Annotated in this window: 78 protein-coding genes, 1 other RNA gene and 2 pseudogenes; 27 read left to right on the forward strand and 54 right to left on the reverse strand. The window is 39.3% G+C overall.

Annotated features, from left to right (window positions below; translation table 11 throughout):
* The 18 genes from JW794_06360 to rho form a co-directional block, all read left to right on the forward strand.
* A partial coding sequence (locus JW794_06360) for a hypothetical protein (protein MBN2017729.1) occupies positions 1–601 on the forward strand: 601 nt, incomplete at its 5' end.
* Between the two features lie 9 nt (positions 602–610).
* The gene (locus tag JW794_06365) at positions 611–1,765 is read left to right on the forward strand and encodes a DUF362 domain-containing protein (protein MBN2017730.1); all 1,155 of its coding nucleotides are present in this window, start codon (positions 611–613) and stop codon (positions 1,763–1,765) included.
* A 35-nt stretch (positions 1,766–1,800) separates the two neighbouring features.
* Positions 1,801–2,214 (forward strand): hypothetical protein, encoded by a 414-nt coding sequence (locus JW794_06370; GenBank protein MBN2017731.1) that lies wholly within the window; start codon positions 1,801–1,803, stop codon positions 2,212–2,214.
* A gap of 36 nt (positions 2,215–2,250) precedes the next feature.
* Positions 2,251–3,219 (forward strand): T9SS type A sorting domain-containing protein, encoded by a 969-nt coding sequence (locus JW794_06375; GenBank protein ID MBN2017732.1) that lies wholly within the window; start codon positions 2,251–2,253, stop codon positions 3,217–3,219.
* Positions 3,220–3,376: 157 nt separating this feature from the next.
* Positions 3,377–3,727: an endonuclease domain-containing protein gene (locus JW794_06380; GenBank protein MBN2017733.1), complete on the forward strand. Its 351-nt coding sequence runs from the start codon at positions 3,377–3,379 to the stop codon at positions 3,725–3,727.
* Between the two features lie 371 nt (positions 3,728–4,098).
* A complete protein-coding gene (locus JW794_06385; protein ID MBN2017734.1) occupies positions 4,099–4,806 on the forward strand; it encodes a hypothetical protein in 708 nt (235 codons plus the stop codon).
* Positions 4,807–4,810: 4 nt separating this feature from the next.
* Positions 4,811–5,227: RNase P RNA component class A (gene rnpB, locus JW794_06390), an RNA gene on the forward strand.
* A gap of 19 nt (positions 5,228–5,246) precedes the next feature.
* Positions 5,247–6,959 (forward strand): single-stranded-DNA-specific exonuclease RecJ, encoded by a 1,713-nt coding sequence (recJ, locus tag JW794_06395; protein ID MBN2017735.1) that lies wholly within the window; start codon positions 5,247–5,249, stop codon positions 6,957–6,959.
* 1 nt (position 6,960) lies between these two features.
* The gene (locus JW794_06400; GenBank protein MBN2017736.1) at positions 6,961–7,842 is read left to right on the forward strand and encodes a 6-bladed beta-propeller; all 882 of its coding nucleotides are present in this window, start codon (positions 6,961–6,963) and stop codon (positions 7,840–7,842) included.
* Between the two features lie 87 nt (positions 7,843–7,929).
* A complete protein-coding gene (lnt, locus tag JW794_06405) occupies positions 7,930–9,423 on the forward strand; it encodes an apolipoprotein N-acyltransferase (GenBank protein ID MBN2017737.1) in 1,494 nt (497 codons plus the stop codon).
* Positions 9,420–9,815 (forward strand): MerR family transcriptional regulator, encoded by a 396-nt coding sequence (locus tag JW794_06410; protein ID MBN2017738.1) that lies wholly within the window; start codon positions 9,420–9,422, stop codon positions 9,813–9,815. The genes lnt and JW794_06410 overlap by 4 nt, the downstream gene beginning before the upstream one ends.
* Positions 9,808–10,710 (forward strand): hypothetical protein, encoded by a 903-nt coding sequence (locus tag JW794_06415; protein MBN2017739.1) that lies wholly within the window; start codon positions 9,808–9,810, stop codon positions 10,708–10,710. The genes JW794_06410 and JW794_06415 overlap by 8 nt, the downstream gene beginning before the upstream one ends.
* Positions 10,700–11,458, forward strand: a complete 759-nt coding sequence (locus tag JW794_06420; GenBank protein MBN2017740.1) for a phosphopantothenate/pantothenate synthetase — start codon at positions 10,700–10,702, stop codon at positions 11,456–11,458. Before JW794_06415 ends, JW794_06420 begins: the two co-directional genes overlap by 11 nt.
* Entirely contained in the window at positions 11,455–12,354 is a 900-nt protein-coding gene (locus JW794_06425) for a 2-dehydropantoate 2-reductase (protein ID MBN2017741.1), read from the forward strand. Before JW794_06420 ends, JW794_06425 begins: the two co-directional genes overlap by 4 nt.
* 247 nt (positions 12,355–12,601) lie before the next feature.
* Entirely contained in the window at positions 12,602–13,369 is a 768-nt protein-coding gene (gene panB, locus JW794_06430; protein MBN2017742.1) for a 3-methyl-2-oxobutanoate hydroxymethyltransferase, read from the forward strand.
* On the forward strand, positions 13,362–14,525 hold the full coding sequence (mfnA, locus tag JW794_06435; GenBank protein MBN2017743.1) for a tyrosine decarboxylase MfnA: 1,164 nt from the start codon (positions 13,362–13,364) through the stop codon (positions 14,523–14,525). The genes panB and mfnA overlap by 8 nt, the downstream gene beginning before the upstream one ends.
* Complete coding sequence (coaBC, locus tag JW794_06440) at positions 14,504–15,739, forward strand: bifunctional phosphopantothenoylcysteine decarboxylase/phosphopantothenate--cysteine ligase CoaBC (protein ID MBN2017744.1); 1,236 nt, start codon at positions 14,504–14,506, stop codon at positions 15,737–15,739. Before mfnA ends, coaBC begins: the two co-directional genes overlap by 22 nt.
* Positions 15,740–15,874: 135 nt before the next feature.
* Positions 15,875–16,966 (forward strand): transcription termination factor Rho, encoded by a 1,092-nt coding sequence (gene rho / locus JW794_06445; protein MBN2017745.1) that lies wholly within the window; start codon positions 15,875–15,877, stop codon positions 16,964–16,966.
* 67 nt (positions 16,967–17,033) lie between these two features.
* Here the strand turns inward: rho and JW794_06450 are convergent, their stop codons facing one another.
* The 15 genes from JW794_06450 to JW794_06520 form a co-directional block, all read right to left on the reverse strand.
* Entirely contained in the window at positions 17,034–17,387 is a 354-nt protein-coding gene (locus tag JW794_06450) for a response regulator (GenBank protein ID MBN2017746.1), read from the reverse strand.
* Between the two features lie 12 nt (positions 17,388–17,399).
* Positions 17,400–18,566, reverse strand: coding sequence for a response regulator (locus tag JW794_06455; protein ID MBN2017747.1), 1,167 nt, complete (start codon positions 18,564–18,566; stop codon positions 17,400–17,402).
* A 16-nt stretch (positions 18,567–18,582) separates the two neighbouring features.
* A complete protein-coding gene (locus JW794_06460) occupies positions 18,583–18,942 on the reverse strand; it encodes a response regulator (GenBank protein ID MBN2017748.1) in 360 nt (119 codons plus the stop codon).
* A complete protein-coding gene (locus tag JW794_06465) occupies positions 18,920–21,460 on the reverse strand; it encodes a transporter substrate-binding domain-containing protein (protein MBN2017749.1) in 2,541 nt (846 codons plus the stop codon). The genes JW794_06460 and JW794_06465 overlap by 23 nt, the downstream gene beginning before the upstream one ends.
* A gap of 111 nt (positions 21,461–21,571) precedes the next feature.
* On the reverse strand, positions 21,572–22,828 hold the full coding sequence (locus JW794_06470) for a uracil-xanthine permease (protein ID MBN2017750.1): 1,257 nt from the start codon (positions 22,826–22,828) through the stop codon (positions 21,572–21,574).
* Positions 22,829–22,889: 61 nt separating this feature from the next.
* Positions 22,890–24,182 carry an amidase gene (locus tag JW794_06475; protein ID MBN2017751.1) on the reverse strand — a complete coding sequence of 431 codons (1,293 nt, stop codon included), beginning with the start codon at positions 24,180–24,182 and terminating at the stop codon, positions 22,890–22,892.
* Positions 24,183–25,373, reverse strand: a complete 1,191-nt coding sequence (locus JW794_06480) for a CoA transferase (protein MBN2017752.1) — start codon at positions 25,371–25,373, stop codon at positions 24,183–24,185.
* Positions 25,374–27,719, reverse strand: coding sequence for a xanthine dehydrogenase family protein molybdopterin-binding subunit (locus JW794_06485; GenBank protein MBN2017753.1), 2,346 nt, complete (start codon positions 27,717–27,719; stop codon positions 25,374–25,376).
* A complete protein-coding gene (locus tag JW794_06490) occupies positions 27,712–28,179 on the reverse strand; it encodes a (2Fe-2S)-binding protein (protein ID MBN2017754.1) in 468 nt (155 codons plus the stop codon). Before JW794_06490 ends, JW794_06485 begins: the two co-directional genes overlap by 8 nt.
* Positions 28,172–29,044: a xanthine dehydrogenase family protein subunit M gene (locus JW794_06495; GenBank protein MBN2017755.1), complete on the reverse strand. Its 873-nt coding sequence runs from the start codon at positions 29,042–29,044 to the stop codon at positions 28,172–28,174. The genes JW794_06490 and JW794_06495 overlap by 8 nt, the downstream gene beginning before the upstream one ends.
* A 146-nt stretch (positions 29,045–29,190) precedes the next feature.
* Complete coding sequence (locus JW794_06500) at positions 29,191–30,009, reverse strand: cyclase family protein (protein MBN2017756.1); 819 nt, start codon at positions 30,007–30,009, stop codon at positions 29,191–29,193.
* Between the two features lie 11 nt (positions 30,010–30,020).
* Positions 30,021–31,439 carry a DUF1116 domain-containing protein gene (locus JW794_06505; protein MBN2017757.1) on the reverse strand — a complete coding sequence of 473 codons (1,419 nt, stop codon included), beginning with the start codon at positions 31,437–31,439 and terminating at the stop codon, positions 30,021–30,023.
* The gene (fdrA, locus tag JW794_06510) at positions 31,426–33,027 is read right to left on the reverse strand and encodes an acyl-CoA synthetase FdrA (protein ID MBN2017758.1); all 1,602 of its coding nucleotides are present in this window, start codon (positions 33,025–33,027) and stop codon (positions 31,426–31,428) included. Before fdrA ends, JW794_06505 begins: the two co-directional genes overlap by 14 nt.
* On the reverse strand, positions 33,018–33,893 hold the full coding sequence (locus JW794_06515; protein ID MBN2017759.1) for a DUF2877 domain-containing protein: 876 nt from the start codon (positions 33,891–33,893) through the stop codon (positions 33,018–33,020). The genes fdrA and JW794_06515 overlap by 10 nt, the downstream gene beginning before the upstream one ends.
* A gap of 283 nt (positions 33,894–34,176) precedes the next feature.
* Positions 34,177–35,622: a PAS domain-containing protein gene (locus tag JW794_06520; GenBank protein MBN2017760.1), complete on the reverse strand. Its 1,446-nt coding sequence runs from the start codon at positions 35,620–35,622 to the stop codon at positions 34,177–34,179.
* Positions 35,623–35,891: 269 nt separating this feature from the next.
* Between JW794_06520 and JW794_06525 the strand changes: the two genes are divergently transcribed.
* From JW794_06525 to kdsB, 3 genes are read left to right on the forward strand one after another with little or no spacing between them, the layout of a single operon-like run.
* A complete protein-coding gene (locus tag JW794_06525; protein ID MBN2017761.1) occupies positions 35,892–36,962 on the forward strand; it encodes a glucose-1-phosphate thymidylyltransferase in 1,071 nt (356 codons plus the stop codon).
* A 12-nt stretch (positions 36,963–36,974) separates the two neighbouring features.
* On the forward strand, positions 36,975–37,754 hold the full coding sequence (locus tag JW794_06530) for an electron transfer flavoprotein subunit beta/FixA family protein (protein MBN2017762.1): 780 nt from the start codon (positions 36,975–36,977) through the stop codon (positions 37,752–37,754).
* On the forward strand, positions 37,748–38,473 hold the full coding sequence (gene kdsB / locus JW794_06535; GenBank protein MBN2017763.1) for a 3-deoxy-manno-octulosonate cytidylyltransferase: 726 nt from the start codon (positions 37,748–37,750) through the stop codon (positions 38,471–38,473). Before JW794_06530 ends, kdsB begins: the two co-directional genes overlap by 7 nt.
* 58 nt (positions 38,474–38,531) lie before the next feature.
* Here the strand turns inward: kdsB and JW794_06540 are convergent, their stop codons facing one another.
* The 20 genes and pseudogenes from JW794_06540 to hflK all read right to left on the reverse strand — a co-directional run bounded on the left by JW794_06540 (position 38,532) and on the right by hflK (position 61,273).
* Positions 38,532–38,810: a 2TM domain-containing protein gene (locus JW794_06540; GenBank protein ID MBN2017764.1), complete on the reverse strand. Its 279-nt coding sequence runs from the start codon at positions 38,808–38,810 to the stop codon at positions 38,532–38,534.
* 13 nt (positions 38,811–38,823) lie between these two features.
* Positions 38,824–39,768: a mechanosensitive ion channel gene (locus JW794_06545; protein ID MBN2017765.1), complete on the reverse strand. Its 945-nt coding sequence runs from the start codon at positions 39,766–39,768 to the stop codon at positions 38,824–38,826.
* Between the two features lie 5 nt (positions 39,769–39,773).
* Positions 39,774–41,120: a phosphoglucosamine mutase gene (gene glmM, locus JW794_06550; GenBank protein ID MBN2017766.1), complete on the reverse strand. Its 1,347-nt coding sequence runs from the start codon at positions 41,118–41,120 to the stop codon at positions 39,774–39,776.
* Positions 41,108–41,552: pseudogene (tsaE, locus tag JW794_06555) on the reverse strand (tRNA (adenosine(37)-N6)-threonylcarbamoyltransferase complex ATPase subunit type 1 TsaE). Before tsaE ends, glmM begins: the two are co-directional and overlap by 13 nt.
* 15 nt (positions 41,553–41,567) lie before the next feature.
* Positions 41,568–43,124 (reverse strand): response regulator, encoded by a 1,557-nt coding sequence (locus JW794_06560; GenBank protein ID MBN2017767.1) that lies wholly within the window; start codon positions 43,122–43,124, stop codon positions 41,568–41,570.
* Between the two features lie 53 nt (positions 43,125–43,177).
* Positions 43,178–44,302, reverse strand: a complete 1,125-nt coding sequence (tgt, locus tag JW794_06565) for a tRNA guanosine(34) transglycosylase Tgt (protein MBN2017768.1) — start codon at positions 44,300–44,302, stop codon at positions 43,178–43,180.
* Positions 44,303–45,655, reverse strand: coding sequence for an RIP metalloprotease RseP (gene rseP / locus JW794_06570; GenBank protein ID MBN2017769.1), 1,353 nt, complete (start codon positions 45,653–45,655; stop codon positions 44,303–44,305).
* Between the two features lie 9 nt (positions 45,656–45,664).
* Positions 45,665–46,924: an ABC transporter permease gene (locus JW794_06575; GenBank protein ID MBN2017770.1), complete on the reverse strand. Its 1,260-nt coding sequence runs from the start codon at positions 46,922–46,924 to the stop codon at positions 45,665–45,667.
* A complete protein-coding gene (gene topA / locus JW794_06580; protein ID MBN2017771.1) occupies positions 46,921–49,116 on the reverse strand; it encodes a type I DNA topoisomerase in 2,196 nt (731 codons plus the stop codon). Before topA ends, JW794_06575 begins: the two co-directional genes overlap by 4 nt.
* Positions 49,117–49,130: 14 nt before the next feature.
* On the reverse strand, positions 49,131–52,322 hold the full coding sequence (secA, locus tag JW794_06585) for a preprotein translocase subunit SecA (GenBank protein MBN2017772.1): 3,192 nt from the start codon (positions 52,320–52,322) through the stop codon (positions 49,131–49,133).
* Positions 52,323–52,409: 87 nt separating this feature from the next.
* Positions 52,410–55,115, reverse strand: a complete 2,706-nt coding sequence (locus JW794_06590; GenBank protein MBN2017773.1) for a DUF2723 domain-containing protein — start codon at positions 55,113–55,115, stop codon at positions 52,410–52,412.
* Positions 55,036–55,218, reverse strand: coding sequence for a 4Fe-4S binding protein (locus tag JW794_06595; protein ID MBN2017774.1), 183 nt, complete (start codon positions 55,216–55,218; stop codon positions 55,036–55,038). The genes JW794_06590 and JW794_06595 overlap by 80 nt, the downstream gene beginning before the upstream one ends.
* A gap of 6 nt (positions 55,219–55,224) precedes the next feature.
* A complete protein-coding gene (gene frr, locus JW794_06600) occupies positions 55,225–55,788 on the reverse strand; it encodes a ribosome recycling factor (GenBank protein ID MBN2017775.1) in 564 nt (187 codons plus the stop codon).
* Between the two features lie 78 nt (positions 55,789–55,866).
* Positions 55,867–56,571: a UMP kinase gene (locus JW794_06605; protein ID MBN2017776.1), complete on the reverse strand. Its 705-nt coding sequence runs from the start codon at positions 56,569–56,571 to the stop codon at positions 55,867–55,869.
* A 4-nt stretch (positions 56,572–56,575) separates the two neighbouring features.
* Positions 56,576–57,166, reverse strand: a complete 591-nt coding sequence (gene tsf / locus JW794_06610; protein ID MBN2017777.1) for a translation elongation factor Ts — start codon at positions 57,164–57,166, stop codon at positions 56,576–56,578.
* 14 nt (positions 57,167–57,180) lie between these two features.
* Positions 57,181–58,182 carry a 30S ribosomal protein S2 gene (rpsB, locus tag JW794_06615; GenBank protein ID MBN2017778.1) on the reverse strand — a complete coding sequence of 334 codons (1,002 nt, stop codon included), beginning with the start codon at positions 58,180–58,182 and terminating at the stop codon, positions 57,181–57,183.
* 102 nt (positions 58,183–58,284) lie between these two features.
* Complete coding sequence (gene rpsI / locus JW794_06620) at positions 58,285–58,671, reverse strand: 30S ribosomal protein S9 (GenBank protein ID MBN2017779.1); 387 nt, start codon at positions 58,669–58,671, stop codon at positions 58,285–58,287.
* Positions 58,672–58,688: 17 nt separating this feature from the next.
* Complete coding sequence (gene rplM, locus JW794_06625) at positions 58,689–59,120, reverse strand: 50S ribosomal protein L13 (GenBank protein ID MBN2017780.1); 432 nt, start codon at positions 59,118–59,120, stop codon at positions 58,689–58,691.
* A 232-nt stretch (positions 59,121–59,352) separates the two neighbouring features.
* The gene (gene hflC, locus JW794_06630; GenBank protein ID MBN2017781.1) at positions 59,353–60,291 is read right to left on the reverse strand and encodes a protease modulator HflC; all 939 of its coding nucleotides are present in this window, start codon (positions 60,289–60,291) and stop codon (positions 59,353–59,355) included.
* A 1-nt stretch (position 60,292) separates the two neighbouring features.
* Positions 60,293–61,273, reverse strand: a complete 981-nt coding sequence (hflK, locus tag JW794_06635; protein ID MBN2017782.1) for an FtsH protease activity modulator HflK — start codon at positions 61,271–61,273, stop codon at positions 60,293–60,295.
* A gap of 185 nt (positions 61,274–61,458) precedes the next feature.
* Here hflK and JW794_06640 point away from each other — a divergent pair, with 185 nt between their 5' ends.
* Together JW794_06640 and JW794_06645 are read left to right on the forward strand one after the other, a co-directional pair.
* Positions 61,459–62,091, forward strand: a complete 633-nt coding sequence (locus tag JW794_06640) for a hypothetical protein (GenBank protein ID MBN2017783.1) — start codon at positions 61,459–61,461, stop codon at positions 62,089–62,091.
* Positions 62,092–62,235: 144 nt separating this feature from the next.
* Positions 62,236–63,648 (forward strand): aldehyde dehydrogenase family protein, encoded by a 1,413-nt coding sequence (locus JW794_06645; GenBank protein MBN2017784.1) that lies wholly within the window; start codon positions 62,236–62,238, stop codon positions 63,646–63,648.
* A 70-nt stretch (positions 63,649–63,718) separates the two neighbouring features.
* Here the strand turns inward: JW794_06645 and JW794_06650 are convergent, their stop codons facing one another.
* From JW794_06650 to JW794_06670, 5 genes and pseudogenes are all read right to left on the reverse strand, one after another.
* Positions 63,719–64,141, reverse strand: coding sequence for a hypothetical protein (locus JW794_06650; protein MBN2017785.1), 423 nt, complete (start codon positions 64,139–64,141; stop codon positions 63,719–63,721).
* Positions 64,142–64,204: 63 nt separating this feature from the next.
* Positions 64,205–65,326, reverse strand: a pseudogene (locus JW794_06655) (transglutaminase domain-containing protein).
* Between the two features lie 12 nt (positions 65,327–65,338).
* The gene (locus JW794_06660) at positions 65,339–66,784 is read right to left on the reverse strand and encodes a TldD/PmbA family protein (GenBank protein MBN2017786.1); all 1,446 of its coding nucleotides are present in this window, start codon (positions 66,782–66,784) and stop codon (positions 65,339–65,341) included.
* Between the two features lie 18 nt (positions 66,785–66,802).
* Complete coding sequence (locus tag JW794_06665) at positions 66,803–70,288, reverse strand: T9SS type A sorting domain-containing protein (GenBank protein MBN2017787.1); 3,486 nt, start codon at positions 70,286–70,288, stop codon at positions 66,803–66,805.
* 285 nt (positions 70,289–70,573) lie between these two features.
* The gene (locus tag JW794_06670; protein ID MBN2017788.1) at positions 70,574–71,989 is read right to left on the reverse strand and encodes a hypothetical protein; all 1,416 of its coding nucleotides are present in this window, start codon (positions 71,987–71,989) and stop codon (positions 70,574–70,576) included.
* A gap of 269 nt (positions 71,990–72,258) precedes the next feature.
* On the opposite strand from JW794_06670, the gene JW794_06675 reads away from it, so the two are divergent.
* Together JW794_06675 and JW794_06680 are read left to right on the forward strand one after the other, a co-directional pair.
* Positions 72,259–72,750 (forward strand): nuclear transport factor 2 family protein, encoded by a 492-nt coding sequence (locus tag JW794_06675; protein ID MBN2017789.1) that lies wholly within the window; start codon positions 72,259–72,261, stop codon positions 72,748–72,750.
* A gap of 395 nt (positions 72,751–73,145) precedes the next feature.
* Entirely contained in the window at positions 73,146–73,880 is a 735-nt protein-coding gene (locus tag JW794_06680; GenBank protein ID MBN2017790.1) for a hypothetical protein, read from the forward strand.
* Positions 73,881–74,004: 124 nt separating this feature from the next.
* On the opposite strand, the gene JW794_06685 is transcribed toward JW794_06680, so the two are convergent.
* The 5 genes from JW794_06685 to JW794_06705 all read right to left on the reverse strand — a co-directional run bounded on the left by JW794_06685 (position 74,005) and on the right by JW794_06705 (position 78,864).
* Positions 74,005–75,045, reverse strand: coding sequence for a hypothetical protein (locus JW794_06685; GenBank protein ID MBN2017791.1), 1,041 nt, complete (start codon positions 75,043–75,045; stop codon positions 74,005–74,007).
* A 142-nt stretch (positions 75,046–75,187) separates the two neighbouring features.
* Positions 75,188–75,958, reverse strand: a complete 771-nt coding sequence (locus JW794_06690; protein MBN2017792.1) for a hypothetical protein — start codon at positions 75,956–75,958, stop codon at positions 75,188–75,190.
* Positions 75,959–75,968: 10 nt separating this feature from the next.
* Positions 75,969–76,613: a cyclic nucleotide-binding domain-containing protein gene (locus tag JW794_06695; protein ID MBN2017793.1), complete on the reverse strand. Its 645-nt coding sequence runs from the start codon at positions 76,611–76,613 to the stop codon at positions 75,969–75,971.
* A 5-nt stretch (positions 76,614–76,618) separates the two neighbouring features.
* On the reverse strand, positions 76,619–78,142 hold the full coding sequence (locus JW794_06700) for a T9SS type A sorting domain-containing protein (GenBank protein MBN2017794.1): 1,524 nt from the start codon (positions 78,140–78,142) through the stop codon (positions 76,619–76,621).
* Positions 78,139–78,864: a tetratricopeptide repeat protein gene (locus tag JW794_06705; protein MBN2017795.1), complete on the reverse strand. Its 726-nt coding sequence runs from the start codon at positions 78,862–78,864 to the stop codon at positions 78,139–78,141. The genes JW794_06700 and JW794_06705 overlap by 4 nt, the downstream gene beginning before the upstream one ends.
* Positions 78,865–79,101: 237 nt before the next feature.
* On the opposite strand from JW794_06705, the gene JW794_06710 reads away from it, so the two are divergent.
* Positions 79,102–79,593, forward strand: coding sequence for a hypothetical protein (locus JW794_06710; GenBank protein MBN2017796.1), 492 nt, complete (start codon positions 79,102–79,104; stop codon positions 79,591–79,593).
* A 56-nt stretch (positions 79,594–79,649) separates the two neighbouring features.
* Entirely contained in the window at positions 79,650–80,690 is a 1,041-nt protein-coding gene (locus JW794_06715; protein MBN2017797.1) for a M42 family metallopeptidase, read from the forward strand.
* Between the two features lie 92 nt (positions 80,691–80,782).
* Here the strand turns inward: JW794_06715 and JW794_06720 are convergent, their stop codons facing one another.
* The 9 genes from JW794_06720 to JW794_06760 all read right to left on the reverse strand — a co-directional run.
* Positions 80,783–81,115 (reverse strand): hypothetical protein, encoded by a 333-nt coding sequence (locus tag JW794_06720; protein MBN2017798.1) that lies wholly within the window; start codon positions 81,113–81,115, stop codon positions 80,783–80,785.
* A gap of 195 nt (positions 81,116–81,310) precedes the next feature.
* Entirely contained in the window at positions 81,311–82,453 is a 1,143-nt protein-coding gene (locus JW794_06725; GenBank protein ID MBN2017799.1) for a T9SS type A sorting domain-containing protein, read from the reverse strand.
* A 133-nt stretch (positions 82,454–82,586) separates the two neighbouring features.
* Positions 82,587–84,413 (reverse strand): PAS domain S-box protein, encoded by a 1,827-nt coding sequence (locus JW794_06730; GenBank protein MBN2017800.1) that lies wholly within the window; start codon positions 84,411–84,413, stop codon positions 82,587–82,589.
* Positions 84,414–84,510: 97 nt separating this feature from the next.
* Positions 84,511–84,975 carry a hypothetical protein gene (locus tag JW794_06735; GenBank protein MBN2017801.1) on the reverse strand — a complete coding sequence of 155 codons (465 nt, stop codon included), beginning with the start codon at positions 84,973–84,975 and terminating at the stop codon, positions 84,511–84,513.
* Positions 84,976–84,982: 7 nt separating this feature from the next.
* A complete protein-coding gene (locus JW794_06740) occupies positions 84,983–86,068 on the reverse strand; it encodes a 2Fe-2S iron-sulfur cluster binding domain-containing protein (protein MBN2017802.1) in 1,086 nt (361 codons plus the stop codon).
* A gap of 17 nt (positions 86,069–86,085) precedes the next feature.
* A complete protein-coding gene (locus JW794_06745; GenBank protein MBN2017803.1) occupies positions 86,086–86,673 on the reverse strand; it encodes an NADH:ubiquinone reductase (Na(+)-transporting) subunit E in 588 nt (195 codons plus the stop codon).
* A gap of 1 nt (position 86,674) precedes the next feature.
* Positions 86,675–87,274: an NADH:ubiquinone reductase (Na(+)-transporting) subunit D gene (locus JW794_06750; GenBank protein MBN2017804.1), complete on the reverse strand. Its 600-nt coding sequence runs from the start codon at positions 87,272–87,274 to the stop codon at positions 86,675–86,677.
* Positions 87,271–87,891 carry an FMN-binding protein gene (locus JW794_06755; GenBank protein ID MBN2017805.1) on the reverse strand — a complete coding sequence of 207 codons (621 nt, stop codon included), beginning with the start codon at positions 87,889–87,891 and terminating at the stop codon, positions 87,271–87,273. The genes JW794_06750 and JW794_06755 overlap by 4 nt, the downstream gene beginning before the upstream one ends.
* Positions 87,891–88,714, reverse strand: an 824-nt coding sequence (locus JW794_06760; protein ID MBN2017806.1) for an RnfABCDGE type electron transport complex subunit D, incomplete at its 5' end; no start/stop codon positions are given. The genes JW794_06760 and JW794_06755, both read right to left, overlap by 1 nt.

Below are 88,714 nucleotides of genomic sequence, written 5' to 3' on the forward strand. Positions count from 1 at the left end.
GGAAGCTGCTGCTAAGGTCGGTGTCGATTTTACGCTCCAGGCAATTCTTAATGATAAAAAAGAATTAGTCGAATGTTTTGCAGGAGCTCTTGATGAATCATTTCGTGCAGGGGTGAAATATTTTAGGGATAAGAGTTCGGTAAAATTTTCTCAGAAAGCAGATTCAGTTTTCGTTTCAAGCGGTGGATATCCTAAGGACCAGAATTTCTACCAATCACAGAAATCATTGAATGCGACAATAGACCTTGTAAAACCAGGTGGAACAATCGTACTTATTGCGGAATGCAGGTTCAATATCGAACAGGACGAGATGGAAAAACAACTGAAGAATGCTGCTACAATCGATGAGTTGCTTATTGTAGATCAAAAAAAAATCCAGATAGGTGGTCATCGAGCTTTTGCAACAGGAAGACTCTTGAAAAAAGCTGACATACTCGTTCTCAGTGAGATGAATCCCGAATTGGTAAGATCAGTACATTTTACTCCAGTTGAATCGATTGAGAAAGCCCTCGAATTCATTATTAATAAAGAAGGTAAGAACTTCTCTTGCTACATCGTCCCAAGCGGTGGAATGTTCTTTCCAGTGAAAACCACACAGTAAAGGAATACTATGGTTACTGTAATTGCAAAAAAATGTTCATCCTATGACATCCCAAAAGTAAAAAAAGTTATTGATTCCATTTTCTCGGAAACTGAATTTTATCCAAACCTAAAATCAATCAATTCAATCCTTCTTAAACCAAATCTGCTTGGAGCATATCCTCCGGAAAGAGCTATTACTACGCACAGCAACTTCGTTGCAGCTGTAATCGAAATTCTAAAGGACAATCATATTAAGATATCACTTATGGACAATCCCGGCGGTACTGTTAGCGTGGTGAGAGCATATCAGCTGACCGGAATGGAGAATCTTTCAAAGCAGTATGGAATACAATTAATAAATCCTTTTAGGAATGGTATCTACACGTTCAATAAAAAAGTGAAATACACTGTGAATAAGGCATTTATCGATGCAGAAGCGATCATCAATCTTGCAAAATTGAAAACCCATATGTACACCTTGTACACCGGTGCCATCAAGAACTTTTACGGAATCATTCCCGGGCTTGCGAAATCCAATCTGCACCGTCTTGCTCCAAATCCAACCAAATTTGCAGAATTCGTTGTAGATATTTACGAGATCATAAAAGATAAGGTTGTATTTAACCTGATCGACGGAATCATCGGTATGGATGGCGATGGACCATCAACAGGAGATGTGAAAAAATTTGATATTCTGCTCGGGAGCAAAAATGCCATTGCAGTTGATTACTTTGCAAGCAAATTCATGGGATACAAACCTGAAAAAGTACCCATTACACGCATTGCTGCAGAGCGGGAAGGATTGGATTTTAACGAATTTCATCTTTCCAGTGATTTTGACAAAGGTTTTGTACTTCCGCACTGCAATATCCAGGCGACTAAAAGAAAAAACAGAATTCTCAACCTGCTCTCAGTACCGCTTAAAGGTTTCGTGAAACGCTTCTTCTGGACCATCCCTTTCTTCGAGCCCCAAAAATGTGTGCAGTGCCAAGCATGCGTGAAATTCTGCCCCGGTAAAGCCCTTACTCTGGAAGAAAAAGACCGTGCGCCAAAAATTGATCCGCAAAAATGTATCCTCTGCATGTGCTGCATAGAAATATGCCCCGAGCATGCAGTCTCCCTCAAGAAAAGTTTTCTCGGCAAAATGCTCATCCAGGAACATGATCCATCAAAAAATAATTAAGAATTATAAAAACCTATTTAGTTAAGGAGGTAACCATGAATTATAAAACTTATTTCATCTTTTTTATTTTTTTGCTGTTCACATTTTCCATCCAACTCTCAGCTGCAGACACATGGGTAAAGACCTACAGACCATTCCAGCAACCATACATGGATGATAAATATTGGGTAGAGGATGTGATAGTCACACAAGATAGCGGATATGTAGTAAGTGGCAGCTTTGAACTCTACGATGATTTTTATTATGAAAATTGGGGATTTTTGATAAAAACAGATAAAGATGGGAATATGCTGTGGGCTTCTAAAGATAGTGTGGATTTTATGAACTATAACGGATATTCTGTCGAATTTGTTGAGACGACTGATGGAGGTTTTTTAACAATTGGATTACAAGATTATGTTGGAGGTCGATATATCATAAAAAGAGATTCTGAAGGAAATAAATTATAGGCTTTACCATACGTTAATGATCTCGGTGTATTCTCAATGCATAATACACAGGATGGCAATATTATACTTGCAGGTAGATCTGATTATAACGCTGCATTGAGAAAGATAACCGAAGATGGAACAACGATATGGACGAAAGTAATAGACTGTGGAACAAGTATTGCTTATTCGGTTGATGAATGTAGTAATGGAGATTACGTATTAACAGGAGTTGATTATGATAATTATAATGTTTTAGTTGTAAAGACTGATTCTCTTGGTGATTCTTTGTGGACGAGAACTTTTAATGGACTCGGTGGACATGATATGGGAAGATGTATAAGAGAGACTCATGATGGTAATATAATAATGGGGGGAAGGATTGATGAGTCAAAATCTGATTACATGAATGGAGCATTTATAGGATTAATTAATACACTTGGGGATACTCTTTGGACAAAAACATATGCTCAAAATATCTTGTATATAGTCTTGTCATTAGTTGAGGTTGACGACGGATATGTGCTTCAAGGTGGGAAGCTTGTAAAAATAAATAGTATTTCATCTTTGTTATGGAATGAACCTCTTACAGGGGATGTATACGGTGGTGGTGATAAAAACCTTCAAAGAACCCCAGAAGGTGGATTCCTTTGTGTAGCAACAGAAGATTGGGGAGATCGCATTGTATTGAATAAGACCGATTCATTAGGGCAGGTATATTCAATAGATGATCCAAACAATCAACAAAATATTATTTCAATAAATATATATCCAAACCCGATAAAAGATTACTGTACAATATCGTTTAATAATCATAATTTTTCATTGAAAGACCCACAAATTACTATCTATAATATCAAAGGGCAAGTGGTTAGGGAGTTAGGATTCAGAGATTTGGATTTAGGATTTAGCGTTGAGTGGGATGGGAGAGATATACATGGGAAAGAAATCGGAGCTGGAGTGTATTTTGTCAGGATGAAAGATGATACTTATCAAGCAGTATCAAAAGTAATTAAACTTGAATAATCATGATTCATCAAATAGATTTGTTTCAATGCGAAGGTATAAAGAAATCTAAAATGATGAGAAAAAAATACTTAGATGTGAAAAAAACCAAAAAATCTCCTCTTGAGAGGAGTCCGGCTTTAGCCGGGAGGTGTGTAAACTAAAAAGGAGACTTATTATGATACTTCATTATGATCCCAAATTAAAAAATTTAGCAAAGAAACTTCGGAAAAATATGACCTTACCTGAAGTACTACTTTGGAATCAACTAAAAGGAAAGAAACTCGGTTTTGATTTTCATCGGCAAAAACCAATAGATAGATACATAGTTGACTTTTATTGTCCAGAACTCAAATTAGTTATCGAGGTAGATGGTTCTGTACATTTAGATAAAGGGGAAAATGATATTATAAGGCAACTTAGATTAGAATCATTAGGGCTGAATGTATTGCGTTTCAAAGCAACCGATATATTAAAAAATCTTAATGATGTGATTGATTCAATACAGAATTATATAAGTAAGCAATAACACACCCCGATCCGCCAGCTGGCGGATCACCCCTCTCAAGAGGGGATTCTTATTATTTCATCTTCAAATATTATTATTTTCTATAAAGTGATATTTATTAAACTGGGATTCCATATAATTCTGACCAAATGTTTACTATTAATCCATAAAAATTTGACAATAATTTACATGCAACGGCATTGTTACTCCTACGTTTATGGAAAAGAATAGTATATGTGCAGCGGGAAAAATTAGTGGGAGTCCGGCAAAAATGGGCTTCAAAATATTGTGTGAAAAATTAGCACCACAAGATATAAATTACAAGGCATTTATGAAATTCATAAGTGCCTTTTTTGTTATTATATATTTTCACAATCCTTTAGGAGTAAGACATGCTTAAAGAGATCAAGATTTTAAAAAATCTGCAGGAACTCGATGATAAGATACTACAGAATTCAAAGGAGATCGAGCGTTTGCCAAAAGTCGTGCAGGAATTGGAAGAAAAATACAGTTCCGAACAGGAATCGGTTAAGAATATCACACAGCGGCTTGAACAGAACATCATGCAGCAGAAGAAACTGGAGCTTGACATCACATCCAATAATCAGGATATTAATAAATATGAGAATCAACTCCTCTCTGTAAAAACGAACAAAGAGTACAAAGCACTCAATGCTGAGATCACACACCGGAAAGAAAAGAATGCTGAGATCGAAGAGCAGCTAATTGAATTCATGGAAGAGGAATCTGTTCTCAGAGATGAGAAGAAAAAATTTGAAGAGTTGTTTGAAAAAGATCAGAAGATCTTTGAAGTAGAAAAAGGAAAGATAGATAAACAGGTTGCTGAACTTCAAAAAAAGGTTGATGAACTGGAAGCTGAAAAACTTACTCTTTCCAAAGAAATACCGGATCTTCTCTTTCGCAGGTATCAACGCCTTATTCAGCACGGAAACGGTAAAGCAGTGGTTACACTCAGCGAAGATGGAACATGCAATGGCTGTCATTTCCGGGTACGTCCCCAGATCATCGTTGAAGTGTCAAAAAATGACAGGATCATTACCTGCGAAAATTGTTCAAGAATAATAATAGCACCTAAATAGTGCAGAAGATAATCAGACGATCACCCTCCCGATGATTCGGGGGGAAGGAAAGTCCGAACACCAGGAGCGCAATACTACGTAATACGTAGTTCCAGTGATGGAAAGAAAGTGCCACAGAAAAGAAACCGTCCGCCAGCTGGCGGATAAGGGTGAAAAGGCGGTGTAAGAGACCACCAGTGCTAATGGTGACATCAGCAGCTCGGTAAACCTTATTGGTGCAAGGTCAAATAGAAGAGAAATTCGCCTTAGGCGGATACGAACTGCTCCATTCGTCATACTCTCGGGTAGACCGCAGAACTCAGTCACAGAAAAGACTGTGAATTTTCTTCGGAAAATACTGTGAAGTCTGAGTAAGATAAATGATCGTCGTCCTGAACTTGTACTTCAGGAGACAGAATTCGGCTTATTATTATCTTCCGCATATTTGGTTTGGAGAATCGATGAGAAAGAAATGGATCAAAGAAGCAGCTGAGATTGATCAGCAGGTGCTCGATACACTCGCTACTGAGTTAAGCTGTCCTCCAGTCATCGCAAAATTACTCGCCCTTCATGGTATAGATACACCGGAAAAAGCTCAGGTTTTTTTTAATCCATCGATTGAAGACCTTCATGATCCCTTCCTCTTCAAGGATATGGATAAAGCCGTAGAACGCATTCTCCACGCTGTCGAAGAAAAAGAAAAGATCGTTATCTATGGCGATTATGATGTGGACGGTACTACTGCAACATCGATCCTCCTGATGGGACTCCGGGAACTCGAAGCAAATGTCGATTTCTATATCCCAAATAGAATGATCGAGGGGTATGGCTTATCATTGACAGGCAATAAGGCAATTGAATCCATGCAGGCACAGCTTATCATTACGGTGGATTGCGGTATTAATGCTGTTGATGAGATCGCTGACCTCAATAATGATGGCATCGATGTGATCGTAACCGACCATCATACTCCCAAAGAAGTGATACCCGAAGCATATGCCATCATCGATCCCAAATTAAAGGATTCAACATACCCCTATTCCGAACTTTCAGGTGCAGGAATTGCGCTCAAGCTTCTGACTGCTATCTTCATAAAAGGTGGTAAAGATGGATTGGATGCGATCGAACGGTACTGTGATCTTGCAGGACTGGGAACGATTGCTGACATCGTACCTCTTACAGGTGAAAACAGGATCATCGCCCGTCTTGGTATAGAACGGCTCCAGAAAAGAAAGAACATGGGCATCAACTACCTGCTTAATCTTTCGGGACTGAAAAAAGTCGTGCTGAAATCCAGTGATATTGTTTTCAAGCTCGCACCCCGCATAAATGCTGCAGGCCGTATGGGAAGTGCAGACAGAGCAGTCGAGCTCATGACCGCCACAACGCCGGAGCATGCAAAGAATCTCGCCCTTTCGATAGACTCCGAAAACTACAAACGCCAGAAGATCGATCAGGATACTTTCAAGACTGCCTGCGATATGATTGAAGCTAAATATCCTGACATGAATAACACCTATTTCATTGTACTTGCTGCGGAAGAGTGGCATCCGGGTGTAATCGGAATCGTTGCTTCTAAGATCGTTGAAAAATACAACCGACCGACAATACTTATAACGCTTTCAGAAGGTGAAGGGAGCGGTTCAGGCAGAAGCATCCAGAATTTCAATATCTTCGACTGTCTCTCGAATTTTGAAGATTTTCTCATCAGCTTTGGCGGTCATAAATATGCTGCAGGACTCACGATTCTGCCAGAATACATCGATATCCTGGACGAAAAACTAAATGAATACGCACGTGAAATTTTATCTGAAAAAGAGATACAGCCGCAGATCAGCGTTGTTGATGAAATCAACCTCCAGCAGATAGATGATGAACTTATCAAATGGCTGAAAATGTTCGCACCCTTTGGACCGAAAAATATGAACCCGATCTTTATGAGTTCAAATGTCATGGTCGTTGGTTATCCATACACAGTCGGCATGAACCATCTTAAAATCAAAGCATTGCAGAACGAGAAAACCCTCGATCTGATCGGTTTCAACATGGGTGATCTTGTACCTTTCCTCAAAAAAGGTTCCCGCATCGATATTGCCTATTCTCTTGAAGAAAATAACTGGCAGAATATTTCTAAGATACAGGGTAAACTGAAGGATATTCGCCCGTCACAATAACATGAACACAGGTTCGATGAGAAGTATAGTAATAATCCTATTGATATTCTCACTTATTTCGTGTTCCAATCTGAAAATTTCAGACAAAAAACCCCTACCCAGTGGAATTACTCACTCATCATTAATGCAATCGGTCATTATATTACCTGTTCAACCCCGAAAAATAAGATATTGTAATTATACTCATACTTTTGTTGTACTCGATAAAACAAAGAACATGCTCTATCGTATTGATGAAAAGGGGAAAATACTGCAACGCATAGGTGAATTCGGATTTGATGCTGGTCAGTTTGTTCATATTTCCGATTTTGCTGTTGATAGTTTTGGAAATATATTCGTGGTTGATGATGTAATAAATATTGTAGTTCAATTTGATGATTTTGGTCAATTCGTTAACTCATTCTCTCCGATGGACATGACAGATCCCGAACTCATTGCAGTTCTGGATACAGGTGAACTTCTCATCTATGACAGCTCTTCGAACCAGGTTTTTTGTTATATAAAACAAAATAGTATAAGATTTAAATTCGGGAAATTCTATCTTGACGATCCCAAGAAAATATCTGCGTCTCTGGATGTAAATTATATTCAAGATACGGGCAATAATACGATTTTCATGATCGACGGATTTGGCGGTTTACTGCATGAAATATCACCAAAGAATCCTGTAGTAGATATCACATCAACCAAGGATTTCTATTACTATATTGATGCGAACGCCGAACTCTATGTTGCCAGAAGAACGTCAGATGTTCAACTACATTTGGGTAATATAACTGAACTGATCCCGAACATCAAACCTAAAGCAATAATTGTATTTTCCAAAACAGTTTGCATTCTGGATGGCAACAAACTCTATTTATTCCAACTACTTGATAATTAGCCATATAATCTTTTTTTCTTAAGAATTACTTTACAAATTTTTTATGCAAAATACGAGTTGTAAAAAAATTTATCAAAAGAAAAATTTATGAAAAATTTCATACTCGTTCTTCTTGCAAGCTTGCTTTTCGGTCTGTCGTTCATTGATATCGGAGTGGGATTTCTCTGTTTATTCGCCTTTGTTCCCTACCTTTATTTCATCACCAAAGCAACACCAAAACAGGCCTTCATATTTGGTTTTCTTTTTGGACTTTTTATAACACTTATTACGCTATATGCGGTATTTAATGTAAAACTTATTGCATTCGTCGGACTGCTTATTGCTTTTCCTCTTTACTTTTCTGTTCTCTCTGTCTTTCTTCGTAAAGTTCACGAAAGTTTTCCTAAGATTTTTCTCTGGCTTTTCCCCGTAATATGGGTAGGATTCGAATATTTACTGACGCTTGGATCCTTGAATTTCCCTTGGCTCAACGTTGGCTATTCACTATCAAACTATTACCTTTTGATCCAGGCAGCAGACATCTTAGGAATATACGGATTGAGTCTTCTTGTATTGGTTGTCAACGTCTTCTTGTTCAAGGTTTTCAATAGAAAATCGAAGAATCTGATAATATTACTTATTATTTTCTCTTTCTGGTTTGGTTACGGCATTTTTCGGGATAAGACCATAAAACTAAGAAGCACTGATCTGAAGATCGGGATCGTACAACTCAATATTATGCAGGAAGATAAATGGAAACCGGAAAACCTTGTTCCCACCGTTGATGAGTATGAAAACCAGGTACGCATTCTTGCGCAGGTGAATGAAGTCGACATAGTAATTCTACCCGAATCTGCAATACCCACAAATCTTCTTCATGAATACACCTTCAAGAGAAGGATACAGAAATTCGCTCAGGAAAATAAGATCGATCTCCTTGTTGGTTTCCCCGATTATTCAGTTGAGATTATAAACGACAAACGGAAATATAAATACTACAATAGTGCAACACTGATTGATACCAGCGGCACATATCATGAAAAATACAATAAGATCAGGCTTGTACCTTTTGGTGAAAGGATACCCCTCCTGAGCACATTCCCCATCCTTGAAAAACTCCAGTTTGGACAGGCGAACTTTGAATTCGGAACTGAATATCCCCTTTATATGATTAACAATCTGAAATTTTCACTCATGATCTGCTTTGAAGGTGTTTTCCCTGAGATTTCACGCAGGTATGCTAAGAAAGGATCGGATGTGCTTGTGGTGATCACAAATGATGCATGGTTTAAAAACACCGTCCTCCCCCATGAGCATGCTAATAATACTAAGATGCGGGCTGTTGAAACGCGTCTTCCACTCATTCGAGCAGCAAATACAGGAATCTCTTATGTTATTAATCCAAAGGGAGAAACTGTTATAAAAACCGATGTTTACGAGAAAATAAATATAACAAGCACACTGACTGTGCGACAGGGAAATGCAAAAACGATATTCGTGAAATTCGGATATATTTTTGCTCCGATCTGTTTCTGGTTCAGTGTCGTAATCATAATAATTTCGATAATCTTACCATTATTTGTTATGAAGAGAGTACGATGACTATTAGATTTCAAAAAACAAAATACTACTACACCATGAGCGAAGTGTGTAATATTCTGGATGTTAAACCGCACGTATTGAGATTCTGGGAAACGCAGTTCCCTCAACTCAACCCAAAGCGCAAAGAAGGCTCCAACAGACGTTATACGCAGAAGGATATCGAGCTTCTAAAAAAGATCCAGTATTTGCTCTATGAAAAGAAGTTCAAGATCAAAGGTGCAAAAAAAGCACTCCGGACTGTTGAAGATATTTCTTCAAAAGATAATGTTCAGATCGATATGGAAAGCTATGAAAGTAAGAGAGCGCTCAAGCAGTTGAGAAAACGGCTTACGGATTTGAAAGAGCTAACATCGGCTTTTGTTGAGGACACAAAGAATCTATCCAATGAATGATCTCAGAACGTCGCAAGCTTGGGCTCCAAATCATATCACGGGCTTCTTTTATTCCCATATTGATACTGATCCTCTTCGAAGCAGTTCTCTGGGAGCTGGTGTAAACCTATCCCGTGGTACAACAACATTTGTTGAGGTTACTCCTTCATCACAAATCGAAATTTCCGTTTTCATGAATGGTCAACCCACTGATGCACTGCTTACAAACTGGCTTGTTCAATCATTTCTTGAGAAATATTCAAGCCGGAAGTACAAAATTGAGATCGCTCATACAATGGAGATGCCTGTCAGCGCAGGTTTCGGTACAAGCGGAAGCGGAGCACTCAGTACAGCAATTGCCCTGAGAAATGCATGCGGAATCGATATTTCAGATGAAGAATGCTACAAACATGCTCATATTGCAGATGTCGAGAATAAAGGTGGATTGGGAACCGTCATGGCTGAGATTGCCGGAGGACTTGAGATTCGTGTTGAATTTGGTGGTCCGGGTTTCGGTAAAGTCGAAAAAGTTCCTCTTGACAAGGATTATGATGTCATCATACTGTATTTTGGTCCGTATCAGACACAGAAGGCATTAACCGATAAAACGCTTATGGAAAAGGTCCTCAAGTACGGAAAGCAATGTGTTATTGATCTGCTAAAAGAACCTTCTGTAGACCACTTTCTCGAACGTTCACAATGGTTTGTTCAAAAACTTGATATCATGACAAAGCATGTTACGGAGATCATACAAAAGATGAAACATAAAGGATTTATATGCAGCATGCCTTTGTTCGGAGAGAGTGTTTTCAGTATTCAAACTGGTAATGATTCTCATAAGCTGCACGATTTGTTAAAAGAATTCGGAACAACCTATGTATCGAAGATCAGCACAGGAGGTCCCCATGAAATTTAACATTCCGGATTCTCATCCGCGCGCAAGATCAATGCATATTCGAGAGCGTCTCATCGACGGTTTTGATAACGGGCTTGTTGCCAAAGCCGGGCTTATCGCACAGGGTAGAGGTGAATGTTTCGATTACCTTTTAGGTGAAAAAACACAACCCTTTGCAGAAAAAGCGATTGAAGCTGCTTGCGCCATGATACTTCTTGCCGAACACCCGGTATTTTCTCTCAATGGAAATGTTGCAGCACTCTGCCCGGATGACGTTGTGGAATTGAGTGAAACTGCGCAAATGCCAATGGAGATCAATCTCTTTTATCGTACAAAAGAGCGTGAGGATGCACTTCTCAAGCATATGGTTGAACACGGTGCAAAAGAAGTGCTGGGCATTGGAGATGATGAGACTGTCCAGATTCAAGAACTCCAAAGTGAACGTAGAATTGTATCTAAAAAAGGCATATACATAGCAGATGTCGTATTTGTTCCACTTGAGGACGGTGATCGTACCGAAGCGCTTGTTGCATCAGGCAAAAAGGTCATAACTGTCGACCTCAATCCCCTATCACGAACACCAAAGAAAGCCCAGATATCAATTATTGACAACATAATTCGTACTGTCCCTCTCATGACACAGCGAATTCGCGAAATGAAGAAATATTCCGAAAAACAATTACAGAAGATCATTGAAAGTTATGATAACAAAAAAATCCTTAATGAATCATTACAACGTATCATTTTCCGATTAAAGGAGCTTTCATGAATATCATCATAATCGGTGCCGGTGCGATCGGAACCTATCTTGCGGCTGCGATCTCACGAGAATATAATGTTACACTCGTGGGCAAGAAAGGACATCATCTCAAGGATCATTTTAAGGTCATCCAGAAGAATGGCATTCTCCTTTCCGGTTTTCAGACCCTCATGAGTAATGTGCTCACTACAAGAGAGTTAAAAATAATTCCTGAGAATTCACTTATACTTGTAACTACCAAGGCATACGATGTAAAAACAGTGTTTACTGATCTGGCTTCCATTGTTAAAAAGGATACAGTTTTTATGCTGATACAGAACGGGATCGGAGTTAAAGAAGAAGTTGAGAATATACTTCCAAATGAAATCATTCGTGCTGTGACCGGTATCGGAGCAGAGATTATACGACCCGGTGAAGTACGTACTTCCTGGGGCAAGGTCGTTCTTGAAAATACACCCTCGGCTCAGAAGGTTTATGACATCTTTAAAAAAAGCAGTTTCGCTACAAGGATTTCTGATAATATCAAATCAGAAGAGTGGCTCAAACTTTCTATCAATGCATTTGTGAACCCTCTCACAGCTTTACTGCAGATCCGCTCATTTATGCTTTCCAAACCTGAGATCAGAGGACTTGTTGAAAGAGTGATCGACGAAGTGCTTGCTGTTGCTGAAAAAGAGGGCTATCAGGTTCCGCGGGATAAGGTCATCAAAACGATCGACCGGCTGCATCAGTATCACAACTACTCTTCAATGTACCAGGACATCAAAAAAGGCAAAAAAACAGAACTCGACTACATAACAGGTGCGATCATACAACGAGCAAAGAAACATCATATTTCGGTTCCTTATAATGAATTCCTCTACGATGCAATCAAATACATGGAAAAATATGGCTATAATAAATGACGAAATCAGGAGAATCTAAATACTGTGATGAGAATGATCTCAAAAGCATCAGCAGATTGTAAAGACAATGCAAGAAATCTGTGGAAAAAAGCCCTTGAACTCAATTTAATATTCTCATCGATCATTATTACATCAAAGAAAAAATGAAAATTTTGCTTTTGATATTTGAAATTGATTTGGAAATGAGATATTCGCATTTTGATATTTTATTCGACATTAGAAATTAGGATTTAGAAATTAGAACATTATGAATATACAAGAAATAAAAGAGATTAAAGGCAAAGACAAGCTGGTCATGATAACCTGCTATGATTTCCAGATGGCGAAAATATTCTCGTCCGTGGGCATCGATCTTATTCTTGTTGGAGATAGTCTCGGTATGGTTTTCCAGGGTGATTCCACTACGAAGAATGTGACCATGGAACAAATGCTTTATCATGTAGAATCTGTTTCAAAGGGAGCTGGAAATATACCAATTGTTGGAGACATGCCGATCCACTCCTACGGCACAAAAGAAATTGCATGTGAAAACGCACATCGTTTCATCGAAGCGGGTGCTGATGCGGTCAAATTGGAGGGTTACTATCCCGTAACCATCAACTATCTCGTAGAGAACTGCATTCCTGTTCAGGGACATATCGGGCTACTTCCTCAAACCTATGAATCATTCAAGGTTGTGGGCAGAAAACCAAAGGATCATGACCGGTTATTGCGAGAAGCAAAAGAGATCGAGCAGGCAGGTGCATTCACGCTTGTTTTGGAATCGATCCCGGAACAGCTTGGTAAAGAGATCACGGAAAGCGTGTCAATCCCGACCATCGGTATCGGCGCTGGAAGATTTTGCGATGGGCAGGTACTCGTGATCAATGATCTACTCGGTATGGATCCAGCATTTCATCCCAAATTTGTAAAAAATTATGCAAACCTTTTTACAATCATATCTGAAAGCGTAAACGCATTTAAAAAAGACGTAAAAGACGGCAGCTATCCTCAAAAGGAACATGTATATGAATAGAACTTCCCTCCCGAAAACAGAAGTACTCGAACTGATCCAATCAGTGCTCAAACACGACAAATCATACAAAAAAGGCAATGTGATCAGCACCATGTGCACCTATCCGAACACCTTTGCACAAGAATTATTCTCGAAATTCATCGACAGGAACATCGGCGATGCAAACCTGTTTCCCGGTGTTGTTCAATTAGAGCAAGAGGTCATTGCTTCCCTTGGTGAATTGCTGCACAATCCGGATGCTTATGGAAATATCGTAACCGGCGGCACTGAAGCTAACTTCCTGGCATTGTGGGCATATAGGGAACTTTCCGGTAAGCATACGATTATCGTGCCCGAAACCGCACATTTTTCTCTGTATAAAAGTGCAAATATTTTAAATTTGAAGGTAAAAACCATCCATGTTGATAAAAATCGCCAGATCCATATTGCAGAGACAGAAAAAGCTATAGATAACGACACGTTCTGCATCGTCGGCATAGCAGGGACCACCGAGCTCGGTGTGATTGATCCGATTGCTGAACTTTCTGCTCTGTGCCTGAAATATAACCTGTACCTGCATATTGATGCGGCATTTGGCGGTTTTGTAATTCCATTTATGAAGGATATGGGATATGATGTTGCTGACTTCGATTTCGCTCTCCCCGGTGTTACTTCGATCACGATCGACCCCCACAAGATGGGCATGTGCCCTATTCCAGCAGGTGGAATATTATTCAGAAATAAAGATTTGACCAAAAAGATCGAGTGGAGTGTCAGCTATCTCTCGGGAGGTCATACGGCTCAAACCACTTTTGTCAGCTCCCGATCCGGTGCTTCGGTAATTGCAGTGTGGGGTATGCTGAACTATCTCGGCTACGAGGGGTACAACGACATCATCAAGCAATGCTTGCACGTTCGCGATTATCTCCTTTCAGAACTTAATAAGATCAAAGAAATCTCCCCTATTCAGGAACCAACCATCAACATCGTTGGGGTAACATCTACGAAATACAACATTGTCGAGTTCGCAGAAGCGCTTCGCGATAAGGGCTGGGCAATCTCACTCTTTACGAAACATCTGCGAATCGTACTGCGTCCGTCAGTAACCAAAAAAGTAATTAGTGCATTTATTCATGACATAAAAGAGGTGTTATCATGCATCCAAGCAAAGATATAATCGGAACAAAAGGAAATGGGCTGCAGGGCAAACGAATTGCTCTGGGCATTACCGGAAGCGTGGGTTGTCTCCGCAGTGTTGATCTGGCACGTGAACTCATGCGTCACGGTGCAGAAGTATTTGTTATCATGAGTGAGGAAGCCACAAAACTGGTTACACCTGCAATGTTCGAATGGGCAACCGGCAATCCCGTTGCAACCGAACTCACCGGTAAGATCGAGCATATCTGGTTAGCTGGCGAACACAAAGAAAGCTGCGATCTGATCCTCGTTGCACCTGCAACAGGTAATTCCCTCAGCAAAATCGCATGCGGTATCGATGATACACCTGTGCTTTCCACCGTAACCTCTGCTATCGGCTCAGGTATTCCTGTGATGATCGTGCCTGCCATGCATGAGAGCATGTATAAGAATCCCTTCATTTTGGAAAATATCGAGAAGTTGAAAAAAGCAAATATCAATGTAATCGAACCGGTGCGCGAAGAAGGCAAAGCAAAGATCGCAAGCGTGCACACCATGGTGGAAATGGTTATAAACAATCTCTATAAAAAGGACTTGCAGGATATGACTGTGCTGGTAACTGCCGGACCCACCATCGAATACATAGACGATGTACGCTACATTACCAATAAAAGTTCCGGCAAAATGGGCTTTGCTCTGGCAAAAGATGCAGTTCGTAGAGGTGCACACTGTATTCTAGTTAGCGGACCGACCAAATTGGTACCTCCAGCCGGTTGTTACTTAATTCCAGTTGAAACAACAAACGAGATGCTCGATGCCATTACTAAAGCTATGAAAGAGAACAATGTGGATGTGTTCATCAGCGCTGCCGCAGTTGCGGACTGGAAAATGAAGAAACAGGAAGAGGGAAAACTCCCCTCCTCACAAGATTTCTCAATTGAACTATCACCAACCGAGAAAATTATTGAAAAGGTAAAAAAACTATCACCAGCCACCGTTCTGGTTGCATTTAAGGCAGAACACGGATTGAACGAAAAACAGCTCACAGCAAAGGCGTATGAGCGTCTCAAACAGGTTCAGTCAGACTACATCGTTGCCAATGACGTGAAAGAACCGGATTCCGGCTTCCAGAGCGATGATAATAAGATATTTGTGATAAATGCAAAAGGCGAAGTGCAGTTCAAAGGAAGGGACACGAAGCACGCACTTGCACAAAGGATTTTGGATATTGTGAAGGGTGGGTTGGAATTATAATAATGTAAAGTTATAATTGAAAGAGAATCATTTACTTTATAGATTAAACAAATTGAAATAAAATAACCATTTCTTGCCGAGTGGTTAAATCTTTCCGTTCTTGACAGTAATTTACTCACAAACAAAGTCAGTCCAATGACAACAAAAATTTTTCAAGGATTACTGAACATCTCAAACGATCATAAGGCAGTGCTGTGGAAAACACCTTTTGACAAAAATGACGCATACTATAATTTCCCCAATCGCTTAATATCACAGTATAAATTAGTAAGCGGTGCGCGAATCGCATGCGAAATACATGGCAGGAATATCGAAAAGCTCATATCGGTTTGCGGCATGGAACCTGATAATTTTAAAAATAGAAGGCAATTCCATGAACTCACTGCAACCAATCCCGATAAAAAATTCAATCTTGATGTTTCAGAATTTGACTCACTCCGCATTATCGACCTCATGATCCCGATCGGCAAGGGCACACGTGGCTTGATCGTTTCTCCTCCACGTGCAGGTAAGACAATCCTTCTTGAGCAACTCGCCACATCGTTAACCTCTGTCAATCCGGAAGTACGTGTTATCGTACTTCTTATCGATGAGCGTCCTGAAGAGGTAACTTCATTTAAGCAAAACACAAATGTACAGGTCTTTTTCAGCTCATTCGATCAGGGTTTACGATCCCATGTTGCACTTTCTGATTTTCTGATCAATCATATCAGAGTTGAGCTGGAATGCGGCAATGATACGGTTATTCTGCTGGATAGTCTCACTCGAATGGGGCGTGCATATAACAGCAGTGAGAGGAATCCTCAAAGTAGAACGATGTCCGGTGGATTGGGTTCAACTGCACTGGAACTGCCGCGAAAATTATTCGGGCTGGCGCGAAATATTCAGGATGGCGGCTCATGCACGATACTTGCAACCATTCTCACGGATACGGGCTCGCGCATGGATGAGATGATATTCCAGGAATTCAAAGGGACTGGTAATTGTGAAATAATTATTGATCGTGAGATCGCTGATCAGAGAATCTATCCTGCAATAAATCTTCGAGAAAGCGGCACAAGAAAGGAAGAACTTCTGATACCTGGGGATCAGCTCATTACAATACATCGGCTTCGTAACAATCTGCTGAGACTGGATAAAACTGATGCAATAATTCAATTGAAAAGACTAGTCGCCGATAAAAAGAATAATGAAGAATTGTTACATTCTTTGAAATTATCACCCTAACACCTTTTCAGATCTTAATATTCCTTATTTCCCCTTAGAGAGAGTATATTTTTCCTATATTTTACAATTAAATCTTACTTAATATTGTCACTACTTTATGCACATCAATAGGTTTTTCCAAAAAATCAAGAGGTTTAAGTTCTAAAGCTTCTTTAACTACTTCATGGGTAACATAACCGGACATAAAAACGATATTCAGGACTTCTCCTAAATCAATCATTTTTCTGGCAACATCCAGACCTGTCATTTCACCGGTAAGGCGGATATCAAGAAGCATCACATCAGGATGTTCTATCTGAATAGTATTGAGTGCATCCTCACCCGAAGCAACCGGTGTAAGTACCGTATAGCCCTTTCTTTCGAGAAATCTCTTGATATTAAGAGCTATGAGTGTTTCATCTTCAACAATAAGAATTTTCATTGTACTGATTAATCACACTCTTTCTGAATAGATCTCTTTATCAAGTGTTATGTTCCATTGTAAGCCTGTCCCGGTTTTGTATTCGATCACTCCCCGTAACTGCTTTTCAACCATAGTAGATACAATAGAAAGCCCAACATTATCACTAGACTGCATATCGAAATCCTCCGGAAGTCCTATACCATTATCTTGAACTGATAACACTATCTGATTCATATCATTCCTGCCAAGGGAGATCTTAATAATTCCCCTTTTTTCATCTGGGAACGCATGCATGCAGGCATTCGTAATGAGTTCATTGACGATAAATCCCAGCGGGATGGCAGTGTCCAGAAGTACCTGTATCTCTTCGAGTTCCGTCTTGATTTCACATGTATCGAGTACTTCTCCATGACTTTCATTGAGTATCTGAAGCATGCTTTCAAAATAATCACGAAGGTTAACGTGTGAGAGATCCTGAGACTCATACAGTTTATGGTGTACCAATGCCATTGTCCTGATCTTGCTGATAATATCTTCAATGGTTTCTTCATTCCATGATGCATCAAAAAGCTTTGATGAATATAATCTCAGCATCGCGATAATGACCTGCATATTGTTTCGTGTGCGATGATATAACTCTTTAAGGAGGACTTCTTTTTCATGCAATGCCTTTCGCAGTTTCATCTCTGCTTGTGATCGCCGTTCTATCTCTTGTTCCAATTGTACGATTTTATCTTCTAATTTTTTGATCAACCTGCGATTATAGAGTTGATAGATGTCTTTGTTCGTTTTCAGCTTCATTTCCTGGTGTTTGTAGGTCTTGTCTTCAATTTCTTTCATGATCCCGCTGAGTTCTTTTATAAGAGTATCAGGATCCATGGGTTTTCTGAGGAACAAGTCAGCGCCAAGACCGAGTGCAAATTCTTCATCCTTCTTATCAACGTATGTAGCAGTATAGAAAACAAAGGGTTTATACTTCAATTTCTTATCATTTTTCACGGTCTTACAAAACTCAAATCCATCCATATCCGGCATGAGGATATCGCTGATAATGAGATCGACTGCTTTTTCTTTTAGGATATCCAGGGCTTCTTTCCCGTTTGTGGCACTTAGAACTCCATGACCTTTACCTTCAAACAATACTTTCAAAAAGTATCTGGCATCGTCTTTGTCATCGATCACTAAAATTTTCATCATTACTTCCTTTCGAAAGCTATAAATATTTTTTGAGTTCCTTAATAAACAGTTCTGGATTTATTGGTTTTTCCATATAACCTGTGCATCCGGCTTGTAATGCCTTTTCACGGTCTCCTGCCATAGCATATGACGTCAGTGCAACTATTTTTAAGTCCTTTCCCTTTTCATCTTTCCTGATTCTTCTGGTGGCTTCAAGCCCATTGATATCAGGCAGTTGAATATCCATGATAATGAGATCTGGTTGTTCTTTTAGCGCAATTTCAACACCTTTAATTCCCTTACTTGTGCTGATCACCTCAAGATTATTTTGTTTAAGCATAAAGCGTATAAGATATAGATTTGCTTCGTTATCTTCAATTACTAATACTGTCTTCATTATTATTTTCCTTTATTATATGTGGAAATGTTATAATAAATGTTGTGCCTTCATCGGGAGTACTTTCCACATGAATTTTTCCGTTCAAAAGGTTCATGATCTTCTTTGTTAAATGAAGACCAAGACCGGTGCCTTCTCGCTTTTTTGTAAGTTCAGAATCGATTTGCTGAAATGGTTCAAAAAGTTTTCCCATATCTTCGTTCTTGATACCAATCCCTGTATCTTTAACAATAATATCCACTTCTCTGTTATCCTTGAGTTCAGTAGTGACACTCACGGTTCCTTTATCCGTAAATTTGACCGCATTCCCAACAAGATTGAAAATTACCTGCTTGAATCTTCTCATATCTGTATAGACTTCAATATTTTCACCTAAATGTCTTTTGAGTTCTAATCCTTTGTCATCTGCACTGTGTTTGAACGTATCCAGCACCTCTGTGATTATATCATTCATCATAAATGCTTCTTTATGAAGTTCTACTTTCCCTGCTTCAATTTTTGAGATATCGAGTATGTCATTTATGAGTTCCAATAAGTGATTTGCACTACTTTTCACGATCTTCAGCTGGGTTTTTTGTTCATCTGATAGTTCACCGACCATTCCCATGAGAAGTATTCCTGTGAAACCAATTATTGAATTCAAAGGAGTTCTTAGTTCATGACTCATGCTTGCAAGAAATATAGATTTCAGTCGATCAGCTTCCTGGAGGTCAATATTAGCTTTTTCTAGTTCTTTTGTTTTTCTCTCAAGATCCTCTGTTCTTGTTTTTACGATCTCTTCCAACTGTTCTCGATATAATTCCAGTTCATGTTCGATTTTCTTCCGTTCTGAAATATCTCGTACATTATGCACTGCACCTACAATGTTATGTTGATTATCAAAAATTGGATCTACTGTTACCAGAACCCAGCGTTCTTTTGGCAGTTTTAATTCTTTAACTTCTCTTTTTTTAGATTTAGTCATCCGTACGAATGGGCAATCAGGAATTGGATTTTTTGAATTATGAATAGCTTGACAACAAAATGTGTTAACTAACTTATCCTTTGTGGTTTCAAAAATCCTCAATGCAGATTCATTTACCTGCAAAATACGTTGATCTGTATCCAGAATCCAAATAGCATCATTTGATGAGTCAAAAGTTGTTTGCCATCTTTTGGCAGCTATTTCAAGATCTTCTTCAGCTTGCTTTCTTTGATTAATATCAAGAATGACTCCCTGCCATCTCTTTTTACCATTTGTGAGGTTTTTAACTCGTCCTATCGATCTGAACCATTTGACCTCATCATCAGAAATCTGTACTCGATACTCATAATTGAATGCTTGATCTGTATCCTCCACTTCTTTTGAAAGTTCTTGTATTCGTTCTTTATCTTCAGGCAGAATTTGATCAAAGAAGCTGCTGTAATTCTCTTTGATCATACCAGCCACTTCTTTCCCAAGGAATTCTTCATTGCGGTTTGTTGTTATAACTGGTGTTCTGGTGCCATCTTCATCCTGATCATACATATAGACGAGTCCGGGAATGTTTTCAACAAAATTTCGATAATTCTCCCGGCTGAGTGCAAGTTCTCTCAGAGTTCGTTGGTGTTCGGCGATCTCCTGCTTCAGCACCTCATTTGTGCTCTGTAATGCTCGTGTTTGCTGCTTGATACGCCACTTTGCCATCATATAGACAATGGTAAAAAATATCGCAATACCTAACAAACCTGCAAGAAGTGGTATGATCCATTCGGGAATACCTTTTTTGGGATAGAGATTATACTTAGCAAGAATGGTGTAGTATTCTGAATCTGTGTCTTTTTGCATTTCGCGAAGCACTTCATCAATACGAGGAATAAAGTAAGCAGAGCGATCTGAATCTTTTGGAAAAGCAAGACGTAGCTGTGTGGGATAAAATATTAAATTGGTCATCCTGACATTATATTGATCTTCAAATGCAGCGCCAAAATGTCGATTTGTAACACCGGCATCAACTTCTCCCTGCTGTATCAAACTGAACACATCATAGTAATCGGCAACTTCGACAAAGATGCAATTAACGCCATACAATTCCACTAGATTTACGATTCCTTCCTGACCATTCGTGAGAATACTGTTCTTCATAACAGCAATTTTTTTACCTTCAAGATCGAGTATTGTATTGATATCTTTACCAGTTCGTGAGTAAATACATCCCCAGCTCACAAGGACTGACTCAAGATTAAAATCATATTTCAACTTTCTTTCATCAGAAAGGGCAACATCGACCATAACATCGATCTCCTCGTCCTCGAGACGTTTCAAACCTTCATTCCATGTTCCTTCGACAAAAATAATTTCCCATCCCTGCTTTTCAGCAATCACTGCCATAATTTCAGGAAAAATTCCAGAAGCTTGTCCATGTTCATTGATATAGACTTTAGGATAATTGTTGTAAACACCTACTTTAATACTATTGATGTTTTCTGCTGATAGAAGAAGTTGATTGAACAATAAGGCAACAGTAAGAAACAACAAGATATAAAATTCTTTTTTCAAATTCTTACCTCTTATTATTTTTAATGATTACACCATATGCAAACTCGAATTTACTACTATTACTTTATGTAACCGGTCAAGTTTTGTGTAAAATATTATTTTATCAAATTTTTATTGGGGCAGCTTTTTGTTGATTTCCTTGAAATTTAAAATAAGATTAAGTATAACACCAACAATTGCAGCAAGTCCCAGACCTTCAAGTTCAAAATTTCCCAGCGTGAACTTTGCCCCACCAAGTCCAAGTACGAGCATCGCAGCTGTAATCATAAGAACCTTTGGATCGGTTAGGTCGACGTTATTATCGATCATATTTTTTATACCAATCGAAGAGATCATACCGAACAACAGAATCGAGATGCCACCAATGACTGGTCCGGGAATTGTTGAAATGATGGATGTAAATTTTGGTACCAACGATAACACGATCGCACACACCGCAGCTATCCGCATAGTAAGAGGATTATAATTTCCGGTAAGTGCAACTGCCCCGGTATTTTCACTATACGTAGTATTTGCAGGTCCGCCGATCATCGCAGAGAGAGACGTGGCAAGTCCATCCCCCATCAAGGTTCGATGAATACCCGGATCTTTGAAGAAGTCTTTACCTACAACATTACCAATAGCAAGGATATCCCCGAAATGCTCAACGATTGTTACAATGGAGATGGGTACAATGATTGAAATCGCACGTGTGGTAAAAACCGGAAGGGAGAATTTCGGCAGCCCAAACCATGATGCTTGATTGATGGAAGTAAAATCAACGATCCCGATAATAATTGAAAGGACATATCCAGCCACGAGTGCGAAGAGGACGGGCAACATTGAGAGGAATTTCTTTCCTATACTTTTGAAGAATATCCTCACGAAGATCGCAACAGCAAAAGTGAACAGCGCAATACCCCAACAACCGTTTTTCCCGATCTGTTGTACAATCGCTGCTGAATTTGTTCCATTTGCATTACTGATCGCAACAGGTGCAAGGATCAGACCAATGAGAATGATCATCGGTCCAGTCACATGAGGGGGAAGGATTTTGTGCAGGGTGCGGACGTCGATGAACCTGAAAATGATCGCAACGACCACATACACAAGACCGGCGATCGCAATGCCGCCCAGCGCTTCCGGCAACGATCCGCCTTTTGCTGTTGAAACTGCGATGATACCCGGAATAAATGCAAATGAAGATCCAAGGAATACTGGTACTTTAAATTTTGTGATAATATGAAAAAGAACCGTGCCAATGCCTGCACAGAAAAGTGTAACTCCTACATCCAGCCCGGTTAGAAGCGGTACCAATACGGTTGCTCCAAACATCACGAACATCTGCTGAAAACCGATGATAAAGGTTTTACCGTTAAGATCTTTCACGATGACCTCTTTTGATATATTTTATCTAAATTCAATGACTATTTTCTTCTGATATGTAATGCTAAATCATTGAAAGACTTTTTGAAAAAATCAATAATTCCTCATCTTCCTCGAATTCACCTGCGATCTGCAAACCATGTGGTAAACTATTGATCTCACCAATAGGAATCGATAATGTCGGCATACCTGCATACGTCCAAGGTAAGCTCATTGCAGGATCACCGGTCGAAGTGAGACCTTTTGGTGGAAGAGAAGTTGCCGACGGTGAAATCCAAATATCAATACCTTCTCTCTTCATGATTGTCGAAAGGTGATCTCTCAGAATAATTATGCCAGCCTTAGCTTTTTTATAACTATCTTCAGTTACTGAATTACCATTTTCAATCAGTTTTTTTGAGTGTAAGCTATATAGTTCTTTGTATTGAGAATACCAATCTTTATGAACACGAGCAAATTCATAGGAGATCATATCCTTATGCATCGAATTGATCTCATCAATGTTTTCAAAAACAGGTACTTCGATCATTGAAAAACCTGAATTTCTGATCTGGTCTATCTTTTTGTTGAAGCCATTGAGAATCGTTTCAGAAGCTTGTTTTATATATCGTCCTTTGGGAATTCCTATAACAGGCTTTTGATTTGCTAAATATGTTCCGGTTTTCCAATCGTTGCAAAGAACTGAAGAAACGGTATGTATGCTGTCAAAATCCTGGATGAAAAAGCCGATTTGATCTGCTGTAAGTGAAAATGGGATCAAGCCATCGTTTGGAATTCTACCTGTGCTTGGCTTAAAACCAAACACACCGCAATACGCTGCCGGTCGAGTAATAGACCCGATCGTCTGCGTACCAAGTGCACAAGGACAGAATCCTGCGGCAACTGCTGCTGCAGAACCGCTGCTCGATCCGCCCGGTGTATGGTTCGGATTGTGCGGATTTCTTGTTGGTCCTGGTTGAAAATAAGCGAATTCTGTTGTGACCGTATTCCCCAAAATGATTGCACCTGCATCTTTCAATCTTGTCACTGACGCAGCTTCTTTTCCTTCAAACTCGCTTGCAGGAAGCCTCGAACCTGCTTTCATTTCAAAGCCATCGACGCGAAATATATCTTTAACTCCTATAGGTATTCCAAAGAGAACGGCTCGATCTTTTGGATCCGGAAATCGCTCATATAGTTCCTTTATATCTTTATTAAGGCGTTTTCGTCGTCCTTTTTCGGGTAAAAAAGCATGAATTGCTGAATCCCATGTATCCAGTTTGTCACACAAATCCTCAATAAGTTTTTCAGGAGTTATACTCCCTTGGTTTATCTGATTGATAATTGTTGATAAAGAACATTCTGAAAGATATTTCAATTAAATCACACCATTTTCTTCTAGTTGAGCCAGTTTTTGATCATTATAACCAAGATATTTTTCCAGCACTATCTTTGTATGTTCGCCTAATTTCGGTGCAGGATTCCGTTTTTTCTCGTTCGGGAGCGATGTCATCTTTATAGGATTCCCGGCAACTTTGATTGAACCGGCTTTCTCGTCATCGACATTGACGATCATATTGCGTGCATGAATCTGGGGATCATTCATGATTTTTTCAATATTATTGATCGGACCAACCGGAATGCCTTTACTCTCCAGAAGTTCGATCCATTCTGACGCTTTCTTTGTGAGAAAGAGCTCTTCCAGCATTGGGATCAGTGTATCCATTTTATTATTTCGATCAACATTTTTAATGTAATTTGGATCAGATGCCCAATCCTCTTTTCCAACAGCATAACAGAATTTTTGCCAGAGATTATCATTTCCGATCGGAAGCACAAAATACTCATCCTTTGCCATAAACGCCTGGAATGGACTGACCGTGGGATGTTTGTTTCCAATCGGTGTTGGTGATGTTCCATCAACCTGGAAACGGGCAAGGGCATTTTCAAGAATTGCAACCTGGCAATCAAGCATTGCAACATCGATGAGCTGTCCTTTTCCGGTTTTATCCCTTTGATAGAGTGCTGCACCGATTCCAACTGCAGTAAAGAGACTCGCCGTTATATCTCCGATTGACATACCTACTCGTGTTGGAGGAGTATTGGGCCATCCTGTAATGCTGATCATGCCGCCGCGAGCTTGTGCAAGGAGATCATAGGATGGTTTTTTTGAGTCAGGTCCGGTTTGTCCGAAGCCTGAAGTGGAGGCATAGATCAAACGAGGATTTATTGTATGCAAAACATCATAACCCAAACCAAGTTTTTCCATTGTTCCGGGACGAAAATTCTCGACAAGCACATCAAACTCTGCCACCAAGTCTTTTACAATTTGTTTTGCTTCATCAGATTTCAGATTTAAAGTGATACTTTGCTTTGCCCTGTTCAAGCTTACAAAATAGAGACTTTGCTCATTCTTAAAAGGACCAAAAGTCCTTGAATCATCACCGCTCTTTGGTCTTTCAACTTTTATAACTTCAGCGCCAAGATCTGATAATACCATGGTGCAAAAGGGACCTGCCAGCACACGTGTCAGATCGAGAACTTTTATTCCTTCAAAGGGTTTGGACATCTATTTCTCCTTGTTTTTCAAATATGTTAAAGCCACTTTCTCCTGCGTGATTGGCATAGTTTTTACCCTGATCTCGAGTGCATCCTGCAATGCATTCGCTATCATTGGAGCTGCAGGTATCATCGTATGTTCACCAACTCCACGTGCACCAAAAGGACCATCCGGCTGCGGAACTTCTATTATGATAGGCACGATCTCGTCGGGAATATCCTTTGCCGTTGGAATCTTATAATCAGTGAAGTTTGGATTGAGCAATTTCCCTTTGTCATCATACCGAATATCTTCATAAAGTACAGTAGAAAGCCCCTGCAGCAAACCTCCGGTGATCTGACCTTTCACCAAATCTGGATTGATCGCTTTGCCGGCATCGATGGCTTCGACAGCTTTTTTAACATGCATTTTGCCCGTATCTTTATCAACTTCAAGTATAATCGCCGCAGCGCCGACGGTGTAATGTACATTAGGATGACCACCCTGACTTGTTTCCGGATCACTATATGCAGAGGTGAACTCAGGCATAAAAATACCTTTCCCTAATATTGGACCACCTCTAAAAGTCCCGTCCTTTGCCTGAATGCCGTTTATCACAAAATCCTTGAGGGGGAGTTCGAAATCCGGTTTTGTTTTACATTTTACTTTTTCATCTTCCAGATATAATTGCTCTTTGGGAAGCACACATGCTCTTTCGATCACCTCAAATATCTGATCTCGTGCATTGATCGCTGCATTCTTGACAGCATTTCCGCATGACCAGGTGACGTGTGAAGCAACGGTCTGCCATTCGTAGGGATTTCGATCAGTATCAGGATTTTCTGTTCGAATTTTCGAAACAGGAACAGTAAGAATTTCAGCAGCTATCTGAGCCATGACTGTTAGAAAACCCTGTCCCATATCCATGCCGGATACAAGAATATTCAGACTTCCGTCTTCGCTGAATTTTACAAATGCTGCTGACGATGCATTTGGCGGCATTGCAGGTGCTTTCCAGATGAGCGAGAATCCCTTACCAATCGCCTTATGTGGATCATCAGACTTGACCTTCTTACCCCACTCGATTTCTTTTTCTACTGCTTCGATCGCTTTATGTAATCCGCTTGGATTCATGGGAACACCATATGCAAGGATATCACCTTCTTTGATTGCATTCTTTTTACGAATTGCAACCGGATCGAGTTTGAGATATGCAGCAATTCTATCTATATGTGATTCCAAACCGAACATGAATTCCGAGTAACCAAATCCTCTATACGCTCCACATGGCGGGAGGTTTGTGTATAGACAGACAGAATCAATGAAGATAATCGGGAATCGATATGGTCCAGTCGCAGAGAGCCCTATTGCATTTACCACATTTGCACCATATTCGGCAGATGCTCCTGCATCCCAGTATAATCTATGATCGATAGCAGTAAATGTGCCATCCTTTTTCGCACCGATCTTGAGTTTGGCAATAACGCCAAGTCGTTGTGAGGTATTGTAGAATTCTCTTTCCCGAGACCAGATAACCTGCACAGGATTTCCTCTCAGTTTTGTTGCCATCGCAGCAGCGAGAATTTCCATGGAAACACCAGCTTTCCCACCGAAACCTCCACCGATCGGAGGTGCAATAACACGTATGTCTTTGTGGGTGAAACCGAGTGGTGCAAGCGCTTCGGCAAAGAGATTTCTTTGTGTATGTGGTGACTGCGACGATGCCCATACAGTCAATCTGCCGGACAAATCACATAAACCGACCGCTGCGTGCGTTTCGATCGGACAATGGGAATATCGCGGAACACTGTATGTATCTTCGAGTATGTAATCTGCTTCTGCAAATCCCTTTTTGATATCACCTCGTCTCGTTTTACGCCAGTGGGCAATATTCGTTTTTGCTTGAGGAAAAAACCATGGAACATGTATATAGTCACCAAGATCAAGATGTATAAGTGTAGCATCCTTTTTTAATGCTTCCATTTGATCGAGTAATGCTGGAAGGGCTTCGTACTCGACCTTTACAAGTTTAGCTGCGCGTTCAGCAATTCGTTTATCACGAGAGACCACTGCAGCGATCTGCTCTCCGACAAATCTTACACGATCCATAGCAAAGATATATCTATCTTTCATATAAAGCCCGAATTTGTAGGGAAAATCTTTGCCCGTGAATACTGCAATCACTCCCGGAAACCTTTGAGCTTCAGAGATATCAATATGCTTGATAAGTGCATGAGCTTCAGTACTTTCGACGAGAGCCGTATAAAGAAGGTTTGAACCATATTCCAGGTCGTCTGTAAAGTGTGTCGCACCACTAACTTTTTCTTTACCATCGATTCTAACAATTGGTTTACCAACGAATTTCAGATCACTCATTATTACCCTCCTTTGTTGCATTTTCGACAGCTTCAAGGATCGGTAAATAACCAGTACATCTGCATAGATTTCCTGAAAGTGCTTCTTTTATCTCTTCTCGTGTTGGATGTGGATTATTATTGAGAAGTTCTGTTGCAGAAATGATTACACCCGGTGCACAGAATCCGCATTGAAAGGCATTATTATCTATCATTGATTCCTGCACTTTGCTCAAACCATCTTTCGATATACCTTCGACCGTAACAATCTCCTGTCCATCGACTTCCACAGCAAGAATCAAGCAGCTCCGAACACTTTTTCCGTTAAGAAGTACACTGCATGAACCGCAGTCACCCCTATCGCATCCACACTTCGGACTCTTAACTCCGAGTTTTTCTCGGAGTACATCGAGAAGGATTTCATGCGGTTCGATATCGACTAGACGTTTCTCATTATTAAGAGTAATTTTGATCTTATGCATTTTCACCTCCATGAAGCCTGGAAACAGCTTTCATCAATCCCCGTTCTAACATTATACCCATCATGTGTTCACGATATTCTTTCGATGCCCGTACATCACTGATCGGAAATATATTATTAAGCATTATCTGCTTTGCTTCTTGGATTACATTCTGATCTATTACTTTTCCATTAAGAAATTCTTCAATATGATATAAGCGTTTTGGGATCGGACCTACAGCGCAACAAGCTACATGATACTGATCATCATCAAATGCAAGGATACAAATCCCTGCTTGTGCAAGATCCTCACCCGAGTACCGTCCAAGTCTTTCATAGCATCCAGCATGCTTTCTTTCGGGAAAATGTAATGCAATTCCTGTGACAATTTCATCTGACTTCAATGTCGTCTTTTTGGGACCTGCAAACCATTCTGTAATCGGTACAATCCTATCTTTCGAAGCACTTCTGACAATGACATCGGCATCATATACGAGCAAGATCGGTGCAGAATCAGCTGACGGGACAGCAGAGCAGATATTACCTATCATTGTTGCCCTGTTGCGGATTCCCATCGATGCAACGGTTAAGGACATTTCCTTGATCAAGGGAAAATATCTTTGAATAATCTCTGATTCAATCAATTCTGAGAACGTAATACATGCACCGATGAAAAGGATATTCTCATCAAAAGTGATCTCGTGAAATGCTTCGATACCTTTGATATCGATCACAACATCCGGTGCAATGATATTATCCTTCATTTGGACAACAAGATCGGTGCCCCCAGCGAGGATGCGAGTTTTATCACGATATTCTGCGCGCAACTGCAAGACCTCTTCAATGTTACGTGGGTTATAATATTCGAAATCATGAAGTATAGACATATAATCCTTTCGCTTTAAATAAACTAAAGCGCAATAATTTTTAAATCCTCCCGATTATCGGAACTAATGACAATAACATTCTCATTGTAATAAGAATAAATCTTTAGTATTTTGTCTTTAGTTTTTTTTTATTGAATATCTTTTTTTTACTTCGGGGGTTCAAGAGCTACTATACGACACATTGATGATTCCAGTTCAAGACCGCGAAGCGGGAACAATCCGATCCAAACACGTTTATTATTCACCTTGTTGATCTCACCGCCAAGGTTTTCCGCATGAACTAATCCTTTGGGGAACAATTTCAGATGCATGACCTGGTAGTACTCCTCGAGTGGGAACATCTCGTCCCATGATTGATTGTATTTTGCTTTGAGTTTATTGTCAGCTTCAATAAATTTCTTTGGATGCCAGTCGCGGATAATCGTATTCATGGGATGGTCAGCACTTCCGCAGTCCACACCAATCCATTTGAATTTCATTTCCAAAGCCCATGTATGGAAATCCGGATCAGGTCCCGGATGCTTCACAAAATAACGCACTTCGTCAGACTCTGGCTGATCCCAGCTATAACGGTGATATCCTGTATTGATGATAAGAATATCCCCTTTTTTGATCTCAGCTTTGCTTTTCAGCATATCAGGTGAATAGAGTGAGTAATCCTCAACCTCGTCCGAGATATCGACCACAACACCATGCCCGATCCAGTCTTCGATCGGCACTTGTCCGATGGTCTTTCCGCTTCCGAAGAAGTGTATCTGTCCATCGATATGCGTACCCACATGATTACTTGTTTTGATGATCTGTCCGTTAGCTCCCTGTCCCATGTGCGCACCTGCTAGACGTTTGAAGTATTGAACCTGCAAGGGCATGTAACTCGGCCATGGAGGTGTGTGGACGCTGAGGGGTTGCGTCAGGTCATACACCCGCACCTTATCCATAAATTCGAGAAATTCGTTGTTATTCATAGGATCTCCTACTATTTATTCTTTTCTTTTTTATCCAATGATGTTATAAAGCCGGCAAGGGCTTTTTTAAATGGTTCATACGGAGCACTCAACACTCCTGCGCCAACCTGTCCGACTCCCGGTTTTTTGTGTGCAACACCTGTATCAATAAAGGGTAATATTCCTTTTTCATTAACCTTAATCACATCAATTCCCGTGGGTGTTCCACGGAAGTTCAGTGCAGGTATCTGATACATATTATTTTCTCCGGCTGTGATCTCATACATTTCCTGGGAATAATTAAGCGCATCTTTTGCAGCACCACCGATGAACTGAACAATTGCCGGTGACGCTGCGATTGCAAAGCCGCCGAGTCCGTTTGTCTCTGTTATGGAACTATCCCCAATATCGCGATTTGCATCATTTTTTGTATATCCCGGGAAGAATAATGCATCAGGGATTGGTGCCTGACCGACAAACCATTGATTTTTCGTACCGGAAAGTTGCAAGCCAAAATCCGTTCCATTACGCGTCATTGCCACAACAACACTACTCCCTTTGATATTTCGAGCTGCGTCGAGGGTGACTTTGCATGCAGGCATGGATAGATTCAGGAAGAAATGGTCATTTCCGTTTATGAATTCCAGCACCTTGATCGCGATATCTTTATCATTTGTTTTGATCACTACAGGTGCAATCGTTCGATAAAAGAGTGAGGTGGCAGCCCTGTTTCTGTTATGGACTTCATCACCCATATGAAGTGCCTGAGCAATCAGGTTTTTCAGATCGATCTTTCCGAGTTCTCTAACTGCCTTTTTCAGTGCCGGATACAGTACTGCTTCCATCCATTTGAGCTTTTTAACAACGTCATCGCTGAAAGCACCATAACGAAGCACTTTCCCCAAACCTTCATTCATGGTGCAGTATGCATGATTGCCAAAGGTTTCGTTTTTCAGGACAAAAACCGGCATAGAAGCTGAAACGATACCAGCCATTGGCCCCACCGTTTTGTGTTCATGACAGGGCGCATACTCGATCTCTCCCGACGATGCCAGTTTCTCTGCTTCTTTGGGATTTTTTGCCATACCTTCGTACATCAGTGCACCGATTATCGCACCACGCATAGGACCGCACATTCTCTCCCATGTGATCGATGGTCCAGCATGAAGAATGAGATTTTTCTTCATACCAGGGATCACATCGATTGCACGATCTAGATCGATGAGTACCGGTGCACCTTTCAAAATTTTCTCAAGGCACTTTTTGTTCTGCTTCTCGATATATGATTCGTTATTCGAAAGAACGTTTAGTATTTTTTTATCCAATTCTGCTGGTGGTTTCCAGTCAACCTGAACAGCATGAGCACCAGCTTCTTCAACATTTTCTTTGAACGAACTTAGCCCTATATTAATTACATTCAAATCTTTATTAAAAGGATCACTTTTTGCCATATGATTGTTCCTTTGCTCTTTTATATGATATATTTTGGATGATCAAACCTGCATATTCAGCGGCAGCGGCATTTGATTCAAAAACAAATACACCAGCTTTTTTCAGTTCATTTATCACCATCTTTTTATCTTGAGGGTCTTCTTTTGTACCAGTAACTGAACAGATGAAGATAATCTCCTTACCGGTTGACTGAGATTGTGCTCCTTTTATGATAGGAACGAGTTCTTCTGCAGGATACATATTCGATCCAAATCCGAGTACCACATCAAACAGTATAACTGCAACATTTTTGTCCTTTACTTCCTGGAGGATTCTTCTGTTCCGCAATGAATAATCGATCATCGGGTGCGGTCTGCCGAGCGTAAATTCATCTGCACCTATATCGATAAGTGTATTTTTCTTACTCTTCCATGGATCTTTCAAGACAAATTCTTTGTCTAAAGTTATGTTGTTATACACATCTGCGACCATATCTTGAAGAATGATTTGTGCTTCTTCACAGAGTGTGCCGCCGCAGAAAAGTCCGCGAATATATTTTTGCTTATCTGAGAAGTTTTGAATGATATTAAATATTCTTTTTTCATCCACCAAATCAGCTTTTCGTTTCCCGAGATAGTCCTCAACAGAATGCCAATTCTCATCTTTGGAAATCTTTTCTGCGATTAGTGCGGCTTGTTCGAGCGTATGTGCCGGGATGATCTTTGTATCTGTCAAAATCTTTTTATCACTTCCAAGAAAAACTGCGACGATCGGCTTTTTTATATCTTTTGATTTTTCAACTATTTTATCGACCACTACCTCTGCAGGTGGTTTGGAAGCAAGCACGATTACCTGAGTATTTTCGTCACGATCCAATGCATCCAAGGCTTGCAAGAACATGATACCGCCGACCTCTTTTTTCACATCCCGTCCACCTGTGCCGATAGCCTGGGATATGCCGACTCCCCTGTCCGAAAGGATCGAGCTGATCTCCTGCAGACCGGTTCCTGAAGCAGCAACAATACCAACATTTCCTCTTTTTACAACATTTGCAAAAGCAAGAGGAATGCCGTTTATGATAGCAGTACCGCAATCCGGTCCCATCACAAAAAGACCTTTCTCATGTGCATACGTTTTCAAAGCGATCTCATCTTCGAGCGGGACATTATCCGAAAAGATCATCACATGCAATCCCTTTTTCAATGCCTTCATTGCTTCCCGCTCTGCATATTTACCCGCAATCGAGATAAGTACAAGATTCGCATCCGGCATACTTTTCAGGGCGGTATCCAGACTCTTGGGCAAAAAATCCTCGGTATCACTCATCTCTTTCCTGATCGAATCCAAAATGCCATCAACGTGCTGCAATGCTTCTTTTGCATCCTCGTCTGTTTTTGCTTTGACACATATAAGAAGATCAGAACTCTCTGCTTTCCTGAATTCTGGAATGAATAATCCCGATGCATCGAGGATCGATCTGTTCTCTTCTGTGTTCATCACAACAGCAGCATCGAGTACACCATCCAAGCCGTTCAATTTCTGAGCAACGATCATCAATGTGACCGAATCAAAATATTCCCCTTTGTTAATTTTTCCTTTTATAACCACAGCTCACCTGCTTTCTTCCATGCAAATATAAATCCCACAAGCGTATCCGCTCCAGAGGTTGCTCCCACATCCAATAAAGATTCAACATGCGACATTAACTGCTCGTGGTTTTTCTGAAAAAGTGACATAATAAAATTCTTGAATCGCTCATTGAACAATCCCTTGTATGCACTGGTGAGAAAGGAATTTGAGATAAAATTCTCACCCTGGGCATATGTGTATATCAGTTTCCTTACTTCGGAAAGATCATTACCTTTGATCTCATGTTTAACATACAATCCCGAAAGAAGTCCGGCAAGGAAGTCATCTCCGCTCGGGGTAAGACCGAATCCGCATCCTTTGATCCAAGCAATCCCCTTTTTTAGATTTTCCAAAGTCCCTTTCTGCATGTATTCGATCCCTTGCTTTATTCGTTGTAAAAATGCTCTCTCGAAGGTTGTTGCGAAAAACGTTTCTCTTTTTTCATTGAAAAGAAAACTTAAGCTTTTTTCCGGGCTTTGTTCCGCAAGAAAGGATTCTACAAAGTTCAAATTTTCATAAAGTTTATCTACTTTAGCATTCTGGAATGTGATCTTTGAATGGTACTTCAAATCTTCATGCAACTGAAATGGGATCTTGTTTATGATAATAACATTTTGAAGCACAATAAGAGAGTGTATTTCACGTAGATCAAAGTAATGCAGAATGATATTGAATGGTCCTTTTCCAATGTCCTGATTTACGATTGAAAGAAGTATATTTCCATTCTGAAGATTGATCGTTCTGCTAAACCTCGAATGAATGTGATAAATACCCTCTGTAATGGTATCTCCATAGCTGATCAGTTTTGGGCAATAGTAATTTGGATTTCCACGTAATGAACTCATTATGGATTTTCTTTCTTATGTATTTTCATATCATTCATTTTCATGATCTCGCATCAACGTATTGAGTCATGAAACAAGGTTCTGAGTTGTCAAGAAAATGGTAGGAGTATCCCTATTAAATTACACCTATTAAAGAATAGTACACAAAGAATAAACTTAAGTAAATATCGGAATACTTAATTTTGTTATATCTTTCTTTGTCTATCGGGGATTAATAATACTTATTATAAGTATATATACTTTCTCACAATTCAGACTGTGCTTAAGTAAGTTTTGATATCCTCTAATTCTGTTTCTTTTCAGTCCCGTATTTTTCCAATTTCTGTTTTAACGTTTTGACCTTATCGCGTAATTCTTTTATCCTGTACTCCCTACCCTGGAATAGTTTATTGAATTCAAACAATTCTTTGTTACGTTTCTCAAGTTCTTTGGTCCTATTCTCAACCATCTCCTCAAGATGCTCTTTATATTTTTCGAGTTCTTTATGTGCTTCAACGTTTTCCGTCATATCAATAAATGAGCCAAGAAATCTTGTCACATTCCCATCCCTATCTCTTTCAAAAGGAACATCATATGATATCAACCATTTCCACGTTTTATTCTTCGTTTTAAAACGATAACTGACCATTATGACTTTATCTGTTGTCGAATGAACAACTTCAGCCATATGATCCATTACTTGCTGTCTATCCTCAGGATGAAAAAGTTCAATAAACGACGCTCCCATGCTGTTTATATCTTCAAGAGTCCATCCGGTAATTGCTGTATATTCTGTATTTATATACTCATACATATGCTTCTTTACATTGTATATATTCAAACCAGTAACGATTGAGTTAAGTATTTTATCCCGTTCTCTATTTTTCTCCTGTAATATCAAATCCTTTTTCCGTAGCTGGAGTTGTATCCTCGATAAGATCACTCCTACAAGAAGTGTAATTAAAAGAAACAGATTACGGGAAAATAACGAATTTAGAGGAACATGCACGAACATCATATCGAGAAAGCTGCTCTGACCTTTATAGAAAACAAAATAGTCCATGATCCCCTGAATAAACCAGAATGCACAACCGATCAGCACTGCCGCACTTATAATGTATGTAGTCTCTCGATAATCTGTTTTTTCTTCCGGATTAAAAAATTTTCGTATTGGAGCTATATGCATAAATACATCACAAATAAGAAGGAGTACATATGCAGTAATCGTGTGTTTGATAGCTACGAAAGCCACCCACGATATCGAGACAAAATTATTTGTTAACTGAGGTGCCCAGGGAGGAGGATTAAATGATACCAGCAATCTGAATAGTGTTAAAAAACCAAGTTCAATGACAATCCTGAATGGTATTTCAACGATATACATACTCGCGTACCATCGGTGTTCATGAGTTTTTCTGTAATCCGCCCAATAGCCATGCCATACTATCCAAAGGGTGAATACTGGTACAGCATAGAGAAATCCCCAGCCATCAGTAAACCAAAGCCACCACATTGTCTGGCACCCGCCTGCAAGTGCTGAGAAAAGGCCAAATTTCCAGCCCCACATGAGTGTTATAAAAAGCGGAAACAGAAGCCCAAAGAGAATGCTTACTTTAAAATCTGCGAACTGCATGAAATTAACTGCATGAAAATTTGCCCAGAATCCGATTAAACCAAAAATAACTGAAATGAGTATTTTTTTTATTTGAAAGCTACAAACACAACCAGCAGCTTTGTTTTTTTCATTCATTAAGAAGTATTTCCTTTGCAAATCAAATATTCAAGAATTAGTATCATCATGTATACACCCAAATTTCTCAGAACGAAATATATAGTGTAAGCAATATAAAAAAGCACACTGTTTTTATACCAATGATGTCAAGAATTATATAAAATATTGATTGTATTTAAGTTAATTTCTTGAAACTTATCACCTTATTTTATACTCTGTATTCATTGACATCATGAATCATGGTTTATCAAATGTCAAAAACAAAGCTCATTCTGGAGGTTTTTCATATGAAAGCATTGGTCTTATGTGCTGGAAAGGGTACGCGATTGCAACCCCTTACATACTCAATACCGAAGCATATTTTACCACTGGCTAATGTGCCGATCGTATATCATATAATCAAGAAACTCGTTAATCTCGGTATTACAGATATTGGGTTGATCGTGGGTTATAAGGAGGATAAGATTCGAGAAAGTGTCAGTGATGGCTCCCAGCTTGGCGCAAAGATTACCTATATTGTTCAAGATTCTCCAAAAGGACTTGCACATGCAGTAAAAATGGGTCAGGATTTCGTCGGCGATGAACCGTTTATGGTTTTTCTAGGTGATAATATTTTTGAGGATGACCTGACAAATCTGGTTCGTAGATACAATGATGAAAAGCCCTCCAGCATCATTATCCTAAAAGAAGTTGATGAACCACAACGATTCGGCATAGCAGTTCTTGAGGGAGATAAGATGGTAAAAGTAATAGAAAAACCGAAAGATCCTCCATCAAACCTTGCAATTGCCGGTGTTTATATTTTTGATAAAGATGTATTCCAGGCAATCGATGAGCTTCAGCCTTCTTGGCGTGGAGAATATGAAATTACCGATGCGATACAAGGACTTATCGATAAAGGACTCACTGTAAAAGGAGAAATTCTTAAGGGAAAATGGCTCGATACCGGCAAACCCCGTGATCTCATTGATGCGAATATGTATCTATGCGGTAAACTCAATGGCTGGCATATTGCTGGAGAAAGCGATCTCGACGAAGAATCCATCATAGAAGGGACGATCTATATTGGAAGAGGTTCTCGAATCCATACTTGCACATTGCAGGGACCGGTCATTATCGGTGAAAACTGTGAGATCGAAAATGCCACACTTCTCCCCTATACCTGTATCGGGAAAGGTTCAGTTATCAGAAATGCTCGGATTGAAAATTCAATCATCATGGAAAACACAATCCTCCGAAATATTAAAGGGAGAATAATCGAAAGCATAATCGGCAATAATGTTGAACTCAGCACACTCGATCTAAAGGGTGATTGTACCCTTTTGCTTGGCTCAGATGATAAAATACTTGGAATGTAATCAGGAGTTAAAATGAAAATAATTGTCTGCATCAAACAAGTTCCAGACACAACAGATATAAAGATAAATCCGGAACACAATACCTTGATTCGCGAGGGTGTAGAAAGTATTATAAATCCTTTTGACATGTATGCTCTCGAAGAAGCCCTGCGTATTAAAGAAGCCCACGGTGGCATCGTTACCGTTATCAGCATGGGACCTCCACAAGTCGAGATTGCCCTACGTGAAGCTCTTGCAATAGGAGCAGATAATGCAATCCTTATATCTGATAGAAAATTCGCAGGATCAGACACACTGGCAACGAGTTACACCCTCTCTGCTGCTGTAAGAAAAATCGGTGATTATGATATCATTCTTTTTGGTAAGCAGGCAATAGATGGTGATACAGCACAGGTTGGACCTGGTGTAGCACGGCATCTTGATATTCCGCAGATCGCGTTTGTGAAAAAGATAGATTCCATCGATAATGGTAAGATAACTGCACATCGGATGATGGAAGACGGATTTGATGTTGTTGAATCCAGACTTCCAATTGTCATCACTGTTGTCAAGGACATAAATGAACCGCGTCTCCCCTCTTTACGCACAAAAATGAAGGCAAAGAAAGCGGAAATCCCAGTTTGGACATTTGAGGATCTTGATCTGGACGAAAAGAGAGTCGGTTTGAATGGTTCTCCTACCTGGGTTGAGAAAATTTACACTCCATCACTTGAGAAAAAAACCATGATGCTGGAAGGTGAACCGGAAGAAGTTGCACAAAAACTCACTTCATATCTCAAGGAAATATGCTAAGTTCAGTTGCCATCATTCCCAGCAGGTTTGCGTCAACACGGCTCCCGGGAAAACCTCTCAGAAAAATTAGAGATAAAACACTCATTCATCATATTTACGACAATGTTATTAAAACTCGGTTATTTGATATAGTTGTTGTTGCAACTGATGATGAGCGAATTGCAAACGAGGTCAAAACCTTTCATGGCACAGTTTTTGTTTCAGAGAAAATTCACTCTTCGGGTACCGACCGTATCGCGGAAGTAGCAGCAAGCATGGATGCTGATGTCTTTATAAATGTTCAAGGGGATGAAGTATTTATAAACAAACACACTCTCGAACCTCTCATTAATTCCTTCGAAAATGAGAATGTACATGTTGCAACACTCGCCCATGAAATAGTTGATATTGAAGAAGTGCAAAATCCAAACAGGATAAAAGTAATTTGTGATATAAATGGATATGCATTATATTTCTCGAGATCGGCTATACCATATAACAGGAGGAACAAAAGTTACTCCTATTTAGGACATATCGGTGTGTACGCTTTTAGAAAAAATGCACTGATGAGGTTTGCTCAACTTCCCCAATCAAATCTTGAAAAAACAGAAAAACTGGAACAGCTTCGCCTACTCGAAAACGGCATCCCAATCAAAGTAATTGTAACCGATTATTCTGGATTTGGTATCGATACTGAAGAAGACATTAAAGAAGCGGAATTAATGATGAGAAATATGTAATATTTTACTTTAGATAAATCTCTCTATTCTATTATATGTGTGGCAATTATGGGTTTATCTAATTATCTTTATCCATATACTTCTTGATCTGGTTTTCTTCCCAATTTTTTCCGAAAATACCCCTCGCTCCAAATACATGAAATCCATGTGCAAATAATCCAATTCCCCATCCAAGAAGGGGCCAGTAGAACCATAATTGATTGGGTGTTGTTAAGATATTGATAAGAAACAATCCGAGATTAACAATGATATAAACAGCCACATGTGACCAGAATCCCCTGATTTCTTCTACACGGGCTTTTGCTTGTTTGTATTTCTCTGATTCTTTATCATACATGGTATATCTCCTTTTATTCTAGATTTTCCGGATCAGGTATCTTGTCTGAACCGTGACCAGAAAAATCCTGTGGTTTATTATAATAGATTCTCTTTGTCGGATATGCAAATTCAATTCCTTCTGTACTATTAAAGTTTGTTAAGATATCTTCCCATATTGCATGCTCGCTCATACGTCTCTTGCGTGGTTCACAAAGAAAACGGATAGTAAGCATTACTCCACTGTCCCTAACACTCGTATAAACCGTTGGAGTAAGGTTACTATAGAAGATCATATATTTACGGGAAGCTTCCTTGATCTTTCTTTCTGCATGCGGAGTAAGGTGTTCAGCATGCTTATTGCCGATTTGCTGGAGGATGGTTTTTGCTTTTTTCCAATTACTCTCAAAGGTTATCAGAACCGGTATTTCGTTCCAAATATACTGAAAACCCTTACTATAGTTCGCATGTACCTCGTTGAGTATTTTACTATTCGGGATATTGATGACCCGTCCGGTACTCTGGTCAGCATCGACCCAATTTCTGATCTCAAGCAAAGTAAATTGAAAAAGCCGTATATCGATAACATCACCAGCATGATTGCCAACCTGGATCCTATCCCCAACCTCAAAGGGTCTCCGCCATACAATGAATATCCAGCCAGCAATATCTGTGATGATATCTTTGAGGGCAATTGCAAGACCTGCAGAAAGCAAACCAAGGAACGTAGCAAGAGACTGAAATGCCTGAAGCCACACACGTCCAAGAAGAAGGAAACCGATGAATACGAAGATATAGGTGAGAGTCTTTTTCCATTTATATCGTTTTTTGGGCTCATCGATACTCTTCCACATAATCCGCAAGATGATCATGTGAATGATCTTTAAAACAGCAAGGACAGCTATTGTTACAACGATCTTCCAAACAATATCCTGTTCAATGTTCGTAAGGTTATGCAGCCATTCAGTAAATTTATCCATTTTACCTACTCAAAATAGTTCTCGATAATATTGTCACACAGCTCTTTTGATCTTGTTTCTGAATCACTTTCAGCAATAACTCTCACGATCGGTTCTGTACCTGATTTCCTGATATGAATCCAATACTCGGGATCGATGATCTTTATACCATCCTGTTCGTCGAGTTTTTGCTTAAAATAATCTTTCTTGATACTTGCACTTATTTTATCAAAATCAATATGCGGCTGCAACTCGCATTTAGTTTTGTAGATATAATATCGTGGAATTTCTGCTGCCAGTTCGGATAATTTCTTTTTTGATGTTGCCATATACGAAAGGATGAGAGCCATTCCAAGTGGTGCATCACGTGTAAAATGGAGATCGGGTAGGATAACTCCTCCATTGCCTTCACCTCCAATAACACATTCATGTGCTTTCATGATTTCAGCAACATTTATTTCACCAACTGCTGATCGGAATATCTCAACTCCGTTTTCCTGTGCGATCTGGTCGGAAGCCATTGAGGAAGAGAGATTCGTAGCAATATTCCCTTTCTTTTGTGAAAGTACATATTTTTCTGCAAGAAGAAGGGTAAACTCCGTTCCCAATGCAATACCTTTATCTGAAACAAGCGAAAGCCGGTCTACATCCGGATCCGTGGCAAAACCAGCATCAGCATGATTCTGTTTAACCAGTTTTTCCAATTCCGAAAGATTTTTTGCCACCGGTTCTGCGACACGTGAAAAACGACCAGTTGGTTCTGAGAAAAGTTCAATTACATTACATCCAAGCGCTTGGAGTAAGCCGGGAGACATCACACCGCCTGCACCATTAGTTGAATCGATAACAACGGTGTAATGCGCCTTTCGTATTTCATCTGTCTCAATAATCGGTAAATCCAATATTGCTTTGATATGATCATCGATCGCATTTTCATAGGTGGAGAAGCTACCAATATGTTCCCAATCGAGATTCTTCAATGTAATCTCTTCTATATCCCAAAATTCTTTTGATTGTACTGGTGTTAAGAACGTGCCATCCTTATTGATGAGCTTGAGTGCATTCCATTCCGGAGGATTATGACTGGCAGTGATCGCAATGCCACCGTCAGCGTGAAGATTATCGACAGCGAGGAGAATTGTAGGTGTGGGGCAAATGCCAAGATCGATAACATCAGCACCAACTGACATCAAGCCTGCTGAGACTGCATTGAACAGCATTTTGCCGGTTGTTCTGGAATCACGTCCAACAACAATTTTTCCTCGTCCAGAAAACACACCGAATCGTTTTGCAAACAAGAGAACAAGTTCAGCATTCAGAGAATCGCCAACAATACCTCTAATTCCTGATACACTCTTCATCAACTGCGACATATACTTCCTCTATTCTGGAAATTTCTCTATTTTTATTTTTCTTTGAGTCCCATCTATAATGTCAATACTTATTTCAAAATATTCGGCAGGCAGAAGTTTGAGTGCTTTCTCCGGCCATTCAATAAAGAAAATGCCATCCTCCAGGAGCAAGTCAGAAAAACCGATCTTCTCAATTTCTTCTATGGATTTAAGTCGATAGAAATCGAAATGATAAAGCAAAATCGAACCTTCATAGATATTCAATATCGTGAATGTTGGACTTGAGACATATCCGTTAAAACCGAGTTCTTCAGCAATTTTTTTTACGAACAAGGTTTTACCGCTTCCGAGTTGACCTTTAAAGGCAACCACATCACCTGGTTTGAGCTGATGAGCTACATGACAGGCTATTTTTGCAGTTTCTTCTTCTGAATGGCTGATGTATTCATTCATATTGATGCAAAGACTTTACTTTTTAGGGGTTAGCACTGAGATCGGAAGGATCATTTCTTCCATTGAAACACCGCCATGCTGGTAAGTACCGTCGAATTTTCGTTTATATTCATTATAATCTGTGGGAAACACAAAATAATGATCACCCTTCGCAAAAATGAAGTTTTCTACAACGTTCTCAACAGGCAGTCCATAATTTTTTGGACTCGTTACTTTTATGGTGTGCCGTTCATTACAGGTAATATTTTTACCATGTTTTGCTCGTAATCCTGAAGAAATTTCCTTATCTGATATTACTTTTGTCGGATGCTCCACCTTGATAGAACCATGATCGGTTGTTAAGACAACCACAGCGTCCTGTTTTGAGATCAGTTTGAGTGTTTCATAGAACTGTGAATTGAGGAACCACAGTTTCGTTAACGATCTCAGGGCACGGTCATTAGGTATGATCTCCTGAAGTACTTCATCTTTAAATCTGTGATGAAGGAGAAGGTCTAGGAAATTATAAACAAGAATGACCAGACGCTCTTTCTTATAAGCAGGTATCTTCTTTGTAATATATTCGCCCTCTTCAGTATTCAGTACTTTAATATACTTACTTCCCTGGGGCATGGGAATATCCATTCTTTTCAGTTGCTCATCCATAAAGAAGTGTTCATCACGGTTCAGACTGCTTTCCACCTCTTTACTACTTCTCCAGAATTGCGGATATACCTGTGCAATTTTGCCAGGGAACATTCCGCTGAAGATCGCATTTCGAGAATATGGTGTAGAGGTTGGTAATATTGAGTAATAATAGTCAGTCTTTACATTGAAAAGCTCTTCAATAAAAGGTTTGAACACCATGAACTGGTCAAGGCGAAGGCAATCCAGTACAACGAAATAAACGACTTTCTTGGAGTAAAGTTTATCTGCAACGTACTTTTTCACTATATTGGGAGAAAGAACAGGTCTTTCAGATCCGGTAAGAAAATCTTCATAATGTGCTGTAATATAATTAGAGAACTCGGTATTACAATTCTTCTTTTCAAACGAGTGCATCTGCATAATGTCCTCATAATAGAGTTGATCCAATTTCAAATCCCATTCTGCAAGAGACCGGTATATGTCAATCCAGTCCTGCCAGTTCGGTTCAGTAAATAATTTCTGATTAAGTTTTGCAGAGAATTCTGCATATTCTTCACCAGTTCGATTCCTTCTGATCTCTTCTGACATCAATATTTTTTTGAGAGACATCAGCACCTGGTTAGGATTGATTGGTTTGATGATATAATCGGTTATTTGCTGAGCAATCGCTTTGTTCATCAAACCTTCTTCCTCGTTTTTTGTGACCATAACAACAGGCAGTGTTTCGTTAATCCTGTGAATTGCTTCGAGTGTTTCCAGTCCGTCGAGACCGGGCATCATTTCATCCAACAGCACAATATCAAAGTTTTGTTCTTCAGTAAGTGCGATCCCATCATTCCCATTTGATGCTGCCACAACCTCGAAATTCCTTTCTTCAAGAAAAAGAATATGCGGTTTCAGCATATGTATTTCATCATCTATCCATAGTATCTTTGCTGTTTTCATTATTCATTCCTTTCAAAATATATTTAAATACAGAGGTTTCAAATATTACTATATTAATTCTCTGAAAATGAATATCTTTCAATAAACTTTGCTTTATATTCAGAGAAACTTCCATTGTTTATTGCTTCTCTGATTTCTTTTATAAGGGTATTATAGAACGTTAAATTATGCAGTGTTGTTAATCTGACTCCTAGTATCTCATTCACATTGATGAGATGTCGAATATACGCTCGTGAGAAGTTTCTGCAAGCATAACAGGTACAATCATCCTGCAGTGGACGAAAATCATCCTTATATTTTCCATTTCTCACGGTTAGTCTTCCATCTCTGGTAAAAACCTGGCCATTGCGCGCATGCCGGGTTGGCATCACGCAGTCGAACATATCCACCCCTCGTTCAATATTTTCTAACAAATCAAGTGGAGTTCCAACTCCCATAAGGTAACGTGGTTTGTCTTTTGGCAGGATTTCATCCATCAAGTTAACAATTCGTAGCATATCCTCCTTTTTTTCACCGACAGCTAAACCACCTATGGCGTAGCCGGGAAAATTGATATCAATAAGTTTTTTTGCGTTCTCTTCACGCAAGTCATCAAAAATACTGCCCTGCACAATTCCGAACAATGATTGATTACCACCAAGCTGCTCATGTTTGACTTTAGAGCGTTGCGCCCAGCGAAGTGACATTTCTGCTGATTCCTTTGCATATTTTTTTGTGCATGGATGAGGTGCGCATTCATCGAGAACCATGATAATATCAGCTCCAAGGTTGTGTTCTATCTTCATCACTCGTTCAGGACTGAAGAGATGCGAACTGCCATCAATATGTGACTGGAACTGGATCCCTTCTTCGGTTATCTTCCTGAATTGCTGTAAGCTCATTACCTGGAATCCTCCGCTGTCTGTCAGGATATTTCGATCCCAATTCATAAAACCATGCAGATCTCCGGCTTTTCGAATAAGTTCATCTCCTGGTCTCAAGTACAAATGGTAAGTATTTCCAAGAATGATATCAAACCCAATTTGCTCTAACTCTTCAGGAGATGTCGCTTTAACAGTTCCCAACGTACCCACAGGCATAAAGACAGGGGTTTGCACATTTCCATGTGGTAGAGTTAATATGCCAGTTCGAGCAGAAGTTGCTGAATCTTTTGTGATAATTTTGAATGAAAGACTCATTTATTGTGGTTTTTCTATTGTTGTTGGACTATTCGTCCGCCTTAAAGAAAAATATCGCCCCACAAAACGCGAAATATCGTTGTAGAAAGCAAAAATCATGATAAAGAGTAAAACTACAACACCTATGCGTTGAAGGACCGCCTGCGTGCTTAATTTAAGCGGTTTGCCCTTAATGCCCTCGATAATGGAAAATATGACCATCCCGCCATCCAATACAGGAATTGGCAGCAGATTAACGATCATAAGAATGATGCTGACCATTGCAATGAATGAGAGGTAGGCACTCACACCCTCTTTTACCTGCTGACTCGTGAGCGATGCAATCATGATCGGACCGCCAACACTCTTTCCGACCTGCGAAGGGTGTTTAACAAGTTTGAACAATCCGCTGTAATATCTGCCAATGATATCTATCGTGGTTAAGAAACTGTATTTGAAGGATGTTAGAACCGAAAACCGTTCGATATATTCCTGATCTAATATCTGGGAAATACCTATCATTCCTGACCCTTCATCCAGTTCTATATTAATCTGCGGTGTAATATCCATCTCAAGATAATCTTCATCTCTTAGAATCACAAAATGAAGAGGTGTGTCAGCATTTTCTTTAATAATTTCCTGAAGATCATACCAGTCATTAATGTGCAGATCCTCGATCTGAAGAATTCTATCTCCTTCTTTAAGACCTGCCTGATATGCTGGTAATCCATAATACACATCACCGATAACTGCTGGAACATAGGGATTGATATCAGTGATCCATTTTTCATAAGAAAAATTTGCTATTGCGGTTGTCAGTGTGTCATTATCTCTTACAAAAACAATCTCTCGATTATCGGATGAATCTTTAGCCCATTCTTGTATGATTGATGTCCAACCTCTAACCTGGTTTCCATCGACGCTCAGTATCCTGTCTTCACTTTCAAGAGGTAGAAATTGATAGGTTTCTTCAGATATTCTTCCAATAACAGGTGCAAGATCATACGTTTTGATACCGATGATATAGGTAAGGGCGAGTATCAGAAATGCAAACAGGAAGTTCGCAAAAGGACCTCCAAAGGCAATGAGAGCTTTCTGCCACCAGTGTTTCTGTTTAAAACTTCGGTCATCGTGAAGTTCTTCTTCAGAAGCTTCATCCGGGTTCTCACCAAGCATTTTAACATATCCGCCCAAAGGAATGAGAGAAATTCTGTACTCCGTCTCCCCTATTGTCCACGAAACGAGTTTTGGACCAAAGCCAAATGAAAATTTCTCAACCTTCACTCTGTTTAGACGTGCTATAACGAAATGTCCGAGTTCATGCACGAAAACAAGGATGCCAATAAGAAAGATTATTGCTAAAATTGTGATCACAATAAGGTACTACTCCGTATAAAAAATTGCTTTGATCGGATCGATCTTCGAAGCTTTGTAAGCAGGATAGAAACCAGAAACAAATCCAACGATAACTGCAAAGGACAATCCAACAATGATACCCATAATCGGAAATGATACATCGACCTTTAATGCAGTGCTGAGTGCTCCAATAAGGAGCAGTGCGATTCCTGTACCTACAACACCGCCGAAGAGTGCAAGAATAATCGATTCAAATAGAAAATATGAAAAAATATCCCGATTCTTTGCACCGATACTTTTTCGGATGCCGATCTCTTTCATGCGTTCTGTAATCGAGATAAGCAAGATGCTGAACAGGCCGATCCCACCTGTAAAAAGTGAAATGCTTGAAATTGCCAGGAGTATGATATTCCAGTTTTTCAGGAACTCACCTACCTGTTGCCGCACCTCCAGCATAATGCTGCTGATATCCTGCATGCCAACATCATCAGCCATATTATGACGTGACCGTAGAACTTGTATGGCGGAATTATACACATCGCCGACGATCTCTGCATCGTTTGCTTTTATCCACAAAACATCAATATTCATCATTGGACGCAGGTATTTCGAAGCAAATTTTGTTGGGATATAGCATGATTCCAATGCAAGACGTCTCTCCCATTCATTACCTTGTGCAAAACTACTCTCGCTTGCTTTGTAGTCAATTACACCAATAATTTTAAGACGGATATCACCAATCGAAATAAACTGTCCGATCGGATCACCTTTCGGGAAAAGCTTTGTGCTGAGGGTTTTGCCGAGAATACACACATTTTCGCCATTATTTGATTCAACAACATTAAATTCTCTTCCTTCAGAGATGAAATAACTTTTCTCATCAAAGAACGTGTTGTGTACACCTTTAAGGCGTATCTGGCTTTGCTTTCCGTTAATGATAGAATTTCGCTGGTCATCGACAGTTGGATAAATATACTCAATATTATTTAAGTTCTCTTTGAGAGCTTCATAATCAGCATAATTTATTTGCTGGAATCGCTTTACAGTGTTGTATCTTTTTAACTGGTCATTACTTGTATCAGGATATTTCGAATAGAGAACAATGACATTGTCATAACCAAGTGAGCTGATAGTTTCTTCGATCAGGTTTTTCATTGCTTCTACTGATGAAAACATCGTGGTGACAGCAGCCACACCGATCATTATTCCTGCAAGGGTAAGGAATGAGCGCAATTTGTGCGTAAGAATACTTTTTATCCCCGAAACAAAGACCTCAGTATACTTCATGATACGATCTCTTTCCCGCACTTTTCACAGACAAGGGTTTTCACTTTTTTCCGGGATGGTTTCACAAACATCGACTCAGCGCTACAGTCAGGACATTTGACTGCAACCGGTTTCTTATTAGTGAGAAATTTACAGGTCGGGTAGTTCGAACAGGTAAAAAATTTCTTTCCCTGCTTCCCTTTTCTTTCGATGATTTCTCCTCCACATTGAGGACACTTCACGCCAATCGTAAAGGGCTTTGTATATTTACAGGTCGGGTAGTTTTCACAAGCATAGAACTTACCGAACCTTCCATTTTTCAGCAGAATTTTTCCACCGCACTTGGGGCAGATCTCTCCTGTTTCTTCTTCAACAACCTTGTCTTTCTCATCGAGAGATTTCACATTCTTACATTTCGGAAAAGCCGAACACGCAAGAAACTTTCCATATTTCCCATATTTAATGACCATCGGTGAGCCGCATTTGTCACAAAGGATATCCGTCTTCTGCTCGTGTTTTTTCTTTTCATGTGCCACATCGATTTTATCTAAATGATCAATGAAATTATTGTAATAAGAACCAAGTATTTCAACCCAGTTTAGATCACCATTTTCAATATCATCAAGCTTGTTTTCCATTTCAGCAGTGAATTTTACATTAAAAAAATCTTCGAATTTATCGATGAGGAATTTTTCAACTGTTTCTCCCAGTTCTGTTGGGAAAAACTTCTTTTTTTGGAGTGTCACATATTTTCTTTGAAGAATTGTTGAGATGATCGGGGCATACGTACTTGGTCGACCGATCCCTTCCTGCTCGAGTTTTCTCACAAGTGAAGCTTCTGTATATCGTGCCGGAGGTTGTGTAAAATGCTGCTCTTTTCTGAGTTTTATTAATTCAACTTCATCATTAAGTGAAAGTTCCGGGAATGCATCTTTCAAATTTTTGATCGGTACATGAGGATATACTTTCAGGAAACCATCGAATAAAATCTTAGCTGCCGAGGATTCGAAAATCCCTTTTTCAGCTTTGATCTGAGCTGTCACATTTTCAAGTTTTACCTTTTCAAGCTGGGTCGCAACGAACCGTTTCCAGATGAGATTATACAATTTATACTGATCCCTGGAAAGGAAATCTTTGATCGAATCGGGCGAGGTAAAAGAATTAGTCGGTCTGATCGCTTCATGTGCATCCTGCGCTTTATTCTTATTTTTGTACACCCTTGTATGTGATGCCAAATACTCCTCTGGAAAACTATCTTTGATATATTTTCGAACTTGATAATTTGCTTTGTCTGAAATACGCACTGAATCTGTTCTCATATAAGAAATGAGACCAGTGTTCTTACCATGTATTGTTACACCTTCATACAATTCCTGTGCGATCTTCATTGTTTTCTTGGTTGAAAATCCCAGCAGTTTAGAGGCTTCCTGCTGAAGTGTACTCGTTATAAAAGGGGGAAAAGGCGCAATGGATTTTTGCTCTTTCTTCACATCCTGAACGATATAAGCTGCGTTTTCCAGTTTGTTGAAAACCTCTTCAGCTTCTTCCTGCGAACTAAGTTTAATGACTTTGTTTGCATACTTTTTCAATATTGCACTGAAAGGAAGATCCTTTTTCAGATCAGCTTCAATAGACCAATACTCCTGGGGAACAAAATCTCTTATCTCATTCTCACGTTCGCAAATCAATCTGAGTGCAACTGTCTGCACCCTGCCTGCTGAAAGATTCTTTGTGATGACCTTCCACAGAAGCGGACTCACTTTATAACCAACGATCCTGTCGAGAATTCTGCGTGCCTGCTGTGCATCTACCTTGTTCTCATCAACATGGGTTGGCTTTTCAATAGCTTCGATTATTGCATCACGGGTGATTTCATTAAACACGATCCGGTAAATGTCTTGTTCCGGAATGATCCTTTTTAAAATCTCCTTAAGATGCCATGCAATCGCTTCTCCTTCGCGGTCATTATCAGATGCAAGGTAGATATTTTCGCTCTCTTTCGCAGCTTTTTTAATGTTATTTACGACTTTTGATTTTTTAGGATCAAGCACATAGGTCGGTTTAAAATCATCTTTCAGATTGATGCCGAACTCCTTTTGAGGAAGATCACGGATGTGTCCCATTGAAGCGAGAATATTGAAATCTTTTCCAAGATACTGGCTGATCGTTTTGGACTTAGTTGGTGATTCTACAATGAGTAAATTCTTTGCCATAAGGTTCCTTCCTATTATCCTTTCCGTCCACAGCAATGCTTATATTTTTTACCACTCCCACACGGGCACGGATCATTTCTGCCGACCTTTTCCGCATCTCTGCGCATAGGCTGAAGCTTTGGTTCTTCAGGTTGTTGCTGTTCTTTTTGTTCATTCATCTGCATCTGGTGTAATCTTTCACGCTGGTCTTCTGCACGAGATGCAACATGGTCGAATGCATTTCTTTCTTTATGCGATAACTGCATATTTTTTATCCGCTCCTGTACCTGATAATACAGCGCAGGATAGAGCGTATAAACATTCTTTATCACTTTCTCTTTGATCGTATCGATCAGATTGAGAAAAAGGTCATAGCTCTCTCTCTTATATTCGATAAGCGGATCTTTCTGGCCATAAGCGCGCAGACTGATGCCTTCTTTTAGACGATCCATTTCATAGAGATGATCTTTCCACTGTTCATCCACTACTTTAAGCAATGCGTAGCGTTCTAGCTTCCGCTGCTCATCTTCAAAATTTTTCTCTTTGGAAGCATAGGCTTTTTGTAGTTGCTCATATAACTCATCAACAAGATCTTCCTGGTTCCTGATCGAACCGATCTCGAACGAAATATTGAGCTTAAGACCAAATTCATTTTCGAACCATTCCACAATATCTTCGAGTGGCCAATTTTCTTCATATTCAGTTGAACCAATAAATGAGGAAACTTTTGTATTTATCGTATCATAAAGCATTTCCAGAATCTCATCTCTAAGATCGAGACCTCTTAAAACTTTACGCCTGTATGAATAGATAACCTCTCTTTGCTGGTTCATGACATCATCATATTTGATGAGTTGTTTACGTATTTCGAAGTTATGACCTTCAACTTTTTTCTGAGCATTTTCGACTGCTCTTGTCATCCACGGATGCTTGATTGCATCACCTTCTTCTAATCCCATATGTGACATGAGACCAGCAATTTTGTCTGATCCGAAAATCCTCATGAGATCATCTTCGAGTGAAAGGTAAAATCGCGAAGAACCCGGATCGCCCTGACGTCCGCTTCTACCGCGAAGCTGCCTGTCGATACGTCTACTTTCATGACGTTCCGTGCCAATAATATGCAAGCCACACGGCATATCTGCGCTGCAATCGTGATCCGGTGTTGGTTTATTTTTTCCTGCATCTTCGCAGCCTGATTCGCATGCAATGACACATGTATCGCAACGTACGATTTCTTCTCCAAGTTTAATATCTGTTCCCCTACCTGCCATGTTTGTGGCTATTGTTACAGAGCCAGGCATACCTGCGTATGCAACGATCTCTGCTTCCTTTTCATGATACTTCGCATTCAAAACTTCATGAGGGACATTTTTTCTTTTCAGCAACCTGCTGATGATCTCAGAGACCTCGACAGAAACGGTTCCCACAAGCACCGGTCTTCGCTGCTTATACAACTCTTCGATCTCTTCTGTTATCGCCTCATACTTCTCTTTTTTTGTTCTATAGATCAGGTCATCATAATCACGTCTGCGGATCGGTTCATTTGTAGGAATTTCTATAACTGGAAGTTTATATATTTCTTCAAACTCGACCTGTTCGGTTATTGCAGTACCTGTCATACCAGCGAGTTTTGTATACATGCGGAAATAATTCTGAAGTGTAATGGTAGCAAGCGTCTGCGTTGCTTCCTGGATCTGTACATTCTCTTTTGCTTCCAATGCCTGATGGAGTCCTTCGCTGAAGCGTCTGCCGGGCATGAGCCTGCCGGTGAATTGGTCAACAATGATCACTCGATTATCAGAAACAATATATTCAACATCCTTTTCAAAAAGTGAATATGCAAGAAGCATTTGCTTGATGTTATGCAGTTTTTCGTTCTTTTCGAGGAACTCCTCCTGGAGTTTTTTCTTTTTGATCTGTTTATCTTCGAGATTGAGTGACTCATCATCGTTTATCTTCTCGATCTCTTCATCGAGATCAGGCATGACAAAGAGTGAACTGTCGTATTTCGAAAGCTCATCCTGCCCCATTTCATTGAGATCAGCGCTTCGCTGTCCCTCATCGATAACATAATAGAGAAGCTCATCGATCTTATGAAGTTGTTTCTCACGCAAATACTGCCCCTCGACCTCATTCATGATCTTTTGATACTGCCCCTCTTTCAACAATTTTAAAAAACGCTTTGCTTTTGGTGCTGCGCGCTTGACGGTAAGCAACTTCTTACCGAATTCAAAATCATTTTCCAGTGCAGTTCCGTTTTCGATCATTGTATTAATTTCGGAAAGAAGTTCGTTCACAAGGCGTTGCTGTTTTGTCTCGAGTTTCCTGATCTGTGGATTGAGTTCCCGATAGTAATTCTTGGAATGTTCGACTGTTCCGGAAATAATGAGCGGTGTTCGTGCTTCATCGATGAGAACACTATCCGCTTCGTCCACAATGCAGTAATGATGCCCCCGTTGTACGAGCCCTTCAGGACTCACTGCCATGTTATCTCTCAAATAATCAAAGCCGAATTCATTATTTGTGCCATATGTGATATCCGCTTCATACTGTTCTCTTCTAACAGAGGGTTCCTGATCACCAATAATACAGCCAACTGTCAAACCATGGAATGTATAGATCTGTCCCATCCATTCGGAGTCACGCTGGGCAAGGTAATCATTCACAGTAATAAGATGAGAACCCTTTCCTACAAGAGCATTCAGATACAAAGGCATAGTCGCAACAAGTGTTTTTCCCTCACCTGTTTTCATTTCTGTTACCATTCCTTTATGCAGCGCAATAGCACCAATGAGTTGGACATCGTACGGGATCATATTCCACTTGGTTTCACGTCCACGAACAGACCAGGATGTGCCCCCTAGACGGCGGCAGGTCTCTTTGATCACTGCATATGCTTCGGGGAGAATTTCGTCGAGTACCTTTGCAGTCTCATTATCGAGATCTTTTTGTGCATCATCGATCTGAAAACCGATCTTGTCCTTTTCATTATCATCAGAGGTTTCATCGTAACTTCTTTCGAGTTCTTCGAGGAGCTGCTGTTTTGCTGCGATTCGATCTTGAATTTTCTCTTTGAATTCGACGGTTTTATGCTTTAATTCATCCTCAGATAAAGACGAAAGTTCGGGAAAGATACGATTGATCTCATCGACAACGGGCTGGATTTTCTTAACTTCCCGCTCGAACTGCGTACCGAAAACTTTTGTTAAAACTTTTTTAAACATACTTTTCTCTTATAAGTGAAAACCCAGTAATTTTCAACTGGGTTTTACGTCAATATTTATAACAATTATTTCTCTAAACGATCCTATCTATTTCTTGTTAATATCTTCAAGCTGAGCTTTGAACTGCTGAAAAGATTTCTTCTCTGGATATTGCTTGATGAGTTCGTCTAGATAATCGATTGCTCTATCTATATAATCTGTATTACTACGGATAATATTCACATATCGATTGAGGAAATAGTGCTGGTCAGTGTTATCGATAATGAAGTTCTCAAGTGCATCGAGTGCTTCAGGAATATCATTATTTTTCACGAGAAATTCTATTTGAAGATAAATGAGCTGAGGATCATTGGGAGTTTTCTCAAGTAGCGGATCAATGACTGCGATTGCGCTATCATACATACCGGCTTCATAATAGAGATTAGCCAAACTTGGTAAATATCGATCCTTTTCTTTTATGAACTTCATGCCCTTTTCCAGATATTTGATGGCATTTTCGTAATCGCCGTTCTGGTAAAAAGTTGTGGACATGCGCATGAAGTCAGCGCCATAGTTGTTAATAAGACGTTCCATGTTCTCGTCTTTGTACAAATTTTCATTGTAGATCGAACTGTAATCGAACACATTCTCAATATTATGATTCAGTCGAGGGGCATTGATCTGGTATTTCGCTTTGGTCGAAACCAGTCGATCTGCCATACCTTCACTCTGGAGGTAATCATCAAAATCAACGCGATCTGCAACAGTAACAGCAAAATATATCGGGCGTTTACCGTAATTATCTTTGATGATCTGCAATACCATCTGGTCTTTAACATAGAGCTGCTTATCTTTGGGGAACGTGATCTTGATATCACCAACACGGAAATTCGCTTCATTTGAGAGCTGGATCGGATGTAATGCATCAATCTGTTTGTCGGACAGGTTTATCTCGATCCCTTCGAAATCACGCAATTGTTTGATGTACCACGGGGTGTTTAAAAGACTGAGATTTGCTACAGAGATATCCTTACGAATACCGCCGAGATCCTTCTTTGCGAGATATGCTTCATTGAGTTGTCTTTGAGTTTTTGAAGGCAACTCTTTCTTATTTGTGAAAGAAAATCCCTTAATTTCCTTGAAGAGAAGCGTGTCTTCTTCGAGATAATATTCCTCTGCATTCGGATCATAGACTGCCTGTGCATACCAGAGTGGGAATGTGTCGTTATCACCATTTGTGAAGATGATAGCATTTTTATCCAAACCATTTAGGAAATTTGTGCCATATTCAAGAGAGAGGAGTTCCTGGCTTCTGTCTGTTTTATGATAATGAGAAGCAAGATTGATGATCGGCAGAGTTGCAAGAAGGCAAAGAACAATGATTGCAAGTATTTTTGATCTCCTTTTCAGGAATCGGACAATACCCATTACACCGATCCCCATCCAGAACGTCCACAGCATATATGCAGTGATGAAGAAGTATGGTCGATCTCGAACTTCTGCTGAGGAAAGGTTCATCACGAGGATCATTACAATACTTGCCATGATAAAGAGTGAGGCAAGATAAATAAACGATCTCTTGCTCTTTTTAAACTGGTAATAAAGACCGGTCAGTCCAAGAGCTATAACAATAAATTGGAAAATCGAATGTATGAATTGCTTGGAAACATGCAGGAAATTGCTGATCACACCGGCATCGAAGAACTGCCAGCTGAAATACCTGAGAAAATGGTAATCAAGCTGCATCAAGATCGGTGCTCGACGAATTGTAAAACTGGTCGGTCCATACTGTTTTCTGAACACGTAATCCATAAAGCGTTGAAGGGTTGATGGATCACCTTCATTTATAAAAGGATCAGCAGCAGCTCGTATGGGTAGAATCAGGTGTGTGCTCATGCCGATGATCATCATGATGAAAGCAAAGATCCAAACCTTTGGTTGTACATAATCCCTGAGATAGTACATCAGAACACCAATAACAAACACTGCAAAGATGTATTTCCCAAGACTTCCATGTCCAAAGCCTGTTCCGATCAGATAGAAAATATAGTAGAGTGCAAGTCCTACAAGTATAAAAATGAGGAGTTTTTTATAAAAAGCTTTATCAAATTTCACAAGTGGTAGAACAACGATCAGAAGTACTGCCGGAGCAATTTGCAATGTTGTTTGGTGAACGCCAAATCCGAGGAAGAAAATGTATATGATAAGAAGCAGAATATTTTGATGATCAAAATTCCTTTGCTTTTCAGTCCATATCAGCGTCAGCCAGATGATCAAAGCAATGAAGAACGACAGTCCTCCATAGACCTCTGCTTCGATTGCATTGATCCAGAATTCCTGCGAAAAAGCAATAAAAAGTGCTCCAAAGATTCCAGCAAGAAATGCATAGATCTGTTTTGTCTCCCATATCGCAACAAGTTTAACAATTGAGAGATACACAAATAGGACTGCAAAACTGCTGAAGAAAATCGAAAGCAGGCTGACAAGCTGTGCATGTGATAGTCCGATCGGAAGAAGAGTAAAGAATTTCCCGAGAACCAGATAGAAGGGATTTCCCGGAGGGTGTGGAACCCCAAGTATCGAACTACATGCAATATACTCACCACAATCCCAGAAGGAGAGTGATATAGGTTTCGTTATATAATAGATAATAAAAACAGACAGGAAAACTATCAAACCGATGATGGCATTCGTTCTCCTGTCGATAGTGCACTTATTTTCAAAGTCCATAGTTTTACTTTTTGTGATTGTTGTTTGCTTTGATTGCTTCGAGAGGACATTCTGCAACACAGAGTCCGCACTCGATACAATCATCGGTAATTATGTACTGAGTATCGTCTTCGACGATTGCGCCTTCCGGACATACTTCTACGCAGGATCCACATTTAATACAATCTGAAGTGATGATGTAACTCATAATTGATTAAATCTCCATGATTTCTTTTTCTTTATGTTCGACAGTTTCATCAATCTTCTTGATGAATTCATCGGTAATTTCCTGAACTTCATCAAGACCGTCTTTAGAATTATCCTCAGAAATGACACTGTCTTTTTCGAATTTCTTTATTTCGTCATTAGCATTTCTTCGAATGTTGCGAACTGAAATTTTCGCTTCTTCTCCGTGCTTTTTAACCAATTTAACAAGATCTTTTCTTCTGTCCTCAGTTAGCGGAGGGAAACTCAGGCGTATTACATTCCCGTCATTTTGCGGTGTGATACCCAAATCAGAAGCAAGTATTGCTTTTTCGATAACTGACAACATATTTTTTTCCCAGGGATTGATCATGATCAAACGGGCTTCGGGTATTGATATTGTGCCTACATGATTGAGAGGAGAGGATTGTCCATAGTAATCAACAGTGATGTCCTCAAGGAGAGAGATATTCGCTTTTCCGGTTCTGATCTTCAAAAGCTCCTTATGAAGCGCATCGATGGCTTTTTCCATCTTATTGCGCGTATCTTTGTAGATCGATTCTAATTCTTGCATTGTTCACTCCTCGTGCGATCTTCCAGAGCTGCATCGCAAAGTAAATCGAGTTGTAAAAACCACCAGCTGTTCAATGTGCTATTCTATGATACTTCCAAAATTATCTTCAAATACAGCTTTGGAAATATTGCCAAGATCTTTGATATTGAAAACCTTAATTTTAAGATGATTATTTTTTGCCAGTGAAATTGCAGTAAGATCCATTACTTTGAGGTTCAATTCTATATAATCATTATAGGAAATCGTGTCGAAGATCGTTGCATCGGGATATTTTACGGGATCTCTGTCATACACACCATCAACTTTTGTACCTTTGAAGAGGATGTCAGCTTCGATCTCAAGTGCACGGAGAACTGCAGCAGTATCAGTAGTGAAATAAGGATTTCCTGTTCCTCCTGCAAAAAGCCCTACTTTGCCTGCACGGAGTGCTGACTGTGCCACCTCAGAAGAGAAACATGTGCCGATCGATGCAACTGATTTTGCAGTAAACACTTCTGAGAGCACGTGATACTCACGAAGCTTCTCATGAAGCACAATTGCATTCTGTACAGTTGCAAGCATACCGATAGCATCGGCTTCTGGACGTCTCATTCCTTCAATGGCAGAGGTAGCTCCTCTAAAAAAGTTCCCACCGCCAGCAACGATACCTATCTCCAGTCCTTTTGTGTGCAGGTCAACGATCTCTTTTACAACTCTGGTAACAGCATCATTTTCAATTCCAAAGGAATTATTCCCCTGCAGAATTTCACCGCTGATCTTCAAGAGTATTCTTTTATATTTCACAGATTTAACCTATATGATAACGAGCATACTTCTTTATATTTATATTTTCACCAAGCTTGAGTACTGCATCGGAGATAAGTTCTTTGACTGTGATATCTTCGTTCATAATAAAGGGCTGACTCAAAAGGCAGTTTTCTGTATAATATTTTTTTATCTGACCTTCAACGATCTTATCGACGATATTCTCAGGTTTTCCTGCTTTAAGTGCTCTTTCTCGATAAATCTCTTTTTCAGCTTCAACAAGTTTGGGATCGAGATCTTCCTCAGCAATTGCAAGTGGATCAGTGGCTGCGATGTGCATTGCAATTTTATTTGCAAGCTCGGTAAAGTCGTCTGTTTTTGCAACAAAGTCTGACTCACAGGCAATCTTAACCAACACACCAAGTTTTGCTCCAGGATGAATATATGCATGAATGATACCTTCGTTGGACTCACGCTCTGATTTTTTCTCTGCTTTTGCTAATCCACTGGTTCTCAGAATTTTAACGGCTTCTTCAAGGTTGCCATCTGCATCCTTGAGTGCCTTTTTGCACTCCATTAATCCAACACCAGTTTTATCTCTTAATTCTTTTACTAATTTTGCTGTAATTTCCATAATAGCTCCGTATATTATTTTTGATGAACCAATCCAAGATGGATCTTCAAACCACGCTTGGAGGAGAATGTTTTACCACAGTCGGGGCATTCGAAACGTTTCTCTTTCTTTTCTTCAGGTTCTTCTTTCGGTTCTTCTACTTTTTCTGTATCTTTAGCTTTTGATTTTTTCGCTTTTTTCTCTTCTTTAGGTTGAGGTTCTTCAATCTCTTCTTCAACAACATCCTCTACATCTTCCACATCTTCTTCAGGTTCTTTTGCAACCTCTTCAGTTTCAACTATCTCTTGTACTTCTTGTTTTGCTTCAAATTCTGAAATATCGCCACCTTCGGCTGCAATTCTTTTTCCTTCGATTACTGCTTCAGCCATAATATCGCAAATGAGATTTACTGATTTCATTGCATCATCATTTCCTGGTATGACATAATCGATGCCATCAGGATCGCCGTTTGTATCAACAATTGCAACGATAGGAATATCGAGATTCTTTGCTTCGTTTACTGCATTTTTTTCATATACAATATCAGCGATGAACAAAGCAGAAGGCACCTGTTCCATATCCCTGATTCCACCAAGAGCACTCAGTATTTTATCATACTTCCTTTGCATTTTGAGTATCTCGAGTTTGGTGAATTTATTGATCTCACCGGTTTCCTGAAGATTCTCAAATTCATCGAGTTTGGAAATACTCTGACGGATGGTTTTAAGATTAGTAAGTGTTCCACCATACCATCTGTTACTGATAAAGAACTCGTCGCATTTCTCAGCAGCATTCTGAATACCTTCGGATACCTGCTTTTTTGTTCCGACAAACAGAATTCTTTTACCTTTTGCTGCGAGTTCTCTGATAAAGTAGTACGCTTGATTGATGGCTTCGAGGGTTTGTTTTAGATCAATGATGTGAATCCCATTCCTTTTAATGAAGATGTAGCGCTTCATTTTAGGATTCCAGCGTCGAGTTTGATGACCAAAATGAACACCAGCCTCGAGAAGACTTTTCATTTCAACGACACTCATGTGTGTCCTCCAACGGTTATTATTTTAACTTCATCAGCACTGCATATATTCGAACCAGCCGAACACCGTTTGCAGCTCAGAAGTTAATTGATTGAATATATTTTATCTCTTTGAATACTGATATGCTTTACGTGCTTTTGCAAGTCCGTATTTCCTGCGTTCCTTTTCACGTGCATCTCGGGTTAGAAGTCCTTCTTTTTTCAGTATAGCACGTAATTCAGGATCATATTCTAAAAGGGCTCTGCTGATTCCAAGACGGATAGCTCCGGCTTGACCGGAAAGTCCCCCACCACGAACATTGACCTTCATGTCAAATCTCTCTGATTGTTCAATGAGCTTGAATGGTTCTTCAACGATCATCTCGAGGGTTTCTCTACTGAGATAATCTTTCATAGTTTTATTATTGATGATCCTTTTTCCGGTTCCTTTGGAAAGACGAACACGGGCAACGGCATTTTTGCGCCTGCCAACTGCATCAAAATATTGCATATATGTTTCTCCTACAATTAAGAAATCTTTATCTCTTCAGGTTTTTGTGCCTGATGATTGTGCTCTTTGCCAGTATAAATTTTCAATCGCTTGAGCATTCTGTCGCGAAGCTTATTTTTGGGAAGCATTCCCTTTACTGAATGAATAATAATCTGATCAGGTTTGTTTTCTTTCATTCGATGATAGGAAATAGTCTTTTGACCACTTGGATATCCAGAATATCGTTTGTATTCCTTAACAAATTCCTTTTGTCCTGTAACTTTTACCTTATCCGCATTCAGGATGATCACGAAATCTCCCATATCAAAGAAGGGAGTATAGGTTGGTTTATGTTTACCGCTGAGAAGCTCTGCAACCTTGGTGGATAATCTACCAAGAACAACTTCTTCAGCATCGATCACAAACCAGCGATGCTCAATATTATCGACTTTTGGCAACGTCGTTTTCATTATGTCTCCTAAAAATTCTCACTTCGCTTATACAACGATATTTATGACATTTTCAATAAGTAGTGCCATAAAGTTTGTGCCCTGAAACCCTTGTCAAGTTTAACAATAGTACGGACACAATGCTTGTTTAAGTCCCATAAGATAAGACTATTTGCTTTATTCGCAACTATATTTTTATGGAAGAAATATTTACTCGATTATTCAGAGAAATCTATCAAAATCTTTTTGAATATTACTCCATCTTCTTCAGAAATTTATAGTAATCACCATCGGTTGTCATGATGATCGTGTTCGTGCTATCAATGGTTCTTTCATATGTTTCAAGCGTTTTCAGGAACTCATAGAACTCTGGATCTTTGTTGTAAGCATTTGCATAGATCTTTATCGCAGAAGCATCTGCCTTACCTTTGATCTCCTGGGCTTTCTGATATGCTGTTGATTGGATCAAGTCGAGTTCCCGCTGCATTTTACCCAAAATTTCAGAGGAATTTCCACTACCTTCCGACAAATACTTGGCAGCGATCTTATTGCGTTCGGAGATCATGCGTTCGAATACTTTTGACTGAACTTCGTCATTGTAATTCAATCGCTTTACCCGTACATCGATAAGGTTGATACCGTATTCAGCCACCTTTTCTTTTGAAAGAGCAAAGATTGAATCAGCAATGGTTCTTCGTCCGTTGATGATATTCTCATCCAGCACATCATCTAACTGGCTGTCCGAATACTCTGCTGTAAAGATCATTTCTCTGTTCGAACTTCGAACGATCTCCAATAATTTATTCGAACTTATCACATCCCGTGTTATACCACTAATGATGTCATCCAATCTGCTGTGAGCATTGCTTTCATATCTTGTGGTTTCGTAGAATTTTAGAGGATCGACGATCTGCCATCTTGAGAAGGTGTCGAGCCAGATATAGCGTTTATCCGAGGTTGGTATCTGCTTTGCATCACCGTCCCATTCCAGAATGCGTTTATCAAAATAATGTACTTTTTGCAGGAAGGGAACCTTTATATGGAGCCCAGCTTCTTTAATTGCTCCTCCGACCGGTTTTCCGAATTGTGTGATGATAACTTGCTCACGCTCATCGACAACATAAAAGGAATTGAAGAGTGCTATTAGTGCTAAAATGACAATTATTATAATGAAGATATATGACTTTTTCATTTTAGTTACCTCCTCTATCGAGATTGAGAAGCGGTAAGATTCCCTCCTGAGCATCATCAACGATATATTTCTTGGGAACATTGGGAAGCACTTTTTCCATCATTTCGAGGTATAGTCTCTTTTTTGTGACATCTTTAGCATTTCGATATTCATTGAACATTTGAATAAAACGATTCGCATCACCATTTGCACGATTAACCCTATCGATGGCATATCCTTCTGCTTCTTCGATCGTTCGTTTCGATTTTCCCTCTGCTTCTGGGATGACCTGGTTATACTTCTCCCATGCTTCATTGATGATCCGCTCTTTTTCCTGCTTTGCTGAGTTCACATTATTAAAGGCCGGCTGTACTGGCTTTGGAGGATTCACATTTTGTAGATTAATTGTGACGATTTCAAGCCCTGTATTGTAAATATCGAGTTGTTCCTGGAGCATGAGTTGTGACTGATCAGCAATCTCTTTTCTGTTCAGCACAATGACCTCATCCACACTGCGGTCACCCACGACTTCACGTATTACAGATTCGGATACATCTCGCAACGTCTCTTCGACATTTCTTACTTTAAAGAGGTATTTCACAGGATCCTGAATCCTATACTGTACGATCCATTCAACGTCAGCTATATTCAGATCACCTGTCAGCATGATCGCTTCATTATCATAACTTTTTGAGGAATATTGGGTACGAACTCCAGCCTGGAGAGTACGAAAACCGAATTCTTCTTTGTAAACATGTTTAGTTTTTACTTTGGTTAGTTTATCAATCCCAAAAGGAAATTTGAAATGTAATCCCGGCTGGGTTGTTGAGTGATATTTTCCGAACCTCTGGATAACACCAACCTCTTCAGGATTAACTGTATATAGCCCCGTTGCAAGTAAGATGATCGCAGCGATCACTATCACAATTATCCAGACAGTACGCCGAGACATCTTAAACTGCCGAAAATTGATATCTTCGAACTTAGGTATTGTTGCTTTCATTCTATCTCCTAAATTTCTTACAAATAATATGAGAAATTAATGATCAATTCAATTTCTGGTGATAATGTTTCTTATGAGTATGCTGTCAAGTTTCATACCGAATTCATTATCATCAATGTAAATCTTATCACTGTTAGTTTTTGTTTTTCTTGCCCAATTTTTATTCGCTTTAAAACCTTCGTCCCATGAAAAATATTTGTGATCCCTGGCATCCGGACTACGATTTTGTTGATGAGGTTGAACCAATCAAATTAAGCTACCCTCATGCAGTTTTTACTGGTTCATTTAAGCAAGGAATTTCATCTTATTCTTTAAGTTTCAGAAATGTATCCTCTTTTCTTGGACATATATGCCTGTGTGGTGCTGGAGGATATCGAATCACACAACTCGCATTAGAATATATTAATACAGATCATACTCCTCTTGAAAAAGACAGGTTCACACTCATCAGCAGTAAGGATAATACAATTAGTGATGTTATAGCTTTTATACTCGGTTGTCCAAGGAGGAATGACTCTCAAAAAAATCAATATTTTATCGATGAAACTATAGAAACGAAACGACGGGAATATATCTATAGAATTGAGTATCATCCATTGAAGAAAGCTGTGCAGATATTATACAGAAAGCATCTTCTCGTTGGGAATGAATATATGGATGAATTATGGGAGATCGAGAAAGCCCTTGATAAAAAGCCGGAATCGGTATCCAAAAAGGACAAGATTATTTATAGAACTGCAATGATAAAAATGGTGAGAAATGTCCTTTTTGATGAAGTGCCAGGATTGTTTGAGGTAAAAGAAATTTCATATACGTAAACATGATATGAATCTTGTTTTCCATTAAATACTCTTTTCATGCTTTTTCAACTGCCACATCGTAATAAAATGAAGATCGATGGCAAATAAATTGACATCACTATGTTATAGTTTCTGCTCGATTCAAATCAAAAAGAAGGTGCTATGCAAAAACAATATCCCCTTTTTATCGGTAATACAAAAGTAAAGACTAAAGAGAAACGAACAATTTCATGTCCTCATGACAAAATACCTGTTGGGATAGTATATATTGCAAATGATACCCATATCGATCAAGCAATAAAGAAAGCAGTAAAATGTTTTGAAACAAGCAAAGACATGCCAGCATATGAGCGTTCTGACATACTCTTTTCGATTGCAAAAGATATTGAGAATACAAAAGATGTTTTAGCAGAAACTCTCGCTTTGGAATGCGCAAAAAACATCACTTTTGCCCGAGGTGAGGTAAAAAGAGCAATCCAAACCTTTACTCTTGCTGCGGAAGAAGCAAAAAGAATTAATGGAGATTTCTTCGGACTGGATAGCGTTCCTAAAGGTGCTCATACTCATGCACTTGTGAAACTATTCCCAATCGGACCTGTACTTGGGATCGCCCCTTTCAATTTTCCAATTAACCTTGTAGCACATAAGGTTGCACCAGCAATTGCTGTTGGAAATCCTATTATTATGAAACCTTCTTCACTTGCCCCTATCTCTGCACTGAATCTCGCGGAAATTATCATAAAGTATGTTCCTGACGGTATGCTTTCTGTGCTTCCCTGCTCCGGACCTTCCATAATGAGCGCTGTAAAAAATGAAGACATCAAAATGATCAGCTTTACGGGCAGTCCGGCAGTTGGCTGGAAACTGAAAGATCAGTACAGTAAAAAGAGAATTTGTCTTGAATTAGGAGGCAACGCCGGTCTTATTATCGATGAAGATGCGGATATTGAAGATGCCGTCAATAAATCGATCATTGGTGGTTTTGGATATGCTGGACAGGTTTGTATTCACACACAAAGATTCTATGTTCATAACTCAATATTCAAAGAATTTCTCAACTTGTTTTTGGTCAAAACAAAAGAGATCAAACTTGGTCATCCACTCGATGAAGAAGCATTTCTAAATTGTATGATATCCGAACAGGAAGCGATCAGGGCTGAAAGTTGGATACAGGAAGCTGTTCAACAGGGGGCTGAAATTCTTTGTGGAGGTAAACGAGACGGTACAAAGCTCGAAGCAACCATCCTTACCAAAACAAAGCAGGACATGAAAGTAGAAAAAAATGAAGTATTTGCTCCAGTGGTAACTCTTACTCCTTTTGATGATTTTAAAAAAGCAGTCGGGATGATTAATAATTCAGTTTACGGACTGCAGGCAGGTGTTTTCTCAAATAATCTTAAACATATCAAATATGCTTTCAAAATTTTGGAAGTTGGAGGAGTCATCATCAATAACACACCAACATTCCGAGTTGACCAGATGCCTTACGGTGGTGTAAAGAATTCCGGCTTCGGTCGAGAAGGAGTCCGTTATTCAATCGAAGAAATGACCGAGTTAAAATTGCTTGTGATCTGATACTTGAGAAATCAATTAAAGAAAGCGAGGATGGACATCCTCGCTTTCTTCAATATTTGTTTCGTAAATTTTACCAGAAAATGACTTCCCCTTTTTCAATAGTAAAAATTCTCGGGTCAGGATGCAGGCAATCTTCTTCTACTTTATACAGTGATGCGGGATAGTAATACTCAAAAATCAGTGAATCTGTTGTTGCAATAGTTTCTACCAGTTCATTCCAATCATCTTCTGCCCATACATACCAAGTATATGTGCTGTCGATTTTGATCTTATTCTCTCCACCATGCCCTATCTTCTTTAATATAAATATACTGTCAGTTGGACATCTATCATCTACTATGATATTATCAAAACTGAAAATCTGACCATCCTCATTGAGAATGAAGGGAGCACCAGCAGGAACCGGTTCATAATCCGGCTTCATCTCATTTTCGACCAATACGGAATCGACAATCTCATAAAATACCGGTAAATATGCAATCCTTCTCCCCATATCGGTGAAGGTAACGTTTCTCGAACTATCAACACTTCCCCAATGTATGGGTTGCCAATCATTATCATTGTACACCGCAATATATGCAAATGGAATGTCATCATCTACCTGAACGGATACATCAGAAACAGGCACATATTTATCAGTCACATCTTTAAAATTTTTATAACCAAGCCATGGAGGAGCTTTCATCGAATCAGGCAACACATCTGCTAAAGTATTTTTTTCTTGAGAAAAGACCTTTCGATAGACTTTTGCAATTTTTTCCTGAAGGTTATACTGTCCTGGATTTGCTTCTGCACCCATAAACGGGATCACTTCATCACCGGGAAGCACGATCGCATTCCAGGCATGATTATTGGAACGATCAGGCCAATACGGTGTAAAATCACTGGTTACCGCAAGCCCGTTAGCACGCATCGCATAGATCGTGAAATTCGTCATATCCTCACAGCGGCCATATCCGTTCTTGAGCATCTCTTCAAGTCCCTGATCTGTTGGGTGGTAATAAAATACATCTTTGAAGGTGAATATTTTACGAACGGAATCATTAGTAGCAAAGGCAAGGTGGAGTGGATCTGAAGCCCCGAGTCTCAGCGGTTCAAGACGATGCCAGAAATACAACCGCCAATTTGATAATGGTTCGGAGGAACCCCTGTACGGAAGGATATATTCCCGGAAATCCTCCCATGAATATCCGATTGTCCATGGATACGTTTCATATGCCAGAAAAGCAAGATCGATATGGGTAATAAGGAGTTCGGCTGTCATCGTTTGGACGTCTTCCTGCCTTTCGATCAGCTTGTAATGAAGCTCTCCAAGCTCCTGTTCAAGAGAGTCTAAATATGTCTGAATTTCGTTCGCATTATCAAATTCCATCACATCCAGAGGTGCGATGGTGCCGAGTGAATCAACCAGTTGAACATCCACGAATGAATGATCTGGCATGTACGCGATCAGAAAGGATGCAGCTTCAAACTTTTGAGGATCATCTTTATAGTGATAAAGTACTTTGAGCAGCTCTTTTTTATTACTGCCTGCTTTATCAAGACTTTCTATCACCTTCTCACGATATTCATCCGAAATCATAGGTGTTATCTTTTTCATAGAGTAAGGCTGAAAAACGGAACATGCAGTCATGCTAATTACACTCACGATAATGACGAATATCAGATACTTCTTCATTATTTAAGCTCCTTATTTGCGAACACCAACGGCAACTTTTATGAATCGTGCTGGTGCTGCCCCGTGTGACATTTCAGCTCTCTGTCCCGGCTGCCCTTTACCGCAGTTTGGAACACCCCACAGCTCCCATTCTTCTTCACCGCATATAGCATCACAGCTCTGCCAAAATTGAGGAGTAATGCCTTGATAGGTTGGATTTTTTACGATGCGGACTTTTTTTCCATTTTTAATCTCCCATCCGATCTCTGTAGTGAACTGGAAATTCAGGCGACGCTGATCGATACTCCATGTTTTATTCGTTTCAACAAGAAGACCGTTCTTTGTGTCTGCGATTAGATCATCCAAGGAACCTTGACCGGGCATAAGAGATATATTGACCATCCTGATCATAGGGATATTACTGTAACCGTCTGCCCTGTTACATCCCCTGCTGTGTGAATCGCCAATGACATGTGCCAGCTCACGGTTCGTAAGATACATCTTATACAAACCATTCTGTATCATATGATATCGCTGTGCTCGAACGCCGTCATCATCATAGCCAAAGGTTGCAAGTCCGGTTGGTACAGTTGAGTCTGCGACCACATTAACGATGGGAGAGCCATAATTGAAGTCCTTATACAGATCAGTTGTGAGGAAACTGCGTCCTGCATAGTTCGCTTCCATACCAAGAACTCTATCCAATTCTGAGGGATGTCCAATTGATTCATGGATTTGCAATCCGAGCTGACTTCCTTCAATAATAATGTCCATATCCCTAACCGGGCAATCCGGCGCATCAAGAAGTGCAACTGCTTCATCTCGAACACGTTCTGCATTTTCAACAAATGGAGTTGCAAGAATATATTCATAGCCCATCTGCTTGTATTGTCCTCCAAAAGAAGCAGGATAGGATCGTACCTGCACATTTGGACCATCAACAGCTGTCACAGAATATCCTCCACCGCTACGAAGCAATATCTGCTCGATGAATGAACCTTCTGTTGTAGCAAGCCATTGATGTTCTCTCCAGAAGCTCATTTCCGATTCTGCAACTTTTATCTTATCATTTTTCCTGAGAATCGTATCGATTTTGTTAAGGAGAGAAAGTTTATCCTCAAGCGAAACCGTAAATGGATCAATGATATATGGAGATGTCCATATGTCCTCATGAATCGGTTCTGGTGCAAGCCGGATGCTGTCTTTTCTAAGCGTAGCAGATGCTTTTGCAATATCTACTGCTCGTTTTGCAACTATCTTGATCTCTTGCTTCGTCACAATGGAACTCGATGCAAAACCCCATGAACCATTTGCTATTACACGGATACCAAAACCGAAGCTTTCGGTATTATTGAGTGTTTCAACCTCTCCATTTTTCATGAAGATTTTCTGGTTCTTTGAAATAATTATTCGTATATCCGCATAGGATGCGCCGTGCAAAATTGCTGCATCCAGTGCTAATTGACAAAGATCTTTCATGGTCATTCCTTTCTCTTCTTATCGTAATAAAAGTATCTTTCCGATATCAGTATATTTGGCGTTATCAATTTTAACGAAATATATGCCATTTGGAGTTTTTCTGTTTTGATCATCCAGACCATTCCAAACTGTCTGAAATCCAAAATCAGTACTCCCTAATTCTAATGATCTTACAAGCTGTCCCTTAATATTAAAAATTCCAGCTGTGACCTCATGGAGTTGCTTATCTGTCGTATAATATGAAATCATTGTAGAACCGGAGGACGGCTGAGGATATATACCAAGGTCGCCATTCATCATTACTGGTTCATCATCGATTGCATAGTATGGATCAGGAGGGTCGGTTGTATATTTTATTGCTAGCTCGTTTTCAAGAGGAGTTGCACTTGCAGGATAGATATCAGCATATGTATAGAGCACGCCATCAGATTGAGTGAGATTCTCAATTCCCAAAGTTGAGTAGTTACTTGTTGCATCAGGATTGCTTATTGTGTGATAATTACACTGCAACTCACCATTTCCGCTTGCTGTGGGATAATGAACCGGATCATACAGAACAAGCTGGAACTTCTCGACTGATGTATCATCAAACCTGTTACAGCACTCATTCCACTCGATGATAAAACGGTTGTTCGTCAGATCATTATAATGGCAAATACGCATATCATGATGATATGTGGTGTCTGAAACAGTATAGGGTTCGCCGATCAAGTCATCCCAATATGCACATACCTGCCCGTATGGACCAAGCGCTGAAGGTATATCCCAGTTACGGAAATTCGTCCAATCATTCGTAATGAATGAAATCCAACCGTTCGAACATATGGTGATCTCATCGAATATTTCTCCATAATAGGTGAATGAAAAAGGTAATGGGATCGTCCTGGACTCATCATCAGCCATGAAGATAACATCACCGAAACCACCCTCTTGAGGATCGATCTCTTCCCAGAAATAGATCGGTACTTCAGAATAATCTACATCATAACTGTCGTATGCATAGTAGCCAAAAGCATCTGGTCCCGTTGGAGCGTTCGTTTCGATTGGACCGGTTTCAAGAGAGAAATAGGTCTGTGTTATTCTATTCTCAGCATCTGTAAGTGTAAGTTCGAAGGGAATATTCCTTCCGATAAAGCAGTTGCTTTCTATTTTCACATTGAATGTACCGGATGAAGTAGCATTCATATTTACTGATCCAAAAGCGTAATCCGTAGAGGTCAGTTCAGCTGCATCGCTATAAACTGCTAATTCTCCATCAATGCCAACCGCATTAAAAGAAGCGATATTTTGAATGGTAACCTGTATTTGATTAATCTGTCCTGGCTCAAGCCATCCGCTTGTGGAATTGACGTTCACATCGACAACTTCAAACAGAAGAGATGATGCAATCAGAGAAAATTTCGATGTTGATCCGGTTGAAATATCAAGCACGAACTCAAGCACCTCTATATCCGGACAGTCAGCATGTATCTCAATTTCATAACTTTGCACGCTCGTTCCACCTGATGTGATATCACCGAATGTTTTTGTTGAAACAGGTATCGTAATGAATGAACTGCTTGAACTGAGTGTTGCACTCACACCTGAAGCTGTTGATGTTCCAAAATTTTTCAATGTAAGATCGAAACTCAGTGTCGAACCTGCTTGAACAGCAGCACTCGTTTCATATTCGAATAAACCCACATCATTTGTTTGTTCGAGAACATCTATTGTATCGATTTTTGCAATGAAATTCGGAGCTGTTATAACAAGTATGATCTCACCAGTGCTTTCCGATGTAAATGGAATGGTCGCATGCCCGTTTTCAAGAAATGCGACTTCATAAAATTCATCGGCTTTTTTTGCTGTGACCGTTCCCTCTTCGAGATTTGTACATGTGACATCCAAATAATTAGTACCAACTGTAACCGTCTCCGGTATCGTGCATTGGATTTCTTCAGGTATGGTCGTCCACATGGTGAGTGTCGGATCACCGAGGATGTTGTACACATAAAAATAAAATTCTACCTGGTCGCCAAGACCCTGCTGCAAAGGAAAATTATGATACAGTTCTATCTTCCCTCGTAAAACTGACAAACCAAAATCGTAGATTCCTTCATCCAGCAATCCGTAATAAAATCCTGAGAAAAGAGAGTTATTCAACTTTGTGCTGGTATGCAGATCTGAAGGTCCCACAAAAACAACACCACCCTGAGGAGCAGTGGGCGTTCCAAGCTGAAGGATCGCTTCGCCAAAGCAGGGATCTGCAGAAGTATTCGCAAAGTCACCAGTATTACACACAAATGAAGTAACAACCGGTGTTTTCACTCCATTACTCAAACTTCCCATATTGTCAACATGGAATTCCGGGTAATGCCATCCGTTCGCATCTCCCCAGCCACGGTAGTTAAGAAAACTGATACCGGCATTGATCTTACTCACGATCTCGGAGGTGCCGGGATATGTCGGTGGATAAAAAACCGTATCGACCTGGGTAAATCCATAATGTAACATCTTATCCCTGAGCCATCGGGAAACTTTGACCGGCGTACTCGGTGTGGGAGGAGTCGTGCTGTAATTTCCTGCAACAACAAGCGCTTTTTTCAGCCATTCAGGATTTTCAAGGTATGGAGTTTTTTCATATGAAATAACTTTGTTAATGACTGTCCAGAGCTGGTTTATCTCATCAATGGACATACGCCCGATGATCACATCAGGAAAATAATCCGTTCCATCAAGAAGCGTGTAGGGATGGTCTGATACATCGTTTTCTGCGCTGAAATAGAAGGATGGTACTGCAAAATAATCGTCCACATCCCCTATCAGAAGAACATAATCTGGCGGTACATCTGAGGTGTCATACACCTGCTGGATATATGCTTTGATTTCGTTGGCGGTTGTGCCGGTTTCCGTAAGCGTTGCAACCGAGCATTCGATACCCTTTGCTTCTTTCCAATCGATAAAATTCTGTATATAATTCTCAAGAAGCTGGTGGCAGATAATGAGCATGTTCGATGGCTGTAGTTGAAGACCTTCAAGATACGATTCGTCAAAGTTATCTACTACAGATGGATATACCTTATAGAATGCTTTGGATAAAGATTTCGGAACCTGCCTGTCATTCGTCGGAACGATCTCGAATTCCATTTTTTCGATTTTTGAGTACGTATTGTGTTTCTCATTATACACGTTCGTTTTGATCTGCAATGTATGCGCAGAAAGATCTCTCATAGTAAATGAGTTTGTTTTTAGGATTCTTTTTTCATCTATCTGATCAACCGTTTTTAGAAGATTACCTGCGTCATCATATTCTGATAATACACACGTATGAATGACTATCTCAATGTCATCCGAAGGTACAGCAATGGTTGTGAATACGTTGTCTTCTGCAGCGGTCATATCGATGGTATTTTCAAATTGGATTTCAATACTATTTCCTTTTGATGAATAAGAAAACATGTCCTTTGCATGAAGGATGTTCAGTGCGAGGAGAAGTATCATAGTGACGACAAATACTTTTTTCATACAGCCCCTAAAATAATTTTTCATAACTGTGGAAATCGAGTTTTTTATGTCCAGAATTGTAGAAAGACTTAACCACGAAACACACGAAAAAGTACAAAAAAAATTCATCAATCGTCTCCATTACATATCGCCGTTGCAATTACAGAACACTCGGCTTCATTGTAATCCGCCGTAGTTGGCAGAGAAGAAATATTTTCAGTATGATTGCCTGTCATTACTGCGAAATCACGAATAAAGTATACTTCTTAAATCCTCAAACATTATTCTCAATTCATTATTCACTACCTATTTGATCAAAACAATTTTTTTAATCTCTTTTCCAATCCCATAAACACCCAGCTTCATGAAATATATTCCTGATGATAATCCATTCATTGGGCACATTATCGAATGTTCTCCACCATCCATTTCTTCACCAAGAAGCGTTAAAATCAATTGCCCTTTTATATTGAACAACTGAAGCGAGATATGTCCTCTATCCTTCATAAAAAAGCTCATTTTCAGATTATTCATGCGTGAATGTACTGGATTAGGATAAAGCGTAAAATTTAATTCTGACGATTGTACTTGTTCATCAATAGTAACATCTTGGTTGAAATAAAAAGCCCCAATATCTGCAAGCGTTCCATCAGGATCAGGCGGAAACTTCGGATATCCTGCATCGATGCAGGGTGACATTGTATGATTCTGAACTGGATAATCTAACCAGCTGAGATGATAATCTCCATTTGCAGAATCAACGAATAATGGATCTTCTTGAATATTATAATAAGCATCGCAGCTATCTCCATTGATATTCGTTATCACATTCATTCCGATGGTGTCTCCACAGCCACAGAAATTCCCGAATTCATTATTATAGAAATTGGAATAACTAACAGACGGTTCACATGAATAAGCATAGAGTCCATAATTGTTAACATTACATGCTACAATAGTATTAACCAAACTCGGACACGATGCATAACAGTATATCCCTGCCCCTCTATCAGAAGCACTATTACCGACTATCGTCACATTCTCCACATAAATATCTGAGTCATAGAAACAGCCGATTCCACCTCCATACCATGTTGCACTATTGTTCGAAATGACGACATTTTTCAAACTCGGGCTTGAATCAAACAAACAACAGATCCCGCCGCCGTGATTTGATGTATTGCATGAAATAATTAGATTTTCTAAACTCGGAGATGAATTGTATCTACAGAACAATCCACCTCCATAGCTGGTTCCATTATTATCAGAAATCGTTACATTTTTCAAAATCGGTGAAGAATTCTCGCAATAAATTCCGCCACCTACATAAGAAGCAACATTATCCGTTATGATCAGACTCTCCAAATGCGGGGAAGCATTGTTGCAGTATATTCCCCCACCATAATTAGTAGAACCGTTCGTAAGCGTAAAACCATATAAAATCGCAGTCGAATCTTCACCATTTTCAAAAGTTACAACGCTTCCAATGTGGTCACCATCAATGATCGTTTGTGAAATATATGAGGTATCCTGCGTTGTTAAATATAATGAAGCAATAGTAATATTACTCCCATTAAAATTTATTTTTTCTCCATATGTTCCCGGATCTACAAGAATTGTATCTCCTGCACTTGCATTGTTAATTCCTACTTGTATTGAACTGAAATCTGCTGGAATATGTATTATCTCAGCTTCAGCTTCACAAAAAAATAAAGCGTTCACGATCGCAATAAAGACCAATAATATGAATATTCTTTTAATGTCTCCCCCTATTCGAGCTCATCCATATTCTTTTTTTAAATGACGCATTGGACATTTTTACTGTCAACATTATCATATACATTTACTATATACTTGGGTGTTATTGAATAAAGGAGTGCAAGAAAAATCGGAAACATTTTGAATGCTATGAAAATTATTACATAAATATTGACTATAAAGGGCGAGTTTCGTTATTGAATATTAATTTTAGAAATAAAAGAAAGAAGGCAATGATGAAAATTCTCTCCAGAAATGCACTTATTATCTTCATAGTTCTTATTTTTATTTTTTGCTGCCAGCAAAAACAACAAAACATCACAGAAAGGGATAATGAAATGATTAAAAATGAAGTTAAAAACAAATTCGAAAAACTCATCTCAGCATTGAATAATTTAGATTCTCATGAATGGTCAGAAATCTATAGCAAGGATGAATTTATATCAGCATTCGTTAGTACAGATTTTTATTCAAGTCGAAAAGCATTCATCAATGCAATAACATCTTATTTCACCATGAGGGAACAGCAAAAGGTAGAACCGCTCGAAGTAGAAGTTACTGCTCTAACACCAACATTGGCTCTATTGACAAGCCAGGAAAAGACAGAAATGCTGTTGAAAAATGGTGAGAATATGAGATCTAAACACGTCTTCACGATGATTTGGAAAAAAGAAGCCGAGGACTGGAAGATCATCCACTCTCATGAGTCGTGGAATATTGAGTAAAACGAAGTATCATATTATATTCAAGTTGTTGTAGGTTTTTAGAAGCACCTCGAATCGAGTGCAATGAAACAATAGAATTCTCATTATTACCACAACACTTAATTAAATTTGACAAAAAGCGTTGAATTTATTTTTGAAGGATTCAACGGAATTTCGAGTGGTTTTTACAAAGAAGGAGAAGATGTATTTCACAGCAGTTTACAAAATTCAATCGTATTTATTTCTAATTTTGATTTAGTATGTAAATAAAGGAAAAATAATAATGGACATCTTTAATAATAAACAATGCTCTAAAAGTTATATACTTCAATTGTTTTGTTATGAAAAGCAACCTTTTCCTTTTCTATTTGTACACCTAATCTCATATTGGACGTCATAATAAAGGACATCTGTGAATGGCACAATGTATTTTCTGCATGACCAAAACAGGACCGTTTTCGACACACGAGCATGTTCTGCCTGAGTCACTCGGTGGTGGTGAATGGGCAGTCTTACCCGACGGACTCTTCTGTGATTCATGCCAGAACAGATTTGGTTCTGAAATAGAACAGCAAGCTCTTGCTGACTATCCGTTTTCTTTCTTTCGTACGTTTCTTGGTATCCCAACAAAGAAGGGTAATGCCCCATGGTTCAAAAGTTTGGAAGGAATAATACGTGCATCGCTTCAGCCAGGAACTGTCGGTTACGATGCGACTCCAATATTCGAACAGGCAACTTTAGAGGGGAAGAAAACACAGATTAGACTTCTTGCACATCCTCTTAAGCCTGAAATGATCTGTCGTTTTTTGTTGAAAATGGGTATTGAAGTGGTTGCTTGGGACAATGACCAGGATGTTTTTTTTTCAAAGTTTGACGAAGCCCGGCGATTTGCCCTCACAGGTGAAAAAACAGGAAAATGGTGGTATCTCCAAAGGGAAAGAATTGATATTGCATCGCGCTGTTTCACTGATGGAGTAACGTCTGAGGAATGGGCTAATAGCATAAAGTTGGAGGTAGTAAAATTAGAGGAAGAGCAAGAGATGTTTCACCTCACCCTCCTATACCTCGATATGTTCATCCCTCTTACCAGGCTAATTACACATCAGTTCGATGGGCTTGAGGAATCCGAATACAGGTTATTTTGGGTATAACTTCCAACCAATTACTAGTGCGGACGCAATAAAAACGCACAGCACAGTTCAATCGTTATGTAAATACTAAAAAAGGACGACTCTTCCGAATCGTCCTTTAAATATGTAAGCTTAGATTACTATCTTAGAAATCAGCCTGGATCTTTGTGCCAGCATAGTATTTCTTGCCTTCCTGTGCACCGGTCATGTCTTTCATATTATCGACTAAACCGACTTCAGGAACGAAGAAGACATTTTTACACAAACTTATCTTTTTTTGCAGGAATGCACTCATTGCCGTGTCATTATCAGTCCAGAGTGGATTGCAGGTCTGCAGGTAGCCGACACCTACATTTGCTAATGCGCTTTCAATAATAAAGAATCCGCCGACTGTTTTGGTGTTTTCGAATTCCTTCTTACCCGTATCATACACGATCGAGGAAGCTGTGCTCGTGCTGATGCCGTAGTTTCCTGCGTTGAGACTGTATCCGAACTGCCCGAACAGGGTAATCATGCCGAGGTTGTATTTTCCGGTCACTGCGAATGCATAGGAAAGGATGGAATCATCGAGCTGGTCTGTGTTTACATTTTTGTTGTACTTGTTCATGTTCACACCGGCAGAAGCTGCAAGGTAGATCTTGTCGCAATTGTACACATAATTCAGGTTGATCTTTGGGATGAGTGTCTGCAGTCCGCCAAGACCTGTCACATCGTTTTCATTAGGTGTAATGAACATCACATACAGTTTGTTGTTAAGTCCCAGTTTGACCATTGGCAGGCGTCCATCATAGAACAATCCGTAGTTGATAAAGATCTGATCGGCATTATAAACCTGATCGCCATACACCGTAAAACCAGTAAAAGTCTGCCCGATAAGAATCGAGAAATTTTCTTTTGTCAGCATACCATACAGGTGTCTTAAGCACACACTTGAAGGAGAAATACCCAGTTCGACCTTACCTGTAACACCGTTCAGATCGACATTCGCGCCGAACCTGCTGTTGCCATGCATGAAATAGTTCAATTCAAGGTTCGTGTCATCATAGCCATTGTTATAGTTGTTCCAGGTTTTATCGGTATATTCATACCAGAATCCGAGACGTGCTGAACCATAGAAGTTCACACCGGCACTCAGCGATCCAACAACAGCGATCATTAACACACAACACAGTAACACTTTTTTCATCGTACCTCCGATTTAATGCAATTAATTTTATCTTAATTTTGCTTAAAATTTTATATAATAAAAAAATTAGATATTCTCGTCTTATATTTATTTTACGTTTTAAATCACTTATAAAGTTTAATGTCCAAAAAATTGGAAAATTTCAGCGTTCATTTTTCTTTTTATGAGATGTAATTTTTTCCTTTAAGTGGTTTACTAAACCTTGATGAAAGAGTTCTTTTATCTTATCTACTTTTCCATAGGATATGACATTATCACCGAGGAGTAGCCGTGTATCATCTGTCAGATTTGTAATGATATTTCTACCTCGTTCGATCGCCAGGATTTTCATATCAGGAACCTGTTTCATGAGATCCGATATCACCGCATGATAGAGATCACTGTGCTGTGTAACTTCAATATTAACGATACCGAAGCCCTCACCAGAGATCACAAGATCCTGTATAAACGTTTTATGGATGAATTTCTTTTTCAGAAAAAAATCCTGAATGACTGTTGTTAGTTTTCTGGAAAGTTTTGTGTGGGAAAAAAGAGAAACGATCACCCAGCAAAAGAGTGTAAGGATGATAATGTTGATGAGGACTGACAGGATGGGATGGTTGTCTAACTGGACAATAGGCTGGAATACTTTATGAACCAGGTGAGAAGGTCTAAGTGAATTTACAAATGTAGCGACAAGCGTTACGAGACCTGCATGACCAAAGATCATAAGTGTTGTAGCGATCTTCCGCCGTTGCTGGCTTTTCACGATAAGTTCGGATTCTTTTGTGGTGAATCCCGTGCTTGTAAAACAGGAAAGCGCCTGGAACTTCGCAACAGTCCATTCCACACCGGTCAACATAAAGGCAACTGCGCCAATACGAACCACTGCAAAAGCAATAATAACTACTAGTAAAAAAAGGATTAGATTCATCGTAACCTTCTTACAAATATCTTTTTAATTTATAGGTAAGATCCTTGCTCAAGATAAGATGGAATTTGTTGTATAGATTAGGATATGTTTCTTTCAATCGCATAAGTTTTGCATGTTTCCAAACCGTGATATGCACATCTGTTACAGCCACTACATCGGCTGATGGGTTCTCCTCCATGAGATACTGCATTTCTGCAATGAAATATCCCCGGGATAATTTTGCAACGTCTTTACCATTTTTTCTTACTGCGGCCGTCCCGTCTAAGATTTGAATGAGTTCATCAGATTCAATATTATCTCTACATAAATAATCACCGGCTTTCAGTTCTTTCTGTAAGCCCATTTTCCAAAAAAGCACGAATTCCTTAGTTGTCATATCAGAGAAGATATCATCGTACAAATCCTGAACATCATCACTGAGCTTTACAGGTCTCTTTTCTATGAGAATTCGAATTACCTGAAAGGTATTGATTATTACAAAAACCGACATCCAGAACACAACGATATAATTCTGGATAATGATACCGCGAGCAAGCATACACAATCCTGCAAAGATGATCACGACGCGCAGCCACAGGATTTCTTTGATCACATAGCCGATAGCCGTGCCTATATAGTAAAGTGTCAGTAAAATAGTATCTAAACTCAAGTTCATCTTTTTTACCTCACCACGAGGATTTTTCGAAGTTCTGTATCACCATTACTACCAAGTTTTACGAAATAAAAACCAGATGTAACATGTTTATCAAAGTTGAGTAAAATTTCATTCTCGCCCTGAACAACATGATGAGCATTCCTTTGCATTAATCTCCCTTTTACATCATAGATCGATAAATCGATATTGGAATCATAACGGCAGAAAAATCTTATGGTTACGTTATCGAAAACCGGATTAGGAGAAATCTCATGTATTGTCAGATAATCTGCATGAGGAGTGTTTGGGTCGTCGATACCCACATAATCAAAGAGTTCATCAGTTGTAAAAGATGTTGGAGCTTCTTTGTATGCAGGATAGGAGCCGGTTTTTGTTGACCATAAGATCGCACCGGTAGACGGGATATATTGAATGGCTTGTATATTTGTAGAAGTGCCTGCTGCACCTGAAAGGAGATCCCAGCTTCTTGTAGGATTAATCACGGTAGTCATGTCAAGCGAATCTGCAATATGATCATAACGATAGCAATAGACCGGAGCATACAGTTTCCTGAAGTGATTGGTCGCAGCAAGATTGTCGCCAGCAATCAATGTGTTATCATCTTTATTCCTTACCATCACACCATTCATATTGTTGCATTCTATAACAAGGGAAAAGCTGTCCTTCTCGGTTGGGGAGATCACATTCATGATGGAACCGGATCGCTGCACATCATCGCTGACAGCTTTGACCACATCCATTGGATTGCATTGGCCATTCCCGTCATAATCTGCAGATTCGATACCGTTGCGTATGGAAAGGAAGATCGGATTGAACGTATCGGTCGGATCATAGGAATCAATATTCCCCACATTATAAAAAGAGCCGACTTTCCCTTCATTTACTGCAGAGAGACATCCAATAAGTCCCGGAAAGGTGAACGAAATCCAGTTTTGTTCATCCGGTTCACTCGGGAAAGAAACAAGTAGCAGATGGTTTTCCATGAGTGCCTGATGTGGAGTCCAGTCGAGGAAACGAGTTATGATACTCTCTCCAAGAAGCTCAGGTGACGAAGAAGTACTTGAACCCCAACTCGCTAGTGATGAACAGAGATCATTACAAGAAAAGAGATTGTTCTCATCAGTATAATCCACAATTGAGTTGCACATCATAAGATCGGTCACATCGATGTCTCGTCCAAGTACATTATTATACAGAGATTGACCGGCTGCGACAATGCCATCAAGGAGTCCTTCACCTTCTGTCTGATAAAGAGCATCGACCGAAAAACTTGTTACAAAAATGCTTCTGGTATTATTGTATATTGCTGCATTGTTCCCGAATATATATCCAAGAAAATAGGTTGAAAAAATATCGATGATTCCGTTACAGAGCAAATAACCCTGCGCATATCCTCTTTCATAATGTGTTCCCCAAACTCGAACGATCGTTTTATCTTCTTTATATTCGATGTATCCCTGAGGTTCCTGTGCATAACATAGAGTTGATAGAATTATGAATATAACGAGAAAAATGATAATATGTTTCATTCCACATCCTTCCATCGCTCATCATCAGGTGCAATTTTCATCAATTTTTCTTGCAATGCGTCAGCTTCGTTTGTTCTTTTATTCTTCTTGAGAAGTCTGAGGTATAAGAATTGTGTGTCGATGTCTGATACTTCCTCATCAGGATCTTCTATATCTTTTCCATAATAGGTAAATCCAGTTTCGAGAGTGGCTAGCGCTTCTTTATAGCTGCCCATTTCTTCCTGAACCTCTGCAAGCATGACATATGCATCATAGTGCTCGACTCGTGTTTCTATCGCTTTTTCTAAAGCAGTTTCAGCTTCAGACAGTTTTCCTGATTTAAAATATGCTTCACCCTTATGGCGCCATGGACATGACCAACTCGGATAGGACTCGTTCAGCATTTCATATATCTCAATAGCATCTTCGAACCTTCTCATTTCAAGAAGTATGTTCGCATAGTTGAAAGCAACATTCGGCGCAACAGAATCTGCTTGCACGTCGATCTGATCGAGTGTTCGCTCCAGTTCCATCATATAAAGATATGAAAGCATAAGACGAGTATTATCATCATCGGCATTATCCTCAAGTGATGAGATATAATGCTTGTGCGCTTGTTCGAAAGTTGCCGTACCCGGGTTTGCTAAATACGCCTGGAACGGATTTATTGGTTCTGCATTTTCGGCAAAAAGAATCCCAACCGAGAGAAATATTAGAGTAAAAAACAGATATAAATTCTTCATATAAACACCTTTTTGATAATTATGAAAAATATGAAAGCACTTATATTTCCGTCAACGATTTTGAAAATGTATCCTTTTCCAACCATTGTAGAATGGTACAATATCTAATTTAAAACATGTAATATTATCATATGGATTTTTATTAGAATATGCAAAAAGTGATAAATTTCTTGTCATACATTCATCGGTAACACAACATTTACTCAAATGAAAAAATAAAACCATGGAGGATGTTACATGGATTTTTTTCAGATAGCAATCGATACTGAGCAGATGGTCGAGGATCATTATAGAGACCTGGCGGGTCACTGTTCAACACACAAGGGAATTAAGAATATCTTGTCTATGCTTGCTGATGATCATAAGAAACACAAAGCAGCTTTTGAGAAAATGAAAAAGGAGCAGCAAATCCAACCTTTGACAAATACCTTTGCAATTAAGAAAGCTATCGAAGTATTTGACGAGATTAAGAAAGAAAAGAATCCCTTCGCCTGCGATATGAACGAGGTCAAACTCTACACAAAAGCCCGTGAACTGGAAAAGCATAAGATCAGGATATACACTGATGCCATGGACGGTTTGAAGGATGACTTTCAGAAACAGATCATCCAGAGTATTATCACCGAAGAATCGAAACAGGTAAAAGTACTCGATAATATCATAGAAATGGTGAACAGACCAAACACCTGGCTTGAAAATGCAGAATTTTATCACCTCGATGAATATTAAGGTAAACAGCATTGCAGAAAAGATACATTTGAAATTAATGTTTTATAGAGGTTATAATGGATAGACTCACAATTTTGAAAGAACTCACCCTTCTCCCCGGTATCGCTGGTTTTGAAGAGAATATAAAAAAATACATGATCGAACAGCTTGGTGATTTTGCTCAGTATAATGAAGATCGTCTTGGACAGATCACGTTTACCATGAAAGGCAGTTCAGACAAACCAAAAATCCTGTTCATCGCTCATCAGGACGAGATCGGCTTCATGGTAGCGGATATTATGGATTCCGGTTTAATACAGTTCCATCCGATCGGCGGCTGGAATAAATATACATTACTTTCCAGTCCGGTTGAGATTATTACGCAAGACGGCAAAAAATATCCGGGCATCTTTGGTTCAATCCCTGTTCATTTTACACGAGGTGGAAAAGACACTCCCCCGGAAATTTCAGATATGTTTCTTGATATTGGTGTAAAGTCAAGAAAAGATGCAATTGAGAATTTTGGCATACACATCGGTGATCCTGTTATTCCCATTCCATTTTTCCATTATGAAGATAATAACAGAAGGATCATTTCAAAAGCCTTCGACGACAGGGCGGGAATTGCAGCACTTATCGAGTTGGGAAAAGCTGTGAAGGATAGCACTCATCCAAATACGCTATACCTGTGCGGTAGCGTGCAGGAAGAGGTTGGCGGTCCCGGTTCACGCACGCTAGCTCGAACCATGGATGCTGATATTTGCGTTGTTCTTGAAGGTGCTCCAGCGGATGACATCCCGGGCATTCCATTCCGAGCTCAAACCTGTGTTGGAAAAGGTGCTCACATGCGGGTGTATGATCCATCAATGATTGGTAATCCGAAGTTGAAAGATAGTTTTATTCAATTAGCAACAAAACATAACATTCCCTTACAAGTCACGTTGCGTCGCGGAGGTGGCACTGATGGCAGGCATATTCAGACCTCAGCGTATGGCATTCCATCGATTGTATTGGGTGTTCCTGTTCGCTATGCACATACCCATAACAGCATGATAAGTCTGGACGATTTCGATGCTTTGATCGATCTGCTGGTTGAATTCGTGAGGATTTACAAATAATATTATCTCGCCGCAAAGAATACAGAGAAAAATTTTTAAAGACGATAATGGCAATTATCGCCTTATTGTTGTCACAAAATCCTACGATAAATTTAACTTTTCTTCGATAGAATTGCCTTTGCTGGTATTACAAGAGGAATAACTGAAAGAACAAGCCCAATAATATTCCATGACATCCAGCCATGCGCTATGATGCAGTATATCGGAACTGGCATGATTATTACAAGTAATGTCCACCATGACCATTTCTCACCTTTTCGATATGCACCAAGTGTAATACCGATAATTGCTAATGCATTCAGGAAAAACAAAACAATGCTATCAAGGTTCTTCTCTGCCTCGAAAAGCATTTGAATGCCTGCAATAATGCGGAAAAGAGCCACAATCAGCATAAATATTACACCAATTTTTATTGCTTTCTGCATTTGATCCTCCTATTGGTATCGATTGAACTAATGTAAAGATGAAAATGTAAGCAATTCAATGAGATTTCTGGTGCTGTTATATACCCACAAAGATTATCTGATTGAAAACAACTCATAAAGACGCATTTATTACTACATATGTAATTTTTTTCTGTCAATTTTCCCGCACTTTTCATGATATAAGAAAAGTTTTTACTATTTTATCAGAACTAACTTATGAATTTCTTCCTCATCTCCCTGTTGCAACTTACAAAAATAGATTCCCGGACGTAATCCTTCAACTCCAATTTCAACACAGTAATTGCCGACATTTTGATACTGGTTGAGTACACTTTGTACCAGTCTCCCCCTTATATCGTAAATATCTAATTGAACATGATTATTTTTAACAATTGAATAATGTATCCTTGCTGAATGCTTGATCGGGTTAGGAGCTATGTTCAAACTCATATTCTCAAAGTGGTCATTGTCATTTGAATAAGAATACCACACAAGTTCACCATTCACCCAAATATTTTCTCCATCTGTTTCCAGGATAACATCGTCATCCTCGCTGCCATCGTCAGAACCGTTTCCCCCATTTATCCACCAGGTATTCCAATCATCGGCTGTCGAATAGATCAAAGACTCCGCATTCTGCAACAAATCGATCACGACCGGTGATGGATGACCATAGGAGTTGCTGCCGGAACATATGACTGAAATTGCAGGTGTTGTTCCTGTAACGAATGCTTCACTTGTACCGGTTACTCCTCCATGATGAGATACTTTGAGAACTTCGATATCCAAGTCATAAGTATCCAAAAGATATTGATTATTTTGTTCTTCACTGTCACCCATTAGTAAAAGGTCGACTTCACCCACACTCATTTTGATTACAATTGAATTATCATTATCTCCAGAAAAACCATTATTATAATTCGGAGAGAGAATATCTGTTGTCACACTCCAATTGAGATCGTCTTCATAATCTACAGAATCAACAGTAATATTTTCAGATAATAAAAGATTCATCAATGTAATGTATGTAGAGTTTGTCGAAACAGTCTTATTTGTTATAAACCTGTCTATAGTAAACAATCCGCTTTCAACCAGATCTTCAAATTCTCCGTAATGATCACGGTCAGGATGGGTGATAAGACATGCATCAAGGTGTGTAACTCCAACAGAATCAACATAATATATCAGCTTGTCTGTACTAAGATTCTTACCCGAATCAATAAGATAGTTCTCTCCTCCATACTGGATAAGTATTGCATCACCCTGACGTACATCGATAAAGTGTACTTTCAGATTATCAGCATAGGATCTCCCATAACTGATAACGATAATGCCCAATATTAGCAGAACTAAAATAACTTTCTTCATTGAAGTAATGATGATAATGTTAGCTTACATGGTTATATGTCAATAAGAATCGTTGAAATTAGAAAGTATTGATTATTGTAATGCTTTATAATTAAATCTGATTCTACTTAGCGCTCGGGAAAATGAGTTCAAAATATGTTTCTTTATCAGTACTTTTTGCTGTTATTTTTCCTGAAAGTTGTTCACTGAGAAGGTTAACGATTTCAAGCCCTAGGGATGTTGGAACGTCCAAATTGAAATCAGGCGGTAATGGTTCTCCGTTATTACTCACGCGCATGATTATTTCATTATCTCTCTTTGTGAGAATAACTTCAATCACACCTTTTTTTCCATCCGGAAATGCATGCTTCATCGCATTCGAGATCAATTCATTTACAATGATTCCGACAGGTATTGCCTGATTCAAATTAAGAAACACATCTTTGCAATTCTCATTAAAAGAAATTCCTTTTTCTTTGAGAGGATACAAATCCCGCAGAGTGGTGATCATTTCATGGATATATTCCGACATATCGAGATGTTCGAGATCACTTGTTCTGTACATCATTTCATGAACTTTAGACATAGATTGAACACGGCTCATACATTGATTTAATACTGCTGAGAGTCGTTCATCATTGATCTCATCTGCCTGAAGACTCAAAATTGCAGCTATGACCTGCATATTGTTCTTAACCCTGTGATGTACTTCTCTAATGAGAATTTCCTTCTCTCGCAGGTTTTTCTTCAATTCTTCTTCGGCTTGTTTCCTGTACGTAATATCTTCGCCAGAACTCAGGATACCTATTATTTTCTTTTTCTCATCAAATAAGAGCGTATTATACCATGATATCTGTTTGATCTTACCATCTTTTGTAATAATAGGATTCTCATAATTCTCAGTAATACTCAGCTTTCCACTCATGATATCTTCAAGCATTCTCCTAACTTCAGTTATGTTATCAGGAGGGATACATATTTCAAAGAAATTCTTTCCGATCAGCTCTCCCTTTTTATATCCAAGCAATTCATGTCCACTATCATTCAATAAGGTTATTATTCCTTTAGTATCCAGTGATATTATGATCTCTGCAGCAATATTCAGATACCTTTCCGCAGTATCCTTACTCTCCTTGATAGCTTTTTCTGCCTTGATCCTTTCTGTTACATCTCGAACTGCGACGATCCGTATGATCTCTCCACCGTGTTTGATATTGCGAGCTTCCAATTCTGCAGTAAAAGTACTGCCATTTTTTCTCCGGGCTAAAATCGTATATGGCTTTGCAACTTTGCGAACGATATTGATCATTATTTTCGCTTTATCTTTTGCTCGAGGGATATAATCAAGAAGGTTTTCACCGACAACTTCTTCTTTTGTGTAGCCTGTCATTTTAAGGAATGATTCATTTGCATCAACAACAATCCCCTTTTTGTGTGTTACGATTCCTTCAAACGTGACATCGGTAAGGAATTTAGCTCTTTCCTGGCTTGCCCGCAGCGCTTCTTGAGCTTTCTTGATCTCGGTCACATCATAATAAATCGTTAGTTTCGAGCCATTATCTAGTAGAATATTCCTCGCCATTCTGAAGAGGTCTGTTCCGGGAACCTGAAAATCATAGGTAATGATATTGTTCAGTTTTGAAAGCTCGTTAAATTGACACCATTCACAGGGTTTCTTTTTGTTATACATTACATGATAACATTTTTTTCCGATCTTATCCTGACCGACTTTTTCGATCATCGCTTTATTTAAATACTCGATATCATAATCCGGACCTGTGATATAAATACCATCAACAAATGAATCGAGAATTGTATTAAGCTTTTCCCTACTTTCCACTAATGCATCTTCTGTCTGTTCAAGATCTTTTTGCTTCTGCTCCAACTCTGAATTTCGTCTTTTCAGGATGTCTATTTCTTGTAGAAGTTCTTCGATTTTTTTATCAGACATACTTGTTTATCCTATTTTTATAAAATATTCAACAACATTTGATTGAAAGAGATCGAATAAGTTTAATGTGTCAATAAATTCGCAAGCATATCAACGATTAACTTTCTTTGCAGAATAGTATTTCAATTATTTCATTCGGTTCAATTCTGTGGGGAGTTCCCTTTCCTTCAAAAAAACAATGTTTCCGTATCATGTGGATATTTAATGGTGTCCAGCAAATTTCTTTCTGGCAAAACAAATTTCTTAAAGTTATAGTCCCCTTGGGGAATAAACCGGGATGTAAAAAAGGGCAAGGTATTTTTCCGCGATAGCTTTTATACTCAACCTGGTACACGTCGTCGATGATGATTGGACCATCATAGCTGTCCCATGCAAGTTCAGTAAAATATTGAAGCCGATCAGCAACTTCATCAGGAGTAATGCAAAGTTCTATAAGCATATTCTTATCCTCTTCGATTATATCCTGGTAAAATCGATGATCGTTTCCAAGAAAGCCAGTTAGGGTAATAACACCTGGTTGGAGATTTTGTTGTATTCTTTTTTCTTGTGGTGTTTTTTTCATATCAACCTCAACTGAAAGGATCAAAAAAGATTTGTTCTTCAGAGATCTTCAGATTATGAAGCTCTTTAATAACTGCATCGATCATGCCCGGACTTCCGCAGAGATATGCTTCTGTATTCTCTGGTTTACCGATAAATTCTTTAAGAAACGGCATGATATATCCAGTTTTCCCAGACCACTTCGATCCTTCATCTGGCTTTGATAGGATAGGTACGAACTCGAAATGTTCTAAGTCGTCTTCGAGTTTTTTCATCAGCTCCACATGATACAAATCTTTCTCTGTACGAGCTCCAAAAAGATATGTCATCTTACGTTTGGATTTGTGGGCTTTTAGATACTCAAGCATTGATTTAATTGGAGCTTTACCCGAACCGCCTGCAATAAAGATCATATCTTTATGTGTATCCTGGATGAGAAAATCCCCAAAAGGACCGGTGAAATTTACCGTATCCCCTTCTTTTAGATAATCATGAATATAGGTCGTGCACAAACCGTCTGGTACTTTTCGAACGATAAGCTCGATAAATTTTATATGATCGGGATTGCTTGATATTGAGTATGCTCGTGTTACGGACTGCCTGCTTTTTTCGTAACGAGGTGCAACAAACTGTACATATTGTCCGGCTTTGAACTCGATCTCTTTTGGCATGGTGAGTTCTATCGTGAGTTCCTTGATATCGTAAGTCATGTCCTTAATGCTTGTTACTTTTCCTGCGAATTCCTGTATCGCAAAAATATCTTCAGGAATTTCGATTGAAATATCTTCCTTTACTTTGACCTGGCATGCAAGACGAACCATATCTTTTTTTTCTCGCTCGTCCAGGAATGGCAATTCTGTCGGCAAAAGCGGTCCTCCACCCTTGAGAATTTTACATTTACAGAAACCGCAGCTTCCCCGTCCACCGCATGCTGACGAAAGGAATATCTTATTATTATTCAGCGTTGTAAGAAGTGAACTTCCACCTTTTTCTGTGATCTTTTTTTTATCATTTATGGTGATCGTGCATTCGCCATAGTTCATTAGTTTCGATTCTGCAATGATAAGTAATAATGCAAAAAAACCACCAATCCCGGCAACGATCCCGACTGTCATTAGTATTGAAATGATCATTATTGAATAACCGCTATACCTGAAAAGCCGATAAATCCAAGAGCCATGATACCTGTTATGATCAAGCTTAATCCAGCTCCTCTTAAGCCAGCAGGTACGAATGTATCATTCACTTTTTGACGAATACCCGCAAGTGCAAGAATTGCGAGAAGCCAGCCGATACCACTTCCTGCACCAAAAGTAACAGACTGTATAAATGAATAATTCCTGATTACCATAAAAAGAGATACACCAAGGATTGCGCAATTAACCGTAATAAGGGGCAGAAATATTCCAAGTGAATAATAAAGCACCGGTGACAATCGTTCGATCACCATTTCAATTAACTGAACAAAGGCAGCGATAACAATAATAAAAATTATATATTGGAGATACACAATATCAAGCGGAACGAGCACAAAATAGTATACAACATAGTTCAGAGCTGTTGTACATGTCATAACAAAAAAGACTGCAAATCCCAATCCCAGAGAAGATTCTATCTGGCGAGACACAGAAAGGTATGAGCACATTCCGAGAAAATTCGTCAGAAGAATATTACTCGTAAAAATGGCAGCCATAAAAAGGATAAAAACATTCAGTTCCATATTAATCCTTTTTGTTCTTCATTTGCACATTGTACACAAACCACATCAGTAGTGCAAGCATGAAAAATGCACTCGGTGCCATTACCATGATTGACCACTTCGTCCACCAATGACCTAATATTTGAAATCCAAAAAATGTTCCAAAACCAAAAAGTTCACGGAAAAATGCTATGATGAGAAGCACAAACGCATATCCTAAACCAGCTCCGATTCCATCGATGGCAGAATTAAGAGGAGTGTTTTTCATAGCAAATGCTTCTGCTCTTCCCATAATGATACAATTAGTTATTATCAGACCAACATAAGGACCGAGTGCTTTACTGATATCTGGAAGAAAAGCTTTCAGAAAAAGATCGACGATGATAACATAGGAAGCAATGATAAGAACTTGTACCATCATACGTATGCGAGCCGGGATGTAATTCCGCAGCAGGGAAATTGTAAAACAGGAAAAAGCAAGTGTGAAAACAACCCCCAATCCCATGACAAGACTGTTCATCAACTGGTTCGTAACAGCAAGTGCAGAGCAAATTCCCAGTATCTGTCTCCATACTGCATTTTCATGATAGAGACTGTTAATGAATATCTGTTTTTTGGTCATTCTGGTTTGAATTCCTGTATGATCTTAACGAGATGTTTATTGAGCATATCTACAACAGTTCTGGTGGATGACGTTGCTCCAGTGATCTGCTGTACTTGATTGTTTTCCTGTATATCATTTTCCGGAACCATCGTGAATTTGATTACTTCTCCATCGTGTCTGATCTTCTTATCTTGAAATTGCTTCTGAAACCATTCTTCAGTAATTCGAGCTCCCAGCCCCGGAGTTTCATTCTGATCTATAATACTGAAACCTATTAATTCCGAGAAATCTTGGTTCAAAGCGATGAGAGCATTGATAGTTCCCCATAAACCGCTTCCTTCAATTTCAAAACAATAACCAATAATGTCATCATTCCTTTTTGCAAAATAATAATCAAAACCACTTTGTGATTCTTCGGTAATGTATGTATCGTAATTTTGTTCCATCTGATCGACGGGCAGGTCAAGAGTCAGGAGAACCATTTTTTGAAACTGGTGTGCTTTGTAGGTTTGGACTCTTGCTTGTGTCAGATGATAGAAAACTGCCAGCACACCAACAAAAATGACAGTCAGTATGATCATAAAAAAGACCGGATAAAATTTTCTCTCTGAAAGGTATTTCTTTGTTTGTTTCATCAGGAATCCTTCTTAACTTTTCTCTGAACGAGTTTCTTCATTCCATATTCAATGATGGGCATGAAGGTATTTGCAATTAGAAGTGCAAACATAAATCCTTCTGCAAAAAGTGAGAATTTCCGAATGAAAACAGTAAGAAATCCTACAAGCAATCCATATATCCAGATCGAATACTTTTCTTTTGGCATCGAAACCGGATCGGTAACCATAAATACCGAACCGAACATTATACCACCGCTGAAGAGAAAAATCAGTGGATCCATTCCATAGAAAATAACGGTGAAGATAATAAAACTCACCAGTGTTGAGATAATCGGCTGCCACTTTGCCGTTTTTGTAATGATGAGATAGATCGCAGCTATAATAATAAGGATTGCAGAGGTCTCTCCACTGCTTCCAGGTATCATACCGAAGAAGAGTTTTGGAAGTGCTGTGAGTTCACCTGCTTGTTTAAACTGTATCATTGGTGTGGCAGAAGTTATGAGTTGTGAGTGTGAAAAGTGAGTGAATCCTCCAGGAAATGATGTAAATGGTTTCATCCACATAATGGTCATCGCATTAGGAAAAGCAATATACAAAAAGGTTCGACCGAGTATTGTCGGATTAAAAACATTTTTCCCAAATCCCCCGAAAACCATCTTCCCGAAACTCACTGCGACAACTGAACCCACTGCTGCCATCCATAATGGAATTGTTGGAGGAAGTGTCAGAGAAAGTAGAGAACCAGTTACAAAAACAGCAGTAGAAATCTTTCCCTTTGGTTTATTTCTTATGAATACATACTCTGTGAGACAAGCAAAAAAGTTTGTTACAAGAACAACTA

It is taken from the genome of Candidatus Cloacimonadota bacterium (genome assembly GCA_016932035.1).
Taxonomy (GTDB): domain Bacteria; phylum Cloacimonadota; class Cloacimonadia; order JGIOTU-2; family JGIOTU-2; genus Celaenobacter.

Bases quoted from the DNA above. Each gene is read 5' to 3' on its own strand.
- glmM (MBN2017766.1), bottom strand. From the start codon at position 41,120: ATGTCGCAGTTGATGAAGAGTGTATCAGGAATTAGAGGTATTGTTGGC.
- rpsI (MBN2017779.1), bottom strand. From the start codon at position 58,671: ATGCAATATTTTGATGCAGTTGGCAGGCGCAAAAATGCCGTTGCCCGT.
- JW794_06560 (MBN2017767.1), bottom strand. From the start codon at position 43,124: ATGAAAACAGCAAAGATACTATGGATAGATGATGAAATACATATGCTG.
- recJ (MBN2017735.1), top strand. From the start codon at position 5,247: ATGAGAAAGAAATGGATCAAAGAAGCAGCTGAGATTGATCAGCAGGTG.
- JW794_06685 (MBN2017791.1), bottom strand. From the start codon at position 75,045: ATGAAAAAAGTGTTACTGTGTTGTGTGTTAATGATCGCTGTTGTTGGA.
- JW794_06665 (MBN2017787.1), bottom strand. From the start codon at position 70,288: ATGAAAAAAGTATTTGTCGTCACTATGATACTTCTCCTCGCACTGAAC.
- JW794_06730 (MBN2017800.1), bottom strand. From the start codon at position 84,413: ATGTCTGATAAAAAAATCGAAGAACTTCTACAAGAAATAGACATCCTG.
- JW794_06650 (MBN2017785.1), bottom strand. From the start codon at position 64,141: ATGGGGAGAAGGATTGCATATTTACCGGTATTTTATGAGATTGTCGAT.
- rpsB (MBN2017778.1), bottom strand. From the start codon at position 58,182: ATGAGTGTCGTTGAAATGAAAAGTCTTCTCGAGGCTGGTGTTCATTTT.
- JW794_06385 (MBN2017734.1), top strand. From the start codon at position 4,099: ATGCTTAAAGAGATCAAGATTTTAAAAAATCTGCAGGAACTCGATGAT.
- JW794_06520 (MBN2017760.1), bottom strand. From the start codon at position 35,622: ATGAATGAAAAAAACAAAGCTGCTGGTTGTGTTTGTAGCTTTCAAATA.
- JW794_06425 (MBN2017741.1), top strand. From the start codon at position 11,455: ATGAATATCATCATAATCGGTGCCGGTGCGATCGGAACCTATCTTGCG.
- JW794_06500 (MBN2017756.1), bottom strand. From the start codon at position 30,009: ATGAATAACAACGAATTTCTCGAATTTATGGATAAGGTGCGGGTGTAT.
- JW794_06540 (MBN2017764.1), bottom strand. From the start codon at position 38,810: ATGTATGATAAAGAATCAGAGAAATACAAACAAGCAAAAGCCCGTGTA.
- tgt (MBN2017768.1), bottom strand. From the start codon at position 44,302: ATGAGTCTTTCATTCAAAATTATCACAAAAGATTCAGCAACTTCTGCT.
- hflK (MBN2017782.1), bottom strand. From the start codon at position 61,273: ATGAAAGCAACAATACCTAAGTTCGAAGATATCAATTTTCGGCAGTTT.
- JW794_06640 (MBN2017783.1), top strand. From the start codon at position 61,459: ATGAAAAATATTTGTGATCCCTGGCATCCGGACTACGATTTTGTTGAT.
- JW794_06485 (MBN2017753.1), bottom strand. From the start codon at position 27,719: ATGAGTGATCTGAAATTCGTTGGTAAACCAATTGTTAGAATCGATGGT.
- hflC (MBN2017781.1), bottom strand. From the start codon at position 60,291: ATGAAAAAGTCATATATCTTCATTATAATAATTGTCATTTTAGCACTA.
- JW794_06375 (MBN2017732.1), top strand. From the start codon at position 2,251: ATGCATAATACACAGGATGGCAATATTATACTTGCAGGTAGATCTGAT.
- JW794_06455 (MBN2017747.1), bottom strand. From the start codon at position 18,566: ATGATGAAAATTTTAGTGATCGATGACAAAGACGATGCCAGATACTTT.
- JW794_06750 (MBN2017804.1), bottom strand. From the start codon at position 87,274: ATGACCAAAAAACAGATATTCATTAACAGTCTCTATCATGAAAATGCA.
- JW794_06660 (MBN2017786.1), bottom strand. From the start codon at position 66,784: ATGAAAGATCTTTGTCAATTAGCACTGGATGCAGCAATTTTGCACGGC.
- JW794_06410 (MBN2017738.1), top strand. From the start codon at position 9,420: ATGACTATTAGATTTCAAAAAACAAAATACTACTACACCATGAGCGAA.
- JW794_06515 (MBN2017759.1), bottom strand. From the start codon at position 33,893: ATGAGTTCATTACGTGGAAATCCAAATTACTATTGCCCAAAACTGATC.
- JW794_06370 (MBN2017731.1), top strand. From the start codon at position 1,801: ATGAATTATAAAACTTATTTCATCTTTTTTATTTTTTTGCTGTTCACA.
- JW794_06495 (MBN2017755.1), bottom strand. From the start codon at position 29,044: ATGTCTATACTTCATGATTTCGAATATTATAACCCACGTAACATTGAA.
- frr (MBN2017775.1), bottom strand. From the start codon at position 55,788: ATGCAAGAATTAGAATCGATCTACAAAGATACGCGCAATAAGATGGAA.
- JW794_06530 (MBN2017762.1), top strand. From the start codon at position 36,975: ATGAAAATAATTGTCTGCATCAAACAAGTTCCAGACACAACAGATATA.
- coaBC (MBN2017744.1), top strand. From the start codon at position 14,504: ATGCATCCAAGCAAAGATATAATCGGAACAAAAGGAAATGGGCTGCAG.
- secA (MBN2017772.1), bottom strand. From the start codon at position 52,322: ATGTTTAAAAAAGTTTTAACAAAAGTTTTCGGTACGCAGTTCGAGCGG.
- JW794_06695 (MBN2017793.1), bottom strand. From the start codon at position 76,613: ATGAACTTGAGTTTAGATACTATTTTACTGACACTTTACTATATAGGC.
- JW794_06700 (MBN2017794.1), bottom strand. From the start codon at position 78,142: ATGAAACATATTATCATTTTTCTCGTTATATTCATAATTCTATCAACT.
- JW794_06460 (MBN2017748.1), bottom strand. From the start codon at position 18,942: ATGAAGACAGTATTAGTAATTGAAGATAACGAAGCAAATCTATATCTT.
- JW794_06755 (MBN2017805.1), bottom strand. From the start codon at position 87,891: ATGAAACAAACAAAGAAATACCTTTCAGAGAGAAAATTTTATCCGGTC.
- JW794_06450 (MBN2017746.1), bottom strand. From the start codon at position 17,387: ATGAAAATTCTTATTGTTGAAGATGAAACACTCATAGCTCTTAATATC.
- JW794_06715 (MBN2017797.1), top strand. From the start codon at position 79,650: ATGGATAGACTCACAATTTTGAAAGAACTCACCCTTCTCCCCGGTATC.
- JW794_06590 (MBN2017773.1), bottom strand. From the start codon at position 55,115: ATGATTGTATCGAGTGCGGACTCTGTGTTGCAGAATGTCCTCTCGAAG.
- JW794_06575 (MBN2017770.1), bottom strand. From the start codon at position 46,924: ATGAAGTATACTGAGGTCTTTGTTTCGGGGATAAAAAGTATTCTTACG.
- lnt (MBN2017737.1), top strand. From the start codon at position 7,930: ATGAAAAATTTCATACTCGTTCTTCTTGCAAGCTTGCTTTTCGGTCTG.
- JW794_06680 (MBN2017790.1), top strand. From the start codon at position 73,146: ATGGCACAATGTATTTTCTGCATGACCAAAACAGGACCGTTTTCGACA.
- JW794_06645 (MBN2017784.1), top strand. From the start codon at position 62,236: ATGCAAAAACAATATCCCCTTTTTATCGGTAATACAAAAGTAAAGACT.
- JW794_06545 (MBN2017765.1), bottom strand. From the start codon at position 39,768: ATGGATAAATTTACTGAATGGCTGCATAACCTTACGAACATTGAACAG.
- JW794_06690 (MBN2017792.1), bottom strand. From the start codon at position 75,958: ATGAATCTAATCCTTTTTTTACTAGTAGTTATTATTGCTTTTGCAGTG.
- JW794_06710 (MBN2017796.1), top strand. From the start codon at position 79,102: ATGGATTTTTTTCAGATAGCAATCGATACTGAGCAGATGGTCGAGGAT.
- kdsB (MBN2017763.1), top strand. From the start codon at position 37,748: ATGCTAAGTTCAGTTGCCATCATTCCCAGCAGGTTTGCGTCAACACGG.
- JW794_06365 (MBN2017730.1), top strand. From the start codon at position 611: ATGGTTACTGTAATTGCAAAAAAATGTTCATCCTATGACATCCCAAAA.
- JW794_06745 (MBN2017803.1), bottom strand. From the start codon at position 86,673: ATGGAACTGAATGTTTTTATCCTTTTTATGGCTGCCATTTTTACGAGT.
- JW794_06675 (MBN2017789.1), top strand. From the start codon at position 72,259: ATGATGAAAATTCTCTCCAGAAATGCACTTATTATCTTCATAGTTCTT.
- JW794_06720 (MBN2017798.1), bottom strand. From the start codon at position 81,115: ATGCAGAAAGCAATAAAAATTGGTGTAATATTTATGCTGATTGTGGCT.
- JW794_06415 (MBN2017739.1), top strand. From the start codon at position 9,808: ATGAATGATCTCAGAACGTCGCAAGCTTGGGCTCCAAATCATATCACG.
- JW794_06490 (MBN2017754.1), bottom strand. From the start codon at position 28,179: ATGCATAAGATCAAAATTACTCTTAATAATGAGAAACGTCTAGTCGAT.
- JW794_06735 (MBN2017801.1), bottom strand. From the start codon at position 84,975: ATGAAAAAAACACCACAAGAAAAAAGAATACAACAAAATCTCCAACCA.
- tsf (MBN2017777.1), bottom strand. From the start codon at position 57,166: ATGGAAATTACAGCAAAATTAGTAAAAGAATTAAGAGATAAAACTGGT.
- JW794_06595 (MBN2017774.1), bottom strand. From the start codon at position 55,218: ATGAGTTACATCATCACTTCAGATTGTATTAAATGTGGATCCTGCGTA.
- mfnA (MBN2017743.1), top strand. From the start codon at position 13,362: ATGAATAGAACTTCCCTCCCGAAAACAGAAGTACTCGAACTGATCCAA.
- rplM (MBN2017780.1), bottom strand. From the start codon at position 59,120: ATGAAAACGACGTTGCCAAAAGTCGATAATATTGAGCATCGCTGGTTT.
- topA (MBN2017771.1), bottom strand. From the start codon at position 49,116: ATGGCAAAGAATTTACTCATTGTAGAATCACCAACTAAGTCCAAAACG.
- JW794_06400 (MBN2017736.1), top strand. From the start codon at position 6,961: ATGAACACAGGTTCGATGAGAAGTATAGTAATAATCCTATTGATATTC.
- JW794_06505 (MBN2017757.1), bottom strand. From the start codon at position 31,439: ATGGCAAAAAGTGATCCTTTTAATAAAGATTTGAATGTAATTAATATA.
- JW794_06480 (MBN2017752.1), bottom strand. From the start codon at position 25,373: ATGTCCAAACCCTTTGAAGGAATAAAAGTTCTCGATCTGACACGTGTG.
- JW794_06740 (MBN2017802.1), bottom strand. From the start codon at position 86,068: ATGACAGTCGGGATCGTTGCCGGGATTGGTGGTTTTTTTGCATTATTA.
- JW794_06420 (MBN2017740.1), top strand. From the start codon at position 10,700: ATGAAATTTAACATTCCGGATTCTCATCCGCGCGCAAGATCAATGCAT.
- panB (MBN2017742.1), top strand. From the start codon at position 12,602: ATGAATATACAAGAAATAAAAGAGATTAAAGGCAAAGACAAGCTGGTC.
- JW794_06705 (MBN2017795.1), bottom strand. From the start codon at position 78,864: ATGAAGAATTTATATCTGTTTTTTACTCTAATATTTCTCTCGGTTGGG.
- JW794_06380 (MBN2017733.1), top strand. From the start codon at position 3,377: ATGATACTTCATTATGATCCCAAATTAAAAAATTTAGCAAAGAAACTT.
- rho (MBN2017745.1), top strand. From the start codon at position 15,875: ATGACAACAAAAATTTTTCAAGGATTACTGAACATCTCAAACGATCAT.
- JW794_06525 (MBN2017761.1), top strand. From the start codon at position 35,892: ATGAAAGCATTGGTCTTATGTGCTGGAAAGGGTACGCGATTGCAACCC.